Origin of the sequence: Algoriphagus yeomjeoni (assembly GCF_049821175.1) — a bacterium.
Classification (GTDB): Bacteria; Bacteroidota; Bacteroidia; order Cytophagales; family Cyclobacteriaceae; genus Algoriphagus; species Algoriphagus yeomjeoni_A.
Window position 1 is genome coordinate 2,824,284 of record NZ_CP187512.1, and the last position, 115,343, is coordinate 2,939,626.

Sequence of the window (115,343 nt, forward strand, 5' to 3'; positions counted from 1 at the left end):
TAGTCAAAAAAAAGGACCGTTTTCTAAGTGAAAGCAGCCTTTTATTATTAGCCTTGGCTTGAATCAATTAGTTTTTAGATAAACCTCTTGGCTAGTACAAAAAGCGTTCGGCGGGCATATAAATGAAAGCTGCGTATAATCCTCTTCAATTGCATAATCTGAATAATATTCATCCCCATCTGAAAGCGTTAAATCGGCTTTAGGCATGTAGTAAATATCAAAGAAATTCATCGTATAATAATCTTGCCATCTTAAAGTGACTTTTCCATCAATTATGGTATAAGTACCATTATAGTATGATCTATAACCAAGTATATCATCCTCATCAGCCTTTGTTGTATAGTTTTCGCTGGAAAATGTTCCATCTGATTTAAAATCCAGCGTATTAACTAGATCGAGTTTTCCTCCAGAAATTTCAATTTCAACAGTAGAAACATATTTACCTTCTATTCTTGAATTTGGAGAAGGCTCCTCCACGTCTTTACAACTAAAAATGATTAGAAATAAAGCAATAAATGGTAAGAATCTTGTTTTCATGATTTTATGTAATTGAAGTGAATATAAAACCTAGTTAGAATAAATAAAAACTAAATCTTAAACTATACGCCTACCAAGTTAAAAACGCTACAGACTATACCTAATAAAGTTAAAACGCAAGAATAATCAGGAACATCTATAAATCACTTGCTCCCTCAGCATTAATCGCGGTTAAAAAAAACAAAAAACCCGCTCTCTCGACCGGGTTTCATTCTTTTATCTCCTTCCCTTACCTGGAGGAAGCATTTTGCTCATAGCGGCTTTGGCACCGCCCATCTTGTTCATCTGTTTCATCATCTTGCGCATATCTGCAAATTGCTTCATCAAGTTATTTACCTCAACGATCGTTCTACCAGATCCTGCAGCAAGTCTCTTTCTTCTATTACCATCGATAATGTCCGGTTGTTCCCGTTCCGCTGGAGTCATAGATCTGATAATCGCTTCGATAGGTTTGAACGAATCATCGTCGATATCCATTCCTTTCATGGCTTTACCCATTCCTGGGATCATCCCAAGCAAATCTTTGATATTACCCATTTTCTTCACCTGCTCCAGCTGAGAAAGGAAATCATCAAAGTTGAAATTATTGGAACGAATCTTCGAATTGATTCGCTTGGCTTCATCTTCATCGAAAGACTGCTGTGCTCTTTCTACCAAGGAAATCACGTCACCCATTCCCAGGATTCTTTGGGCCATACGATCTGGGTGGAACACATCCAGATCTTCCATTTTCTCACCTGTAGAGATAAACTTAATCGGCTTATTTACTACGTGGCGAATAGAAATCGCCGCACCACCACGAGTATCACCATCAAGTTTGGTAAGTACTACTCCGTCGAAATTCAATCGCTCATCAAAGGTCTTCGCAGTATTCACGGCATCTTGACCAGTCATGGAATCAACTACAAAAAGCGTCTCTGATGGGTTCAAAGCCTTTTTAAGTGCTTCGATCTCATTCATCATCATGTCATCAACTGCCAAACGACCAGCAGTATCGACTACCACGGTTTTCTTACCTGTCTTCTTAGCGTAAGCAATCGCATTATTAGCGATTTCCAGCGCGTTTTTATTCTCAGGCTCAGCGTATACCTCCACGCCGATTTGCTCTCCCAATACTTTCAACTGATCAATCGCAGCAGGACGGTAGATATCACAAGCCACTAGCAATACCTGACGGCCTTGCTTTTTCAAGTGAGCACCAAGCTTTCCAGTGAAGGTGGTTTTACCAGAACCCTGAAGACCTGAAATCAAAATAATGGATGGATCGCCAGAGATTTTGATGTCCTCCTTTTTCCCGCCCATAAGCTTGGTCAGCTCTTCTTGGGTGATTTTGATCAACAATTGACCTGGAGAAACGGCAATCAATACATCACGACCAAGAGCTTCCGTCTTGATCGTATCAGTGACTTCTTTGGCTACTTTATAGTTGACATCGGCATCGATCAAAGCTCTTCTGATCTCCTTTACGGTCGTTGCGACGTTTATTTCGGTGATTGTCCCAGTACCTTTCAGTGTTTTGAAAGCCCGGTCTAATTTTAAACTTAAATTATCAAACATTCCTTATCTGGCTATTTGGTGCAAAAGTAATGATTTTCATCAGCTAAGGAAAGCGCTAATCAATCTATTCTGACAGTAGACTGTCAATTTTTGTAGCCTGCGTTTGCCCATAAATTCCTAATTTGCGCCCGCATCCATTTTCTAAAGAAAACCTCTTTTCATGCAGCTGAATTTCAAAAAAGACGTACTTCCCCACGCGGTGGGAATCGCCATTTTCTATGCTATAGTCGTCGTTTATTTCGCCCCTGTGGTACTTCAGGACCAAGTAATCATGCAAGGCGATATTCTCAAATGGGAAGGATCAGCCAAGGAGGCGTTGGATTATCGTGAAGCCACTGGTGAAGAAGCGCTCTGGACAAACAGCGTTTTTGGCGGAATGCCAGCGTATTTTGTCAGCCTGGAGTTTTCCGGTGATATCACAAATGCCCTTGTGAGTGTTATCACGCTGGGTCTTCCACATCCAGTCAACAGCCTCTTCCTTGGCATGGTCGCCATGTATGTGCTGATGCTGACTTTCGGGGTTAGGCCTGTCTTCGCCATCATTGCCAGCGTTGCGTTTGCTCTGAGTTCCTACAACCTTCTGAGCTTGGCTGCAGGTCACAATGCCAAAATCTGGGCGATCAGCTTGATGCCGATGATTTTGCTCGGTATTCATCTGGCTTTTACCAAAAAACAGCTGCTGGGAGCAGCAGTGTTAGCTTTAGGCCTTTTGCTACAACTCAAATTCAATCACGTCCAGATCACCTATTACACCTTGATCATAGCTGTGATCTATGTAATTGTGAGGCTAGTTTTTGACTGGAAAAAAGAAGGACTTACCAAACTTAGTAAGGCCATAGGTATTCTTGCTATTGGAGCTTTGTTGGCTGTAGGAGGAAATATTGGACGATTGGCAACAGCCATGGAATATGCACCTTATTCCACCCGTGGTAAAGCGACCTTAGAGTCGGCCTCAGCGGGATTGGATAAAGATTATGCCTTTTCCTGGTCAAATGGCAAGTTGGAAACACTCACGCTTTTAGTGCCAAACTTCTACGGAGGAGGAAGTAGCACTCCTCTTGGGGAAAACACTGCCTCTGAAAAAGCTTTGCGAAGCAATGGACTTGATCCGGGACAAATCAATGGATTCTTACAAGGCGCGCCAACTTACTGGGGAGATCAACCCTTTACCGGCGGGCCGATTTACGGAGGAGTGATTCTCGTTTTTCTAGCCTTCATTGGGATCTGGGCTGCGCCAAAAGAGAGTTTGTACACTTTTAGTGCAATCATCATTTTATCTTTGATGCTTTCCTGGGGAAAAAACCTGAGTTGGTTTAACTTCCTACTTTTCGATATCCTGCCGGGTTACAATAAATTCCGCGCGGTCTCTATGGCCTTAGGAATGACACTTTTTGCTATCCCGGCTTTAGGAGCCATTTCACTGGAAAGAATCTATAGAAGCAAAGATTTCAAAGGACTATACATCGCAGGTGCATCAGTTGGTGGTCTTTTACTACTGCTTGCCATTGGTGCCGGCGTATTTAGATTTGAGGGAGCGGCAGATGCCGGCTTGCCGGACTGGTTGATCAATGCCATTCGCCAAGACCGCAAAGCCATGCTTTCAGCAAGTGCTTGGAGAAGTTTAGCGCTAGTCGCAGCTTCAGCTGGCTTGATCTATTTTGCGCTGAAAAACAAGATTTCAGATCTAGTCTTAGGCTTAGGCATTTTCGCTCTTGTTACATTAGATCTATGGACGGTAAATAAGCAGTACTTGAACGACAGCTCCTTCCAGGCAAATCCAAGCAGAGCTTATTTCGCAGAAACTCCAGCTGACCAAGTAATAGCCGATGATTCAGATTACTTCAGAGTACTTGACCTCACTGAGGGACTAACCTCCACCGGCAAATCTCCCTACAGATTTCACAGTTTGGGCGGTTATCATGGTGCCAAAATGCGCAGGTATCAGGACTTATTGGATAATCGATTGAATTTTGAGTTGAATGACTTTGTAACTAAAGCCCAGGAAGGCAACTTCGATTTTGCTGGTATTCAGACTATTAATATGATGAATACCAAGTATGTAATCGCCGGCACTGCCGCGAATGCTGTTTTTGAAAACCCGGAGGCAAACGGTCCAGCTTGGGTTCCATCTCAGATCGTGTCGGTGGAGACCAATCAAGAAGAAATGGATGAACTTGGGAGAATTGACACCAAAGCTCAGGCGACTGTAAATACGGCTGAGTTTGGTGAAATCACAGCTGGAGCTGGAGAAATCACGCATACTTCATACACTCCAAACGAATTAAAATACCAGGCAAATATGAGTCAAGAAGGATTGGTGGTTTTTTCAGAAATCTACTATCCTGAAGGCTGGACGGCGACGATCGATGGTGTAGAAACTGATATTTTGAGAACGAATTATCTACTTCGTGGATTGGAAGTCCCAGCGGGCTCACATGAGATTGTTTTCAAGTTTTTGCCAAAAAGCTATACCGCCACCAAAACACCGATGATCATTTTCCAATATCTGATAGTGTTATCCTTGATAGCCGGACTATTTTTCACCTTCAAAGAAAAAAAATGAAAGAGGATAAGGATAAAGTCGTCAGCTTTTACGATCAATTTGCAGATAAACAGGAGAAAACCGGGATCAACTCCAGGCACCTAAGCATCTTGGACAAGGTCAAAGATGCTGGTTTGAACGCTAATAATAGCGTGTTGGAAGTTGGTTGTGGTATTGGGACGGTGAGTCATTTACTTGCTAATCAGGTAAAACAGGGTGAGGTAATGGCTGTGGACATTTCTCCTGAGAGTATAGCCAAAGCAAAAGTCCTTTGGAAGGATCAAGCCAATCTGAAATTTGAGGTTTCGGATATGTCCGACTTTGACAAAAGCGGGAAAACCTTTGACTTCTTTGTGTTTCCAGATGTTTTGGAACATATTCCGGTGGATCAGCATGATCGCCTTTTCCGCAATATCCACAAGCACGCGCATCAGGACTCAGTGATTTTCATTCATATTCCCGCGCCGAGATACTTGCAGTGGATGATTGAAAATGAACCGCAAAAGCTCCAAGTAATTGATCAGCCGTTGGACTCTGGAGACCTGATCAAAAGCATTACCTCCAATGGTTTTTACTTGGAAAAAATGGAAACTTATCCCATCTTTTTCGAAGAGAAAGATTATCAATACTTCGTGTTTAGAGCAATAAAGCCACTTTTCAAATCCACTCCTAGAAGCAAATGGGAGATTTTGAAGGAGCGAATTATCATTAGATTAAAGCATGGAATTTTAAAATAAAAGAAATGAAAATAGCAGAAAATACCGTTGTAGGACTTACCTACGAACTCAAAGTAAGCAAAGAAGCAGACGAGATAGAATCAGCTCCATTCAGTGTAGAAATCCGAGATACAGAAGATCCTTTTTACTTTCTTTTTGGAGCAAGTGATCTTCCGGAAAAATTTGAGGAGTTGCTTCAAGGAAAAGAGCAAGGTGAAGATTTTTCCTTCGTAATTCCTGTTGCAGAAGCTTATGGTGAGATAGACGAGGATTTGATTGTCAATTTACCGAAATCGCAGTTTTCAGGAGAAAATGGTTTCAATCCTGAAATGCTTGAAGAGGGCAATTTCTTGCCTTTGATGGACGAAGACGGGTATCCTATGCAAGCAAAAATCCTAAAAGATATGGGCGAAGAGATTCTATTGGATTTTAACCATCCACTGGTGGGATTCGATTTGCATTTCGAAGGAAATATAGAAGAAGTCCGCAAAGCGACTAAAGACGAGCTAGCACATGGTCATGTTCATGGTGCTCATGGAGCCCATGACGAGGAGTAAATCGTTTAATTAAAAATTTAAGAGGTAGGAGGTTAAACGTTTAACATCTTACCTCTTTGTTTTTCACCATTGTTCAACCCCTTTCAAATTGCATAGAAATCTGATCTTCCTTATGATCACCTTAGTTGCTTGCACTCAGAAAACCGGACAAGAAATGATTGATACCTCCGATCTAAAAGACCGGGAATATATTCGAGCCATCGAAGGTGTGGATGAGGTTTTAGATCCTGAGTTGGTCAAGCGAGGAAAGGTTCTAATCTCCTATTCTGACTGTGCAGAATGTCACAAGCCAGATATGAGAGCAAAAGGTCCTGCCTTTCAGGATATTGCACAGAGATATCCAACCAGTCAAGTTTACATTAACCTCCTTGCTCGAAAAGTGATTTCCGGAGGTACTGGATCATGGGGAAGTCCTGTGATGGCTGCTCATCCCGAACTTACTATGGATGATGCCATTGCGATGGTTAGCTACGTTCTGTCTTTGGAAAAATGAGTTTTAGATCTCCTCATTTTCAGCTTCGTTTTTGATTTTTTCCTGAGCAATCCCCACCATATCCTCCTCCAATACCCAACCTTTTGAAAGTGCATATCCCGATGCTTGGAGCGTATCTTTGACGAGCAGCATTTCGACTCCCAAGCTTTGCAATTCTTCTCTAATTTCTTGAACAAAATCATGGCGAGAGGAATGAACATCACGAATAAAAATCATTAAAATTCTCCCAGGAAACTCTCGAACAATTTGGAGATAAATTGTGGGATCCTCCTGCCCACTATCACCAATTAGCATAAAAGGCAACTGAGAATAGGTGGACAAAATATGGCGGATTTGCTCCAACTTATGCTCTGAGTGACTTCCTGCGATCAGCTGTGTACGAGACAATCCAATATCCCGAAGCATCAAAGGACCTTTGGGGATATGGTGTATTTGGAGTAGTTCCTGAAGAAAATCAAATAGATTCCAAGGACTGCTAGACACGTAGAAAAAAGGATTACTCTCTACTCCATCTGTCCCTTTTTGTAAAGCCTTATAAAAAGCAGAAACACCTGGAAAGGGCGTTCGGGTATGTGCATTCTTGGCAAAAGTGGTTTTCAGCATCTCAGTTAGCCGCATGGCTCCAGTGGGAATGATCGTATCATCTATATCTGAAATTATCCCATAATCAATGTTCCCTTTTGGCAAAAACACATCTGCAAACGCTGTCACCTCACCTTGATTTCGGATCACCTGATCCGCCAAAGTCAGTTTAATCTGCTGCCAGCGAGATAAGAATGGGATTTGCTTTTTAGGATAGATTCTAAACTCGAAATATCCTTCTTCATCTGTTATTGCAAAGTATTCTTCTCCATCAAAATCTGCCCTAACCTCTACGCCAGGAATCACCACAGTCATAAATCTCCTGCGCATTTTTCCGATATTCTGCCATAAAGAATCCTCTGGAGTCGAGCTCCCAACTCGATTATCACGAATAACCCGGCCTACCAGTAAAATCTCCTTTTCATTCCCAAAACCTTCGTAAGGCATGATCAAGATCGATTTCACCCATCCCAATTTGATCCAAAGCCATAACACAGCCTGATTGATCGCAAGCTTGGTTTCATAAAGAACGGTAAGAGGTAAATTTCTTTTTTGAGTTGAAGACATGTGTAAAAAATCTTTTCTCTGTCAAAGCGTCATCACCTTAGGACCATCCCAACTCAAATATACACGATCTCCTATTTCGTATTTTCTCTGCGGGTCATCCACTTCCCAAGTGATTCCACTTTCCTTAAGCTGTATCTGAAGTGAATTGTAGTGCACCAAAAACCTGGAATCTGTCACATGGGCGAGTAAGCCTCCTTTGGTTCTCAACTTCACATCGGCAGGTCGGATATAGCTGTTTTTAGTATCGGGAAGTTTATTTATCGGGCTGAAAAGCTGAGCGACGTATTTTGTACTAGGCTTCTCACAAAGCTCTCTGGAAGTTCCTTTTTGAGCTACTTTCCCCTTTTGCAAAATGATCAGATTGTCTGTTAACCGAAGAGCATCGTCCAGATCATGTGTGACGAAAATTACAGTGGTACCGAATTCCTTGAAAATCTCCTTCAACTCTGAAATCAGTCGATGAGTCTGAATCGTGTCCAGCGAGGAAAAAGGCTCATCCAACAATAAGATATCCGGTTCCACCGCCATGGCTTTGCCTATCGCCACTTTTTGTTTTTGCCCTCCGGAAAGCTGCCGTGGAAACCTATCCTTAAAATCATTTAATCCGAGAAGCTTCAACAGTTGAGCTACTCTACTTTTCGCATATTCCTTTTCGTAGTGAAGCAATTGCCTGGAGATATTTTCCTCCACCGTAGAATTGGGATATAGGTGGAAATTCTGATGAATTAACCGGATCTCGTCGTACCCGGAAACGATCTTCTGATTTGGGTTCAAAATCGGCTTGCCATCTAAGAATACTTCCCCAGAATCCTGTACTTCCAGACCTGCCATGATCTTGAGCAAGGTACTTTTACCCGACCCGCTTTCTCCTACAATAGCTAAAAAGTCCCCTTGCTCCATTTCTAGAGAAAACGGCTGCAAAGCAGGTAGCTCATCATAGGATTTGGAAACATTTGAAATAGAAAAATAACTCATGGGCGAATTTCGGCTTGCAGTTTTTTGGTCAAGCCGCCAAAGATAAGCGCGTAAGAATGATCTGCCAATTCCAAAATCAAGCGATCGGGCACATTTCCTCTCGTACTCACCGAATTCCATTGTTGTTTGTTCATGTGAAATCCAGGTGTAATTCCGTCGTATTGCTCCCGCAATTCCACCGCGCGTTCAGGATCACATTTCAAATTGATGTATTGAAACTCCGAAATGGAGCAGATCGAAAAAATCTTGTTACCTACCCGAAAGCAAAGTGCGTCGGCATCAAAAGGCGTGTCTTCCGTCACTCCGGGCATTGCTAGGCAATAATCGCGGTAATATTCTAGGGTCATAGTGAATGTAATTGAGAAAGGAAATTAATGAAAAGAGCTTGGAGAAAAAATGTCCAGACTTTTTACAGGAACTACAATTCACTATTTTCCAACTATAATCGAACCTCAACTCATCTCTAAAACTCTATGAGAATAAATTTACTTGCTTGTACCTTGATCCTAATTCTTGCAGGTTGTCATTCATTGACCAAATCTAAAATCACTAAAAAAGACTTAAACAAGGATATAGAACTAGTTACTTCAGAAGGACCAATTGTCATTCGGCTCTACGATGACACACCCTTAAGTCGCAATAATTTCCTCAGCTTGGTCAAAGAGGGGATGTATGACAGTATACTTTTTCATCGGGTGATTGAGAAATTTATGATTCAGGCAGGAGAAAGAGTTCACGAGGATTCTTTTACCAAAAAGAAGGAGTTGCTTGGCTTCGATGACCTTATTCCTGCGGAGATTACCAGTTCACATTTTCATAAAAGAGGTGTGCTCGGAGCAGCCCGCGAAGGCGATGATTCTAATCCAGCGCAAAAAGGAAGCTTTATCCAATTCTACATTGTGCAAGGACGAACCTACACAGATAATACCCTTGATATTGCTGAGAAACGCATCAATAAAGGGCTTGCATACAATCAAGTCATAAACGATCCTGCTACTAGTTCTATGTTTGCCAGATATCAGGAATTATTGAAAAATCGCGACCTAGGCAATAAGGAGGCCATCGACAGCCTGAAAAGCCAGCTTGATTCCCTTACGGAAAACTACCTGAAAAGCATGACTCTTTATCACTATCCAGAGTCACATCGTGAGGCGTATAAGACTGTTGGTGGAGCAGCACATTTGGACCAAAACTATACTGTATTTGGTGAGGTAATCTCTGGAATGGAGATCGTCGATAAGATCGCTACGACCGAAACCAGCAATCGAGATCGACCTTTGGTTAATATCCTGATCTTAGCTACCAACTTGATTGACAGAGAAAATTAATCAAGATTTCCCTTTAAACTTTAATACCTAAAATGCTGCTAAATCCCCTAACCATCATCTCGTAAGCAACTCAAATTCTTCCCTTAGCATGGCGATTGTATGAATAGGCGTATTAACCTTAACATTCATTAAAAACCAAGACAACCATGGGAATTGTAAAAGTATTAGAGGTAATCGCCTCCTCGGAAAAAGGAATTGAAGATGCCATTCAAAATGCAGTGGATGAAGTTTCAAAAACTGTTCACAACATTGATTCAGTTTATGTGAAGGATATCAAAGCGCACGTAAAAGAAGGGAAAGTAACTTCTTACGGATGTGTCTGCAAGGTTTCCTTCAGGGTGAACCCATCCTAAAACGTTCAATATTTCAAGAGCGACAGTCCAGAGCTGATCGCTCTTTTTTTTGATTTGGACTTTCCCCCTTCCCTGGCGAAAACTTGGATAATTTAACGTAATCGGATAAAACCATGCAGCTATAGAATCGGTTGTTAGCCTATTGAGTGATATTTGATACAATATCAAATAGTATAATTAATCATCTTTGCAGCATGGAAAAATACATCAAAGCAATTGCTGACGGCTATTATGGCTACTGGAATTACTTTATTGGAGAAATCCTGAATCCGAGCTGGCACAATTACTTTTATTGGCTAGTAGGTGCATCTTTGGTGATTTATGGACTGGAGATTCTTTTTCCATGGAGAAAAGATCAGCCGCTGATCCGGGAACATTTCTGGCTTGACATTTTCTATCTTTTTTGGAATTACTTCCTCTTTGCACTTGTCGCCTACAATGCCCTTTCTATGGTGGCTGTGGAAGCCTTCAATGATTTCCTGGGATTATTTGGCATCACGAATACTGTTGCCATCAAAGTGGATCAGCTGCCTGGCTGGCTACAATTGTTGATCATATTTATAGTCAGAGATTTCATGCAGTGGGCAATTCACCGCATGTATCATCATGTAGGTTGGATGTGGGAATTTCATAAAGTTCACCACAGTACACGAGAAATGGGATTTGCAGCTTTGCTTCGCTATCACTGGATGGAAAACATCCTGTACCGTACGTTAGAATATATCCCTTTGGCGATGATTGGTTTTGGGATTACAGACTTTTTTATCGTCCATATTTTCACGCTAGTCCTTGGACAACTTGGCCATGCTAATCTGAATATTCCGCTAGGACCATTCAAGTATATAGTCAATGGACCGCAAATGCACCTATGGCATCATGCCCGTGAATTGCCCAAAAGCCATCCTCACGGATTCAACTACGGGATTTCTTTGAGCCTTTGGGATTTTCTTTTCCGCACCAATTACTGGCCTTCTGATGATGAAAACCTCCTAGTTGGACTACCTGATGAAGAAAAGTTTCCTGAAGGATTTGTTGGGCAAACTGTGGAGCCATTTAAAAGGATTTTCAAGAAAAAGACATAAAAATAGCCAGTGAGAAAATTCTCACTGGCTTTAAAGGTAATATGACGAGGAATTAATTAATCTCTACAACCTTCGTGTGAACAGATTCATTGATAAAGTATATTTTTTTTCCTCCGAACGATTTCTCCTCAGCATTGTAGCTAGCCGCCTGCACCAATCCAGTACTTGTAGCTCTTAAGCCACCAAGTTCTGATGCTGAAAAAGTCACAGAAGTTGTTTTGGATTCTTTGGTAACAGTTGTTTTACCATCAGAAACCACCCAAAGGATATTATCCGTATTGGAGGTCATCGCCTCGATAGAGAGTGTAAGATCCGAACCTTTGCTAAAACTAGCTGCAACAGAGGAAGCAAACTTGACCTGTGAAGGCATTCTCTTAGCTGTCACATGTGAAAAAGCATCAAAACCACTCCCTCCGGCTACCTCCCACGTATTGGTTTGACCTGGCACTAAGGAATAAGAGAAGTCAATAGGATTATTAATGTAGGCATTACCACTAGGTATGGTAAGAGCTTTAGAGTTTAATTTTACTTCTCCTACATTGACCAATGCGCTCCCAACAGCTCCATTGAAAAATGATCCTGACGCTACGTCTATCGCGATCCCTCCTAATCCAGGCACGCTAGGCACTGAGCTAGGCAAGTCGGAAAATGATAGAACTGCCGCTAATACGGCATTGGCATCACTCGGTGCTGTCGGCGTTGGGTTGGTCTGCGTCGCTTGAGTAGGATCGTTATCATCATCCGAGCCACAAGCTGAAAAAGTAAGGACGACTCCTAAAAGTAAAGTCCAAAGTGTAGAGTTGTAAGTTTTCATAGTTTTATAGATTTAAAATACATTTCAAATGTATAAATGCATGATTCTCCAGGCCATACGACAAATAGCGTATATTGATTAGATACAGGTAGGAAGATGTAAACGCTGTTCTTTTCGTTCAAGCAGAAGATTTTGATACCTTCGCTTCTTCCATCTCCTTCAGCAGTATAACCTTCCTATATGGATAACATCCTTGCCTTCACACTTTCGGTTTTCACCGGTTTTTTTGCCATCATGAACCCAATTGCGAATGTTCCAATATTCGCTTCTTTGACGGATGAACTAGATAAAACTACCAAACGAAGTATTAGCAAGAGAGCTACAATAACTGCCTTTGTGATTGTTGTGGTATTTGTGGTGCTGGGTAAATTTATTTTTGAGCTATTCGGAATCACCATTCCTGCCTTTAAAATCACAGGAGGGATACTGATTTTCTATGTGGGCTTTGAGATGCTTCAATCCAAAAAATCGAGCGTCAAACATATCAAAGAGCCCGAGACTCATGAAAACATCGCAATCTCACCCTTGGCAATTCCTATTTTAGCAGGCCCAGGAACTATTGTAACTGCGATGAACTTTGCCTCCAAAGGCAATTACATTAACATTCTTATTGTAATAGCCGTGTTTGCAGTGATGTGTCTGCTCACTCATATTGCATTTGAATTAGGCGAAAAAATCGTAAAACGTCTTGGTAAAAATCTGATCGTGGTGATCGGAAAGATCATGGGGCTGATTATAGCCATTATTGGGACCAATATGATTATCACAGGGATTAAGGCTGCTTTTTTTGAGTAAAGGCTAAAGCATTACCTCTTCCCCAACACATAAAACAAATCCAATCCCACTGCAGGATCTTCCACCAGTAAGTAATCCTCGTGAGAGATATCTACCACGTTTTTGCCTTGTTGTTGATGCAGTTTATTCCTATTTCTACGATTTAAAATCTCATAAGGCATTCTCAGAATGGATGCTGGAAGTTTGTGTTGCAAATCAAAAATATCAAAGCGCATGATTTTCTGAACTGATTTGCGGTTGGCCTCGTGATATGCCCAGACACGCTCATTTCCTCCCACTCCTTTTGCATCAACTGTATCAAAAATGGATGAGCACAAATCAATCAATTGCTGAGGAGTATATTCCCGCTCATGCCAAGGGTTTCGAGAAAGGGTATGGTTGATATTTGGTGTTGAAATCACCGCTCTTCCTCCTGGCTTTAGAACACGATAGATTTCTTCCAAAAACAACCGATCATTCGGAATATGCTCGATCACTTGAAAACTCACGATCGTGTCGAAAGAATTATCAGCGATTCCCTTGAATGGAGGAATTACAGCCTGCTGAAACTCAACAGCTGGGAATTTTATTTTCAACTCATTGATTACTTCCTGAATCTTATCCAAGCCAATATAGCTTTCTGCCAAAGGCAGAAGTGTCTCCACTCCACGACCTTCTCCACAACCTACTTCCAGCAATTTGCCCGAAATCCAAGGCTGAGCAGCAATGTATGCTTTCAGTAAGCGTTGATGAATAGGATTGTCACTGACCAACTTGTCAGAGGCGATTTCCGTTGTATAGGTAGCCATACAAAAATTTACTATTTTGGCAAAAGTAAGGTTAATTTCCCAAACCCGAGATCAACACCCGATGAACTGTAAAACAAGCCGACTCCTGATTTTTTTAATCCTCTTCGCAGGAACCACATTATCCACCCTAGCACAAAAGACATTAAGCAGTCTAAATCAGACACTTCGCTACTCTAGGTACTCAAGACTATCGCTTAAGATCATTCCCATCAAAGAATCTGAGACGAGTTATAAACTTCAGTTGCAGGCAGAGAAAATAGAAGAAAACCCTGTCTTAAACACATTTAGTTTCACTTATTCTATTTTGGATAGCTATGAGGAGGAAATCCTTTCTGACAATACGTTTATTTTAACCTCAGATGACCTAAAGTATGACACGGATAGGCATTGGGTTTTTGAAAAGACTGTAGAAATACCCGCCACTACAGAAACTGCAATTGCCTTATTTACTGCTTTGGACACGAGGCAAGGGGATGAATATTATTATTCTACTGACATTAAAAGTAGTTTTATATTCGACATTCCAAATTTCGGAGCTTATTATGCCAATAATGTGGGTTTTGACCAGAACTACCTAAATGTTGGTGAGTCATTACTTTTCAAGTCTAAAGGCGGTCCAACATTACATAACTTTTACTATCCAATCAGTTTAGAGGTGCCTTATCCTCCCATGGAAACCAAACCGGCAGCAGTACCGAGGGAATTAGAAGTAATTGACTCCGGAGATTTCTTGGAAAACATCCCTAAATCTTTTGATCAAATAGGCTATTACTTCATTCAAAGTGATACTTCTGCAAGCACAGGACTTGTCCTTAAAACCACCCATGAAGCCTTTCCAAAAGTGAAAGACTGGGAGGAAATGGTGGAAATGGTTACTTATATCTCTACGCGAAAAGAGCACGAAGATTTGAAAACTGCTCAAGACAAAAAGAAGGCTCTGGACGCTTATTGGATAGGATTGACAAGAAATCCAGAAACAGCAAAAGAGCTAATCCGTGAGTATTTTCGCCAAGTGGAATTCGCTAATCTGCTTTTTACAGACTTTAAAGAAGGCTGGAAAACAGACAAAGGAATGGTCTATATTGTCATGGGGCCACCACAGGAAGTCAACTTTTATTTAGATAGAGAAGTGTGGAGTTATGGAGGAACTAACGAGAGTTCAAGAATTCGCTTTACCTTTGCGCGGGTTAAAAACATACTTAGCCCTCACTATTACACCTTGAACCGCTCCCGTGCTTACCAGCCGGTTTGGTTCAAAAACATATCCATATGGAGAAGCGGAAAGATGGCTTTTTGATTGAAAAAGGCGAACACGAAAAAGACTTTATTTTTGGAACCAGGGCAGTTATGGAGTCAATCCATGCTGGAAAAGACATTGACAAAGTGTTGGTTCAGAAAGAAATCAACAATGACCTGATCAAGGAATTGCTGAAGCTTTGCAAAACCGAGAAAATCCCTGTTGTCAGAGTTCCAGAGGCAAAGCTGAATAGAATTACCCGTAAAAATCATCAGGGCGTAGTAGCTCAGATGTCTTCTATAGAATATGCTTCGTTGGATCATGTGATCGAAAGTTGCTTCAATGTTGGCAAGGCTCCATTGATCCTGATATTGGATAGAATCACAGATGTTAGAAACTTTGGCGCTATCGCTAGAACTGCAGAATGTGCAGGAGTAGACGCAATCGTAATTCCCGAAAAAGGCAGCGCTCAAATCAACTCTGATGCAATTAAGACTTCCGTCGGAGCATTGAATTTTCTTCCTGTAGTGAGATCTAGAAACCTTTTCTATACTTGTAGAGATCTGCAAAAATCAGGTTTGGTATTGGTAGCAATCACTGAGAAAACGGATAAGACGATGTATGACACAGATTTTTCCGTTCCAGTTGCGATGGTGATGGGGTCTGAGGAAGATGGAATATCTACCGAATTGATGGGAATCGTCGACGAAAAAGTAAAAATCCCTATGGCTGGTAGAATCGAAAGTTTGAATGTATCTGTTTCTGCAGGTGTGGCTATTTATGAAGCGATCAGGCAGAGAAAATAAGAATTAACACGAATGTAGAAAAGGGGAAGGTTTTAGATAAACTCTTCCCCTTTCTTTTTTGCGTTGGAGACAAACTCTCGAAATTTTTTCTCCGCATCAAGTTTACAGATCAACAGCACATTATCTGTTTCGTTTACTAGGTAATTTTCCAGACCTTGAACAACAACTAGCTTATCCCCTTTCACCTTGATATAACTGTTTTTTGTTTCATACAAAACAGCATTTGCCTCCACCACATTATTGTCTTCATCCTTGTCCCGTAGATCATACAGACTACTCCATGAACCCAAATCTGACCAACCGAAATCACCCAGAATAACATATACCTGACTCGATTTTTCCATGATTCCATAGTCAATCGAAATATTTTTCATTTGAGTATAGGCAGCAGATACAAACTCTGCCTCACCAGCTTTACCATAGATTTCTTTCCCTTCTTCAAATACTTCAGCCAAATCCGGCATGTGCTCTTCAAATGCATTGATTAAGCTTCCTGCTTTCCAAATAAACATCCCCGAATTCCACACAAAATCCCCACTTTCGATTAAGGTCTTAACTAATTTGGAATTTGGCTTTTCTATAAAAGTCTTTACTCGGTACACATGCGTATTTGGCTGTTCTATGTATTGGATATAGCCATATCCTATTTCCGGCCTGTTTGGCTTGATTCCGAGGGTGATTAATTTTCCGTCATTTGCTGCCTCTATCGCTTTCTGAAGGGTACGATCAAACTTCTTCTCTTGCAAAATCAGGTGATCAGCAGGAGTTACAATAATGGTAGCGTCTGGATCTTTAGAATAAATACTGTAAGTCGCATAGCCAATACAAGTTGCGGTATTTTTTCGCAATGGCTCAGTTAAAATCTGGTGATCGTTCAGCTCCGGCAACTGTTCTTTGACCAATGCGAGGTATTTTCTGTAGGTAATGACCACAAACTGATCTGGATCTGCCATTTCAGCAAATCGATCATAGGTCATTTGCAATAAGGTACGACCAGTCCCTAGTATATCCAAAAATTGCTTTGGTCGCTTTCTGCGACTGTAAGGCCAAAATCGGGAGCCGATGCCACCGGCCATAATAAGAATATAGGGTTTATTGTGCATACTAAAAGTTAAACAATTCCTTCTTTCATCAATTCATGAATATGAACAAAACCAGCGATTTTATCTCCATTCATCGCGACGAGCTGCGTGATATTATGATTTTTCATCATATTCAGCGCTCGAATGGCATATTCTTGTGTTGAAATCGATTTTGGATTTACAGTCATAATATCAGAGGCCTGAAGCGACTGAATATCAAGTGATTTTTGAAGCATTCTTCGCAAATCTCCGTCGGTGATGATTCCTTTCAAATTACCAGCTGAATCCACTACAGAAGTAGCACCTAGCCTTTTTCCAGAAATCTCCATGATTACTTCTGCCAATCCGGCATTTTCGGTGACTATAGGAATCTCATTTCCACCCAAAACATCACCTACTCTAAGATACAACTGCTTTCCTAAAGATCCGCCCGGATGATACTTTGCAAAATCATCTGAAGTAAATCCTCTGGCTTCCAAAAGACATACTGCCAAGGCATCTCCTAAGGCTAAATGTGCAGTAGTACTGGTGGTCGGCGCCAAATTATGCGGACAAGCTTCCTCCCCGATGGTTGCATTTAACACATAATCCGCTTGCTCGGCCAGAAAGCTTTTTGGGTTACTAACGAGTGCCACCAGTTTTGACCCTAGCTTTTTAAGTAGAGGAACCAGCACTTTTATCTCCGGAGTATTACCGCTTTTAGAAATACAAATAATGATATCATCTTCCTGAATCATTCCCAGATCTCCGTGAATCGCATCAGCTGCGTGCATGAAAATAGCTTTCGTTCCAGTGGAATTGAGCGTGGCAACTATCTTATTAGCAATAAGTGCGCTTTTTCCCACACCGGTAATTACCACCCTGCCTTTTGAAAGTAAAATATGCTCTACGCAGGCGTCAAAATCGCCATCTAAAAAATCAATAAGATTTAACACTGCCTGAGCCTCGTTTTGCAACACTCTCGTGGCTGTATTTCTAATATTTTTAGCTAAATTCAATTTTACCTGTGTTTATAACTAATTTTGAACCTGGGTATAAATGTAATAAATCATTCCTGTTTACAGGCTTTAGTTACCCTTTTAGCCCCTTAACAAGTGGAAGAAAAAGTAAAATCAGATCTCAAAAAAATCTTTGGATTCAGTCAATTCCGTGGAAATCAAGAATTGATCGTTGATAATTTGCTCAATAAGCGGAATACGTTCGTCATCATGCCTACGGGCGCTGGTAAATCGTTGTGCTATCAATTGCCGGCTGTGATGAGAGAGGGCACTGCTATCGTGATTTCCCCTTTGATAGCTTTGATGAAAAACCAAGTGGATCAGTTACAAGCATTGGGAATCAATGCGCATTTTCTGAATTCTACTTTGAATAAATCGGAAGCTACTCGAGTAAAAAGCGAGGTGCTCAAAAAGAAAACCAAACTTTTATATGTGGCTCCTGAGTCATTGACCAAGCAGGAAAACGTGGATTTTCTTAAGTCTGCGCATCTCAGTTTTGTCGCCATAGATGAAGCACACTGCATCTCTGAGTGGGGACATGATTTCAGACCAGAATACAGAAGGATTAAATCCATTATAGCACAAATCGCACCTGATCTACCGATCATTGCGCTTACGGCTACTGCGACGCCAAAGGTGCAGCAGGATATTCAACGGAACCTACAGATGGAAGAGGCAGATTTATTTAAGTCTTCCTTCAACAGAACCAATCTTTTCTATGAGGTTCGACCAAAAGTGAAAAATGATTCTAAAAAGGATTTAATCAAATTCATAAAGGGTCACAAAGGCAAATCCGGCATAATCTATTGCCTCAGTCGCAAAAAAGTAGAGGAAATCGCTCAACTTCTCAAAGTAAATCAAGTCAATGCGGCTCCTTATCATGCAGGGTTAGATTCCTCTGTTCGGATCAAGACTCAGGACGATTTCCTTAATGAAGAACTGGATGTAATCGTTGCAACAATTGCTTTTGGGATGGGAATCGACAAGCCGGATGTTCGTTACGTAATCCACTACGATGTGCCTAAATCTTTGGAAGGATATTATCAGGAAACTGGTCGAGCTGGGCGTGACGGACTGGAAGGTCATTGCCTCATGTTCTACAGATATGAGGACATTGTAAAACTTGACAAATTCAATAAGGACAAACCTGTAACTGAGCGGGAAAATGCCAAAATCCTTTTACAAGAGATGGCAGCTTACTCTGAGACAGGTGTGTGTAGAAGGAAGTTTATCCTGAATTATTTCGGAGAAACGATGAATGACGATTGTGGCTTCTGTGACAATTGTAAGCGACACAGGGAAACATTCGAAGGTATGGACATGGTGACTACCGTGTTGGAAGCTGCCAAACAAACCAATGAACGTTTTGGACTTGATCACCTTGTAAAAGTGATTGTGGGCGAATCCACCGATTACGTGCTGAGTTATTCTCATGATAAACTTCCAGTTTTTGGGAAAGGAAAAGAATCTTCCGAGAAAACTTGGATTGGTGTAATCCGCCAGGTGATGATTCTAAATATGCTTGAAAAGGACATCGAAAGTTACGGAGTCTTGAAATTAACTTCTAAGGGCAAGGATTTTCTTGAGTCTCCTTTTAAAATTGACCTACACCATGACCATGATTTCGCTAAGGAAGTAGAATCAGGCCAAGCCGAAATTGTGATCAGTACCGGAATCGCCTATGACGAGAAGTTGTTTGAACTTTTAAAAGCAGAGCGTAAAAAAGTAGCCCGTTCCAAAGGACTTCCTCCCTATGTCATCTTTCAAGATCCATCATTGGAAGAAATGGCAACCGTCTATCCTACCACGCGTGAGGAGCTAGCGCAAATCATAGGCGTAGGTATGGGAAAAGTCGTTAAATTCGGGTCTTCATTCCTGAAACTTATATCAAATTACGTAGAGGAGAATGAAATTGAGACTGCTTCAGATGTGGTAGTAAAATCATCTGGGACCAGGTCCAAAGTGAAAATTTCAATAATCCAGCAGATCGATCGCAAGGTAGGCTTGGATGAGGTAGCCGAAAACCTCAACATAAGTATGAGTGACTTGCTCCATGAAATCGAGCAAATCATTTATAGCGGAACTAAACTAAATATAGATTACTACATAGAAGCAATTATGGATGAAGACCGGGAGGATATGCTCCACGATTACTTCATGAATGCGACTAGTGATCAGATCAAAGCAGCTTTAGATGAACTCGAAGACGAGGACTTTGCAGAAGATGAATTGCGGGTTTATCGGATCAAATTCATCTCTGAGCATGCAAATTAACTTGAATTGAGTCAATGAATATACTCTTATTAGGGAGCGGAGGCAGAGAACATGCTTTCGCTTGGAAGATTGTACAAAGCACCGATTGTACCCAATTATATGTAGCTCCAGGCAATGCCGGCACCGAAAGCATAGCAACCAATGTCAATCTCAGCATCACAGAATTTGACGGAATCAAAGATTTTATCACTTCCAAAAACATTAGCCTAGTAGTCGTAGGACCGGAAGAGCCTTTAGTAAAAGGCATCGTCGATTACCTTCAAAACCAACCTGAAACTGCTGCAATTCCCGTTGTGGGACCTTCCCAATTAGGGGCTACATTGGAAGGTAGCAAGGACTTTTCGAAACGCTTTATGCAGCGTAATAATGTCCCGACGGCAGCCTATGAGACATTCACCGCAGATCAGTTGGAAGAAGGGCTTACTTATTTGGATAGGCAAAGTCTTCCGATTGTATTAAAAGCAGATGGCCTAGCTGCCGGCAAAGGCGTGCTTATCTGTTTAACTTTAGAGGAAGCAAAAAATTCGTTGAAGGAAATGCTTTTGGATCAGAAGTTTGGTGAGGCTTCTTCGAAGGTTGTAATTGAAGAGTTTTTGACTGGAATCGAGCTTTCTGTTTTCGTCGCTACTGATGGGAAAAATTATAAGATTTTGCCGGAGGCGAAAGATTATAAGCGAATCGGAGAAGGAGATACAGGATTAAATACAGGAGGAATGGGTGCTGTGAGCCCAGTTATTTTCGCAGATGAGGCCTTTATGGCTAAAGTAGAAGAAAAAGTAGTTAAGCCTACCGTAGAAGGTCTCGCAAAAGAGAATATCCCTTACAAAGGATTCCTATTCATTGGCCTGATGAATAAAGATGGAGAGCCACACGTCATCGAATATAACGTGCGTATGGGCGACCCGGAGACAGAAGCTGTACTTCCTAGAATTGAAAGTGACTTTTTGGCTTTGCTTCATGGCATCGGCACTGGAACCCTGGATTCTTATGAATTAAAAATCTCTCCTGACTATGCGACTACCGTAGTAATGGTTAGTGGTGGATATCCAGGGTCATATGAAAAAGGAAAAGTTATTTCTCTGCCTGATACGGTGCAGGGAGCGGAGATTTTCCATGCAGGTACTGGAAGAAATGAATCAGGAGAATTAGTCAACCAAGGTGGTCGGGTAATCGCTGTAACAGGAAAAGGGGAATCATTGCAGGAAGCCTTGAGCAATGCCTTCACAACCGTAAAAGGGATCAATTGGGATCAAGCCTACTACCGCAAGGATATCGGAATGGATATCTTGAACTTAATGTAATTAAACCCAAAACTAATCAGGGCTTAGTCCCTGTCTATATATTATGTCTGGATGTAGCACATGCTCAACCTCCTCAGGAGGAACCGGAGGCTGTCAAAGTAACGGCACCTGCGGGACGAGTGATTGTAATAAAATGAATGTTTTCGATTGGCTGTCTCACATGGGAATTCCCGAGGTAGACAACTTTGATATAGTAGAAGTAAAATTCAAAGGAGGAAGAAAAGAGTACTTTCGAAATGTAGATTTTCTCGCCTTAAATACCGGTGACCCTGTCGTTGTAGACGTCCCAAGCGGGCATCACATCGGCTATGTTTCCCTGCAGGGCGAACTTGTTCGTCTGCAAATGCAAAAAAGAAAAATCAGGAATGACGACGAAATCCTGAGAATATACCGTGTCGCAAATCAAAAAGACATGGAAAAGTGGGGAGAAGCCCAAAACCGGGAAATCCCAACGCTTTATCGATGCCGTCAGATAGTCGAAGAATTTGGGCTGAAAATGAAAATGTCCGATGTTGAATATCAGGCAGATAACTCCAAAGCTACTTTCTACTATTCTGCAGATGACCGTGTTGATTTCCGTGAATTGATCAAAGCACTGGCAGGAGAATTCAGAATCAGAGTAGAAATGCGCCAAATCAGCCTACGACAAGAAGCTGGAAGACTTGGCGGAATTGGCGTTTGCGGAAGAGAACTATGCTGTTCTACTTGGCTGGTTGACTTCAAAAATGTCAGCACATCTGCAGCACGATATCAGAACCTTTCTCTAAACCCAGGTAAATTAAGTGGTCAATGCGGTAGACTTAAATGCTGTCTCAATTATGAGTTGGATACGTACATAGATGCTATCAAAGACATTCCATCTATAGATCGTCCTCTTCAGACAGAGTCAGGCCCAGCAAAACTTCAGAAAACGGATATTTTCCGTAAGCTGATGTGGTTTAGCTACAACAATGATAACGACTGGCATAGCATCACTTGTGAGCGAGTGAAGGAGATCCTTGAAATCAACGAAAAAGGAAAAAAAGTCTTTACCCTTCAATATAATGAAGCTTCAGAAATTGAAGATTTAGCAGCTAAATCAACTAGAGAACTTGAGCTTTTAGATAAAAAGTTTGCGTCTTCTAGCCCTAAACGCAAGAAAAAGCCACGTCCACAAAATAGAAATTCAGGCGGAAACAGAAATCAACAAGGATCGAATAAACCTGATTCTAAACCAAACAAACCTGAAGCTCAGCAGAATGCTAATCAGGGTCCAAGACCAGCTGGAGATCAGCCTAAAAAGCGCAGGAACAAGAACAGAAATAAGCCTAGAAATCCTGATGCAAATGCTGGACAAACACCAGCAACTCAACCTCAGCAGCCAAAAGCAAAGGGTGGACCTCCCAAGAGGCAAAATGTACAGAAGCCAAAACCAGCTGAAGGTAATGCAGGAAATGCTAGTACAAATGACGCTAAGCCAAAACCACAAGCGAAGAAGAGATTTCCACCAAGAAAAAACCAAGGTCCTAATCCAAATAAACCAGGGAATGAATAAGGTTAAACATTACCTTTTTATAGTTCTTATCCTCGTAACTGCTGCCTGCACAGACGGGCGCATTTACGAGGATTTTCATAGCCTCCCAAATCAAAATTGGAGTATTACAGATAGTCTTGTTTTCGACCTTCAGGATGTGGAGCTCATCAATACGCCTGATCTAGTCGCAGTGAAGTTTAACGAGGAATATGCTTTTTCTAATTGCTATATGAGAGTAATTAGCAAAGATTCTGCTGGTGTAATTCTGGACAATAAGCTAGTGAATTTGATCTTATTCGACCCTAAATCCGGTGAACCCCTTGGTGAAGGATTTGGAAATTCTTACACGCGCTACGATACACTTCCTTTCCTATTTGATCAAAATACCAAGAGTGTTACGCTGTTGCAATACATGAGGCAGGACTTATTGCCAGGCGTGGAAGCAGTTGGGATTAAGATTTTGAAATAAATTATTAACGGCTATTTCAGACCTTTCTGAAAACAAACGCTATTCTCAACCCCAACGTATTGCGCATAATTTGGGATGATGGAATACCCTTTCTTTTTATAGAATTCTACTGCTTCCACTTGCCGTTTTCCAGTTTCGAGCACACATTTTTTATAGCCTAATTCGGCAGCCCAACTCTCCAGTTCAGACAACACCCGCGAAGCCAGTCCCTTGCTTCTGGCATCTGGCTGTGTAAACATCCGCTTTACCTCCATGGAGTCTTTATCAAATTCCTTAATCGCACCGCATGCCATTGGAATCCCATTTGCATAGCAAACCACCACATTCCTCAGATTAACGATCTTATTGAATTGATTGTAAAAATCATGCTCTCTACCATCCTTTTCAGCTAAATAGGCATCGAGTTGCTTTACTAAAGCTACAAAATCAGGATTGGAGGAATCAGTACGAGTAAGTGTGATCATAGGATGAATGTAAATTTCTGATGGAATCAATTCGAACAGTTTATGGAAAAAATACAAAAACTTATAGAATAGTTTATCTAAATAACTATCTTAAAAGCAGAAAACACATCCTATGATTAAAAAAAGACTTTTCATCTCCTGCCTTTTTATTGCCTTAATTTCTTGTTCAAAAGAATCTTCCCTAGTTCAAGATCAAAATGTAACAGTCACAAAAGTTTCAACTACCGTCCGCCATTCCCTAGAGGATAAATTATTTAATGCGAAAACTGGAGAGCCTATCTCCATGGAAGAGTTCTCGAAAATGATAAAAGAAAACCCGACCATCGGCTTAGATAAAATTTATGATAAATACGGAAATCCAGAAAAATTCCTGTACGACCCAGATGAACCAAGCAAAAATTACTCTCAAAGAGATCCAGCACTCCAACCTCAAGTTGGACAAAAATTTCCTGACTTTGTTTTCACAACTATAGATAATAAAGAGATCTCCTCAGAGGAAATGTTGGGAAAATGGGTGATTGTTAGATTTGATTTTTTTGCAGATAAAATGGATATAGATAACTACGTTTCCTTTTCAAAAGTCATCAATAAAATTTCTAAGTCAGGGAACCTAACTACTGTTTTATGTTCTTTGGATACAAAGGAAAACATTGATAGAGAGTTAAGTATGTTTTCTGATGTGATTCATTTAGTCGGTGATGGCCAAGGCTTCTTTGCAAAATATCACATAACCAGAATGCCTACCACCATTTTGATAGATCCATCTCAAAATGTGGTTTCATATTTAGATAAGGATAGCTATTCAGAAATTCAATCATTGATTCATCCCTAGTCCACATTTGCTAAGAATTTAAAAAAGTTTGTAAAACCCCAAATCTTATTTTTAGAGGTTAACCTCTAGATTCGAGGACACAATCGCCATTCCTTAGAAAATACCTTTGTTAAAATTTCATTTCTTATCTTGAAACAATAAACCAAAATTAACTCAAGAGATGAACAACAAGGGCCTTTTTGCTTTAATTCTAACTCACCTTTTCGTATTAAGCTCCTTATCCATCAGCTTTGGACAATCCTCTCCAAAACCTTTTGTCTATGGAGATTTATTGCCAGATGCGCCAGAATTGGCAGCACGAGGTGAGTATTCCGTTGGAGTTCAGACCTTAGATTTAATAAATCCGAATCAGATCGATATTCTGAATTATGGCAAGGGAGGAGATTCCCTTTATAATAGACCTTTGAAGGTGGAAATCTGGTATCCCGCAACTGCGAATTCAAATGAATTAATTTCTTATGATGAAGTAATGGGGCAGAATGGATCGCCAACTCGACCTCTTATTCCCTTCACTTTTCTAGGTAGAGCGACAAGAAATGCTAAATCAGCCAACTCAAGCGCCCCTTTTCCACTGGTAATTGTATCGCACGGATATACTGGTTCTAGATATTTGATGACTTACCTCACTGAAAATCTCGCATCCAAAGGCTATGTAGTAGTAGCAATAGATCACACCGAAGCCACATTCAGAGATGCGGCTGGATTTCAAAGTACGCTCCTAAACAGATCTCTTGATGATCTTTTTGTGCTGAATGAAATAGCAAGGTTGGGTAATGAGGAAGGCTCATTTTTGAAAGGTGTTGTCAATGCTGATAACACCGCACTAATTGGTTATTCGATGGGTGGCTACGGCGCGGTGAATGTAGCAGGTGCAGGCTATAGCCCACAAGCTGTCCAACTATTCACAGGCATGACTGGAGGAAGTAAAGCTTTGCTGAGACGCTCGGTTGGCAATCCTGAATTTGAGGCATCCATCGATCCACGAATCAAAGTGATCGTTGCTTTTGCTCCTTGGGGAATGCAACGTGGTGTTTGGAATGCAGAAGGTTTGGCTGGAATTAAGATCCCTTCGCTATTCATAGCAGGAAGTAAGGATGATATCTCCGGCTATGAGGAAGGGACAAAAGCCATCTATGAAGGGGCTGTCAACTCAGAGAGATACCTTCTCACATATATTGACGCTCGACATAACACTGCTCCTAACCCTCCACCAGCTGAAGCGCTTGAGCTAGGAAGACCAATCGATGAATATTTGAGATATGCTGATTCCGTTTGGGATATGCGTAGAATCAATAATATCAACCAACACTTTGTTACTGCATTTCTTGGATACTACCTGAAAGGAAATGAAGACTACAAATCCTATATGGATGTGAATGCAAATCCAGAAAAGAAGGAATGGCCAGGATTTAAGCCAAGAACTACAGTTGGATTAGAGTTGGATCACCAAAGTCCTAAAAACTAACTACTGTAATTCTGCCTCAATCCTTTTTCAAATTAGAATGTTGATCTTTCTTATGAAAAAAGTGCTTTAATACTATTATGAAAAGAGGTTTTGAATTTCTCAAATTGCTAAAAGAAAATAACAACAGGGAGTGGTTTATTGAGCATAAACTTGAGTACGATTTGATTGCAAAGGCAAACAAAGCGTATTTCAACAAGATTTATACGGAACTGCAAAACCACGATAGTTTATCCGGAATTCACATTTCCAGAATCTACCGCGATGTTCGCTTCTCAAAAGATAAAACTCCCTATAAGACCAACTTCGGAGCTGGATACTCCCGAACAAAACCCTTGCTAAGAGGTGGTTATTACATTCAGTTAGAACCAAATAATAGTTTTGTTGGAGGAGGCTTTTGGGCTCCAAACAAAGACGATCTGCTAAATATTCGAAAGGAATTTGAAACGGATACTAGAGAAATTCAGGAGATAACTTCAGAGAATACATTTGTGAAATACTTCGAAGAACTCCAAGGGGAAGACGCTGTAAAAAACGCTCCAAAAGGCTTCGATAAAGATCATCCTGCAATTGATTTGATTAAGAGAAAGCAATTTGTAGTAAAAAGAAAATTCTCAGATAAAGAGGTTTTATCTGAGAATTTTATGGGCGAAGTCATTCTGACATTTTTAGCTATGCGCCCATTTTTTGATTACATGAGTGAAGTGCTTACTACAAATCACAATGGGGAATTAATAGCCTAGAGGATCTCAATAAGGCACAAAAGCAAGTTTCCTTGGTCTATCAAATCTTACAATCCGTACTTCTCCCCCATTCCTTTGATCAGCTTATAACCATTCTCTGCCATATCCCATGGTTCAGAGAAGTTTCTCCACACGCCTATAGAATTTGCAAAAGCGGGATCATTTCTGGTAAAGCCTTCGATAGTCAACCAGCCCTTATAATTCACTTCTGCAAGCGCTTTAAACGTTTCATCAAAATTCACATGACCGGAACCTGGGGTTCCTCTGTCATTTTCAGAAATATGAAAGTGCCCCAATTGTGGAGCAATAAACTTAATTGCATCTCCGAGCTTTTTCTCCTCAATATTCGCATGATGGGTATCAAACATTGCTTTTACATTCGAGTGATCGACTTTCTTCAATAAATAAGAAAGCTGCTCCATCGTATTACATAGGTAACATTCGAAGCGGTTTAATGCCTCTGGGGTCAATAAAACCCCAGCATCTTTGGCATAATCCCCAACCCCACTGAGCACTTCAGCTGACCAATTGTATTCATCCTCGATTGGTTCTCTAGACGCAAAAACAGTGAATCCCGAATGAAACGGCCCACAAAGCACTTGTGAATTGAGATCATGAGCTCTGTCAATTACCCATTTTAGTTGCTCACTTGCTGCTTTACGCACGGTGGCATCTGGAGAAATTGGATTTTGCTCCGGCCCCATCACCGTGACTGCAGTCACTTCAAGTCCTATGTCAGCACAATGTTTTCCCACCAACTTGAAGGATTCTTCAGGCGAACCTCCGATAAAAAACTCAGCTCCATCGTACCCAATCTTTTTCAGGCGATCGAGAACTGGCAATAGTGCCTCTGACATCTCTGCCGACCATGCCAGCACATTGAATCCTATTTTGTTCATAGTTTATTTTTGCAAACTGACCACAGTCCACTGCCAAATTTCGGTCGACCGTTGACTGTGGTCTGTGGACTTATTTTTTACTTAAAATCACTAACCTTCATTCCCTTCCTAAAGCTATCAAAGCCAAACATAGTCGGCTCATAGTTGCCCACAATATCTACTGACAATTCAGAAGTAATCACCTCAGGCATATCCAATAACCAAAAGGAAGCATTCACGATCAAGCGACGCATATCCTCCACTTGAAAATCAATGGAAGATCCTAGAGTACTGCCCAGTACTTTCCCAGTTTTCCCACCGTCAAGCGAATACTCCTTTGTCCAGGCAATTGGCATAATTGACTTATCCCACATCAACGGGGATTCAGGAGTCATTCCAGCTGTAGATTGACCGAACAGAAGTACGTTGGCAGAAGATGGTAAATTCTTTATCGAGTAAACATCGGTTGGAGCCCAGATATCATCAACTCCTCTCAATATCGGGTGATCAGCATCACGGTCAACTCCATCGATCAATGCTCTTGTACCCTCAGATTTGTGGATACCATGGTGTGCTACCCAGGTTTCACCAACAATTTGCTGACCAAAGCCACCTTCCCAGCCAGGCACTTTGCTGTTCCAAGTCCATTTAGCAAAAGGAGAGTTTTGATCTTTTATAGCAAAAGGATGAGTAGAAGTTCTGAGTGCGATAAAAGGTTTTCCTGATTTGAAATAGTCTTCCAAGTGTTTCATTTGATCCATTGGAAGGTCTCGAAAACGAATAAGCATAATCACGAGATCAGCCTGCTTTAGATGCTCCAAACCAGGAATGTTATTTTGATAGCTAGGGACAACATTACCGGTTTCAGGCTCGATAGGGAATAATACAGTAGTGTTAAAACCAAAGTGCTCTGAAAGAATTTTTGCCATCATCGGCATGGACTCCTCGGACCTGTACTCATCATCTCCTGATATAAGGACTACATTCTTACCTTGGCCAGGCCCACTTTTACCATTGAATTGTAAAAAGGTTTGACCGTTTTGAGCTGAAACACAGGAAATTGATAAGACAGCAATTAAAATCAATAAAAATGCAGATTTTTTGGGAGGTGAGATTTTCATAGTATTTAAGGGAATGAATTGGGAAAATAGTAAAACTTTCAAGTGTTTTCGTCCTGTTTCCAAATTTCTATTTCGGTATCGATTCCGTTAATTCTTTAGCCTTTCAACATAGATATAGAAAGACTAGCAATAAAAAATACCTACTTTCTCATTCGAAAATCAATTTACAATACTCAAATACCCTAAAAACATGAAATCAAGCAGATCGTCTCGGACAAACCCCGGAATGATATTTAAGCATGCGAGATCTCAGCGGGTGATATAAAAACAACAATAAACTCATGAAAACGGACAGAAGAAATTTTCTCAAAACTGGCTCACTAGCCGCATTAGGATTTAGTGGGATCTCTATAGTTCCTTCCTCAGTACTAGGCAAATCTATGGGACATATAGCTCCGAGCGATAAGGTCAACCTTGCTTGCTGTGGGATAGGTAACCGTGGTGCTCAAATTATGAATGCACTTTATGAAACTGGGCTCTGCAATATCGTAGCCCTTTGTGATGTAGATATGGGCGCGCCCCATACTACTGCGATGATGGAGAAATTCCCAAATGCTAAGCGATTCAAAGATTTCAGAAGAATGTTTGATGAGTTTGGAAATGGGTTTGAAGCAATCACTGTGGGAACTCCAGATTTCTCTCACTTCCCAATCACCATGCTTGCTATGTCTGAAGGGAAGCATGTCTATACCGAAAAGCCAATGGCCCGTACATTCAATGAGGTAACTCTTATGATGGACAGTGCCAAAAGGCATAAGGTAGTGACTCAAATGGGTAACCAAGGTCACTCAGAAGGCAATTACTTCCAATTCAAAGCTTGGAAAGAAGCTGGTATTATCAAGGATGTGACCGCAGTGACGGCTCATATGAACAGCCCAAGAAGATGGCATGGTTGGGATGTAAATATGCAAAGCTTTCCAAAAGCTGAAGCAATGCCATCCACGCTCGATTGGGATACTTGGCTGATGGCTCGGTCCGAACACGACTACAATAAAGATTTTATCAATGGCCAATGGAGATGTTGGTACGACTTCGGCATGGGCGCGCTAGGAGATTGGGGTGCACATACTATGGATACTGCACATGAATTTCTTGAATTAGGATTGCCTTATGAAGTAGATCCAGTGATGCTCCGAGGTCACAATCCTTTCTTCTTCCCAATGTCATCAACTTTAGCATTCAAATTCCCTGAGCGTGGTGATATGCCGCCTTTGACTATGACCTGGTATGATGGGGTGGATAATGTGCCACCAGTACCTGCTGACTATGGAACCTCAGAATTGAATGCTGATATTCCAGCTGCAAGTACAGGTCAAATTCAGCCTGCAAAGTTGAATCCAGGGAAAATTATTTATGGTAAAGATCTTACTTTCAAAGGTGGATCACATGGAAGTACACTCTCGATAATCGGAGAAGAAAAAGCCAAAGACATGGCAAGTAAACTACCTGAAGTACCTGAAAGTCCATCAAACCACTTTGCTAACTTCCTGAAAGCTTGTAAAGGAGAGGAGGAAACTCGTTCTAGATTTGAAATAGCAGGTCCACTTAGTCAAGTATTCTGCTTAGGGGTATTGGCACAGCAATTAAATACCACCTTGAAGTTTGATAGAGAAACTCAACGCATCACGAACAACCCACTTGCAAATCAGCTACTAACTGGTGAAGCCCCAAGAAAAGGTTGGGAAGAGTTCTATACACTGTAATTACGATTAGCTTAACGCCAAAGGCTGGAACGAGAGATCGTTTCAGCTTTTTTTATGGGAAAAAATTTCTCGCGACGGGGCTGCGACGCAGCGAAAACATCTCCCGTAACAGGTTTACCTTTATCGTATCGCAAAATCTCATAAGAAATATTTTCAGGACAAAACATTCGAGATTCAAGAAAACTCAAATGACATATAACTCCCCGCGCCGTTGCGTCGCCGCGAGAAAAAAACAATGATTTCCCGGGATACTTTGTTAGAACTTAGGGCAAGGAAGCAATGTGTCTCTTCTTCGTGGTTGGCCTTGATTACTATTTGGTAAGGTCCAAGATAAGCTCAACTCGTGTGCTCCGCCAGATTGAATGCCTAGCTGAGAAACCGTGTAATCGAAGCTGTAGCCTACATTCAGTCCTGAGAGTAAGTTCAACCCTACCATCATCACGATCGCATCTCGATTACTTTGCTCTTCTACTTTTTTGTAAGGCAAACCTCTATACCAAAGTCCAAATACTATAGGCTCTACATAAAAATAAGCTCCGACATCCAGCTGCTCAAATGGCCCTTGCTTCTTGTAATTGATGGTTGGAGTCAAATAGCGTTGTTTTCTGATATGGGTGAAATCACCTCGCATAGAACCTTCTCCCAGATTTATTCTATAGCCTGCATGTGCTGAGAACTTTACAGGTAAAGGACTATCGCCGTCAATAAAAGATTGATTCGGCTGGTTCACATGATGTGCAGACCCACCAACCCAAAAATCTTCCGTAAAAAACAATCCGCCAAAACTAAGTGAAAGCATATTAACCGGATCACCTAAGCCAGCAATATCTGTTCCTGGGAAAATAGGGCCAAAGGGGTCGTTTGGATTGATTTGATTGGCGAAAATGAGATTTTCATAAAACCCAATTTCTCTTCGGATATAGCTAGCCTGAAAACCTGGGCGGAAAAAAGTTTTTTCTCCAAGCTTCAACTCGTAAGAATAAATGGCTGAAATGGTAGTAGACCGAAGTTTGGATGCTCCCTCAGTATCTTGCATAACCATTACACCTATACCTGAGTTGTAATCATTCAGGTAGGTATCGTAGTAAGCAGAAAATGTTGTGAACTGAGCATCAATACTTGGCCATTGGTTTCTATAGTTGAATCCAACACGTCCAGTCAACTCAGATCCAGCGAATGCTGGATTTAAGTAAAGTGGTGCCGCGTAATATTGGCTATATTGCGGATCCTGTGCATAAGCATTACTCCCAACAAATAGTCCAACCACACAAAGAAAAACAACGTAAACCAGAGACCGTAACAAGTATTTGTTCGTTAATTTGAATATTCAGTAGGCTTCTTCAACGTTACAGAACGTATGTTGTTTTAGAAGCAGTTCGAAAATTATGAAAAGCAGCCCTAATTCCATAAGGTTACCCTACATTTTTACGATTACCCTCCTATTTACAACTTTTGTATTTAATACCGCGGTGTATTCGCAGGGATTTAATGACAATGAGTGGATTTTTGGGTATTGTGGTGGATCTACGGAAAATAATTATTTATCCTTCGGAAAAGGAAACTCGCCTAACGTACAGTCTATTCCGGGATCAATTGTCTTTACAAAAAACAATTCTGCTCTTGCGATTGACCCTATCACTGGACAACCTCTTTTTCTTACCAATGGGGAATTAGTTTACGACTTTAGTCAAAATCCTATCCAAGGAGTTGGCTCAGGGCTGAATGGTAATATTGACGGTGTACAGCAGGTAGCAACTGGCTTCTTAGAATATGATCCAGATGGAAACAAGCTTTTTTATATTTTCTATCTCTCGCTGGGAGGAGAGCTTCAATATGCAGTAGTGGATATGAATGCCCCAGGCCAAGCAACTGGAAATGAACGACCTTTGGGTGAAATCACCTCAAGCGACAATGTAATAGGCAATGGATCTGGAGCTATTTTAGTTGTAAAAACGCCAGCTTCACCATCCTACCTGATCAGCTTTGACAACGGAAATCTAATTTCTAGAAGTATTGACTCTGGTGAGGGAAGTTTCACTGTTACAGACAATCAGGCTATTTCCTCCACTCCAAAACAGATCGTTTTTAATGAGGAGACTAGTCAGTTAATCATCATACCTGAATCCAATACTGACCCTATTTTGGTATTGGACTTTAATACTAGTAGTGGGACTTTTGGTTCACCAACTCCAATATCTCAATCTTCTGGAAATGGTGACTATGGTGGAGCGGAATTCTCTCCTGATGGTAATTACATTTATTATTCAGCTGGAGATTCGCTTTTTAGAGTTCCTGTTTCAGACCTTTCTGGCACTCCAGAAGTAATGCCAATTGTTGGACCAGGAACGCCACCTACTGGGATTTTCGCAGTATATGATATCAAAGCGGGACCAGACGGAAATATTTATTATATCTATGAAGAGGTAGATGGTGGCCCGCAAATGATAGGGAAAGTAACGAATCCAAACGAAACTGATTTGACTCTGGTGGAAGTTGAGGAAGACCCTTTTGCTGGGGTAGATTTCTGCGGGACAGTATTCCCAACTTTTGCTCCAAATGCAGATATTACTCCTACTGTAGATTTTACATGGGATCCAGAAATGCCTTGTGCGAACAATCCAATTCAACTAACATCAGTGCTCACTCCTGAGAACTATAGACCGGTAAGTTTTGCATGGAATTTTGACCCTCCACTTACAGACTCCACAGGTAATGCTTTGCCAGCTGACTATGCACAGGAGCATTTTTTGATTCCTGCAGATGCTGCGTCAGGACAAAGTCTAAACGTGACGCTGGATGTAACCTTTGCCGATAGTTCCACACTATCTGCAAACCATACCATTACCTTAACTGAAAATAACCTTCAAGCTAATTTTTCTCCACAAGACACCACTTTGTGTGAAACTTGCATAGATCTAAGCCCTTTACTATCTGCTCAGGCAGGAGAAGAAGATGGTGGCGCCGGTGGCGGAGGTGGAGTTGGTAGTGGGCAAGGTGGTGGGGAGAATTATGAATACTTCTGGTCCAATAAGCGTGATCAGGGATGGATCGGAGAAGAAGCCAATGAAGTTTGTTCTCCAGGTCTGTATTGGGTTTTGGTACGTGAACCAGGAACTTCCTGCTACGCTTATGCTGAGATTCGTGTCAAGATGTGGGATGTCCAGGATCAGACAAATAATATCTGGTACTTTGGTGATGGAGCAGGACTTGATTTCAACCCTGATCCAGACGATCCTGATGCTCCGACTCCGAGACCAATAGCATCGAGGCATCCTCAAAACATACCAGCTGGAACTACTACTATATCCGATCAGGCAGGCCAAGTACTGTTCTACACAGATGGCGAATCAGTTTGGGATCTCAATGGAGATTTAATGGAAAATGGCGAGGACATTGGCGGAGATAATTCCAGCAGCCAAGGAGTAATCGCTGTGCCTGTTCCAGGAGAAGAAACGCTTTTCTACTTGTTCACAACACAACTTTCGGCAAATGGAACCAACGAGGCGAAATACTCTTTGGTAGATATCAAATCAGAAAATCCAACGGGTGTTGGAAATGTCGTCACCAAAGATAATTTCCTTTTCAGTCCATCCTCAGAGCATACTGCAGCTTTGGATGCGGGAGATACTACTTGGGTTGTATTTCACGAACTCGGAAACAATACATTCCGAGCGTACCCAGTATCTGCACAAGGCATTGGTCAACCAGTTTTGAGTTCTGTAGGATCTGATCACGGCTTCAATTCTGGCGTTGGTACTATGAAGTTTAATTCTGATGGCGATCAAATTGCTGTGACCATTTCTGAAGGTGGATGTAATAAATTAGAAATTTTTGATTTCGATAGTGATACTGGAGAAATGACCGAATACGCAAGAATTGATCTTGGCTGTGATGGAGATGTGTATGGAATGGAGTTCTCCGAGGATGGGGAGCGAATCTTAGTCTCCTATAGAAATGGCGGTCCAGGAATTGAAGAATTCATAATTAAGGCAAATGAAAATGACGGCGATCCGGATGCAGCTGTTTGCCCAACCTGCTTCAATGGAGCAAGTACAAGAGCGCAAATAGAAGCTTGTATTATCAGCACTAAAAATCAAATTAGCGATACAGGGGGACTTGATCTTGGTGCATTGCAAATTGGACCAAATGGCCAGATCTATGTTGCTGTAGTAGGCGATAATAGAATTGGTCAAATCAATGTAGGTTCAGGTTGTAATTCGCAAAGTACCTTTACTCAAGATGGTGTAGAGGCCATGCCAGGTACCTCAAATCTTGGATTACCATCCTTTGTCCAAAACTCAGGAAGTTCAATTCCCGAACCAAGTCTAGCTGCACCTGCCAGACTTTGTCTTGATCCTGAGCTAGGGGCTGGAGCACTATTAGAAGGTGGTGGAGAACCAGATATTGATAGCTATTTCTGGACTATTACCAATCAGGATGACGGTACAATTATTCGCAGCAATTACGGCGGACCGGGAGATGAATTCCAGAATTTGGATCAAATATTTAATAATCCAGGTACTTATACCGTAGAACTTAGAGTGGATAGATGTGGTGATGCTGAGTATTTCAGAGCGACCACAGAGATTTTGGTAGAAGCTCCACCAGAATTGACTTTAGCAGATGATGCTACCCTTTGTGCAGGTAACCCTGTCACTCTGACTGCTATAGATGGGTATGATCCTGCTGAAGGCTTGTATGATTTCGAGTGGACTAATGCTGCTGGACAAGTTTTTGGAGACGTCGATTCTAATACAATCACCGTTGACGAAGAAAGCATCTACACAGTAAGTGTTAGCTATAGACTGCCAGATGGCCTTTCTGAAGATGAAGCCCTACTCTATGAAACCTGTCCTTCTACGGCTGAAATTTTTGTAGGCCCAGCATTCGAATTTGACCTAACTCAGACAGCCACGGAAGTTTGTTATGAAGAGACTTCAGTAACATTTGCGCCAAACACCCCTATCACAGGAGAATGGTTTTACGAGCTGAATGGCGATCCAAACAGAGTTGCATTAGGAGAGTTTTTCGAACTAGAATTGTTTATCAATTCACTTCCTGGTCCTGGCCAATACGAAATCATTTTCGTTACCCAAGACCCAATTTTGGAAGGATGCATAGTTGAGAAAAAATTAGATCTATTGGTGAATGAGTTGCCTATTTTCACAGCAATTCAAACTACCCCGGCAACAGATTGTAATACTCCTGATGGATCATTTGAGATCACCATGCAATCAGATGCTTCCACTTTGACTGTGCTTGAGACTGGGGACACTTTCTCCAATGTAACCGCTGGAAGTTCTGTTCAAGTAACAGGTGTTCTGCCTGGAGTTTATACTATTGAAGCCGAAAATAGTTTTGGCTGTACCTATACCGGAAGTGTCACTGTAGAGAACAGTAATCCTCCGGTAGGATTTGAATATACAGTCACGCCTACTGAGGAAATTTGTGGACCATCTGGCGTTCAAAACGGCATGTTGACTATTAACTTCACCAATCCTCCTCAATCTGGCTCTTATACGGTAACTCGGCAAGGTGACGGGCAGACTTTCCAAGGGACATTTACTAATACCAGTCAGTTTGATATTTTGGTTCCTTATGGAGATTACGCAGTAGAGATCCAGGATCCAACTGGTTGCGCTATCCCTGACCCAACGATTTATAATATAGCTCAGAAATTTGAAGTAGTATTTTCGGTTCCTTCTGACTTAACAGCCTGCGAAAGCTTCACATTCATTCCTACTTCGCCTGATGCCTTGAACTATACAGTGACAAATTCAGGTGGAACCGTAATCACTCCAGACGCAAATGGAGAGTTTACAATCACCCTTTCCGACACCTATTCGGTTAGAGGCGAAGATCCAACTGGCATAAATTGTCCAAGAGAAGAAACGGTTGTGGCTAACATTACACAGCCAATAGATTTTGAGATTTCACCACCAGTAGTGGACTGCCAGGTAGGAATTCAATATGAGGCTATTTTGAACAATGCTGATCCGGCGGATGTGATTTTCCTTTGGAAAGACGAATTAGGCGTGATTGTGGGAAGAAGACAGATTTTTGTTCCTAGCAGATCTGGTGATTACACCTTGGAAGTTCAGCCAGTAGCGGGTGGGTTATGCCCAGTGGACAAAAAATCTTTCACTGCAGAAGTTATTTCCCAGCGAGTAGATGTGAGTCTTGATATTGTTCCTTTCTGTGTGGACCAAACCAGCACAACTATAACGGTAGATGCGGATATGACTAACGTGGCAGATATCGAATGGTACTCCGTACTGAATGGTACCCGTACTCGGATCACTGCTTTTGATGGGTTGCCAATTATTGAAGTTTCCCAGGAAGGCACTTATGAGGCTTTACTCAGAAGTAGCGTAGGCTGTGAACTTGGCCGTGCCAATGGAGTAGTTTCAAAATCGACAATTATTCCTCCGGTAGTTCCTGCTGGATTCACCATATGTGCTATTGAAGGAGTGACTCAGACTATTGATCCTGGTACATACGATAACTACTCTTGGAAATTAAACGGGGTTGAAGTCTCTCAGGCACCTATTTTCACCCCAACTGAGGGTGGGATCTATGAACTTACCGTTTCTGACAATTTAGGCTGTGCCTATGTGGCCACCATTGATGTAGTGGAAGATTGTTCATTGAAAATTGTCTTTCCAAATGGCGTAGTGCTCAATGACCCAAATAGAAACTTTATCCTTTATGCAAACGAATACATTGATGATGTGGAAGTCTATATTTATAATCGTTGGGGTGAATTGATCTTTTATTGTGAACATGAAAATGTTGAGCCAAGCCAACCTTTCTGCCCTTGGGATGGACAAGTTAGAGGAGAATTTGTGCCAAACGGAACATATGCGGTAGTTGTGAAGTTTACCAGTACTGACCAGAACATAACACAAAAATTAACCAAGGCGATTACAGTAATTCAATAGTATGCTTATCCTTATTTCACCAGCAAAGACGCTGGACTATAGCACCCCAAGTTTCACAGAGTCCACACAACCTGATTTCCAAACTGACACTCACACCTTAGTGAGAATCATGAAAAAGAAGTCGGCCAAAGAAATCGGAGAACTTATGCATATCTCTGATAATTTGGCTGAGCTGAATAATGAACGATTTAAGACGTTTCAAAAGGACTTTACCGAGGAAAATTCCAAGCAGGCATTACTGGCTTTCAAAGGTGATGTCTATACAAAAATAGATGTAGACGAGTATTCTAAGGAGGATTTTGATTTTGCTCAAGAGCATTTGAGAATACTTTCTGGCCTATATGGTTTATTGAAACCATTGGATCTAATTCAGCCCTACCGGTTGGAAATGGGGATTAAATTGGAGAATAAAAAAGGAAAGAACCTTTATGAGTTTTGGGATAGAAAAATCTCCAAAGCCATCAATAACGCAGCAAATGGGAAAACTATAATAAATCTTGCTTCCCAGGAATACTTCAAAGCGGTTCATTTGAAATCCTTAAAAAGCCCAGTGATTAACATTGATTTCAAAGAATACAAAGAAGACAGTTACAAAATCGTAGGTTTTTTTGCAAAACAAGCTCGAGGTATGATGAGTAATTTTGCAATTAAAAATAGAATCTCTGATCCTGAGCAGCTGAAGACTTTTAATGAAAGTGGCTATGAGTTTTCTGAGAAATTGAGTAGCGAGAACAATTGGATATATGTAAGGTAATAAGGCAGTAGGTCTGAAAAATCCAGCGCTCATTTTTAATCGCTGGATTTTTTTTGACCTTATTTAAATGGTAGCTTAGAGGTCTGATTCTCACCGTTTTTATATTTTCAGTTGAAGTTCATAGGCAATAAAACGTTTAAGCTATTCACTTTAATGCTGCTTTTGGCAGTAGTTACCCTCGGTTTATCCTTTTCTTATATCCTTGAAAATAAATCCAATGAGGAACTCTCTGGAATTACCGGTGTTGCTGATCCTGAACTAATTGGACCGGGTATTTTGTGTAATATTTCAGGAACAGTCATTGGTAGTTTTAGTGGTGCTGGAGATCCAGTGACTGACCTGTACGGATGGAAAATTTATGGTCCATCAGGTAACCTTTTGTTTTCAAAGAATTCGGGAGCTTTTCAAAATATCGATTATACTTTTATTACAAACGGAGTTCATAAAGTAGAATTAGACGTTAGCCGTGGCGGCATCCAGATAGCAAAATTCACAAAAGATGTCCAGGTCATTCAGAAGCCTATACAACTTCTCGCTGCTGAATACATTTCATGTGCTTCAACCCCTTTAGAGATTCAAGCAATCGATCCTTCAAGCAGCAATTTTTCAAATTATAAATTTGAATGGAAAAATAGTACAGGTTCAATTGTTTCCACCTCAAATACTCTGGTGACAACTGATGAAGGTGAATTTTCAGTTAGGTATTTTATTGAAAGTCCGTCTGGAGAGAAATCCTGTGACTATTTATTGACAACCAATATCTCCAATATTTCAACAATAGTTATTGAAAGTTCAGATGTTGGAGTTTGTATAGACGGAGAAATCTCTTTTACTACTAAACCACAGCTGCTAGGGGAATGGTTTGTTCAAAAAATTGGGGATACTTCAAAAAAATCATTTGGGATTAGAAACTCATTAACAATTCGGCCAGGATCAGATTTAATTGAATTTGGTGATTATGAAGTCTCTTTTGTATTGTCAAATTCTCTCAATCCAGCTTGTTCATCAGAGGGCAAAATAAATTTCAGCTACAACCCTGAACCTATTTTTGTTTTCGAATCCGCAAACACCTCGAGTGGATGTCTTCAAGCAGATGGCATGTTAACCATGAGAGCAATAACTGACTTAGATTTTATTAACATTGAAGGGACTGGACTATCTTACGGACCCTATGCTGCTGGAGATCTGATAGAAATCCCCAATTTAAAATCGGGCACCTATAATTTAATAGGAGGTTTAGGGCCGTGTATTAACTCATTAGGGTCGGTAGTTCCATTAACCAATCCCCCTCCAGCACTGGAGTTTACTGTAGATGATATTATCGGAGAGGCTTGTACTATTAATGGTAAAATCCCAGGGTCATTTCAAGTGACTATGCTGAATGGCCCTAACCCCAATGCATTTTACAGAGTGGTGAATGAAAAAGGTGGGGTAGCCAAAAATCTAGGTTTACCTAATTCTGCCGTATTCCGCGTGGATATCCCTGGAGGAAATTACTTTTTTGAAGTTTATGATGATGATGATGAGTGCATTTTACCAAGTAGAACAGAGCTAGTAATACCCGGAAAAGATCAAACTACCTTTCAAGTTCCAAGTAACTTAAATATTTGCGAATCCTTTAACTTAATACCCGAAACTTCACAGCCTCTAACTTTTACTGTAACACGCCCAGACTTAAGTGTTGATGTTAAAAATGCAGGTGAGGAAATCCTGTTAGATCAAAAGGGTGAATACAAGATCATTGGAACTTTGGAGAATCAGAGCGACATATGTCCTATTGAGAAAACAATTTTGGTTGATTTAATAGATCCGGTAGATTTCGAAATCATCCTAGTTAGTGAAGATTGCACTGTCGGAAACAGAAGCTATGAAGCTGATATTTTCTCCAGAGACCCTTCTACGGTATTGTTTTTCTGGAGAAACGAGAATGACGAAATAATAGGTACTAGCCAAAGACTTGACCTCCCACCTAGTTCCTTTGGTAATTATTCACTTGAAGTGCAACCTGCCAACAGTACGGCCTGTCCAATAGCACCTAAGCCATTTATTGCAAAAGAGCCGGTGCTCTCTGTAGATATATCTTTAACATCAACAAAACTCTGCGAATTAGGCCCAAAAGCCATCATTGACATGACTACTACTTTCCCAGAAGAAGTCACAAATGTAGAATGGAGAAGATATGATAAGGATGGAAACATAGAGTTTCTCAATCAATTTGATGACAAATACCAAATAGAGGTAGATTTAGAGGGAACTTATGAAGCGGCTGTTTTTGCTAGAATCCCATCATTGAATAAAGATTGCGAATTGGGTAGAACCATAATTCAACTTGATTTAACTGCTGAAAAAGTCATCTTTACAGTTCCCGACTCCCTTTCAATTTGTGAAACTTATGATCTTATCCCAGAAACAACACAGCCTCTTCAATTCTCGCTAACTCAGCCGGATGGTACTATCGTTGACAAAAACGCAGGCGAAGCATTTACTCTCAATCAATCTGGTACGTATAGTTTGTACGGTTTTGATCCACTAAATAGTTCTCCAAATTGTCCTGAAATAAAAGAATTCTCTGTGATCGTAAATCAGCCAATTCCATTTGAACCAATAGTATTCAGTGAAGATTGTGATGGGCAAAAAACCTATCAAGCCAAACTCACTGGCTCTACAGCTTCGGATGCCAATATCTTCTGGTATGACTCAAATGGGGCAGTAATTGGAACGGATGAGTTTTTAATTTTAGACAATGTCTCAGCAACATATTCCTTGGAAGTGCAACCAAAAGGAAGTTTACCTTGTGTATTAATACCTATTGAATTTAATGTTGAAGCGTCTATTTTAGATGTACCAGTATCTCTCATAGCGGAACCACTTTGCCCTGATTCACCATCAGCAAATATTCGAGCAGAGGCAGACTTTAGTTTAGTGACCTCCATAGAATGGTGGTACACCTTTCCTACCGGTGAGCAAATAGAACTGACGAGCGAGCGCAACAAAGAAGAAATTTTAGCTATTAGAGAAGGAACCTATGAGGTTCGTATTAACAATAATGTACCATGCCTTTTAGGGTTTGATCAGGTTTTGATTTTAAGAAGTACAGACACAGTCAGGCCTGAAGTAGAAGAAAGCTACCAAATATGCCCAAAATACGATATTGGCCCATCAATCAATCCGGGCAGCTTTGCTAGCTATGAATGGTACTTTGAGGACCAGCTTGTCTCGACCAATTCGGTTTATAAACCACAGTCAATAGGAAACTACAGACTCATCGTTTATAGTGCTGAGGGTTGTGCATATCAGACAGACTTTACCACTGAAGAAGAATGTGAGCTAAAAGTAATCTATCCTAATGCTGTACAACCTGGCAATCCAGACAAGGAGTTTTTGATTTATACCAATTACCTAATCGACGAACTCGACCTCGTCATCCTAAACAAGTGGGGACAGGTGGTTTTTGAATGTACTCAAACTAATCTTATTTCTGAAGAATCTACCTGCATATGGGACGGTACCTACAATGGGAAAGCAATACCAAATGGAAATTATGCTGTGCGCATAAATTTTAAAAATTATCAGCAGCAGGTTTCAAAATCGGATTTTGGCTCCATTCTCATTATAGAATAGCTCAGAAAATAGAGTCAAAAATCGGATTGGAACATTTTTTGAACTCGCTTACCACTATACCAGTCTATTAAAGTTATGGTATTGCTATCTTTGCACACACCCTAATTTGATTTCATTGAACCTTAATAACCAATTCCCCGCAAGGATGATCGGGTTGATTTTGGTTTGGATTATTCTTATTTCGTCTCCCTTTGTAAACCTTGGGAGAGAAATAATAATCCCAAATAAACCCGAACCTACCTATTCTGCAATTGCAAATCCCCAACTCACAGGAGACTCAAATTTGTGTATCGTCTTAGGTGGGGTAATCGGAACATACAGTGCTGGAGGCGACCCTGGCGATGTATATCAGTGGATAATAACAAATTCTACGGGGCAAGAACTCTTAAATAGAAGCGGTGGTAATCAGTTTGAAACCATACAATTTTTATTTGCTGAAGTAGGATCTTACACTGTTTCATTGAAAGTAAGAAGGGGCACTAATTCCAATTTTTATCAGGAAGATTTAGAGGTAAAAATCCAAAAAGGAGCTGAATTGGCGTTGAAGCAAGACTACCTCGTTTGTGGCGATCAACCTGTTTTGCTAACTGCCTTAGACCCAACTACACCTAGTCTATCAGATTATACTATCAGTTGGAAATCTCTGGATGAAAATGGCGATGAAGTAGAAATTGGAACAGGAAATGAATTATTGACCTATAGCGTTGGCTACCATTTCGTTGAGTTTTATTTAACAAACGCGGACGGAACTCAAGCATGTACTATAAGAGGATCTACCTTCGTAGGCCCTGCAATCGATTATAAAATCACACAATCAAGCAACCAAATTTGTGAAGGTAGTAGCATTACCATTGGTACAGATACACCTTTGACAGGAGAATGGTTTATCCGCAAGAGTGGGACTTCCACAAAAATTAGCCAGGGTAATGCTTATCAAATCACCCTAGAATCGAGTGATCTTGATGGCTCCGGTATTTATGAAGTATTTTTTAGTGCAGTGGATGAAAACTATCCAGATTGCCCTTCAGAAAGAAAAATAGCATTTGAACTTTTAGAATCTCCAAAAATTAATACACAAATCCTGATCTCGCCAGATGACTGTATTTCTGAAAATGGAAGCTTTCAAATCACATCCGGGTCCAATCTAGAATCAATAGAAATTCCTGAACTTGGAATTAGGTTATCTTCAGTTACCGCCGGACAAGTATTTACTTACACTAACCTTGAGCCTAAAATCTATTCAGTAATTGCTACTCAAAATGGGTGTAACCTCACCAACTTAGTACAGTTGCAAGCCAAAAACCCTCCGGTAACTCCAAGTCCTCCCAATCAAATTTCCACTACTGTATCTACTGAACCCGAATCATGCTCTGCAACTGGAGTTATTCAAGGAAAAGTAGAGGTTGATTTTGGTCAGCCTATTGGCATAGGAGAATACCGATTATTTTCGGATTCAAAAGGGGTGATCGACGCCGGTACAATTCCAACAAATGGATTATTGGCCCTCAACCTGTCGTCTGGAAATTATATTTTAGAGCTAATAATTGATGGATGCACCTATCAAAACGAAACCTTTACAATTGCCAAGCAAGCGCAGGTAGAATTCAGTACGCCTGGTGATTTTTATATTTGTGACAACTTCGACTATATCCCGGAGACTAGCCAAAATTTACTTTTTACACTGACGTATCCAGATGGCACTTCCAGGTCTTTAAGTTCGGGACAAGCCTTTCCTCTTGACGAAGAAGGGGCTTACTCATTGAAAGCTGAAGCGAATAATTCTTCCTCAACTTTATGTCCACGAGTGGAAGACTTCCAAGTAACTTTTTCTTCAAAATTCACATTTGAACCAGTCAAAATAGAAAAAGGATGCTTTGATCCTATTCAATATGAAGCAGTACTTCAAGGCTTACTCCCAGATGAGACCAGTATTCGGTGGATTAATTCAAATAACGAAATAGTAGGAAGAGGTGTGGAATTCTATCCAGCCACAGCAGGTACATTCTCGCTTGTTATCCAACCATTGGCTAGCGGATTTTGCGAGCCTGCACCTGTAGAATTTGAGGTTACTCCACCTATTACTTCTGTACCCATGGTTCTAGAAGCTACCAAAATTTGCCCTCAACCTGGAACGGCAGTGGTTACTTTGACGACTGATGAGGTTGAGGTTCTAGAGACAGAGTGGATTTATTATGATCTAAATGATCAACGGCAAGAACTCCCAGAATTCAATAATCTCTTCGAAATAGAAGTAAATGCCCCAGGCACCTATGAAGCTGTGGCCTATAATAAGTTTCATTGTGAGATAGGAAGAAATCTTATTTTGGTAGAGGAAAGCACCCTGTTGACCCTGCCGAATCTGGACGAAAGCTATCCTGCCTGCTCTAAAGGCAATAACATACCTCCGATCGATGCTGGGGATTACCAATCCTATGAATGGTATTTTGAAGAGCAACTCGTTTCAACGAATCGATTGTTTAAACCTAGTAAGGTTGGGAATTATAAATTGATGGTGACTACACTGGATGGGTGTGAATTTGAGGATGAGTTTAGAACCTATGATGTCTGTGACTATCAAATCGTTTATCCTAATGCTGTAATTCTAGGAAATCCTGACAAAGACTTTAGGGTATTGATGAGCGAAGGTGTGACAGAGGCTGAACTTTTCATTTTTAACCGCCAAGGTGAGTTAATCCATCACAGTAAAACTAATGATATTCCAGTAGAAGTCGCTGTGCTCAAATGGGATGGAAAAGCCTTTGGAAAATATGTCCAGCCAGGTACTTATGTAGCTGTAATTGCGCTTAGAAACCCTCTTTACGGGCTTGAAGAAAAAGAAACTGTTTCTCTGCTGGTAATAGATTAAAGATATAACCAGAAAGATTTTTTTTTATTAGCGGGAAAGTTGAATGCAATATTTTTCCTACTTTCCCACCTCTAGAAAAAATCGTTCACAACCCAAAATTCTAAAACCTATCATTATATGACTCAAACCATCAACAAAAGTGCACTCTTTAATGCAAGTTGCTTTGCGCTAATTACCACCGCCTTCACCTTCGCAATTCGAGCAGGTATACTTCCTGAGTTAGGAGACACATTCGGCCTAAGTGCTGCGCAGCTTGGCTTTATCAATTCCATGTGGTTCCTAGGATTTCCTATTTCCATGATTTTAGGTGGGCTATTATACCATAAAGTCGGACCCGCCAACATCATGCGAGTTGCATTTCTTATGCACACATTAGGTATTCTTTTGACCATCTACGCTGATGGTTACACTACACTATTGATATCTACCTTATTTATCGGATTTGGTAATGGCTGTACAGAGGCAGCTTGCAATCCAATGATTGCGGATATGTACACCGGCGTCAAAATGAATAAGATGCTGAATCGTTTCCACATGTGGTTCCCGGGTGGAATCGTCCTTGGATCTTTGATTTCCAAGTTTATGACGGATTTAAATATGGGTTGGGAAGCTCAAATCTGGGTAATGATGATCCCTACGCTTGTTTATGCATTCTTATTCTTTGGCAAAGCTTTCCCTCAACCGAAAATTGAAGGCTCTACTTCTTTGGTTGAGAATCTTAAAGCAATGTTCAGCCCAGTTTTTATCTTCCTTTTCATTGCAATGGCTTTAACGGCGATTTCCGAATTTGGACCACAACAGTGGGTTGGATTGATCATGGGTTCAAGCGGTGCTAGCCCAATGTTGATACTTGCATTGACTACAGGCGTAATGGCAGTAGCCAGATTCTTTGCAGGACCTGTAGTGCAGACCTTGGGTCAGACTGGTGTACTCTTGGCAGGATCAATTTTAGCAACTTTAGGGATATATTTATTTAGTACAGTTACAGGGCCAATGGCCTATGCTGCTGCGGTAATTTTCGCATTAGGTGTGGGTTATTTCTGGCCGGTAATGGTAGGAGCTGTCGCACAAAGAGTGCCACTGAGTGGTGCACTTGGAATGTCCATCCTTGGAGGCGTAGGAATGTTCTCTACTGCTATTTTCCAACCGATTATCGGAGGCTGGATTGATGGATCCAATGCCGCCATGTCCGCAGCAGGTCTCACCGGAGCAGATTTAGAGTTGGCAGCAGGTCAGGAAACTTTGCAGAAAATCATGATTTTCCCGATTATCCTCATAGTCCTTTTTACGATATTTTTCTTCTGGCAGAAGAATTCCAAATCAACTGAGGCAATTCCTACAACGCACTAAGTACTCTATCTAAAAAGCAGCCTAAGGGCTGCTTTTTTTTGCTCTATAGAGAATACTATAACTAGTTAAAATCTAAAACAGGTCCTGAATTTAGTATTGATTTCCATTCTCTACTATCTCCTTCAACTTTTTAGCATAAGCTGATGCATACTTTGCCATCCCCAAATCCGTGGGATGCGTACCGTCTACGAAATCATCTGTACCCAAGTCTAATTCGTCTTTTGTTAGCATATACACATTTGTGATTCCACCCTTTCTTAACTCCAGGAAACTTTGATGAAGCCAGTTATTTAAATTCTCATAAATCTCCGCTCTTGGCTCATAAACCAACCCATCCGAATAACCTGCATGCTCAGTCAATAAAATAGGTGTGGTTGGATATTTTGACCGCAGAGTGTTGACCGCATAGATCAGTTTGTTTTTGACTTCGCTTTCAGAAAAGCTACCTAAATTTGGAAGACAGTCCAATACAAAAACTGCAGGATCAATCTGAGAGACATATTCAATCACCTCCTCCTCCATCCTACCGTTTCCTGAGAAAGCCAAATTGATTATGGGGAGATTCATTTCCCTAGACAAAATGTTGGTCCAAGCCATCCCTGCTCGTGAGGCGCAGGCTCCCTGAGCTATGGAAGTTCCGTAAACCAAGATAGGCTTTTCGGTTCTCTTGGGAATAAAAGCAAAGGCTTTATCATCTGGAATACCAATCTGCAGCTCACTCAATCCATTATAAAGTGGCAGAAAAAACTGAAACTCTTTAGAAGAACCAGCATCATTATCAAGTTGAAATTTATAGGTGATTTTTTCAGCAAATTGATAATTCCCTCTCACCCACAGGAGTTTTCCAGAAGCATCTTTTACATACAAATCAACTCCACTTACACCCGTTGCTGGCATGTGTGGCATTTCCAGACGGGTTGATGTAGGCGTGTAGGATACTTGAATTTCGGGGCTGTCTGTTGTAAAATGTAAGGAAAGGCCTGCTGTCTGTCTAGACAAGTTCCATACAGGATCTCTTACAATTCCTTCTGAGGATGCTGGCAAACGATTAAACCCTATATCATCCCAACCTCGACCTTCGACAGCAGCCATCATTTCCGGACTTTCTCCAAACCATTTTATTTCTTGTGCCCATGATGCATTCACCAAAAGGATACAAATCAGGACTGCAAAACTTGTACGTGTAGTTTTCATACTCTAAAAATAAGGCTCTCTAAGTCAAGAGCTATAGTCTAGTTAAATGAAAAACTGCTGAAGCTGTTTTTTGGCTAGTAAATAGTCGACCCCTGATGATTCAAACCTTTCTTTCTCATCACTTTCCAAGACTTTTCTTTAATTTAAAGTCTTGTTTAAAAACCCTGCTAACCTTTAACCCTATGTTTAAAAAATTATCTCTCCTAAGTCTGTTAGGCTTTATACTTTTTTCTTGCGAAAAAAAACCTGTCCAACTTACAGATGAAGAATATTCCAAACTAACAGAAGAACAAAAAAGAAGCCCCGAGCATGCTTTAGATGGGATTCTCGTGTCGGATGACCGTTTAGAACTCACACTTTTTGCTTCAGAACCAATGATGTCAAATCCTACAAATATGGATATTGACGATCGTGGTCGCGTGTGGATAGCAGAAGCATATAACTACCGAACTTCTTTGAACCCTAGAAACCCAACCCGAGCTGAAGGAGATCGAATCTTGATCATGGAGGATACTGACGGTGATGGAGTGGCAGACGAGTCCAAAGTTTTTTATCAAGGAAATGACATCAATGCCGCTTTAGGTATTGCAGTACTTGGAGATAAAGTCTATGTCTCCGTCAGCCCTTATGTGTATGTATTTACCGATGCGGATGGAGATGATGTGCCAGAGAAAAAGGAGATCTTATTTGAAGGCGTCGGAGGTGAGCAACATGATCACGGGATGCACTCATTCAATTTTGGCCCTGACGGCAAAATATATTTTAACTACGGAAATGAAGGAAGAGGAATCCGCCATGCTGATGGATCACCAATTCTAGACCCTCTTGGAAGGCCAGTAAACAGTGAAACCCAACCTTATCGGGAAGGGATGGTCTTCCGAATGGATCCTGACGGGTCTGATGTAGAAGTGTTAGGCTGGAATTTTCGAAACAACTACGAATTAGCCACAGATAGCTATGGCAGAATGTGGCAATCCGATAATGATGATGACGGGAATAGAAGTACCCGAATCAACTATGTAATGGACTATGGAAACTATGGCTTCAAAGACGAAGTAACCGGGGCGGACTGGAGAGCCAGAAGGATAAATATGGAAGATTCTGTCTATCAGCAGCACTGGCACTTGAATGACCCAGGTGTGGTTCCTAACCTTCTTCAGACCTATGCAGGTTCGCCTACAGGGATTTTAGTATATGAAGGAAAATTGCTACCGGAAGAATATCAAAATCAGATAATTCACTCAGATGCTGGTCCAAACATTGTGAGAGCCTACCCTACTACCCCTTCTGGAGCAGGTTTCAATGCGAAAATCATAAATCTCCTTGATGGAAATCCAAGAGATAATTGGTTTAGACCTTCTGATGTGACCGTTGCTCCCGATGGCTCTTTGTTTATTTCCGACTGGTATGATCCGGGAGTTGGTGGACATGCTATGGGAGATTTGGACAAAGGAAGAATTTATAGATTGGCGCCAAAAGGGGTTGATTATAATGTAAGCAAACCAGATTATTCCAGCATCTCTTCATTAGTTGAATTACTACAAAGCCCCAATCGCGCGACTCATTTTAAAGCTTTTATGGCGTTGGTAGAAAAAGGGGCTGAGGCAAAAGACGCTTTAGAGAAACTCTATACTGAAGGTGATAGTAGAATGAGAGCGCGGGCATTTTGGGTACTAACCAAACTGCCAAATGGCAATGATTACATTAAAACAGCAGCGTCAGACTCGGATGAAAATATAAGAGTAGCGGCCGTTCGTGCCTATAGAAATAACAAAATGAGTGACGTATCCTTCTTGCTAGAAATGGCAGGAGACGAATCCGCTCAGGTCCGTAGAGAAGTCGCATTGGCGATCCGATATAAATCAAACACAGAAGTTTGGCTGAAGCTTGCCAATAATTATGAAAGTGGAGACCGCTGGTATTTAGAGGCGTTGGGAATTGCTGCTGAAGGTTTTTGGGATGATTACTTGCCAAAATATCTAGATGCTGTAGGAACAGGCTGGATGGAAAGCCAAGAGGCCAAAGACATTGTCTGGAGATCACGAGCAAGCAACACCGCCGAATTGCTTGGTAAAATCATTCTCACTCAACCTGGAAGAAATAATCAAGCTTACTATAGAGCACTGGATTTTCAACCTTCTAATACCAAGAATGAAACCTTAAAAGGGCTTTTAGCAAATGCTCCTGAAGAAGATCAATTGATTATTTTGAGGCAGATCAGCTTTGATCCATCTAATCCAGACAGACAGATACTTTCCCTTGCAAGACAAACAGCCGGAAGCATTTCGGATGATCGGGACTTCATGGATATTGTCAGCAAATATGAGTTGACAGATCAAAAAGACAGACTGAGAAAGCTTGTTTATCAATCTGAAAACAATAGGCATTCACAGATGGCAGCAAATATTTATGCATCCCTTTACGGCATGGATGATATCGAAAAATCATTTTCAGATACAGATCAAGCACAGAGCATTCTTGCTATTCAAAAGTTTGGGAGCATAGACAATGAAGCCATGGCAAAAGCTCTTGCCAAAATCTATACCGACGAATCAAAATCTTTGGAACTACGAAAAGCAGCTATGGAAGCAGCCAGAGGTTATAATTCAGAGCCCTATTTATGGGAACTTGCAAAAGCCGATCAAATACCGGCAGATATGCTCCCTATAGCTGAAAAAATCCTCCTGTCCTCTTGGAATGGGACTATCCGCGCCGAAGCAAATGAGAAATTTGGAGATGCTTCTGATATGGACGCAGTGGATTTACCAAAGCTTCTTGCGCAGCAAGGAGACGTGGAAAAAGGACTGCTCCTTGCTGATACTTACTGTCTTGCCTGCCATAAAATCGGAGATAAAGGAATTGATTTTGGCCCTGCGCTGACAGAAATCGGAGATAAATTATCCAAAGAAGGGCTATTTAATGCTATTCTAAATCCATCTGAGGGAATGGGATTTGGATATGAGACTCAGCTTGTCAAACTAAAAGATGGTACGCAATTCACTTGCATAGTCAACTCTAAAACAGAGAATGACTTGGTGGTAAAATTGGTGGGAACTGCCGAACAAAAGATTTACAAGCTGGTGAATGTGGAAAGCATCACTCAATTAGAAGAATCTTTGATGCCAAAGTTCCCGCTTTCGGAGACGGAGCTGGTGAATTTGGTGAGTTATTTAGAAACGTTGAGGAAATAATTTAAAAATCACCTGCACTGGAATTCAATTTTTCAAGCCCTGTGCAGGTGTTTTTTCACCCCATATTTTTCACTGAACTTATGAGCAAAACATTCAGCTTCCCCATCTACACTACCATAAGTGATACACCCACCCCTTACTGTGAAGAAATTGATCCTGAAGTATTTCTTTACCCATTTTTCAATCAAGGGGTTTCAGCGAAACGAAAGGCATTTACCGATCGAAAAACTTCCACTTTAGGAGAGTCCCTATTACCACGAGAAGAAGGATTATTGCCTATCCGTGGCTTTATTTTTCATACAGCACACTGTGGATCTACCCTCCTAGGCAGAATGATTGGCTCATCACCCCAAGTAAGAATGATCTCAGAACCTGAAGCAATAAATGGCCTTTTGCTGTCTTATTTGATGCACCAGATCACTGAAGCACAAGCTCTGAATCAACTAAAGCAAATAATTGAAGCGTATGCTATCTCGGGAGATGGTAAGAAGTCTATCATTTTCAAATTAACTTCTTGGAATGTATTCTTGATTCAGCTTTTCCAAAAGCTTTATCCAAGTTCCCCGTGGATTTATATAGACCGGGAGACCGAAGAACTTGTTAAGATACTCACAAAGGAAGATGGAGGATTTATCGATTGGTGGCATCATCCAGTAGATATTTTGAGAAAACATTTTGTAGAAAGCTCTATATGCGAGGATCAAGAGAGTTACCTCCGCCATATGATTGAAGGACATCGGAAAAATGCTTTAGCAGCAAAAAACTCCAATGCCTTATTGATAAATTATCCTGATTTTCTCACAGCTTTTCCTGAAATTTTGGCACATTTCCAGCTAACCTTTTCTTCAGAGGAAATGGCAAATGCATTAGATTTTCAACGATTTGAGTCCAAGCAATTTGACCCTATTCTCTTTGAACCGATCGTATAACGTCTCTCAAACCTTCTATAAAGAACAAGATGAAGCAGTACCTTTTCAATCTAATATTTTTCTTTTCAATATTGGCAAATGTCACTCTCGCCCAAGAGACGCTATATAAATCCGAAACACTTCAAATCCAGCAAATCAGCCCAAATACTTTTGTCCACATCAGCTACTTAAATACCGATGATTTTGGGAAAGTGGCCTGCAATGGAATGATCGTCATGAACGATGGAGAAGCTCTGGTTTTTGATACGCCGGCTAATGAAGAAGCCAGTCTGGAGTTGATCAACTGGCTGGAAAAAGAGCAAAGAGTAAAAATCAAAGGGGTTATCGCAACCCATTTTCATTGGGATTGCTTGGGTGGATTGAATGAGTTTCATACCAAAGGAATTCCCTCCAACGCTTCTGACAAAACAATCAAGTTGGCGAAAGCCGCAGGATATCCCACTCCTGAAAATGGCTTTAAAAAGAAGTTGACTTTGGAAGCCGGAGATCTAACAGTCATCAATCAATTTCTAGGTGAAGGTCATACCAAGGATAACTTTGTCACCTACGTACCTGCAGACAAAGTACTTTTCGGTGGCTGCATGATTAAAGCACTTGGCGCTAGAGAAGGAAACCTCGAAGACGCCAACGTCGCTGACTGGTCAAAAACGGTTTTAAAGGTAAAGTCCACGTTTCCTAAAATTACTGTAGTGATCCCAGGACATGGGAAAGTTGGTGGGACGGAATTGTTGGATTATACGGAGGGGATGTTTACCCCAAAATTTAAACCCTGATTTTCTCCCTTCCCACTGAACTCTATTCCTCGCTGGCTGTTTTGTAACTATTCAAGAAACATGAAACTATGCAATTATTAAAAGGAAAAACCGCACTGATCACTGGTGCAGGCAAAGGACTAGGTAAGGCAGTAGCCTTGGAATTAGCAAAAGAAGGAGTTCATCTGGCAATACTATCCAGAACAGAATCAGACCTACTAATGGTTAAAGAAGAAGTAGCTTCAATTGACTCCTCATTGAAAGTTGCGATTGCTGTTGCTGATCAATCTGATTTTAGGACAATCAAAACCGCCATCGCTTCTTTGATCTCTGAAGTTGGAGTTCCTGATATTTTGGTGAATAATGCTGGAACCGGGAAGTTTGGGAAATTCATGGATCTGGAAGTTAGCGAATGGGAGCATATCGTGAAGGTCAATCTTTTTGGCGTTTACTATGTAATCCATGAAGTACTTCCAGGAATGCTGGAGCGCAAGTCTGGCGATATCGTAAATGTCTCCTCTACTGCCGGACAAAAAGGAAATGCGATGACAAGCGCCTACAGTGCTTCCAAATTTGGGCTGAACGGACTGACTGAATCACTGATGATGGAAGTTCGCAAATCAGATATCCGAGTATTTAGCATGAGCCCCAGCACAATTGCTACAGACTTAGCCATGGATAATAATCTGACGGACGGTAATCCAGACAAAGTCCTACAACCCGAAGATTTTGCTGAATTGCTCGTAGCTCATTTGAAGTTGCCAAAGCGTGCTTTAGTGAAGGAAGTAGGACTTTGGTCTACCAATCCTTAGTAATAACAAAAAATTATTTACTAAATCAACCCAATCCCTTATAGATAGCTTCCATAAGGGATTGGGTTCAGTTGGTTGTTTATCCTAGCCGTAGTGATAAATGGCAAACCTTCCTCTATTATTTGACAAAAGTCAAGGCATTAGCTCTCCTATCTACTTAGCTTTAAGGGAATTATCAAAATCAATAAACTCCCTATGAAACAACTAAGGTTCCTAAGTCTTTTTTTTATTTCTAGTATAGTTATCAGCTGTAGTAGTTCTTCCAATGAACAGACCTTTGACAGTTCTGTTCTTCCAAAAATGTCTCAAGAGCAGACAGAAAAAGTCATCGAAGACTTTATCATGGCTGAAGACGGAGCGACGATTGAGATTCCAGGCGGATTTTATGAATTAAACACCCAATTGATTCTTGACAATAAGTCAAACATTACCATCAAAGGTGCTGGAATGAAGGAAACTGTCCTTTCATTTAAAAACCTCAAAACCGGTGGAGAAGGTATCAAACTAGTAGGAAATAACCTGACTATCCAAGATCTAACCGTAGAAGATGCTCCAGGAGATGGAGTGAAAGTACAGCTTACCGATGGCATTACTTTTCGCAGAATCAACGTCACCTGGACGAATGGAGACAAGTCACAAAATGGTACTTACGCCATTTATCCTGTGCAGTGTAAAAATGTGATGATCGATGAAGTAATTGCTTCTCACTCGCGCGATGCAGGAATCTATGTAGGCCAATCTGAAAACATTATTGTCAAAAACTCTCTTGCCTTCGGAAATGTAGCTGGTATAGAAATCGAAAACTGCGACAATGCAGAAGTATTCGGCAATGTAGCCCGTGACAATGCAGGTGGGATTTTGGTTTTCAACTTACCAGGCTTGCCGAAAGCTGACGGTGCAAAAACCAAAATCTACGATAACGACATCATCGAAAACAACCATGAGAACTTTGCAACAGCAATCGGTGAAGGGCCAAATGGTAACACAGTGACAATGATCCCTCCTGGATCTGGCGTGATTCTTTTGGCTGCAAAAGAAGTGGAAATATACAATAACAGAATCCTTCGCAACAAAACTACAGGCGTAGCAATTGCCAGTTATCAAATCACAGGATTCCCCAGCGAAGCTCCAAATTGGTCACCTTACACCTCGAATATTTACATTCACGACAATGAATATGACCGGAGTAAAGGTTTTCCTGATCTAACCCGCGAACTCGGACAGTTGATCAGTATATACAATGCCCATGGCAAAGCCAAAACTCAGGATATCATCTACGATGGTATTTGGGATGAGTCCATTAGCAAAGACATCACTACCAATCCGATGAACGTTTGTATAGCGGAGAAAAATATGGTAGATCTGTTCTTTACCAGATTCGATCTAAGCGAAGGTGAAGACAACATCAAGTCTTATGAAAACGCTACACCGTTTCAAAACTGCAACGTTACTGTAACTACAAACGTCAGCCAAATCGCTGAAATGTAATGAGAACTAGTGAAAATTTCTGGGGGTTCAATCTTGTTTTATCAATTACGGTTTTAATCGTTGCCTGTAAAACCGAACCCGAAACCGCAGCTGTACAAGAACCTACTTTATTAGAAGAATCGGCAGATGGCGTTTTCCCATACGGAAGGCTTTCCACCTATGGTTTCTTTTCTGGTGAGTTGAATGAATTGAGCCCAGTGGAAGAAGTGGTTCCTTACAAACCTGCCTCTTCGCTTTTCACAGATTATGCACTGAAAAGCCGTTTTATATTTTTTCCAGAAGGAACAAAAGCCTCGCTTATTGAGAATGAACTTGATTTTCCTCAAGGCACTGTTCTCATCAAGAACTTCTATTATCCGGAAGACTTCAGAGAACCAGAAGGCGCCAGAAGGATCATAGAAACAAGACTATTGATCAATGAGGAAAAAGGCTGGGTAGCCTATCCTTACATTTGGAATGAAAGCCAAACTGAAGCGATCCTAAAAGTAGTAGGCGGAGAAATCGAGGTATCTTTCACAGATTATGATGGAAAAGACCAAGTAATCAACTACCTCGTTCCAAACAAAAATCAGTGTAAAACCTGCCACAACAAGTCTGAGGTATTGGCTCCAATTGGAGTAAAAGTTCAGCACCTGAATAATAAGCTGGAATTTACTTCAGGCAAAGCTAACCAATTGGCGTACTGGACAGGGTTAGGTAAACTAGAAGGATTTGAGGGAGAAAAGGCCCATCCAGCGATGATTAACTATGAGGATAAAAATCTTCCGCTGGATGACAGAGCTATGGCTTACCTGGACATCAATTGCTCGCATTGCCATAGCGCAGAAGGCCCGGCAAGCACTTCTGGGCTTTTCCTAAAATATGATCAAAAAGATCCGAGGAAACTAGGGGTGAACAAAATTCCGGTTGCAGCAGGCAATGGTGCTGGAACTTTTGACTTTGATATCGTACCTGGCAATGCCGATGAATCAATCCTGACTCATCGCATGAATTCAACTATAGTTGGGATTGCAATGCCGGAGCTAGGACGCACAACTGTCCACAAAGAAGGTGTACAGCTCATCAAGGACTGGATAAATGGGATGAAGTTGGAGCATTAAAATATGTCTGTGTATTATCGTTCCATAGGAACGAATAGTAATTTTAATCAAACGTTCCGATGGAACGTAAAACATAAATCCAAGACTCCAAGACAACCAACCAGATGTCCCTCTGGGACAAAAGAACCGCCCTCCAATTGTGCGGTGAACTCAGTGATTAAAAAAAATGCCCCCAACTTTAAAGTCGGAGGCATTTTACATTACTGAATTATTCCTTAGAAAGTAAATCCAGCGGACAATTTGAACCCTCTGTTATATACATCTGCATCGCTGTCTTTGAAGATCGGAGTAAATCCGTAATCATAAGAAGCTTGCACGTTGAAGCCTTTTGGAAGGTTATAACCTACACCTAGAACCAGTCCCAAGTCAGTTTCTTTAATTGCGTCTGAATCGTAAGAAATGGTATTTCCAAAGAAATCACCTTCAAACTTAGATCCTGCTAGAAAGGAAATCTGAGGTCCAGCGAACACGTTAAAACCATCTCCTGGATACAGTCTAAATAGTACTGGAACCTCCACATAATTCAAAATCGCACGGCTGTCTACAAAATCATCATTCTGAGTACCTTTAACAGAATAATAAACACCCGGCTCCAACGCTAAACGATCTGTCATAAATAGCATGGTGTATCCACCTACGTGGAAACCTACCCGGTTTGTGTAGGAATTTTCAGAGACATCATCTCCCCCAAAATTGAACAAACTGGCTCCACCTCTGACACCGAAGCCTCCTAGTTTTTCAGATGATTGGGCCTGTGAAAGCTGGATTACTCCGAATCCAAGGGCAAGAATTAGCAATACTTTTTTCATAGTCATATACAAGTTGGTTTTCAAACTGTATTCCCACGACCATGCCAATAATTATTTTTGGTAACTGCTTTTTAACTAATAACCTTCTTATCGATGTAACTTGAGTTCATTAAACTCAATGCACCCATGTATTTCATGTCAAAGTTTAGGGTATCTCCGACTTTGTAATTTTTGGGGTTTTTCCACAAATTAATGATGAGCATATCGGAACTACCTCCAAGGATTTCATATTCACCATCTATCGGAATCAGATATTTTGGATCCACGTCAAGCAACCCTATGTCGATGATCGCTCTAAAAGAACTTTGTCCATAGAGAGATTCGTCGATTTCAGCAGTCTCTCCCTGAGGGTTAGCAGCCAGATTACCAACTGGTAAAAGCGGTTTCTCCTGCATTTCTATTATTTCCGCATGCAGTTCAAACACATCGCCATTCATTCCTTCGATCAATTTTTCCTCAAATAAATCAAGCCCAAAATAAAGCGTTTCCCCTACTCGAAAATGATTGATTCCTTTAGGTAATTGGTGTGTCAACATCAACGGAATAGTAACCGAAGTCCCAGCAGATACCCACGGGATTTCCTTGTTGAATTTGAGCTCTATGATTTGCTTGTAAAGTGAAAGCTGAATGAGTTTATCTGCAGATGGCATTACGCCATTTAAGCAATTCAAATTCGTCCCCAGTCCTATCACCTCAATGTTTGGAAGTTGGAAAATTTGGGAATAAAATTCCACCAATTGCTCTCCCATTACTCCTTCACGAAGGTCTCCAGTCTCGACCATGATGATGATCTTATGCTTCTTGTTTTGCTTGACCGCCTCTTTGCTGATCCATCGGATCGTCTCCAACTCGCTGTTCAAGCTAACATCCGCAAACTGAACCATCTTCCGCACATATCTTTTGGATACAGGCTTGATGTAAACCGTTTGAAGTTCCGGATTAAGTCCTTTGACAATTTCCAGATTTCCAATCCTACTATCGTGGATCTCCTTCACACCAAGGTCTATAAGTTCTTGGACAAAAAGTTTGTTGCCACAAAGTAATTTGGACACAGCTCCCCAGGATACTTCTCTATCTTCAAACGTTTGTTTGAGAAAATCAAAATTCTCTTTGAGCTTTGTTCTATTAAGTGTTAAATAAGCCATCTCACTTAGTCAACCTCATTTCAAGGTATTTGTTGGTGAAACCAATTCTTTCGTAAAGATTCTTCGCTGGATTATCAGGCTCCACGTGCAATGCGATGGAACCATTAGCCATTTTGATAGCCATGTCCATGATTTTCCCACCAATACCTTTTCCTCGTTGCTCAGCATCTACAGCAATATAAACCAAGATATTCTCAGGAATATAGCCGGACATACCTGTTTTATTCATGATCAGAGCGCCGAGAATTTTCCCCTTTTCACGAGCCATCACTACAAAACCACCGGCGTGCATACTTTGATCTAGGGCATAATCCAGGCACTTCATAATATCCTCCTTGGGATCACCATATTGACCAAGGTGAAGAAAAAGGAAGTCTGCAATCTCATTTTTCTGTAAATAAGTCGCATTGTCAATAGTTGATAGAGTTTCTAGCTTGATCATATAGATTTTAACTTTGAACTGTTATTTTTTTCGAAATAAATCACTGACAAAAACGTCAGCAAAGAGAGCGTAAGCCCGAATAAATTGGCATCTAAGCCAAATGGAAGTTCGACTTCGGTAATAATCAATCCCGCTGTCAGCGAGCCTCCAGTAATCATAGAAGCAGTAGCTGCTTTGGCACTGGTCTGATTGAAAAACAAACCTGCAACCACGGGTACCAGTAGCCCAGAAACCATAAATGCATAGGAATATAACATCAAACTGAGAACCTCTGTCATCTGCCAAGCTATTATAATAGCAACGATGCCTATCGCTAAAGTTAATAACTGAGAGATTCTCATCTCTTCCTTTAGAGATTTCTGTTTGAAATATTTCCCAATAATATCTGTAGTCAGGTTACCTGAGGCGGCCATCAGACAGGAATCTGCAGTAGAAAGAACTGCTGAGAAATATGCTGACATCATTAATCCCAATATACCTGCTGGTAAGATCTGGCTTAACAGCACAGGAAGCCCCATCTCTGGATCCATCGCAGTGGTGAACCCTTCCAGCGCACCCTGCTCGACAGCCACTCTTGATAGTAAACCCAAAGAAACGCCTAAAAGTGCCATAATCGGCCATTCAAATAGGCCGGCGATAAACCAAGCCTTCTTCGCAGACTTCACATCCCGAGCTGCAAAAATCCGCTGATAAAGTGTCATCCCCACAAACCAGATTGGAATTATGGTAATTCCCCAGTTGGCGAGATCCTGCCAAGTAAGGTTGGAAAAGGAGAAGAATTCCTGCGGCAAAGTGCTTTGAATCCCTTCCCAGCCTCCTACATATTTGTAAGAAATAGGAATCCCAATGAACATCAAACCCGCCATCAAGATTATCCATTGGATAGTATCGGTATAGATCACTGCTTTCAAACCACCCATTACGGTATAAACTACTGCAATAGCTCCCATGATCAGCAGTGCATAAGTTAGATCAAGCGCTTCAAAAGTCCCCGAAGCGAGCTTGGCGCCAGCCAAAAGTTGTGAAGAGGTAAAACCCAAATACCCGAGAAAGCAGATCACTGCTGCGACTTTGGCTGTGGTGGAATTATACAGATGCCCGATGATCTGTGGAAAGGTGAAAAACTTAGCAAAAGCTGGGTCTGATTTTACTCTCGGAATCAAAACTACCGCAGCGAGCCAAGCGCCCAGAAGACCTGTAAAAAGCATCCAGGATCCGGAGAGCCCCATTACAAATCCTAGTCCACCGAGTCCAATCGAGAAACCTCCTCCTACATCAGTGGCTACTACGGAAAGACCTATATGCCAAGGCCCAATACTGCGACCTCCCACATAATAATCCTCCTGACCTGAGTTCTGTTTCATGTAAAAAAATCCCACACCCAGCATCGCCAGCATGTAGGCCACAAAGATCCCCAGATCTAAATAACTCATACCTATTTTCTATTTGTAACAAATTCCTCTTGAAATATAATTTTTCAAAGTTAAGCAATAAGGCTCATATTCAAAATTTTATTGGGTTTAAAGGATAAATTTGATCATTCAGTGCAATTTTAAATTGGAATAATTCTATAAATAAAGAAAAGGACGGAAGTCTGAAGACCGAAGACCGAAGCAGGGTAATTGTAAAAATTAAAAGAATTCTTGTGGGTGGATAAAGTCTGTTCAGGGATGAATGAAATAAAGCAAATTCTCAAATCGAAAGATCGAAATAGAATAGCTAGCGCAGGATCTGGCTGGACGGGTGTAATTAGCCTTACGTTTTATTTCAAGTAATAAGTAAAATCCATTTCAGCTGCCTTTTGAATTCCTTCATCATTGACCATAACAAGAGTCACTTTATCAAAAATCTTGGGACCTTTTCCGATAGTTACAAATTCAATTAGCACACGATTTTCATCAACAAATAAACTTAAGCATTCAAGCTGAGTCCTATGCTTTGGCTTAAATATTCCACTATTCTCAATAGAACAATTTGCATATGCTTCAATAATCTTCCATTCATCGGTTTCAGAATAAATTTCAGCTTTAAGCGTGTCTCCACCGGATAAGGAATCAGGAAATGTATGTGTGATAAAATTAAGATCGTCCTCAAATTGCATTATCTGATGTCCCATTTGATCATTTGCAGCAGTACTTTTAGTATTACTTTCACTTTTACAGGAAGTAATGATTACGCTTAGAATAAAGTATAAGATTGGTTTCATTCTTTTCATTAGCTACAAACGTTTAAGTGTAGCTGCCGTGCGGGCTTAGATGCTGTTCACTGTCTGTCAGCACAAGACAAGCAAAGTGGTACAACGGTTCAAGTTTGCACATCCTCCCGCATGGAAGCTACACAATGTTGCCAGCCGTAAGATTAAGTCCGATATTTTTTTGATTGAATTTGAAGTTATTTTTTTCTTGTAAAATTATATTGAAGTTTAAGGCCAACATTCAAAATAGACGTTTTTAAAGTATCATTAATTTCTGGGTTAGGTGAACCTCCTGGAATTACTCTTGTTGTCATAGAATAGTCAAAGTTTGAGTTTTGGTATGATAGCTCAATCCCCCAGTTTAGTTTTGAAGATTTTTGATACTCGATATTTATTGAAGCCCCTAATAGAAGAGCTTTCAAATTTGGGAGATCACCATCATGCGCCCATTTTAGAGGGGGATTTGTTGTTGTATATGTCAGAATGCTTTCATAGTACGGATAGTTTGTGAAAGCGATACCTGAATAAACACCAACTCCAAGGTTAAAAATCCCTATTTTTTTTTCGTATCCCAGACCCGGAGCAGCATGAAATATTTTGTAGTCTTCATGTTCAAATTTTTGATCTCCGTAATTTGTAGAAAGGAACTGAGTAATACCCTCAGTCCATACGCTATTAAATGTGTATCCTGTTCGTAAACGTAGCCCAAAAGATTGATTCAACATATATTTCATTTCTATATTAAAAAAGTAGCCGGATTCCGCAAAACCACTCTTTGATTTGTCTATACCTATCACCAACGGGTTTTGCACATCCTCTGGTGTATAAATTGCTGAACTAATAATGTCCTTGTTCCCAAATGAGCCAATAGGAATCGCCCGTCCGCCACTAACAGAAATACTAAATCTGTTATAAATATCATCTTGACCAAGTAAGTCCAGAGATAGTGTTAGCATCAACACGCATAATATGATGAAGTTTTTCATGGCCAAATCTTGAATCAATTTTTAGAAACTATAACTCTTTGTCTATGGATCAATTTTCCCTCAAAGGAAATTGACAGCACATAATCACCATCTTTAAGGTCGGATATGTCAATGGAAGAGCCGCCCCTATATTTGGAGACTTCTCTTTTGGCCGAACCATCAAGACTTTCTATGAAAAGACCAAATTCAAGATCTTCATTTAAATCCACTGAAAGAGATGTTGCAGAAGGGTTGGGATATACCATAAATGAGCCAAAATTGTAAAAGGTTACACTTCTTGTGGCTAGAGTGGTTGAGCCGTTCTTCGCAGTGACTGTAAAGCTAATCGAACCACCTGAGGTCATTGTAAATGAAACCGTAGCCCCGGAAGCTATCCATCCGTTTATAGTACCTGATGTTTTTTGCCAAGTGAAAGATGTTGCATTAGGGCAAGTTACAGTTGCTGAAACACCACCTGTTGAAACACTGTTTACAGTATTAAGATTTTGTCCATTGTTACCAGCATTGTTATAGGTGCCTTCAAGGCAAACATTGGTCTGTATATTTAAAGTGAAATGCTGTGTCTTTACAGAACCGCAAGCTGAACTAATATTGAGTCTTAAAGTCGCTGTGCCGCTATGAGTAGGGGAAAGGGTTACTGTGCTTTGATTGGAGGCGGATGAAATATAAATTTTATTAGACCCACTTGATATTGACCATGAATAATTAACCCCAGAAATGTTATTCACAGAAAACGTCCTAGGACTCAGCCCAACAATATTTGGATTTCCTGAGATTGGCCCTATATACGACCAAAATTCAATTGGTGAGGGAGGAATATTTTCTTGACCTGTCAAATGATACCATGATCCAGTAAGGTTATGAGCAACTAAAGGTCCGTCAAAATTGTATTTTGATAGATACTTAACCATAGAACCACCTCCAGTTGCTTCTTTTACCGCAGAATGATCACCTTGAGAAAACTTGTAGTATGCAATGTTAGCTGAAGTTTCTGAGCAAACTTGAACATATTTACCGCTATTTTGGTAAGCTGAGGCTGACTTTATGCCTTGCGAATTCGGGCAGGTATAGGGTGCTGGTATTTGACCGCCAATCCAACTTGGCGAGGTGCACCCATTTTCAAAATAACTGATTACAAATCCATGACAATTGTAATACGCACTTGGGTGGCAATTCGACAATCTTTTCGAACCGTATAAGGATTCACTTATTTTCCAATAGGAATCGCTTTGATCTGACCAGCAGCTGCCTTGAGAAAAAGCTGAAATAAAAAGGTTTATGATTAAGAGGAAGCTTAAAAAAAACTTTTTCATAATTTTAAAATTTTGTTGAAAATAATGTTTTTCCTGTTCAAATATTGACCCTCAACTGTTTTCGATCATTAACATATTTATCTAAAGGTCAATTGTTTTTCTTTTTGAATATCATAATTTGTAAGCGTCACTTGTCAGTATGCTGCGTTTTGTCCGACCCTATGGCTGGCAACTGTTTATATGCGCAATTGCGCATATTTCATTTTTATCTAGAAAATCCTGATCATTCAGAGCTCACTAGCTTTCGATTCCTCAAATTAGGAGAAAACCTTCATTAAAATACTAACCTGAGCTTTTAACAACTAATTTTTCTTCAGGACGTCCAGAAATTTATTCTTGTTTTAAGGTTAAACCTACTAATCCACCAAGTTGCGTCTATTTCTATATGTGGATGATATACGCAACTCCAATCTAGCATCACCACAAACCAAAAAAAGCCGACTCTCGCCGGCTTTTTCTATATTCTGTGAATTCTAAAATCCAATTATACTGTCTCGCTCTTAACTGAAGCAGCGAAATATTCTCTGTTCATTCTAGCTATATTCGTCAAGCTGATGCCTTTAGGGCATTCTGCCTCGCAAGCACCTGTATTGGTACAAGCGCCAAATCCTTCTTCATCCATCTGAGCAACCATCTTTTCTGCTCTTGTCATTCTTTCCACTTGACCCTGCGGAAGCATCGCCAACTGGGAGATTTTCGCAGAAGTGAATAGCATAGCAGAAGCATTTTTACATGCTGCCACGCAAGCTCCACAACCTATACAAGTAGCCGAATCAAAAGCTTCATCCGCAATTCTCTTCGGAATAGGAATCTCATTCGCATCAGGGACACCACCAGTATTCACCGATACATAACCCCCAGCTTGGATTATTCTATCGAAAGAGCTGCGATCTACCACTAAATCCTTCACCACTGGGAAAGCTTTCGCTCTCCAAGGCTCGATCGTAATGGTATCCCCGTCAGAGAAAGACCGCATGTGAAGTTGACAGGTAGTAGTTTGTTTTGGACCATGTGGATGGCCATTAATATACAATGAGCACATTCCACAGATACCTTCACGGCAATCGTGATCAAAATGTACTGGATCTTCTCCTTTGGCAGTAAGTTCCTCATTCAAAACATCCATCATTTCTAGGAATGACATGTCAGTGGAAATACCATCTATTGGATAGGTGACAAAACCGCCTTTATCACTGGCGTTCTTTTGTCTCCATATTTTTAATGTCAGTTTCATGTGTTTATATTTTTTTTTCAATGGCCACATGGAATCTCGCACGGTGTACAACCTTAACTCTGTGTATCGTTTTCGACATGCTCGATTTCATAATATAGTTATGAATTAAAGTCTTGAATTTATTTGTAAGATCTCTGAGTCAGCTTTACGTTTTCGAATTCTAACGGCTCCTTGTTCAATTCTTCAGGAGCATTTTCAGCTATGAATTTCCAAGCAGCTACATACGCATAATTCTCATCATCTCTTAGCGCCTCTCCTTCTGGAGTTTGAGATTCTGTTCTGAAGTGTCCACCACAAGACTCATTTCTATTGAGTGCGTCATCTATCATCAATTCTCCCAACTCCAAGAAATCAGCCACTCGGCTTGCTTTCTCTAACGTCTGATTCAGTTCCTCATTGGCACCAAGCACTTTCACATCTTTCCAGAAATCTTTTTTCAGATCTTGGATCATGCCTTTCGCTTTCGTCAAGCCTTCTGCATTTCTAGCCATACCACAGTATTCCCACATGATATGTCCCAGTTTCTTATGGAAGTAATCCACAGTTTTACTGCCGTTGATACTTAAAAGCTTTTGGATTGCATCTTTCACGCCTTTTTCTGCTTTCGCAAATTCAGGATGATTCGCGTCAACCGGTGCTGGGCCTATTTGTGCCAAATAATCACCGATCGTATAAGGAACTACAAAGTAACCATCTGCCAAACCTTGCATCAAAGCTGAAGCTCCCAATCGGTTTGCTCCATGATCTGAGAAGTTTGCCTCGCCCAAGGAATAAAGCCCTGGAACAGTAGTAGACAAATTATAATCAACCCAAAGCCCACCCATCGTATAGTGTACCGCTGGATAAATCTTCATTGGAGTCTGGTAAGGATTCTCACCAGTGATCTGCTGATACATGTCAAACAAGTTGCCGTATCTCGCACGGATCGCATCTTCACTATCACGATTAATTGCATCTCGGAAGTCAAGGAATACAGCCTCACCTGTTTCATTGACGCCACGTCCTTCATCACAAACTTCTTTCGCATTTCTGGAAGCAACATCTCGAGGAACAAGGTTACCAAAAGAGGGATACTTTCTCTCCAAGTAATAATCCCTATCCTCCTCCTTGATATCTTTTGGCTTTATTTCTCCTTTGCGTAGTTTTTCTGCCGTCTCTTTAGTCTTAGGTACCCAAACACGACCGTCATTTCTAAGTGATTCAGACATCAAAGTCAACTTAGACTGATGATCTCCGGACACTGGAATACAAGTTGGGTGAATTTGAGTGTAACAAGGATTAGCGAAATAAGCGCCTTTCTTATGCGCTCTCCATGCTGCAGTTACGTTTGATCCCATCGCATTGGTAGATAGGAAAAATACGTTTCCATAACCACCTGTACAAAGTAGAACCGCATGAGCAGCATGAGTTTCGATCGCTCCTGTGATCAAGTTTCTAGTCACAATACCGCGTGCATGACCGTCGATAGTCACGACGTCCATCATTTCGGTACGTGGATAAAGTTTCACTTTACCATTGGCAACCTGACGGCTCAACGCTGAATAAGCACCAAGAAGCAACTGCTGTCCCGTTTGGCCCCTCGCATAGAAAGTTCTGGATACCTGCGCTCCACCGAACGAACGGTTGGCAAGCAATCCTCCATATTCTCTGGCGAAAGGTACACCTTGAGCAACGCACTGATCGATGATATTTACAGAAACCTCTGCCAAACGATAGACATTTGATTCGCGGGAACGGTAATCACCACCTTTGATGGTATCGTAGAATAGTCTGAAAACAGAGTCACCGTCATTCTGATAGTTTTTGGCAGCGTTGATCCCACCTTGTGCAGCGATAGAGTGCGCACGACGAGGGCTGTCCTGAAAGCAAAAAGCTTTGACTTTATACCCTAATTCTGCCAAAGAAGCCGCAGCAGATGCACCAGCTAGACCAGTACCTACTACGATTACTTCGTATTTTCTCTTGTTTGCCGGGTTCACCAGCTTACTGTTAAACTTATGTTTAGTCCACTTTTCGGCTAAAGGGCCAATTGGGGCTTTTGAATCTAGTATCATAAGGGACTATTGATTAGCTCTGTGTGAAATAGATGTAAACTGGCATGCTGGCGAATAGAATCGGAACCAGGATGCAATAGATTTTTCCGATTGCCTCGATGGCTGGCGAGTATTTCGCATGATTCAAACCTAGGGTCTGGAAAGCACTTGCAAATCCGTGAGAAAGGTGAAACGCTAAGAAAGCCATTGCAACTACATAACCGATGACCATCAACTCATTTTGGAATGCAAAGCTCACAATGCTGAATAGATCCTTGTATTGCTCACCTTCATAAGTTACAATCGGTAGGTCTCCCCAGTGCATTTGAGCCCAAAAACTCTGCATGTGCACCACGATGAAAATTAAAATGATGGTACCAAGAATTCCCATATTACGGGAAGAAAGTGTGGTAGAAGGTGGTGAAGAAACACCATAACCAACTGGTCTTGCTGATTTATTCCTTCTGGAAAGCCAAATAGAAAATATCACGTGACCAATGATAGAAATATAGGTCAGGTAAGAAAGTAACTTCACTGCAGGATTAGTGGTCATGAACTTGGCATAAATATTAAATGCCTCTCCTCCATCACCTTTAAATAACAGTAAATTACCCGAAACGTGACCTGTCAAAAACAGGATCAGGAAAAGTCCGGTCAGTGCCATGATCAATTTCCTGCCTATTGTGCTACTCAAGGTTTTTGTAACCCAGCTCATACAATTTTTGCGATTAGATTAAAACGAAATCTTTGATTAATTGTGCCAAATTTACATTTGGAACAACTAGCAAACAATCCATTCAAATACAGTTCTCTTATTTTAATCAGTTCTAAATAAACTTCAACCTTTGAAGAATTTGTTGGCGTCATAACTAAATGAAGAGATTTAATGTTTGAAATTGCAGAGATTTTCTACTTACTTCTATTTATTTCGTATAGAAACAGAAAGTAAGTTAAAACCTATGAATAGGATAAATTCGTACATTCTATTTCTCCTTACTAATGAACTTGACCAATATGAAGCTGAAACTCACCCTAGGACTTTTTTTAATCTTCCTGATTGCGGGAATTTCTGAATCTTGGGCCACACATATTAGAGCTGGAGAAATTACAGCCGAGAGAGTCTCTCCGCAAACTCTAGAATACGTCATAACTGTTGTGGGTTATACAGATACAAGGTCAAATGTAATTTTTGGACCTGGTGAAATTAATTTTGGAGACGGCAGAATCGTTGATGGGCTTAATACAGAAACTGAATTTTCCTTGGTAGAGGACCTAGGTAATCAAATTGAAAAAAATACGTTTGTAATCTATCACACTTTTCAAGGACCTGGAACATATACCATTCGATTTCAGGAATTCAACCGAAATGACAGAACATTAAATATGGACAACTCGGTGGATACTCCTTTTTATGTAGAAACCACCATCACCATTGATCCATTTATTGGGGTTAATAACTCTCCAGTTTTGACAATTCCTCCAGTGGATAATGGAGCAGTGAACGTTCGATATATTCATAATCCAGGTGCTTACGATCCAGATGGAGATAGTTTGGCATATGTAATGGATATACCTAAGCAGAATTTTCAACGACCTGTAAACAACTATAGAAGCCCTGCGTCTGCAGAATTCAGTTTTAGTCAAGAAGATGGTACTACCCCAGCATTTTTAAGATTAGATCCAATAACCGGAGATTTGATTTGGGATGCTCCTGGTACCGCAGGACAATTTAATGTGGCATTCAGGATTAACGAATACCGTAAGCTCAACGGGAAATATGAGCTTATCGGAAGTGTAGTCCGGGATATGCAGATCATTATTGAAAACTCAAACAATAGGAGACCTGAGTTGATCTTGCCTCCTGATATTTGTGTAGAAGCTGGGACGAAAATAGAAGAAATCATTCAAGGCCAAGATCCTGATGGAGACCCTATCAAAATCGAAGTATTTGGCGAGCCCATAGAAATTACTACTTCTCCAGCCACGTATTCGCCAGAGAGCGAATATCAAGTAAGTCCGGGAATTGTAAACTTCGATTGGCAGACTGTCTGCAATCACGTGAGAGCAAGGGAATATGAGGTCAGGGTGAGAATCACAGATGATCCAAGTTCTGGTCCAGCACTAGTAGACATTAAAACGTGGCGAATAAAGGTGGTCGGTCCGCCGCCTGCTTTTGATGAAATAGAACAAATGCCTGGTAGAGAAGTGGAGCTTAAGTGGGATCCTTATGTTTGCGCCAATTCAGCAAATGAAATGCAGATTTGGAGAAGAATAAACTCAGATCCTTACCTGCCAGATAGCTGCGAAACTGGAATAAGAGCCGGTTATGAACTAATCGGAACTACCAACATGCAAACGATGGATTTCCTTGACACTAATGGTGGACAAGGTTTGGCTCCTGGAAACACCTATTGCTATAGATTGGTAGCAGCCTACCCAGAACCTAGGCTTGGAGAAAGTATAGTCTCTGATGAGATTTGTGTGACTATCGACGTGGATGTACCTATCATTACAAATGTCAGTGTAGAGGAAACCGATCCTACTGCTGGCGAGATGTTTGTAAAATGGACCCCGCCGTATGACATTGACAGAGTCCAGTTCCCGGGTCCGTATAGCTACGAGCTTTTGCGAAGCACAGGATTCACGGGGGATGCCGGACAAGTTTCTTTGGGAATCACCTCCGATACGCTTTTCACCGATACAGGATTAAATACCCAAAACCTGGTTTACAATTACGAGGTAGTTCTTCTTGATAGAAATACTAAAATTGATACATCCTCGAAAGCTTCATCTGTTTGGACAGATTTGACTATTATCAATGAGGCAATAGAAGTTAATTGGGCATTCACTGTCCCTTGGAACAATGCAGTAAGCGAGTTCAGTCATGAGGTATATAGAAACCGAACAGATCCAGCGGCTGCGGATGATGCTACTTTTGTGAAAATAGCTGATGTGGATGTGACATCTGAAGGTTTCAGCTATTTAGATGATGGTAGCTTCAACGGAATTCCGCTTGAGAAAGAATTAGAATACTGCTATTACGTCATTACAAAAGGATCTTATAATGTAGCTGGACTAGTTTATCCTCTTGAAAACAAATCTCAAATAGCTTGTGCTAAGCCTGATGATAATCGCCTTCCATGCCCTCCCGTATTAACTTTCGAGGGTCCAGAATGCACCGAGTATCTTGCTGAAGTTCCTTGCAACAATTCTACCTATGAGCATGATTTAAGCTGGGTTCCTGACTTCACAGGAGAGTGTGATGATGAGCTAAGTGGCTATAAACTCTACTTTACTCCTGACGGAGAATCTGGCCAATTTGAATTAGTGGCAGAATTATCTTCTCTAAACTTAGAAACTACAATTTCTAATCTACCGAACTATAGAGGTTGCTATTACATAACAGCAGTAGATCGCTCAGGAAATGAATCTGAGCCGAGCAATATTGTCTGCGTAGATAACTGCCCAAGCTATAATCTACCGAATGCATTTACTCCAAATGGAGATGGATTTAATGAAACCTTTATGGCTTTTGACAATCCATTTGCGCAATGCCCAAGGTTTGTTCTGGGAGTTGATATTCTGATAGTCAATCGTTGGGGCGTGGAAGTTTTCGCTTATAACAGCCTGGAAAGCAATGAAAATGATATTTATATCAGATGGGATGGCACAGATAAAAATGGAAATGAGTTGCCAGCTGGAACCTATTATTATTCAGGCAATGTTGTTTTTGACGTTCTCGATCCTGCGAAAAAAGAGCAGACCCTAAAAGGAACGATCCAACTTCTTAGATAATGTCAGATAAATCCATCATTTTCTTTGATGGGGTATGCAACCTATGTAATACTTCCATTGATTTTGTAATCCAACGCGATAAAAAAGATCACTTCTTAGTTGGAGCATTGCAAGAGGATTTCAGTAGGCAAATACTTTCCAAATTTGAGGTTCGCGAGGATTATTTAGACTCTATTGTACTTGTAGAAAAAGGAGAAATCTATTACAAAAGTACTGCAGCGCTTAAAATCGCAAGAAATCTCTCAGGACTCTGGCCGGCTTTGTATGCTTTTATTCTACTACCCAAATTTGTTAGAGACCCAATCTACGATTGGATTGGAGCAAACCGATATCGGTGGTTTGGAAAGAAAAACACCTGTAGACTGGCTAGTCCCGAAGAAAAAGCTAAATTTCTTTCCAAAGAAAATCTAGAGCAAACCGGTTTTGCTGTGTTGTAACATCGGACTTTACTAGCAAACCGACATTTGAGAAAAGACTTATATTTGCCCCGAACAAAAAACACCAATTAATGAAGGCATTTGTTTTTCCGGGCCAAGGCGCCCAATTCCCAGGAATGGGGAAAGCACTTTATGAAGAGAGTACCGAAGCAAAAGAATTATTTGAGAGAGCAAATGAGATCTTGGGTTTCCGCATCACAGACATCATGTTTGACGGAACTGCTGAGGAACTCAAGCAAACTAATGTAACCCAACCTGCTGTATTTCTTCATTCTGTAATTTTAGCCAAAACAACTCCTGATTTTGCGCCAGATATGGTTGCAGGTCATTCTTTGGGCGAACTTTCAGCCTTGGTAGCCAATGGTACGCTTGCTTTTGAAGATGGACTAAAACTAGTTTATCAGCGAGCGCTAGCTATGCAGGAAGCCTGTGAGATCAATCCATCCACGATGGCTGCCATTTTGGGTCTAGCGGACGAAAAAGTAGAAGAAATCTGCGCGAGCATCACTGAAGAAGTGGTGGTTCCTGCAAACTATAACTGTCCTGGCCAACTAGTAATCTCAGGTTCCAACAAAGGAATTGAGATTGCATGTGAAAAGATGAAAGAAGCTGGAGCCAAGCGTGCCCTTCCACTGCCTGTGGGCGGAGCTTTTCACTCTCCATTGATGGAGCCAGCGCGTGAAAAATTACAAACAGCTATCGAAGCAACTACCTTCCATACACCTAGCTGCCCTGTTTACCAAAACGTGAGCACCACGGCAGTTACTGAAATATCAGAAATCAAAGCCAATCTAATAGCACAACTCACTGCTCCTGTGAAATGGACACAATCTGTTCAAAACATGGTTGCAGATGGCGCTACAGAGTTTGTGGAATGCGGACCTGGAAAAGTGCTTCAAGGCCTTGTGAAAAAAATCCATGCTGAAGCAGAAGTTTCTGGATTATAAAATAAGAAGTCACTGAAAACAACTAGGTGATTTTAAAAAACGAAAAGGTCTAAGCTCTTACCAGCTTAGACCTTTTTTATTTGTGGATGAGTGTATTGAACCTTGGGTATTATGGATTTGAATGATTCTTCTTTCCTAGCTTAAATTCGTTCCAAGTGGAATAAGCAAACAAAACAACTCCTGCTGACCAAACTACCAGGATTATATACATGGAAAGTTTATCTGCCTTCAACAGTTTATGATAATTGAAAAAAGAACTATCAAAAATATACGCAAACCTAAAGTAAAGAAATGCTAAAAGTGAAGTGGAAGAAATCCATAGAATATGGGATTTAGAAAATTGAATTTTAGCCCAATCATAATATCTCCCAAAATCTATAAAAGCTACATAGAAGATGAAATTTGCCGAAAAGGCAATATTCAAAATCAACAAGTTCAGCAGGTGAAACGTGCAAGCCCCTAGAAGCCAGAGCTTCCAGAATTTCCTGCCTGCCAATAACAAGAGAAAGGCTGACAACTCGAAAAATACTCCTCCCCAATCAAATATATCGAGCCAAGCATAGGGCAAAGCATTTAATGAACCTGAGAGAAACATACCTGACTGCTTCACATAGATAGAGGAATAATACCAGCGCAAAAACCCATTTTTTGTGATGTCAAAATCTATCCAATTGATCCCTTTGACCGATCCGGCAGTAAACATCCCAAAGCAAAATAATACCGCCAATAAAGCCATACATTTTTGGACGATGAGTTTGGCTACTGGTTTATCAGGAATTAAAGCAAATCCAGAGCCCCAACCAGCGAAAGACAAGCAACCCAAAAAGATCAGCAAAAATATATTGTGATCAATTTTCCCCATAGAAAACTGAAAATTATATCCTACAAAAAGTAAAAGAACCAGAGCTCTTGTAGCCAGTTTTGCACGGATACCTAGCGTCATCAGCACAATACTAATACTCACTAGAATATCCAGCCATAGAAAAAACCATGCTGGCGGAAAGCCGCTTAATAAATTGGGTAAACTCAAAAGTGGGGGATAAAAAAAGACGCTTGGAACTTCTCCTATCCATGCAAAAAATGGAGAATATATCATCAGGAGATAGATCCCAACAAAAGGCCTTAAAAGCCATAGAGACTCCTGCGAAACTTCGGTAGAAACCCTTACTCTATCCCAAAAAGTCTTATTTAAGCCCTCCACCAACGCTAATAATCTCTTCATCACCAATTATTTTTTCAAATTTCTCATCATTTGGATAGGATAGAATCTCGACATTCACCAGTTTAATCCTATCAGGTTCAAAGCCTTGTGCTTTTAATTTTCCAGCAAACCAGTCTGTAGATTTTCTTCTGTCTTCTTCTGATGATTGTTTTTCTTGATTTCTGAGTAAATAATCAAAGGCCCAGGACAATTTAGCTTTTATGCCACTCTCACTATCTTTCTTCTTTGGCAATGAGTCTATAATATTAAAAAGATCAGAATTATGTTTTAATATATTCCGTAAGTAATGCTGAGGAACCGGTTTCATGAATTCTACCTCATCTATTTTCCCCCATCCAATCCCTTCCCGATATCCATGCAGCTCAGAATACCTGTAATTAATTATAGCCGAATCCAAGGGCACAGAAACCATTCCCTCGCCTCCTGGGAAAAGCAATGCCGGATAGGGTTCGAGTCTATAACTTAATGTCCTTAGGATAAAAGGAACCATTAAAATCAAAAGCAATGCTATGGTAAACCTGACAGAAAACATGGTTGTATAAAATCATTTATTCTAGATACAAGTAAACTGAAAAAAGGCAATAACTAAAGACGTTTAAGAAAAATGTGGATCAAAAATAAAAAACACAGGATTCGACTCATGTCACTTTCTGCTGGCAAAGTCTAACCTAAAAAGCATGAAGAATTGAAAATCCATAAGCTACACTTCCTGAAAAATGGCAGATGAAGGCAACAAATATTACTCCTTAACAGCTTTTACTTTACTTTTATCTTCACATTCTTCAAGCATTTGCTTACTATTTTTCCCAGAAACAGGATGTGCAAAACCCGGCAAAATCTCCGTCAATGGGACAAGCACAAACTTCCGGTCTGCCAAATAAGGATGAGGGATTTTCAGCTCCGAAGTTTCAAGTACCAGACCTCCAAAATAAATAATATCAATATCCATCGTTCGATCTCCCCAGTGTTCCTCTCGTTGCCTTCCAAGATCTATTTCAATCTGTTGGATAGCAGCTAAGACTTCTAAAGGAGAATGTGCAGTATTAATTTCAACGATTTGATTCAAAAAAGGGCCTTTAGCCACTCCCCCCCAAGCTTCTGTTTCGTAAACTTTCGACTTCGCTGTCACTTCACCTAATTCCGAAACAGCCTTTACAGCCGACGTCAGCAGTGCATTTCTATCTCCTTTATTTCCTCCTAAAATTAAAACTGCTTTTTTGAACATTCTTCTCCAGTAATTGCTTTTGTAAACATGGCTCAAATTAGGTTATTTTGGGCCTTCAAATAATTTAGCTTATGAAATTCTTAGGAAATGTACTGGCGGTGATCGTCGGTCTTTTTGTTTTCAGTATACTCGGTGTGCTTCTAATGTTTGGCTTGATAGGCATTGCCGTGTCTTCAAGTTCAGATAAAGAAGTATCAGTAAGTGAAAACACAGTTTTGCACTTGGATCTTAATGGTAGATCTATTGTAGAGAGAACGTCAGAGGATGACTTGGACCTTTCCATGTTAGGAAATCCATTTGGCCAGGAGTTCAGCGCAGGACTAATCAACCTTAAAAAAGCCATTGGTGAAGCCAAAACCAATGAAAACATAAAAGGGATCTACCTTAACACTGGACTGGTAATAGCTGGACAGGCAAATCTGCATGAGCTTCGTGAAGCCTTAGTAGACTTTAAAACTTCCGGCAAGTTCATTGTTGCCTACGATGAAGCTTATTCAGAAGGTGGGTATTACATTGCTTCTGTAGCTGATGAGATATACTTGAACCCTATAGGGGGAATGGACTTTAATGGCTTTTCTTCTGAAGGAATCTTCTTTAAAGGACTTTTTGAAAAAATAGGGGTACAACCAGAAATATTCCGGGTAGGTGAATTCAAATCAGCTGTAGAACCTTTTATCCTTGAGAAAAGCAGTCCTGAATCCAGGCTTCAAACTCAGTCGTTTCTTGATGATATGAATCAATTTGCACTTCAAGGAGTATCTGAGTCTAGGGGTATACCCTTCGATAGCTTGAAAAAAATCAATGATATGATGTTGGTTCGCAAGCCTGAAGACGCCGTTTCTTATGGATTGGTGACAGAGTTACTTTATATGGACCAAGTACTTTCTAAAATGAAGGAAAAGCTTGGTATAGACGAAGACGATGACATCAAAACGGTCAACGCCACTGACTTGAGTAAATTAGCTAAGTCTAAAAACCTTACATCTTCTAATAGAATCGCTGTGATCATAGCCGAAGGCGAGATAGTAGGAGGAAATGCCGATGGTGTCATCAGCTCAGAAAAGTTCGCCAAAGAGATTAGAAAAGCACGCAAAGATGATAATATCAAAGCAATCGTACTTCGGGTGAATTCTCCTGGAGGATCGGTCGTTGCTTCAGAAGTGATTTGGAGAGAGATGGCAGAGGCTAAAAAGGCCAAGCCTGTTTACGTGTCCATGGGTGAAGTAGCCGCTTCTGGCGGTTATTATATCTCTGCACCAGCTGATACCATCGTGGCACAGCCAAATACTATTACAGGTTCTATTGGCATTTTCGGTATGATGTTCAATGCCCAAGAGCTGCTAAATGAGCATTTAGGAATTACTACAGATGTTGTAAAAACAGGTGAGCTTTCAGATTTCATGAATCCTACCAGACCAATGACTGAAGTGGAGAGAAACATCATCCAAAACACCATAGAAGATGGGTATGAGACTTTCGTCAAAAGGGTATCCGAAGGTAGAGGGATGTCCCCAGAAGCTGTAAAAGAAGTAGCTTCAGGAAGAGTCTGGACGGGAAATCAGGCTAAAGAACGTGGATTAGTAGATGTACTAGGAGGACTGAATACTACAATTGAACTTGCAGCGGCGAGAATTGGTGCAGGAGATGATTATCGTGTTGTATATTACCCTACTAAAAAACCATGGTTTGAAACTATCATGGAGGACCTAGGGAACAATGTTCAAATCAAAATCCTTCAGAGTAAGTTGGGATCTAACTACGCTATTTACAAGCAAGTGGAAAAACTAAAATCCTATGAAGGCATTCAAGTAAGAATGCCACAGGAATTCATTATAAAATAAAAAAAAGCGGCCTAGGCCGCTTTTTTTATGTCTTTTGCAACAAAATCAACCAGGCCCGATCCACATCATCTTCATCGAGTGCTTCTTTCGCTAAAAGATGTAAGTGATCTATTAAAGAATCTGGATCATTTTTAAAGCGGACTCTCATCTCTTGGACCTCTGCACTTTTCCCAAATTCCGCAACCTCTACTTCGCTAGGTAATGCTTCTACATTCCCTAATCTTCCCAAATTATTCCCACTCAGGATTGCGCTATTTCTTACCTCTGCTGGCATTTGGTCAATTCCAATTCCTAGGTTCCTTAGCGGCTTAGGGATCTGAAAGAGGGAAGCACCACTGGCACGGCTATACCAATTCCCACCTAATCGTGCTACAGCATCTAGTTTATTAGGATCTATCACACCTGCCTCATCAAAAATGGCTTCATTTACATGAGCCGCCAGCACCTCACAGATCACAATACTTCCAGCACCTCCACTTTCTCCAAGTGACTTCACTTCATTCACCTTGCACTCAAAGGACACATGGGCTTCTTTTATCCGAGGCGGTTTCACTTCATTTGATACCACTTGCGTAAACCCCGCTTTTTCAAATTCATTCACTCCCTTTTCATACTCAGTGCTAGCCAAGGACATTTGCTCCACCATCCCAAAATGTACGATGTGAATCACTACTTCAGGAACTTCCAAAATATTTTCAAGGGTATGTTTAGTAGTGTTATTCCTCATTCGCCTCAAGGGAGAAAAAATTAGAATTGGTGGCTGAGAACTTACCAAATTAAAGAAACTAAAGGGGCTTAGGTTTACATTTCCAGCCTTATCGATAGTGCTGACAAAGGCAATTGGTCTTGGCGCCACTGCGCCTTGCATCAAGCCATAAAATTCTTGGGTACTTAGGTCTTTGGGATAAAAGGTTTTCATGTGTTTACAATTATTTTCTTATTTGTCATATGCTTAACTGTAGCCGGATTTGCAGTTTCGGATATTGAAATTCATTTTCTTATCAGTAGCTTAAATCCTCCCTTTATATTGGGCGGACAAGGTTTCATTTGATGAAATTATGATTCAATTTTAATTACATAAACCATTTCGAACGAATAAGTTCTAAAATCATGACAAGAACCCTGAAAAGTTTACTAAAAACTAGCCTATTACTGGTGATACCACTAATGGGAATGAGTTCGATTTCCGATGCCCAAACCCACAATTTTGCTACGTTCAATATAAGATATGCTAACCCAAATGATGTTGGAAATCTCTGGGCAGATCGCCTTCCGCATGTAGCAAGCCTGATCCAATTTCATCAAATTGAATTGGTAGGAGTGCAAGAAGCATTAAATAACCAACTCTTGGATCTGACCAGAGAACTTGGTTATTCCTACATTGGTGTTGGCCGGGATGACGGAACAGAAAAAGGTGAATATGCGGCTATTCTCTATAATCCAGAGATGTTTGAGATTTTGGATCAAGGCACTTTTTGGCTTTCGCCAACTCCTGAGAAGCCAAGTAAAGGTTGGGATGCAGCACTAAATAGAATCTGTACTTGGGGCAAATTCAAGGATATGAGCGGAAAAATTTTCTACGTTTTTAATATTCATTACGATCACATCGGTCAGCAGGCACGTGAAGAAAGCAGCAAACTGGTAATGGCTCAGGTATCTCTGATAAACAAGGAAAATGCGCCCGCAATTTTGATGGGTGATTTCAACGTCCGACCTGAGAATGCGGCCTATTCTACCATCACTTCCAACCCTGATTGGCAGGATGCCAGGTTAATTTCCGAAATCCCTAGCTATGGCCCAGCTGGATCATTTACCAGTTTTGACTGGGAGAAAATGCCTGATGGAATCATCGATCATATTTTTGTGAAAGGTGATCTCAAAGTAATAAGACATGGAATACTGACTGATAACTATGGCAAAAAGTATCCATCGGATCACTTTCCTGTGTTGGTTGAAGTAGCTTGGAAATAATTCACTTATTGATTTAAAGTAAAAAAGGCCGTCAGAATTTGATTCTGACGGCCTTTCGCTTTATGGCTTATTTAGTATCACGGCTCCAAAGCCGCAACTCCTGGAAGCACTTTGCCTTCCATGTGCTCTAGCAATGCGCCTCCGCCTGTAGAGACGAAAGAAACATCATCTGCATAGCCAAATTTATTGACTGCAGCAGCGGAGTCTCCGCCACCGATAAGAGAGAAAGCACCAGCTTTAGTAGCAGCTACAACTGCTTCAGCGATGGCCTTAGTCCCTTTATCAAAAGAAGACATCTCGAAAACCCCCATTGGGCCATTCCAAAGTACAGTCTTGGATTTCATAATTTCTGCCGCAAAAAGCTCAGCCGTTTTTGGTCCAATATCTAATCCCATCCAGCCGTCAGGAATCTCGCCTTTATTCGCTAATCCTTGTTCTGCATCGTTTGCAAAAGCCTTGGAAATAACCGTATCAACTGGAAGAATCAAATTCACTCCTTTCGCTTTTGCCGTCTCCATCAATTCCAATACGAAATCAAGTTTGTCAGCTTCCAAAAGTGAATCACCGATAGTCCCACCTTGCGCTTTGGCAAAGGTATAAGACATTCCTCCACCAATAATCAGTGTATCTACTTTGTTCAGTAATTGCTCGATGATCAAAATCTTATCAGCGATTTTCGCACCGCCCATAATTGCCGTGTACGGTCTCTCAGCATTACCAAGAACTTTATCTGCGTTTTTCAACTCAGAAAGCATCAGGTATCCACAAACCTTATCGTTGAAAAACTGTGCAATCACAGCCGTAGAAGCATGCGCTCTGTGTGCTGTGCCAAAGGCATCATTCACATATACATCTCCAAGTTTAGAAAGCTTTTCTGCAAAGTCCTTATCGCCCTTTTCTTCTTCCTTGTGAAATCTAAGGTTTTCCAAAAGCAAAACTTCGCCTGGTTTTAGGCCTTCAGCAATCATTTCAGCTTCTCTTCCAATGCAGTCAGGAGAAAATTTCACGGGTTTATCAAGTGCTTTTTCTAGCGCTAAAACAATGTTCTTAAGAGAAAATTTATCTTCAGGACCAGATTTAGGTCTGCCTAGATGTGACATCAATATCACAGATCCACCATCATTCAATATTTTATTGATCGTAGGTAGTGCAGCCTGAATACGAGTGTCGTCAGTTACACTCAACATGTCGTCCAAAGGCACATTGAAATCCACTCTAACGAGTGCTTTCTTGCCTTCAAAACTTAGATTATCTACATTTTTGATTCTAGAGTTCATAGTAAGGTTAATAGCTTTTGATTAATTAAATAAATAAAAATCAGGTGTGAATTTATCAAAGATTACGGCAAAAATCGACTTTCGCCTGTGATCAATTTGCTAAGAAGTGATGGAAAGCAATTTTATCCCTTCGTCGCAGCCCGCTTCAATCGGTCATTTATCGCTTTGCCTAAGCCTTTCTCAGGCATCATTTCCGCTAAAATCACTTGGACATTTGATTCATCCAAAGTCCTCATTGCAGCAAAAAGATTCGTGGCAGCCTCTTTCAAATCAGAGCCTGGACTCAAGGCTATTTGATATCCAGAAGGAATGGAATCAAACTTTTTGTCCAAAGAAAGGACCGCGAAATCGGTGCCTTCTTTTGTATGATCCAATATAAGGGTTGCCAAATCTCCGATCAAAAAAGGCTTCGTTGGTGCGTAATGGCTTTCCAATAAACCTGGGGCCTGTGGATTCGAGGAACTGTGGCTTTTTACTCTCACCTTCCCAACCAAGGCTTCGATGTCAGAAATATCTAAACCTCCTAGTCGATAAACCACGATTTCATCACCCTCCATTCCCACAATCGTACTTTCTAAGCCCACTTTACATATGCCGCCGTCCAGAATGTAGGAAATTTTGCCTCCTAGCTGTGCGTCCACATGTTGGGGCGAGGTAGGGCTGATGTAGCCAAAGGGATTTGCACTTGGCGCTGCTAAAGGGTAATCGATCTTCGAAAGTAACTCCAACGTCAGTTGGTGATCTGGGACACGAACTGCAACGCGATCCAGCCCGGAAGTCACTATATCTGGAATGGTCTCTTTCCTAGGAAGCAAAAGTGTCAGTGGACCTGGCCAAAATTGCCCTGCAAGCTTACGAAGTGGCGCGGGAATATCAGTCACATAATTTTCAGCTTCCTTAAGCGAAGGAACATGAATTATCAGCGGGTCAAAACTAGGGCGGTTTTTCGTCTCAAAAATAGACGCTACAGCCACTGGATTCAACGCGTTCCCTGCCAAACCATAAACGGTCTCCGTAGGAATGGCTACCAATTTAGCAGCATCTAAAACTCTTTTTGCTTGCGATATGTCTTGCCCTATCTCTGCCATTTTACTCGCAGAAGTCGTCTATCCAAGTTTTGGCTTCAGTGTATCCCAACTGAAGTGCCATTTTCAGGTCTGCACATCCTTCTTCTTTTTCTGATTCTCCCAAAGCCGACATTCTAGTTACTCCTAAAAGGTAGTAAGCGGCAGCATTTTTCCCATCCAAATTGATGGCATCAGTCAATGCTTTCATCGCATTACCTGGATCGTTATTTCCTAAAAGGGCTTTGCCACGATTAAAGTGCACCAACGCCTGATTTGGCTCTACCTGAAGTGCCGCATCAAAATCCAATAATGCATCTTCGTACTCTTCCAAACCTAACAAAGCCAGTCCACGGTTATAATAAATATCAGTTTGAGTAGGGTCAAGAAGAGTTGCCATATTATAATCTGAAACGGCGTTTTTGAAGTTTTCCAGTTTCAAATTGGCATTCCCACGGTTAAACCAAGCCTTATAACTAGCGGAATCTGCTTCAATGGAAGCGGTAAAAACAGGAATTGCTTCTTCAAATTTGTCCTCTTGAAAAAGTGCTGCGCCCTTAGCATTCAAAGCAAGTGCATTTTCTGGGTTGATCTCCAGCGCTCTGTCAAAAAGGGAAATTGCTCCCTGCCAGTTTTGAGCATCCATTTGCAGGATTCCCTCTTGTACCAATTCCTCTTCACTTGGGCTACAACCCATTAATCCTGCCATCAGCAAGGTAATTATCCAAAGTTTTTTCACAGCTTAAATTTTGCGCAAAGATAAGGATTGTGACTTTGTTTTCAGGAATTGGACTGAAGTTTTGCCCTATAGTTTTCAGGAAGCGGCATAGGCTTCATCGTTTTCATGTCCACAGAAACGAGTATGCATTTGCTCTTTGCAAAAATATGGGGATCACCGGATTTGGTTTCTCCTACCAAATATTGCTCTAGATCAAAGGAGCTATTTCCCAGCCTGCTACATTTTACCAAAGCTTTGATTCTATCATCTACATGAATAGGTCTGAAGTAATCCATTTCAATTCGTCCTACTACACAGCCGACTTTCATAATATCCCATTGGCACACCTGCTCCAAGAAAACAGCTCTGGCATGCTCGAAGTAATTGAAATAGATCCCATTATTGACATGCATGTATCCATCAATGTCGGAGAATCTAATCTGAATGGGTAAGGAAAACGCTATCTCGCGCTGTAACTGCGCAGGGTCAGGTTTAATCATTAAAGGAGGATTTCTGATTTACTGGTTTTCTCAAGCATTCTCAGAATTGAAGGATTGTATCCAATCACATCCTGCACTGAGTCAAAAGCCACCCAGGCTAATGAAATACTCTCATCACTTTTGATCAAGGGCTCGTAGAGATCTGCCTCCAAAATGTAACGCACATCGAAATGAAAATGCTCAGGAACGTGCGGCCTCTCAGGAATAATATGCTTATCCAAGTCAAAAATAGTCTTATCTACAAACTCCAAACTTTTCAAACCACTCTCCTCAATCGCCTCTTTCATCGCTACTTCCAGCAAATCTTCATTTCCGTCAGCGTGACCGCCGAGCTGAAGCCATCTTCCTAATTTGCGGTGGAGAGTAAGTAAGGTATGTGTACGTTTACGATTTACTATCCATGCAGACGCGGTAAAATGACCTTCCAATCGCTCTCTATCGTAGGCAATAGGATCTTCCGTCAAATCCAAGAAATCCTGAATAAAACTTGCCTCCTCCTCATATGGTGTCCGGTATCTTCCTAGTTGCTCTTTAAAGTTAATTCTGTCCATCATGGGTTGCTTCAAATAAATGATCAAGAAATTGATCGAAAGGTTCTGGATCTAGGTATAGCCTATCCGAATAAAACGTCGCTAATACCTTGAGGTAATTGGGCTGGTTATTTACATTTATTTTCTCGATGGAAATATTGCCATATAACTGAGAAATCAACTCATTCTTGGCAAGTATTTTCAAGGGCGGTTTGAAATAAAATTTTTCGGTGACTTTCACCTGATCGTTTACTTCTTCCATTTTCCGATCAAAACTCACTTGCCTATAGCCCAAAGCTAGAACTCGCTGCGCAAAAGCCAAGAAAAGCAATGAAAATGTTTGCTCATCCAAAGGATCGTCATAGGTGATCGCAAAACCTCTGGCATATTTCGAATCGAGAATGTGAGTTTGCGGACGCTCCTCGATCTGTATAGTTTTGAAGTAATAAGACTTAGAGACTTGGGCAAAAAGCTCTCGTCCCTCAGTTGAATTCATCCAATCCCGTACTTTGGCTACTTCTTCGTCTTTCTGCACAATGTTCTCCTTGTGATTCACCGGAGCTTTTTCCGATGAATTGAAAACTTTGTTGAACAGATCGTCAAGAAAATTACTCATGAGTTGTAAGTGCGTAGTTGCCAGATGCAAGAAGTGTAATATATCCTTGATCCTGCAAAATGCGCAAAACTCGAAGGTTTTTTTCAGAAGCCGGCAAGCGTATACGTTCGAATAGGTTCCGTTCTGTCAACTCCCCTACGCTGTTTAAAGTTTCCAGAATTTTATTTCTGAGCTTATTTTCAGCCAGATCAGGGTGATTAGACTTGCGCTGAGATATGCACACATCGCAAACTCCGCAGGTTTGATCTGTACTTTCTCCGAAATATTCCTGAATGAACTGAGTCCGGCAAAGCTCAGATTGCTTCCCGTAATTCACCATACTTTGAGCCTTTTCCAGCGTCAAAGCTCTCCTAAGTTCTATTCTTTTGAAGTTCAAAGGTAATTTTCCTGCGTCATAACGTGGAGTCAAAAAGGTAATCTGAGGCTTATCCTTGCGCTGATCATACACCATTACTTCCAATTGCTCCAGTTGCTTTAGTGATTTGATTAACTCACTCTCATAGATGTTGAGTGACTTAGCAAGTTTTGATTCCTGAATTTTTATGTATTCTGAAAAAACATTTCCTCCATACGTTCTCATGATGATTTTCACCACAGGATCCAGCTTTGCGTAAGCGATTTGAATCTCATATAATCGAGAGGGGTCCACGGTAAAATGGATCTTGGACGGAGAATAATAGCTTTCACTTAAGCCAATGAAACCCTCCTCCTCCAATAATTTCAAGGCATAAAAAGTCTCCAAAACTCCCAACTCATAGGTATTTGCAAACTCATTCCATTCAAAATCAAAACTGCTGAGCATGTTACTTCCAACAGCAATCCGGTAATAATTTGCGAGACACTGGTAAACCCTTCTGACAAAATCCAGCGGAGGATAAACTAGCTCTGCTCGCCTCAAAATAGTTTCGAAATCCTGATTATTTGCCAATAACACTCCATAAGCCTTCTGCTCATCTCGCCCAGCTCGTCCAGCTTCCTGATAGTAATTCTCCACATTTTCTGGCAAATCGCTATGAATCACCACACGCACATCCGGCTTATCAATTCCCATCCCAAAAGCATTGGTGCTGACCATCACACGAACTTCATTTTTCATCCAAGCTTCTTGGCGCATGGCTCGATCTTGCATGGACAAGCCCGCATGATAGGCTGAAGCAGAAATCCCCAATTGGCCTAATGCCTTGGCGATTTGATGTGTTCCTTGCCTGTTTCTCACATACCAAATCGCAGTCCCATCAATTCTACTGAGTATTTCCAGTCCCTTTTCCAGTTTATTTTCTACCAGTCTCACGCTGTAGCTAAGGTTTTTTCTGGCAAAACTCTGATGAAATTCTGCTGGCTTTTTCATCTCCAAGCGCTCGGTAATATCAGCGCAGACTTGAGGTGTAGCCGACGCGGTCAAGGCTAGAACTGGAACTTTGGGGTGAAAAGGACGAATCAGCGCGATCTCCAAATAAGGCGGACGGAAATCATAACCCCACTGCGAAATACAATGCGCCTCATCCACTGCAATCAAATTGATCTTCATCTGGCGAAACCGCTCGATAAAAAGCTCAGCTTTCAGGCGCTCCGGGGATACATATAGAAATTTATAATCTCCATAAATGCAATTGTCCAGCGTGCGATCAATCTCCCGATAACTCATCCCAGAGTAAATCGCGGCGGCTTTGATCCCTTTTGCCTTCAAGCCATCTACCTGATCTTTCATCAAGGCAATCAGGGGACTAATAACCAGGCAAATTCCATCTATGGTCAAGCCTGGTATCTGATAGCATAGTGACTTCCCTCCCCCCGTCGGCAAAAGCGCAAGCGTGTCCTTCCCTGCCAGTACTGACTCGATTATTTCTTTCTGGACTGGCCGAAAATCAGCATGTCCAAATACTTGTTGAAGGATCTCAGTAGCTCTAGTTAGCATTTACCAATCTGGCGAAGTTTTATTTAAGAAAGCAGTAATTCCTTTCTTACAGTCCTCATGAGCTCGAGCTTTGGCGTTAGTTTCAGCAGCTAGCTCCAGAGATTTATTTCTGCTTTCTAGGTTTAGCTCTCGCAAAAGGGACTTGGTTTTACCCATTGCGTAGTCGGAATTTTGGGAAATTAGCTTGGTTGCAAATTCCATGACATATTTCTCCAAAAACTCAGAAGGCTCCACTCCAGTGATCAAACCTAATTCTGCCGCTTTGGTAGCAGTAATAAACTCGCCAGAGAGCAATAGCTCCTGAGTTTTGGCTGCTCCAATTTGCTCCTGCAAAAAAACAGAAACCAAAGCTGGAACAAACCCAATCCTCACTTCGGTATAACCAAACAAAGCTTCCGGAACAGAAAAAGCGAAATCGCAAACCGTAGCCAATCCACATCCTCCAGCTAACGCATGGCCTTGGATCTCCGCTATCACGACCTTGGGAACGCTATAAATCAGATTAAATAACTCCATCAATCTGCGGCTGTCTTCCAAATTCTCCTCATAGGAAAAATCTTGGAGTTGTTGCAAATAGGCCAAATCAGCACCTGCACAAAAAGCCTTTCCAGTGGATCGAAGCAAAATAATTTTCACTTTTTCGTTTGCATTCATTTCCACAAAAGCCTGGTGCAAACCACTAATCAACTCAGGGCTAAGTGCGTTACGTTTTTCTGGCCTATTCAGCCTGATAATTCCTATTCTATCGAAGATTTCTGTGATTACAGCGCTCATTTGTAGTGCAATTTGGGTTTGGGATCAAGTTAGTTTCAATAGCAGGCTTTGCAAAATCAAACTCAGAAAAGTATTCGGTATGCTACCGAATCAACCTCCAGCGTATTTTGTGCTGGCACGATAACCCACTTACCACCAGCCCAACTATAAATTGATTTTGGAGGCTTTAAAAACTGGAGTCTTTTATGTTTTGGATCAAAGCTAAAGTCAGCTCCAATGAAGTCTAGTTTTCCTGAATCCAGCTCGTGCACAAGTAATGAAGTTGGGAATTGAGTGAATTGATTTTGAACTCGATTGGGGTCCACTGAATAGCTGATCTCTCCTCCTTCAAGACCTTGGTTCCAGGAATAAATTTCTCCGGAAATAGAAAAATCAAACAACTGAGACTTCTTTCCTTGATAGACAAATAACTCTCGGGAAGGGCTTTGCAATTCGGAATAAAATTGAAATGCGCTCCAAAGAAAGATTAAAGTCAAGGCTAGCCAAGTTAATTTTCTTTTCGACCCAAACTCCCAAGAAGCTACTATCAAAAGTATTCCCCAAACGAGTATCATCCCTGAAAACTCTATGGTCAGCCGATCTAGTTTTCCACCGGGAATTAACCGGATAGCTTCAGCAACCCAATTTTGAGCCCAAATCAACCAACTTAAAGCCCAACCTAGAACATCACCCAAAACTGGAATCCACCCGAAAATCATTAAAGGAACTCCTACCTGCATAATGACAAAAGCAAGTGGCAAAATCAGCAAATTCCCTATCAAGAAGTAGGTTGGAAAGACATGAAAGTAATAGATAGAAAGCGGAAAAGTAACCAGTTGAGCCGCAAAGCTAACTGTAATCAATTGCCAGATGTATTCTAGAATCTTATGTCTTGGCAACCACAAATTCAGAATTAAAGGCTGAATCATCACAATCCCCAATACTGCCAAATAGGACAATTGAAACCCTACTTCGTAGATCACATCAGGATTAATTGTAATCATCAAGATCGCTGAAAAGGCTAGGATATTATAAATGGATGGACGCCGCTCTCGCATCTGACCAAATGTGAGCAAAGAAAACATCGTTGCCGCTCTTACCACAGATGGTGACAATCCAGTGAGAAATGCGTAAAGCCAGATGATAAAAATGACGAAAAGAAGATAAAGTCTAGCTTTTTCTTTTTTCAATTTGAGCGGCTTTAATATCAGTATGAACAAGGCATAAATAATCCCCACATGAAGTCCTGAAACGGCCAGTATATGCATAACGCCAGCTTGAGTGTATGCTTCTCTAATAGTCGGATCAAGCTCTTTTTTCTGACCAAGTAGCAACGCCAATGCGATTTGAGCTGCGTTTTCATCAGGAATTTTCGATTTGAGCATCTCTCCGATGTCATGTCTCAAATTCACCAAAAAGTATTCAAACCCAACACCAGCAGTCGAATCAACTACTTGGAAATCTTTACCAATAAACTGACGGAAGAAAATCCCTTGCCTAGCCAAATATTGTCGATAATCGAATTCATATGGGTTGAGTGGAGCAGCTATTTGCTCTGGACTTTTACTCACCATCAACACATGCCCTGGTTTTAGTCCCTGTTCATTTTGATGATAGATCAAGACTTTGGCCTGTGCATCTTTCCATGCGCCATCGGCGAAAATAGATTTCACTTCCAGAAGATTCTCAAAAGAATTAGGCTTTTGTTGATCGTAGGCTACCACTTCAGCGAGATAGCTTTGTGAATATAGAATCTCCGTGCTGACATCAGTTTGTTGCTGCTTGAATAAAACCAAAAGTGCCCCAAAGAATATCAATGCCATATAAGCCAGGTAGCTTGGCTGAAATACCATCCTCCTTTTTTCCTGCTTAGAAACTAGAATCAAATAAACCAGCCAAAATAGGGTTAGTATAATTGAAAGGACCATCAGGTCAGGAGTCCCATTCGAGTTGCCCCAAAAAACCCCGATCAAAACAAAAGGCAGATACCGTAAAAATGGAAAGTCAGCAAACCTCATATTGAAAAAATTAAAGAATTAATTTACTTCATTTTTTTCATAAAAGCTCACAACTTTCTAAATAGGTAAGACAAAAAAAAGAGCCCAAACTGGGCTCTTCAAATAATGTATGTTGAAGTAAATTTAGAATCTATAGCCTAAATTAAATCCTGCATTGAATTCTATACCAGCAAATCTGTCTGAAACATCATCACTGAAGTTTCTACCCACACTCGCGAAAGGTCCAAACGCAAAGTTTTTAGACAATTCCCACTTATATCCTGCACCGGCACCTAGGATAAATGCTGTCATATCAGTTGTTTGAACTCCTCCTCCATCTGCAGGCTCTTCAAAATCTCCTAATCGAAGTTTAGCCAAAGGGAATAAGAAAAAACGACCACTGTTACCTTTACCAAAGTAAAAGTTCAAGGAAGCTTGTAACGAATTGGTTTTATATTTTTTGCCGTTTTTCTCATTATTAATCCCAAAACGATCGTTAATAAAGCCTTTAAATTCCAAGGAATGATCATCACTCAAGTAGCGCTCATAGCCTACTTCTAACGACCCAAACCAAATTAAATTAAGAAAATTGACGTGAATTTCGTTTGAAAAACCACCATAGCTGGGAGTGGAGCCGCCGCTGCTAGAAATCACATCTTGTGAAAATCCGGTCACCACAAATGCCAGAATCAGAGTAAGAGTAAAAATAATTTTTTTCATCTGTTTATAATTGTTTTCTATGGTCATATGGAGTCTCGCCTAAGAAATAATCATCTCAGTGTTTAACGTATTCGTTATGCTCGATTTCATATTTCTATAATTAGTTTTCGAATAAGAGGCAATACTTAAGCCAATTGCATTTTATAGTGCATAATATTACACTCTTCAAATATATCTCCAGCTTTTTCAAATCCAAATCTTGAATAAAGTGGGACTGCAGATAGCTGGGAATGAAGATACTTTTTGAGCCCGTTTGCCTCTGGTGTTGCCTCAATATCTTTCAAGACAGCAACGACTAATGCTTGCCCTACACCTTGCCCCCGTACATCTTTTAACACTGCAAAACGCTCCAATTTCACCCCATTTGGGGTTATTCTCCATCGTGCAGCTCCCACAGGCTGATCATCCATACAGGCCAAGAAATGGGAACACTGACTTTCATACTCATCGTATTCAGCCTGTGGGTCCACCCCCTGCTCTACCACGAAAACCTGCTCTCTGATCTTAAAAGCAGCCTTCAGCTGATCATCACGGGTTATTTTTTCTACTTTGAGACTCATTTCTCTCTTGTTCTTTGTAATAATGATCTTTCTCGTATGCCTCGATAATAGACTTCACTAGTCTGTGTCGGATCACATCCTTACCACTAAGATTTACAACACCAATTCCCTTCACATCTTTGAGGATTTTTAGCGCTTCAGACAATCCGCTTTTTTGCCTCACAGGCAAATCCACCTGAGTCTGATCACCTGTGATTATCACCTTGGAATTTGGCCCCATACGAGTCAAGAACATCTTAATCTGCTCATTTGTTGTGTTCTGAGCTTCATCCAGAAGGACAAAAGCATCATGTAGGGTTCTTCCGCGCATATAAGCCAAAGGTGCAATCTCGATCACACGGGTTTCTTGGTAGTATTTTAGCTTTTCAGGTGGCACCATATCCTGAAGCGCATCGTAGATTGGTCTTAAATACGGATCCAATTTCTCTTGTAGATCGCCAGGCAAAAATCCTAGGTTCTCTCCAGCTTCCACAGCTGGCCTAGTGATGATGATCCGCTTAACTTCTCTATTTTTCAAAGCCCGAACGGCAAGTGCTACTGCTATATATGTTTTTCCCGTACCAGCAGGCCCTAAGGCAAAAACCAGATCATTCTGCATGGCAGATTCAACCAGTTTTCGTTGATTAGCTGACTTAGGCTTGATTACTATCCCTTTGTTTCCAAAAACAATAACCTGATCCCTGTTAGCCTCCTCAAAAGGAACTCCTTCCACATCCAAATAGTCTTTAACATTCTCAGGGGTAATATGACCGAATCGATCCACGTGCTCCAATAACAAATTCAGAACATCGTTAATCCTCAGAATCTCAGGAGCTCCGCCTTGGATACGGATCTCATTGCCTCGAGAAATAATTTTACTTTGGGGAAAGGCAGCGGCAATTTGCCGTATATTCTCATTGGCTTCGCCTAGAAATTCTGCCAAGGGAACATTTTCTAACGTGATTACTTTTTCGACCAAACTCTTATTATTGATTAGATTATCGTTGAAGGTAGAAGAATAAAATTTCTATTTTTGTTCCAATCCCTCCTAAACAAAAGTACAAAAATTTTAATTGACTTGCTTCTATGGCATTGGTTACATTCCTCTCAGATTTTGGGGACAAAGATTACTACGTACCGGCAGTAAAAGCTAAAATGCTTGCCGTAAATCCACAGTTAAACATCATCGATATTTCTCACAATATCGAGGCATTTGATATCGCTCATGCAGCATTTGTATTACGATCCACATTCAGAGATTTCCCTAAAGGCACCGTCCATCTGGTATCCTTAAACACTACGGGAAGTATCACGCATGGGTATATCGGTGTAAAGCTGGAAGAACACATTTTTGTAGGACCAAATAATGGGATTTTAAGTCTGTTGGCAGATCATGAGCCAGGCATAATGGTTCAGTTTGCAGATATACATTTGAAAGATTCCACGTTTCCTACAAAAGATATTTTGGCACCCATCGCTGCAAAAGTTGCCAGTGGAGCTGCGATCCATGATTTCGGTGGGCCACTGAAAAACTTCCGAAAACTCATGTCGCGACATCCTAAAGCTACTCGCGAGCACATCACCGGTCATGTTCTTCGAGTAGATCGCTATGGAAACCTGATCACGAATATTAATAAAGAAGTATTCGAAAAGTTAAGCCCAGGCAAATTCACCATAGAATTTGGTCGAGAGTCAGTGAACAAACTTCACAATGGCTACGATCAAGTGGAACCTGGAGACTGCTTCGCTTTCTTCAACAGCTTGAACCTATTGGAAATCGGAATAAACCATGGCCATGGCGGTGAATTGCTCGGTCTTAAATACGACAGTGTCGTTTACGTAACCTTCCATGCCTAATGCTAATCCGAGTTGTAAGAATGACTTTCAAGCCAGAAGGGGTAGCTGAATTCCTGGAAAATTTCCAAGCAAATAAGAAATCTATCAGGAATTCCCCCGGTTGTCATTATTTGGAGCTTTGGCAAGATGAGAATGAGAAAAATATTTTCCTGACACACAGCCATTGGGAAAGCGAGGAAATGCTGAATCAATACCGTGATTCTGAGCTTTTTAAAACTGTCTGGTCGTTTACCAAAACACTATTCTCTGAGAAACCCTTGGCTTTTAGCTCAAGAAAAGTAGAAGAAGTAGAAAAATGAGTTTGTAGAAAAAAGATTCTTTCCTCATATTTGCATCCCGTTACGCAAGTGATGGAGCCAAGTCTGGTGTAAGGCCAGACTTACCGAATGCCCAGATGGCGGAATCGGTAGACGCGTTGGTCTCAAACACCAATGCCGCAAGGCGTGCCGGTTCGACTCCGGCTCTGGGTACACAAAACCCCTTCTTAAGCGATTTTGAAGGGGTTTTTGCATTTTTTGGCAAACTATTGGCAAACATTTCAGAAAATTAGGTCTCTGTGTTCTTTTGATATCAAATAATCATCGGGAATACTTTTGCAGAATCCAGACTTGAAAAGGGAAATTGCAAATCCCTTCTTATCAATGAATGACGCTGAATAAATCAAGACTGCTTTTTCTCCTTCACTTAAAAGGTTCTCTAAATATTGTATTTTACTTTCAAGCTTACCTCTTTCAGCCATTTCAAGTAGAGGATAAACCAGCTTCTTAAAAGTATCATATTGACCTGTTGAAGTGTTAAAAGAGCTATTACTTAGGTGATGGAGAAGTGATTCTTTAAATCCTTTAGGACTATTTATATCAAACCCCAATTCTTTTTTTGAATCACCTTTCACAGCTTTTCGGACATTTTTCCAATAGGAATCAAAAGCTTTTGCCCCAGACTCCTTATTCCAAGTGTATTTCACCTTTGATCTAAATTCAATCCAAAGATTCAAGTACTCTGCAAACTCTTTAGATGCTTCCTCCCTATCAAGTCTCTCCCTCTGCTCATCTAATTGCGTTTGTTGACCAAGAAAAGTCAGGTACACATAAATAAAGCCTACCAAAGCAGCCAGGGGGCCTGCAAGACCGCCAACAAACATGGCATAATTTATTAAAGAAAAACAAAACTTTTCCTGCCAGATTAAGGGCACTAAAAAAACCACAAACACCAGAGCCAACATCACCCATGAAACTAGTTTTAATATTCTTTCCTGTCTATTGATCCGGCCTACTTTTCCCATGTCTCAAAATAACAATTTCTTCCTACATGGTATAATTGTAAAAAGTACAATCCTTTTCTGCTATACTACAAGATATAAGTGCTTAGATTTTCTGGAAATTCCTACTTGAGAAAAACACTGCAGCGAATACAAACAATTTCAAAACAAAAAACCATGCAATAATTACATGGCTTTTTGGGCTACCTCAACAGGCCTCAATTGAATTATCTTATCTTCAAGCAATATATTTAAAATTTCATTGCAATCCTGAATCCGAAATTCATTCCGCAGTTCCTCATACCTCCGTTCATGGCCTTTATAGGTTCGGTAATTTGACTTCTTCTTCAGTACTTTTCTGTAATCTGGATCACCCATGAAAACAACTACTGTAGCATCATGAAAGTCATGAACCTTCATAGGATCAATCCCATATTTAAAACCTAATGACCATATGACTTCAAACAATTCGAATGCTAGGTAATCGAATGAGACTGGATTAAGCAAATCAGATGGGGTATAGATTTTAATAGGATTCTTTCTCCTTTTTTGAAAATAAGGTAGCTTCATTTCCTTCTCTATTCTAATCGTCGGTAAAATAGAAATTCGGTCTTCTTTATTGACCTGAAAACTTTTGTCATACACCTTTATGTTATAATGCGTAGTAGCGAACCTCTTCCCATAAGCTTTACTGCTATTTCTAGGCCTCATAGGCTCCATAGGACTCCCTTTATAAGAAATCAGGTTATCAATAACCCCTGTTGCATCGTAATGCAAATTCACAGAGGTAGTCAATTTTGTTATGCGGGCTTCCCAAAACCCCTCACCAAATATCTTGGCAAGATTTTGCAAACAGTCCTGCAGGTTTTTCCATGTGAAATCAGAATAATTGTTGCCTTGTTGAAACTTATGCCAGGAATTCATTACCAACAGCTTTCCTGAGATCATCTTTACATAGAGATTTTCCTTTTTGCCAGAATAAGATATCACATCTCCACTTTTATTAAACTCCGGACTAAAAAAAAGCCCATAATATTCAAACGGATAAGTCACTTTTTCTTTGAATTCAAAAGGTGGCTCGATTGCGATTTCAATTTTCAAGTCATCTACCATCGCCCTTTTAATTTTAATACTTCCAAATGGCTTTGTTCAATAGGAAATTCAAATCTTAGAGTCAAGCTTTTCCAGTTCAGTCTTAATCCTGCTTTCAGCTCATTGAGACCTGTTTCCGGCAAAAAAGGGTTAAACACTAAATCCTTAAATTCAAATTTGCTATCCTCAGGAACCTGTGTCAAAAAATAATTGGTTGTTCCATCCGGATTAAAGGCCAGCTGTTTTTTTGAAAGCTGACTAGACTTTATCACTAAACTAGACGGCAAACAATCTAACAATAAAGCGACCCATAGGACATCTGCATGATTAGACCTCCAATCATGCATATGAAACAAATCACTGTCATTATTACCTCTTTGGTAAACGATGACCATTGTGGGTGAATTGTTTGCTTTCATATCCCCTCTTGATTTAATGGTATGAGAGCCTTTTCGATATCTGATCTCAGGAAATAGACCCTGTTCCCAATTCCATATGGCTTTAATTTACCCTTCTTGCACCAATTATGTATTGTGCTGTATGGGACTTGAAACAAAAGTGAGATTTGCTTCCTTGTTAAGTAATCATCTTTCTTTTGTTCTAAAGGGATTTCTTTTAAGAGGGATTCAAATTGAGATTTGACTACCTTCTTAATCACCTCCTCGAATTGTTCGGGAGTAAGTTGAGTTATTTGAATAGTTTGAGAATACATAGATTTCATCGTTTGATCTATGCAATAATCCCAATAGGCTTGTGCAAGAGAATGCACAAAAAATGTACATTGAAAAAAAAATTGGATTTACTTCAATTTCAATTGATGCTTAACATCATAATAGCGCCTTTCACGAGCCTCGTGACTTGGTCCTACAAATTCTTTTAGAAGCCGCATCCTGATCAACTCCGGAAAATTAGGATAGTTCCCTGCAAACCAGTCCATAAACCGAGTATCTCCCTTTTTGGCATAAGAATCGTATTCCATCAATCTAAAAAAATGACCAACTTCCGCCTGAAAACCATGATCTTTTTTAACTATAATTTTTACCAGCGAATCAAATAATCTGTATCCATTTGGTGCAAAAATCTCAGGGAATGCATTTTCCAAATCGTGATTCTTCTCTATGTCACCTCGTGCACCAACCATCTCTTGTCTTGCAATCTTCGCTGACAACAACCTCTGCAATCTAGCTGCCATCAAATCGGATTCATTTCCATAAAAGAGCCGGAAATCATCCCAAGTTAAAACATCCTCTTGCAAACGCTCCAAATAATCGATTTCAGAATTGAGATCTCCACCGAACTTTTCCAATCGTTTCGAAAGTCCTTCTTGCGAGAGAATTTTTGCAAATCTGTTAAGATCTTTGAATACCGCATCAATTTGACCTGGGTATTTAGAAAAAAGTTCTTCAAACACTTCAAATGACTCCCTTATACTCTTTTCTGTTTTAGAATAGTAAATAGCTGAGCGTACTTCCCTAGAATATGGCAGCTCTAAATATTCTCCTTCCTTGATTAAATCTAAAAGAGATGAAAGCGCACTCCTTGTGTGATTTAGAGCATCAAATTCTATTGGAATATAGTTATGTGTGAATGCTAAAGAATATGTATTAGGATTTTGCAATCTCAAATTCTTGAAGATGAATGCTTCCAGTATCTGAGTCGCCTTTACTTTCAATTCGGCTAGATCCTTTTCGGATTTTTTTTCACCGTATTTTTGAACTTCTTCTAAAAATTTATTGACGTGCTTTTCTATCATCTCGAGGCCTTGAAAAAATTACTATTTATCCTTAACCAACTCCCATAGTTTTAACAAAGCACCAAGTCGATCATGCATATTTATCATCACACCTGTTTTGGTTTTCTTCAGCGTTTTGATGCCTGCCGATTTTGACTTAGGTATATCTGCCAATTCCTTTAGTGTCCAATCGCCTTCAAAAAAATCTGTGACATTAGAGAAGGCAATGTTTGCTAGTTCTTTTAATACCCGTTCTTGAGTAATTCCAAGCTTCTCTAGATTTGAATTCGTTTTCTCCTGAATGTATGCTTGAATGTAAGGTTTTGTCAGGTTTTCATATCCAATCTGTCTTGCAGAACGCTCACTGTACCCTGCTGCTTTTGCTGCTTCAGTTGCATTGAAGGTGCAGAGGTAGTTTTCAGCGAAGGAGATTTCTTTTGGTGTCATTGCCATTAAGCCTAGTCAACAAAATCTAACTATAATTGAGTAAATGGTAAAGTAATTCAAGCAGGGAATGAAGGGTCTCCTCAAATTATGATAATCAAACTCTGAGATGTTTAAACTCATCATTTTTCAATGCTTCCTTATGGCTATTAACAATTTTCAATTCCCTTAGATAAGAAAAAACTTGTACAAAACTTTTCCTGCCTTTTTCGAATTGTTGAAACCTAAACTTCCTTTCGTCTCCTATTTTGTCCCGAATATTAGCTAAAATCATAACACTTCCCGATGATGTTAGCCCAACTAGACCCCAAGACTCCATACATTCTAGGTAAACTTTAATCCCATTACTTTCAAATTCACACACCTCATGTATAGTGGCCGCCACAATTCCCTTCTTACCTTTACCAAGTTCTACTTTTTGTCGATTTTCCGAATGATCATAGTTGAAATACCTATGATCGAAATAATTCCAAGCTTTCGTTGGAGTACTCTTCCTGTAACTGGAATGTATAAAAATTAGTGGTTTTATTCTATCTGAATTAATGGGATGACTCAAATCAAAAAGATTAAAATCTTCATCAACAATAAAATGTAAATCTGGTTTATTCATTATTTTAAATTATTGGTGAACTAATATTTTAAGTATAGGGTCTGAAATATCAACATTCTCAGCCTTTGCTATATCCAGCCAATCCTTCTTAATCGAAGGATTTTCATTAATTAAACTATCTAATCTATCCAATAATCTAAAAGGATAATATTCTCTGGCAAAAACCTTATTTATTACAACTAACCATTCACTGTCAATACCATTAAATTTCAAATACCCATAAATAAGCAGCGATTTTTTATTCATCCAATTGAAGTCTTTATTCTGGCAATTTAAAAGCAGATATTCTCTCAATACATTAGAAAAACCACATTTCACTAATGTTAAATGATTTTCCATATCACTTACATAAAGTCTAATCGTGGTGACGAGATGAGAATTAGCTTCATCAATTTCTGCATTTGGAATCATATTATTCCTTACAAGGTTTGCATAAATATCAATCCCCCCAGAAACATCTTGAATTTTAACTTTCCAAAAATTCCTAATTTCTTCTGCACTAAAGCCAAGCTCAATAATAAACCTAGGTCTTTCACTCAATACATTAACCAAAATTTTATTATCAGATTTTAAAAAATCGTAAAATGAGTTAATTACAGAAGCAGAAGTTTTTTGCAATAACAAATCTAAGAAGTTCAAAATTGTTTCGTCCCAAAAGAAATCAGGAAAGGTCGGATCGATAATAGGAAATAATTTCTTCCAGAATTCTAGCAATTCCCCTTTTGGAACAGCTGATTCAATTTCGTTTATCAATGGAGTTACATCCCTTCCTTTAGGAGTAAAATTCACATCATAATGCTTTTCTATTTTTTGAATTAGAGAGTCCATTCCCCCTTCTATTGTAATCTTACCCAAGTTTGATTGAAGAAATGCCCAAAAAACTTCCACATGGGCTTCTAATATCAAACTATCCTTATTATGAGCACATTCATTCCTTCTATCTTTCCAATATTTAATTTCATCTCTCAGAGAATCCGAAATTGTGAAAACTGGAGATTTTTTTATTGATTTATCTTGATTAGGAACTTCTTTCAATTGAGTTAAATCAAAAATAGTTGATTCCCATTTATCTTCATTTCTAACTTTTTTTAAATATTCATCCCATTCACCTTGGGGAAAAATTATCGGCTTATCTCCATTCAAAAATCGATGTTTTAGGCAAGTTGTAAAAGCTAAATACGATAGTAATAGAGATGCCCTACAGGCACCAGCCTTATAGCAGACGATTGACTCTACAAAAAGTGATTTTGCCTCATCATTAATAGAATTTGCATTTTCTACCCAACTTTCAAATTTCAACTTCATCTATTCAATTTTTAACCACAAAATACGCATCCCGAATCACCTTCGAAATCAATTTCCTTCGCTCTTCCAAGAATTCCAGATACTCCATTTCTTGCCAATCCTCTGGAAGTGCATGCCAGTAATACAGCTGTTCCTTTTCTCCTGGCTTCAACCTTTCCAAGTAGTATGGTAAGTATTCACGAGGATGCTTTGCTGAGATATTAATATTGTCGCTCCATTCCACCAAAGCATAATTAGCAATCTGATTCCTTACTGTTTGATCTGAAAAGCCATTCTTCTCAAGCCAGGATTTCGGAAATAAGTGATGACGCTCCAATGCTGATTTTTTACTACGTAAGCCTTCCTGTAACAAATCTGAAGTCTTCAACTTGCTAAACATTCCATAAGCACCAAGGACGTACTGAGCAGCATAAAAACCATATAGAGATGGAGATGTGGAAGATGATGTAGCCAAATCCAAAGGGAGTCTAATATCCCAAAAATCATCCGTCAGCTGTGCCTCAATGATATCTTCCAAAATTTGCTTGAATGCTGCACCTGTTTCAACTCCTCTCAACTTGGCCAAATCAATCTCCATCACTGTCTCTGGAGAACCGGTATATCTCTGCGTGATCGATGACATGAAAAACCATTTTGCAATCAGATTTTTCAACTCGTACAAATCCATCTTGAAATCCTCCTTACCAATCAAAAAGAAAATGTAAGAGTAAAGCAGGTTGTTTGATGAACTGATGTAATCCTTTCGTGCAAATCCTGCCTGTTTGATTGCTTTGATGAACTCATGCCAATTCACCACATTCAAAACCTTGCTCTGCGCTTCTTGCAGCCTACCAAATTGAAGCGTTCTCCGCTCGGTGCTGAATTCACCTGTATCGAGATCCTTTCCTCGGAGAATGCTGTAAACATACTGAAGACGAGCCCTTCGAAAGGCAAGACCAACTCCAACACGTAACATTTGATCAGGATCCGGATCAATCAAGTAATTGAATGGGGAAGCTGACTCCTTACTTGGGAGTCTGCAAAGCCTACAAAATTCTTCCAAGTCCTTTCTGCCATCTTCCCAAAACACACTCATCAGGGTAAGAATAAAGTCTGCTTGATTCAGCTTTTTGCCTTGGGAATTGATTCTCACAAATACGTCGGCAACTTGCTCCTCATTGATTTCAGAAGAAAGTTCAAGTGCGGAGAAAGGATAATTGTCAAGCTTTTCAAGATTATGAAATGACTTTCTAATTTTCTTGATTTCTTCTTTTGTCAATTCCTTAATTGAATTCAATCGTTCAATAAATTCCTCAACTATCTCATGAATATCAGCATCCGGCACCCAGATTTCAGAAACATTCTGGAACAGTCTTGGATCCTTTTTCTTGGCAGCATCAGGGATTTCAAACTTCTCTTCCAGAGGATTAAATGCAATAATGATTTTCGCTTTTTCATAGTTCTCCCTAATCACTTCCTGACCTTTGATAACAGCATAAAGAGAAGTAAGTCGCTGCTGTCCATCGACAATCAAAAGAGAGGGATGCTTCTGTTTTGCAACCGTTCCAATTCCTTTGGTTCCTTCAATATTGGCATTGGCCCAAAACAGAAAGTAACCCACCGGATAGCCTTTGTACATGCTGTCAAACAGATCCCGAACTTTGATATCCTTCCATACAAATGGACGCTGAATATCTGGAAGCCCGATTAATCCTAAATCAATTTGCTGGATCAAAGATGCCAGATTGTAGTTTACTTCTTTAAAAAGTGTTGCCATAAATCATTTCTTTTTCTTTAGGATTAAAATCCAAGTATAAAAATCTTCTCTATCATCATTAAATTCAATCCAAGTGCCTTTTAGCAAAAATTTGTTAGTGTTTTCAAATAGCTCACCCTCTACTTTTGCATATTCTTCCCCTGTTTCACTAATTATAGCTTTTCCTCTATAATAATTGGAAGTATCTGTAACCATGTTGACAGTTAATCCAGAACCATTCTCATCATCTTCAGTATAAAACCTAATCATGTTTGGATCCAAAAGCCAGCTATTTGGTTCAATTTTAGCTACTGAATCCCAACAATCGGGATCCTTTGTGTTTAAAATTTTAAAATCTCCAAACAACCAATAAATCTTTCCTGATTCCATACTTCAAATCAATTTTCCTTTTCCATGAATATTCCAAATTAACTTTTCTCGATTCCGTAAGATCAACCATTCTTCCAAAGGTTTCCTCATATAATCCGGTTCAATTTTCAAAAAGCTAAAACCAACTTTCCTTCCCTCTAATAGAACCACTTTGATTCTTTCAAGCTGGGACCCAGTCCTCGGGTTCTTTTTCACAAAATGATTGGTAATTCTTTGCCGTGAAAGCTTGGAGGATGAATGTCCTATGTAAACAGGAGAAGCTTGCGATCCATTTGATATCCAAATGCAATAAACAATTGCTTCATTCTTCACCAAATCAATAAGATCTATTCGATTTTGACATATAAAATCAATATCATAGCTGAACCATCGAATATTAGTTTCTGATAAAAGATTAGACTCAGCTTCTTTGAATATATCTTCTAACAGATCTCTATTAAATTCAACGACTTCCATTAGCCTTTAATTATTGGCCCCTTGCCCATAGAAATCACCTCATATGTCCATTGATAGGAGCTATAAATAAACTTACCTCCACCTTTCAAATCATTCAACTTTCCTTTGATCAGGAAACGTGTACCCACAGGGTGTTCCGTACTCAAATCTTTAGAGCATTGAACATGTAGGGAAGGATCAAACCCAGCCTGTCCTGGAACTGGCCTTATATGAACTTCACCATAGCGACCAGATCTCTTGTCTGGAATATAACTTTCAACTTCAATTAGACTATACGTTTCTCCTTTGATTGCCATTTTAATTGAATATTACTTTTTTAACATTTCATTTAAAATTCGCCAATGTCCCTTTACTTGACTATTGATTTTGTTTTTTTTCATCTTGGCAGCAGCTTTAAATGCATAGGTGAGGAAATTTCCGTAATTATAATAATCAGACTTTTCGAATTTTGTAAGCTTGTCATTCCAAATCCATTTCCTCAACCTTCTGGCTCCTTTGTAAGAAAACTTCTTGAAAATTCGCCTCTTAAATATCTCTCCTTTTGACTTAGAATGACGCTTGGTGGAATAATGCTTAGCCCTTCTGACATACTTCTTCATTTTTCTGTAATACCCAGAAAGGCTTGCAGATTTCAAAAGCGAGTACTCTCCATCAAATTCGAACCCTAAATAAACAAGGTTCTTATTCCAGTTTATCCCAGTTTCAAACTCTTGCCCACATTTCAATTCATCTACAGATTCTCTTACAAAGTGAAATACCTGAGTCTTAATTGGTTGAATCTTTAAGCAAACTTTTTCTATCTCAATAGACACCAATTTTTCTACATCTTTTTTCATGGATTTTGGGCAGACCACTATGATGTCATCTGAATATCTCCGAAACAATCCCTTTTTAGAAACAAAGTCGTTGACAGCTTTATCGAAATTTAAAAGATAAATATTTGCCAGAACTGAGCTTATTGGAGAACCTTGGGGGATCCCAAAATCCCTTTTAACGATACTACCATCTTTAAGCTTCTTGGTTTTTGAGGGCTGTAACAACTTTCCTTTTACTCGTAAAAAATCTGGCTTTTCGCAAAAAGCAACTGCATTTTGATTTCGGAGGTATTTGATTTTCTTTAAGGGCTTGTTTTTTATTGCCCCAGGTGTGCCGTCCTTACCTATTTTCCGTGTAATTATCCTATCCTTGAATTCCTCAAAAATATCGACGATGTCAATATAGCTAAATCGAGTAATGTTCTTGAAAACATTGAAATGATCTGGAGGAAGCTTCCCTTCTTTAAAACCTTCTTCTGAACCCATGACATCAAACCATCTTTCCCTTAGAAGCTTGTGGCTGAGATGATCAAAAAAACTTGTGATATCAAATGCGATAACCACGAACTCAGACTGTTCATATCCTCTGATAAATTGAAATGCATCATTTGCAAAATCAATGTTACACTTGTTGGGACCATCCTCCTTTGAGGGATCAACCGGCACAGAACGATAGGCATTGACTACCTCTGATAAACCATAATTAGTCTCTTTAATTTTCCTTTCGTATGCGTCATTTAAGAGTTTGGAATAGTAACTAAATACAAGGGAATCAAGGTGGCTAGCATAAAACAGCTCCCTTACCTTCTTGTCGGGATTACGAATAGGTTTTTTTACATTTAAAAATTCCGGATCAAGCTTCCCAGTCTCTTTAAGATATACTTTCCTGAATTTCTTAACAGTAAGTGATTTATGAATAAATGGTAAAAATCGATGAACGGCAATCTTTTCAGGATCTGTTATATAAGGCTCGATCCATTTAAAACGGTCTCTCCCATCGAGTGGTAGCCCGATATGAGGATATCTTTTTATTTTGAACCAATCCTTTTGCTTTTTCATATTTAAAAAATAAGCAGGGGAGACCCGTGCGAAGCTATTTGCTTTTACAGAAACCAAAAATGGTTTCCAGAAGTATGCATGCTATTTCGACACTTGGAAATACTCACCAAATGCCGCTCCGACTCAAGCTGGGTAGCGAAATTATTGTTGTATATTACTTGTTAGAAATATGAAATCTCTAAAGAAACACACACGTTACAAGGCTTACCGAATAGTCAGAAGACTACTGGTACACATCGTTGCTCGCATCCTAGGGGAAATAATCCTCAGGAAGTTTGCAATTCTGGAATTCCTTGGCACCAACCGTTTTTCATTAGATCAAGTTGGGCGTAACAAGAGAATTTTTTCTCTATACCATTAAACGCATACTTCGGCTTCTCCCACTGCTTAGAACTAAAGTAATATTATTATTTTAATTTTTCTCAGAAGCTTTCATAAGTAAATAATAATCTATTCTCTTCACTCTCCTCTAGTGTTCCAATTTGCATCATCAGCTTCTTCGCCTGGCCCAAAGACCTCATCCCATGGATTATCTCGTGCCTCTTCATAAAAACCAGATTCTTCAAAATAATCTTGATTAGAGTTTTCCGCTTTTTTACTGTCCATTGAAATATCATCGGACTCTTTAAAATAAAATTTCAATATGCCCGCCCAGAATTTATCTCCTTTATAGCTTACATATCCTAACAATATTTGCCCCCCTAGGCTAGAATCTATATAACAAACTAATAAACGTGTGGACCGACAAGGTTTTATACGTATTTGAAAGTCATGTCTATAATAATTCAGATATTCGAATTGTCCTTCATAAAAGTCATGCTTTGCAAGCTTGTTACCTTCAGAATCATAAAAACTATAAGTAAAACTCAAAAAACCTGCTTCGTGACATAAAAACAAACTCCTTCCCAACAATTCAATTGATTTATACTTATTGGGAACAACAATAATCCCACTATCATTTATTACTCCTTGCCCTTGGTTTAATTCAAAAACAGCAAACTCATCAGACAATAATTTAATAGAATCAAAGCATGGTTCAATTAACTTCACAACCTCTGACTTCTTTTCTATACTTAAGCCATATAGCGGCTTTTTACCATGTAATAAACCTCTTAACCTTTCTCTAGGAGAATCAGCGATTTTTTTGTCAATAATGAAGTTATTTTGTGAATTATCTAGATACTCAAAAACGAAAAAAAAATCTTCTGTAAACTGGGCCAATACATACTTATTATTATCTAACATTCCTTCCCAGATACATTTTGAAGCATTAAAATATATCTCATCATATTCTTCGTGGGTTAAACATTTTCCTCTTTCTGAAATGAGAGTACTCTTCCCTTCTTTTTTTGCTATAAGAACACCATTAAAATAATCAGACAGCTTATTGTAACAATAAGGAATAGCTAATTGACCAGACTCTAAGTAATGACCAGCAAAGCCGTTAATGTGAGTTGTTCCAAATTGGCATTTCAAATAAATAAGGAATCTAGCAACAGAGGGCTTAATCTTTTTCGGCAATAAACTTACATCTAAAGGCGTGTCATGCTCATTTACAAAATGGAGCTTAAAGAAAGGTCGAGAGTTGTAATTCGAACTCACTATTTCAAATCCCAAAAACTGATCTTCTCCTAAAAGAAACTTTGATCTGAACTTTTGATCTGAACGAAATCTATTGCTTTTATTAATTAGGTCTTTCGATCCAAAAAAGTTGAATTTGTATTCGCAAGGAAGTACATTATCTAAAATAACTTGCCCCAAATCAATGTCAATTTTGGAATTTTTGGGGTCACGAACTATTTTAAAATTTCTATTAATAATCCCTAAACTTATAGGCTCCTTAGTTCCAGGGTTAAATGGATGTGCGAAGTATGCCAATTCATATTTAAACCCTGAAAGAATCCCATATTTAGGCTCCAATAGAACATTACCTTCTCTATCACAGTACCCCCATAAATGCCCTTTTCTAAAGGGTATTAATTCTTTAAAATCCTTCATTTTTTATTTATATCTCAATCCCCAATTATTATGATCCAACTTTATTTCCTTCAATTCAATACTTCCTGCATAAAACTCTTGATTAATCAATTCAATTTTCTCTTTATCAGGATCACTCATGTTAGGACCTAAGAAAATTGATTTAATAGCTCCTTCTGGTAGTGGTATCCTATAGCCATTAGATTTGTGCGCATGGTTCCTAGCACCATTCCTAATTGCTCTCCCACTAAGAATAATTCGCCACTCTTGTTCTTGGCCCCAAACTTTTTCATTCTTTTGAAGTAGGAGCATCTGAAATAACCTATCCGTTTTCTTAGGACACTCCAAAATCCATCGCAAAGGAACTTCTTGAATATAATCCCCATCTATCTCCCAAGTAATCCTTTCGTCCAAATTAATTGGGTATTCGTCGTACTTGCATTGAAGCAATTCACAATTTGCTTGAAATAAATCAGAGCAAAAGCTTTGAATAATTTCTTTATCAAATTCCAGACAAAAGCCTTTATATGAATTCCCATAATGCGACCACATATGAAGATTTAAAGGATCTTCTGAGAAGCAGCAAACCCCAAATTCTTTGGTATTCGTTCTTATAAAGTCTTTGCCTTCATTGGAAAGCTGAGATTCTCTGGAGATCAAATGCTCCATAGAACAATCAAATGGATCATTCAAATAAGGAGGTTTTGAAAACCACAAATATTTGCTAGAAAGACAGTCCAACGAATAGTCATCCCCTCGATAATATTTAAAAATAGATTCAGACACTACAAGAATTAATTTTTGCCCTGAAAAAAACCATCAAAAACCCAATATAGTATCCTCACAGATACCCAAAATGGTATGTAACAAAGAATTATACTTATACTTGTTAGAATTATCATCCCAGAATCAGAGTCGAAATCTTGATCGCTAGTTAGCAAAATTATCACATTAGCAATCGCCATAAATAAAGCCAAGACACAAATAGGAAAAGTCACAAGAAAGAGTAACCTTTTTAACCCCAAATTCATCGTTTCAAACCTTTTAAACCTTGGATAAATCAACTTATCAATATTCATTTTATATTATATATTTTGTAACCGTTAATCTATTTTCACCCCTCAAACCCCTCCTTCAGCACCGCCTGCATCAGCATCTGCGCATGCTGCTCGCTTAGGGTAATTTCTTTTTCTAATTCTTGGCATTTTGCCATTAGTGATTCTACTTTTTCTATAATGGCTTTTTGTTCTTCAAATGGAGGAAAAGCAATAACCCAATTCTTAAAAAAATCAAGAGGAATTCTTTTCTGACCAGCTGTTCCTGTCATTTTTGACTCGCCGATTTTTAAGAATAATGGACTTTTCACCACCAAATAGATAATCTCTGTAATCAAATAGGATGTAGTAACATTCCTAAAAACATGTAATTCAGTTGTTCCTGCACCAATTCCATTGGTTAAGTTTTTGAAAATCGCCGCTTTAGAATTTTCAAAACATGGAGTGATTTTAGCGACTGCAACATCATCTTCTCCAAAATGGGTAAACCCAGATTTTACTTCAACCCATTTTCTTGAAATATCAGAGTTAGGTTTTATTCCAAATTCTTGACTAATTGATGCCATTGGAATAAAGGAAACCTCAATCAAATCGTCTAACTGATTTCTAGGGTTAATTTCTCCTAATTCCCCTAACCTACACCACTCCCATCCTTCCGGCAGTTCAAAAGGCTTTTCTTCTTCGGTTATTGTAGGTAAAGGTTTTTCTTTCTTGATCTTTTTCTCCTTGATCAGTCTGGTTTTTTCTGCCTGGATGCGCTTCAGTAGTTCGCTAGCGGGTTCGGTTTCGATTCCTGCTTCTTGCATTTGAGCTCGCCATTCAGCAGTCAATTTACCCTGAATCGCTTCTTGAAGAATGGATTGCTTGAGGACTGAAATTTGTGCTAAGCGATTTGGATCTTGAATCTGAGAAACAATGGCGTTGATTTTCGATATAGAATCCAATATTTCACGCTGTTTTTCAACAGACGGAACATTCAACTCTATTCTTGCCAAATCAGAATAATACAATCTTTTTCTGACAGCTCCCGATGCATTCTTCTCGATTGCTTCTAAACCAATATCGCTTCTCAGAAAATACAAGAGATACTCAGGCATGATTTTATCCGTGCAAGAAAATACAACATAATCTGGGCTAACAATCCCTACATGTTCCTCTTCCTTTGCAATCCCAATCGATCCAACATTCACTCTCATAGGGTTGTATGCAAACCAACCAATCTTAATGATTTTATACCTACTCAAATCAGCAATCCTTTGGGCTCTGGAAGTATGTAGCCCGTATTCATTGCTTACCCCAATAAGATCCAAACCACCACCGTCAGGAAGTCCTATCTTAGTTTTCTCTTCGATGAGAACAGAGCCTAACTTTACTTTTTTCATGAAAGCGCTGTTTCTAACTCTGAAATCAGTGCTTTAATCCGATCCTCTTGTACTGAGATTTTTTTCAAGATTGATAAGCTAGAATCTAACTCTTTATCAGAAACTTGATTCCTTGGATTCTTAATATCTAAATCCCAGTCTTTCAAGTCCTCCACCTTCACTTTGTATGCTTGATCATTTTCAATTCGATTTCCCCACCATTCTATTAATGGTGCAAATTCTTCAAACTGGATCGGTTTTGTCTTGGAGTAGCTTTTTTGTCCCTCTGGTAGCTTATGCTCGTAATACCATATCTCTTTAGTCGGTGTACCTTTTTGAAAGAAGAGCAAATTGGTGCTGACAGTTGCAGGAAAGAACGTACTCTGTGGCAAGCGAACAATTGTGTGAAGGTTAGCTTTGGTTAACAATCTTTCTCTGATTCTTACTTTTACACCTTCCCCTGTAATCGAGCCATCTGGTAATACAATTGCGCAGCGTCCATTGTCTTTCAACAATTGTAACATCAGCACGACAAACAAATCAGCAGATTCCTTGCATCGCAAAGTGGCCGGAAAGTTAGTTTCTACTCCGTCTGCGATACTTGCCCCAAAAGGAGGGTTAGCTAGGATTACATCTACTTCATCCTTTCTGCCTATGCTGTTGTATTCTTTCTTGAGACTGTCTATGTAATGGTAATCTGGCACATCCATTTCATGCAAGATAAGGTTGGTCAGTCCCAGCACGTAGGCTACAGGTTTCAATTCCCAGCCTGTAATGCTTTTTTGTAAGATATGCTCATCTTCCACTGTTTGTACATAGTCCTGTCGCACATGATCAATAGCAGCCGTCAAGAATCCACCTGTCCCTGCAGCAGGATCTAAAACTTTCTCATGTAGCTTCGGATCAGTCATCTTCGTCATGAGCTGCGTGACTGCTCTTGGGGTGTAATACTCCCCTTTGTTTCCAGCATCTCTAAGTTCTTGCAGGATGCTTTCGTAGATGTTGCCAAAAATATGCTTGTCTTCCGAATTGTTGAAGTCAATTTCATTCAGCTTATTGATGACCTTTCGCATCTCATAGCCCGACTTCATGTAATTGTTTGAACCGTCAAAAACCTCCTTGACGATTGCTGCACGCTTGGGATTCGCAGGATCTTTGAGTTCTCTAAGGGAAAGAAACAGACCTTTATTATCAGATTCTGTACTATCGATGAATTTGAGCAATTCATCTCCTGTTATGCCCTCTTCATCTGCAGCCCAGTTTCTCCACCTGAACCGATAAGGAACTACAGAAATGTAATTGTCTTTGATTAATTCCAGCTCTTGATCCTTGTCATCAAGAATCTTGAGAAAAAGCATCCATCCCAATTGCTCCAGTCGCTGAGCGTCACCAGAGATACCCCGATCCTGACGCATTATATTTCGTATGCTGCTGATTACAGCACCTACATTTGCCATTTATGCTTGTTTGTATAATTCTGATTCTAATTCTTTTATTGCTCGTTCGTAATCTTCTTTTGATCCAAAAGCACGAACCAATTCTAATGGAGTCCCGATTTTGTTAAACGGATCCATTCGAAGTATTTCTGTTGATTCTACATTGACCAAACCGCTGTCTGCATATTTATCTAAGAGATTCTGCAATACAGCTTGAGCCTTCTTACCGTATTTGGAGAAATAGTCTCGCTTCTTCACATTCTCTGCTCGTTCATTTCGTGTCAAAGGTTTCGCATCAAACGCTACATGGCAAATCAAATCAAAAGGATCCCATTGGTACCCTACTTCCTCTTTCAATGATTCGAAGAATATACCTTCTTCCTCCAGCTCCTCGATGATTACTTTCTTTTTATCCGCTTGATTCCAATGAAGCAGGAAATTATCCAAGGTTTGATATTTCTTCAGCAAATTGGTTCTAGTGTAATCAGTCAAACTCTCCGTGATGATCTTACCATCACCATCAAGATATTGTACTCGTTGATTTACGACTTCTACTTGGACTCCATCCACGTACACTTTTGGCCTAGGTTCTGGTTTTGGTCCAGCTGTGCTACCTCCCTCCAGCTCTTGACCTGACTCAGGAAAATTAATTTCCTCTCCAGTTTCCCCATCCAAAGGCGGTCTTTCTTCCTCGCCAGCTTCATCAACACCTTCAAGTGACTCATGTTCTGACACCTCTTTGATCATGACAGGATCATCATCAAAAGCAGGGTCTGCAAAATGGTTGGTAACATTTCGGAAATCCATGATAGTGAAGTATGTTTTCCCATACTCCTCATTGATCCGTGTACCTCTACCGATGATCTGTTTGAATTCGGTTGGTGAGCCAATGTTAGAGTCCAGCACAATCAATTTGCAGGTCTGTGCATCGACTCCTGTAGTCATCAATTTTGATGTAGTAGCAATTACAGGATACGTTTCTCTGGGATTGATGAAGTTATCGAGCTCATCTTTCCCTTCCTTGTTGTCGCCAGTAATCTGCATTACATATTTGTTGCTGATCTGCACTTGGTCAGCATTGGCGTTTGCAAGCTCAGCACGCATTGCTTCTGCATGCTCTATATCGACGCAGAAAACAATCGTTTTAGCAAAGCGATCATTCCCTTTCAGGAATTCTGTAATCTTCGAAGCCACTTGTTTTCTTCTTCCTTCTAAAACAATGCTTCTATCAAAATCAGTACGGTTGTAAATTCTGTCCTCAACAGGATTCCCTGCTTTATCCAAAAATCCTTTCGGTGGTCTCCATCCTTCAGCATCCACATCCAATGTCACACGAATCACTTTGTATGGAGCTAGGAACCCATCATCAATACCTTGTTTCAGTGAATAAGTGTAAATCGGGTCACCAAAATATTCCTGATTGGATATTTCGGACGTTTCTTTTGGAGTAGCAGTTAAACCAATATGCGTAGCAGTATGAAAGTAATTTAGGATTTCCCTCCACTTACTGTCTTCTTTGGCTGATCCTCTGTGGCACTCATCCACTATGATCAGGTCAAAATAATCTCTGCTGAAGTCCTTGAAAGCATCAGGCACTTCTGGATCAGAATTGCTCAGCCCTTGATACAATCCGAGGAAAATATCAAATGCCTTATCAGCAGAATCTATTCCTCGCTTATTATTTGAAACCAACTTTTCCTTACCATCAATCGTCACCAACTTCTTTTTGATAACTGCCATCGCATCTTTGAAATGTCGGAAATCACCACGCAATGTTTGATCAACTAAAGCAGTTCGATCAGCTAAAAAGAGAATTTTTCGCTTTGACTTTGAAGTAAACAGCCGATATGCAATCTGGAATGCAGTGTATGTTTTACCTGTTCCAGTTGCCATCACCAATAGGATCCTTTTCTGACCTTTGGAAACAGCCTCAATTGTGCGATTGATGGCAATAGACTGATAGTACCTAGGCTTGCGGCCCGACGCATCCTGGTAATACTCTTGCGTGACAATAGCCTCCTGTTCTGGAGTTGTTATTCCTTTGTAAATTTTGTATTTGCTCCAAAGTTCTTGTGGACTTGGAAATTCATCAAGAGAAAGCTCCTTCTCCAGTTGCCCATCTGTGGCAGTTTTATCATGAAACCAAAATCCATCTCCATTGCTACTGAAAACAAATGGAACATCAAGCTTATTAGCATAGCTCAGTGCCTGTTGAATGCCAGATCGAATAGAATGTTTATTATCTTTTGCTTCAATAACTGCCAGGCGGATGTTTAGACCTTTGGTTTTGTGGTACAGAGAATAATCAGTGAACTTCCCTTTGCCTCTCGCTGTCAGCTTGCCTTTGACATAGATCCGACCGTCTGTAAAATACTCTTCCCTCTGAATCTGAGACATTTCATCCCAACCAGCTTTGATTAAAGCTGGTGTGATGTACTTCTCTTTAATGTCTGATTCCGAGAGATCTCGCTTATTCATTTAAAAAGTATATAGTTTGGACAATGCAAAATAGCGAAAACTAAAAGGTATCAAAGGGTTAAATCAGTCAATATTCCAATACCAATCTGGATCAGCAGAATTAAGATCGTCTAAGCCATCTTTTGCAAAATCAAAATCATCTTCAAAATCATGATCCCATTCTCTCTTTGAATTTTCAACTTCCTTATCATGCTCTATTTTAAGTTTTCGTTCCGTTTGAATAGATACTATCCTAGAAATTTCATAAAAAGGAATCTCTAGTTCTAAAGTAGATTGATAAATATTTTTATTTGATTCTGCCTCAAGTTTCACCTTCAGGTTTTGGAGATATTCCAAAAATGTATTCCTAATAAACTTTTCTCCTAGATGAGAAAATTCAGTTTTCAAATATTTGACTGGAGTTGAATCCCTTTTCTCAGCTTTAAAACCAGGAATTGGGGGTAGAGGCGGCCCTGGAATCCTTGCGAAATATGAAAAAATATCAATTTCCCTTATAAAGCTCTTTAATTCTAAATATGGATTATCATATTTTCTTTCTAGAAAGAAATGATAGGAAGGGCTAAATTTAAGCAAATCACCCAATTTTGCCCTAACAAGCATTTTTTTCTCAACTTCAATTTGTCGAAAGCTATTTATGACTTTGATCGAATTCTGTTTTAATTGAAAAGGAGAAACAATTGATTCTATTTTATTTTCTTTGATAACAAATGCTGACATCCTTTTAACATCCTGATACCTCAAATTGGCTACCTCTTCATCAAACAATAAATCACCACTTAGGGAATATTTGAATCCAACATAATCCCTCTTGGTTGGTATGAAAACTAATTTGTCAAGATTGAAATAATTATAAACCAAAAAAACATCTAACAAAGATTCTAGTTCTCCCATTTTGAATTTCTCTTCAATTTTTTTGAAAAATAGCCTAACAAATTGGTTATTAGTCCCTCCAAATTCATCCACAAAACAAAGTGGATCAGTTTCGCAATTCGATTTGTGATTATTCTTTAATTCTTCAAATTGCTTCTCCAGCCTTTTTTTAGCTTCAAGTATGAATCCTGAAGCCAACTGATCATTACTTGAAATTGACCTGATAAGGTTATACTCAAAAAAATGTAATGGATCTAAGACGGAACATTTTTCAAATATTTTAAAATCAATTTCAGAAATAAAGGTGTCATTTATTATTTCCCACGAAGGTGTCAAATTCAAATTCTTCTTGGCTGTAATATTCATAAAAACATGAAATTCAACTAATTGAAAAACTGGAATTTGTGCAATTTTTATAAAGAGAGCTGTCATCAAGAGACTTTTTAAAATATAAATAATTCAAAACTATAAAAACAATTCAATTATCCACTTCTCTCAATCAGTATAAAAAAGTTTTACATTTTTAAATAAATGACCCGTCCTAAAATAGATTGACAGGTTTAAATTAATAAAACTTGAGACCGAGGTTGATTTTCATCCTATGCCTTTTTATACATAATGAATTAAAGAAAACTATTTTCCTCCTTCGGAGATATCACCAAGAAAGGTTTTCCAAGACACCCTCTAGATTTAAACTCTAACACTATTCCATAACCATTCGAGATTGAGCAATATTTGTTTGGGTGATTATTGCTTGATCGGCAAAGATTTCAAAAACTCAAACACATGGGTAAAAACTCTGCCTTCCCAATGAACTAGCAAACTATGTCGCTTTAGCTTCAGTTTATCAATTTTAAATTTTGAGTTTGCTAAGCTTGCATTTAGCCTTTCATCAAGCCCACCCTTAGAGTTATTAGAATGCTTTATAATAAAGTAAACTCCATTTATCTCATCATACTCTGAATCCAAATAGTCGCCTTCATGAGTAAAAGCGTTCCGGATCTCAAAAAGGCTTTCAAACTCTTGGTAGAAATTATTCATTATCTCACTAGAATGGGATTTTCTGAAAACTTCCTTTTTTTCAACTAAACCCCATCTTAGTTTTTTCTCAGATAACCCTAAAGCATATGCTTTATTTGCAATTTGCACCATCGTATCCCTAACTGCAAAAATTTTATTCAAAGTCATCTCGGTAAAAAGTCGGATAGTATCTAAGTCTGAAACTTCGTCTGTGCTCAACCAGTCTTTTGGTTCATATTGAATAAATAGATCTGATATTTTAGTAACGTCTTCCAATTGGTTCGCCAGCCTAGTGAGAAACTTAAATTCATTTAGAATTTGAGCCTCCTCTACAGACAATTCTTCTTCCCTCTTTTCACCTTTTTCCAAAAAAAAATCAGTCTCTCTATTTAAAATAATACTTGCTCGTTTAAAACACTCCTTGAAATAAGGATTGTCGAGGGTTTCATTAATTTCCATTTTCCGAAAAATATTTTAAAAACAATTTAGCATTTTCATCCCTATCTTTTGGCTTATTGATGTATTGAAGAAAAGTACTTTCTTTTATATGACCTGTAATCCCCATGATAACGGTTGTAGGAATTTTCTTGTAATAATTGGTAGCAAAAGACCTCCTACAAACATGAGATGTAATCAATTCATGTTTTGGATATTTACCGAAAGCCTTGCGTTTGGATTCTGCATCATACTTTTTCCCTTCAATGATCTCATAAAGCTTAGCTGCTTTAGCTACTTCCTTGATGTAATCATTCAGATTTTGTAATGAGATTTTTTGAGGAAAGCCAGTATCCAAAACCTTCTTGGCTCTCTTAGTTATTGGGATTGTCACATGTTTTTTCCCTTTCTGCTGAAATACATCTACAACTTGATCAACGTCTATTTTTCGGAAATCAGATGGCTTGATCCTCATCAGATCTTCACCACGCTGCCCTAGTTCACAACCTAGCAAAAGCCACTTTCGGGCATTGATCAGCACTTCTCTTCTCTGCAATAAATCTCATAAATAGAATAAAGGAAAGGATTTTAATCGCCAAATGACACTTGAACTTAGTTTATTAATCCTTTTTTGGAACTTTCGGTAAATACTATAAAATAACATCCATTGAAATTGAAGGTGCTCTCCAATATGGGGATTCAATAATTTTTGGAATGCTTAAGGAATCCTCTTTTCAATGTGGAGTGTATGCATTCATTTTACAAAAGCATATAAATAAGGACTCCAAAAAATATAGTAAATACTACTCCTATTCCAATTACCAAGTAGGTAAGCTCGCTAATTCCTTTTCTATTTTCGAAGGTCTTATCTTTCAATAGCTCTATCTGCGAAGAAAAATCAGCAATGATAAGCTCAGTCGATTTATCTAATCTTGAGGTTAAGGAATCCAGTTTTTCGGATTTGTCCTCTGAATCTTTCCTGAGTTGTTCTTGTATGGTAGAATGTTGAGAGTTTAATTGATCTGTTGTTGATCGATTAAGTTCTTGGACATCTAATTCGATTTTATCCTTGAGCTCACCCAGCTGAGTTATATAATCATCTACCTGAGAATCCCATTGTTTTTTCAAAGACTCAACTTCCTCAGAAATGAACTTCGAATGTTCAGAATTTAGGATTTTGAATTTTTCAGATTGATCATCCACCCCTTTAACCAGTTTCGTAAGTGCATCTTTTAAGGCCTTTTCAGTTTGGAGAAAATCCTTCTTTTTTGATTCATAATCTTCTTCAATTCCGGCCACAAGTTTAATTACCGCATCGACGAACCCTTTTATTTCATCAATAGTATGTTTTGCATTTTCACTGTTTGACGAAGTGATTTCATTAATTGATTTCAGTCGCTCCAATTCTTTGATAAGCGACTCAAACTCCTCTTGTAACTCGATTATTTTAGACATTAATTCGATATTTGGTCAATAAATTCATTCAGTTTAAGCGTTGTTCTCCGGATCAATAATTCCGAATGCAGCTGACTCATCAGCGCTTCTATCTCAGAGTTAAAATCAAGTACCTTATCATTAAATACATCCAGTAAGGATTTTACATTTTCCCAAGAGTCTATGACAACCATCCTTTTAAATCCCTGCCTGAATAATTCAATAGCTTTTTTTACCAAAGGCTTTTCATTGGCTGATTCAAGTGTATCTCCTTCTTTTAGCTCCAGAGCAAAGAGACTGAACGCCGTCAACAGGTCAATGCTGGCATTATCGACCATATTGATCCTGAGATTATCACAAGCCCCACGAAGATGTTTTGCATTATCAATTTGGCCTCCCAAACCATCAGGTGGATTATCAATGAAATCAATGTATTTTAAAACGATAGCGCAGTTTTCCTTTGTTCCCTTTTCCGTATCTGCAGGAAGGTAGTCTTGACGTGCATATTTAGAGGTGAAATACCGAATCATCCTTTCTCTAAACTCTCCTTCACCTTCCTTCAAGTGTACCTCACAGAGCTCTTGCATGTAATCGATAGATCTTTTTCTTTTTTCGGATATCTCACTTTCTATGAATTCTATCAAAACATATAAAACCTTCGTAAGCACCGAGTTTTCTTCTATTCTATCTACTTTGTTCAGCCATTTTTTGGTGGTTTCAATTCCAAGGTAACGTCTTAAATAATTTTTGAAATTATCTATGTAGGTTTCATCGCTCTTTGCCTCAAATCGTACTTCAATCATTTGCCCTACGTAATCAATCACATAGTCATCTATAATTCCTAGAATATTCAATCGATAAATAGCCCTTTGAGTATCTTGAGAATTTCTAATTCTCAAAAAATTCTCTTTCAAAAACTTTTCTGTATCTGGATTAGGCTCAAATTTTCTTAGTGCCTCACCATATTCTAATCTTTGAAATTTATAGTATTGATAATTCAAATTTGCGATAAATTCATTTTCATCATTACTAAAATTATACGCAGCTCTAATAATTCGTTCTTTAAAATCATTATAACCAATACCTATAATTACATTATTAATTTCGGTAACAATACCATTGGTAAAGCCAATTTTGAGGATATATTTTTCCTGAGTTCCACTTTCCATCAAGGTTTTAATCCCCTCTACAGATTTGGTTTTAAACCAATTTAAATAGTTTTGATCTGGACAGTATTCACGAAGGAGACTCCTTGCAAACTCTAAAATTTCCTTTGCCTGAATTGGATCAAAATTTTGAGTGGCATTTTCATAGCTTATGAGGTTTCTATTTAAATCCAACACACCTATTTTTATACGATCCCTAGGAACATCCCTCCAAGGTCCATTTATGTAAACATATCGATCGTTGGATAGATTAACCCCGTAGACTTCTGGATATTTGTCTTTGATCCTCTGCTTCAAAACATTTACAAAAAAACCATCTTCGTATTGAACCTCCTCTAGTAATTCATCAATGATGAATCGCTCTCGTTGAATTCCCTTAAATGCATTTTGATAAAAATCATAGTTGGTTTGTACATCAGCAGGATGATAAAGAATCGAACACAGCGATGGATTCCCATCTCGGCCGGCTCGGCCTGCCTCTTGATAGAAGCTTTCTACCGAATTAGGAAAGGAATAATGAATGGAATAACGAATATTCGGTTTGTCTATCCCCATCCCAAAAGCCTTGGTGGCAATCATTAGGTTCGCTTTATCCTGAATAAAATCCTCTTGATTTGCATAGGATTCATCAGCCAACGTTTCGATTTTATCATCTCTCACCACATCGTCCCCGCCACCGCCAAAAAAAGTTCTTAGGTCAAGAAAATCCAGATCTAACAATCCATCTCCACTACCATTATAACCAAAGGCGAGATGCAATACACCATTTGCTAAAATATTGGATTTCGTGGGACAAAAAATCAACCCAGCATTTTGGTACTTTCCGTCAACTTTTTCATAAAAATTAGTCGAATCAACCAAATACCCATAGCCTTTTTCAAGAGATTTAACTTTTCCAGGGAGATCCTTCAAAAACCTTTTCAAAACAGGATACTTTATTTGCCCGATTTGAAATTCTCTTTGATTGTAAGGAAGCCCTGGTTCTATTTGCGCCGAAATCGGAATAATATTAAAATTCAACTCCTTCCTATCAATAGCCTCAGCAGGTAAGCTGATTATGGCTTCCTCTTTTAATTCGAGTTCCCTTTGTACATCTGCCAAAACATCAAAGGATGCTGTTGCAGTTAAACCAAAAATAGTGAGTGTTCCCGATTTAGGGACACAGTGATTTTTTAAATTTCTGGCTAAATTTAGATAGACATGCCTAAAGTCATGTCCCCATTCAGATACACAATGGGCTTCATCGATCACCGCAAAACTGAAAAAAACATTGCAATCCCTACATCCAGATAAAGATTGTCTGAAATTTTCCATCTGAAATCGCTCAGGAGAAACAAACAAAAATAAATAGTCTCCTAGCATCAGTCTTTCCATTCGCTCTTCCTTTTCCTCTTTACTATTGAAAGAGTTGATAAAGCTTGAATTGCCGATTCCGTTATCTATCAATTTGTCATACTGATCCTTCATCAAAGAGTTGATAGGATCCACCACAATCGTCACACCTGGATGAAGCAATGCGCAAATTTGAAAGGTCAAGGATTTACCACCTCCAGTGGGAAGTAGTCCAA

98 protein-coding genes and 1 tRNA gene (1 of these 99 only partly in view) are annotated in these 115,343 nt (G+C 39.9%); 37 read left to right on the forward strand and 62 right to left on the reverse strand.

Going from position 1 to position 115,343, the window contains the following annotated elements:
- Positions 1 to 63: 63 nt before the first annotated feature.
- Both ACPUEN_RS11260 and ffh read right to left on the reverse strand, forming a co-directional pair.
- Positions 64 to 537, reverse strand: coding sequence for a hypothetical protein (locus ACPUEN_RS11260; RefSeq protein WP_425635971.1), 474 nt, complete (start codon positions 535 to 537; stop codon positions 64 to 66).
- 216 nt (positions 538 to 753) lie between these two features.
- The gene (ffh, locus tag ACPUEN_RS11265) at positions 754 to 2,094 is read right to left on the reverse strand and encodes a signal recognition particle protein (protein WP_425635972.1); all 1,341 of its coding nucleotides are present in this window, start codon (positions 2,092 to 2,094) and stop codon (positions 754 to 756) included.
- Positions 2,095 to 2,254: 160 nt separating this feature from the next.
- On the opposite strand from ffh, the gene ACPUEN_RS11270 reads away from it, so the two are divergent.
- From ACPUEN_RS11270 to ACPUEN_RS11285, 4 genes are all read left to right on the forward strand, one after another.
- Positions 2,255 to 4,657 carry a YfhO family protein gene (locus ACPUEN_RS11270; RefSeq protein WP_425635973.1) on the forward strand — a complete coding sequence of 801 codons (2,403 nt, stop codon included), beginning with the start codon at positions 2,255 to 2,257 and terminating at the stop codon, positions 4,655 to 4,657.
- Positions 4,654 to 5,373: a class I SAM-dependent methyltransferase gene (locus tag ACPUEN_RS11275; RefSeq protein WP_111610682.1), complete on the forward strand. Its 720-nt coding sequence runs from the start codon at positions 4,654 to 4,656 to the stop codon at positions 5,371 to 5,373. The genes ACPUEN_RS11270 and ACPUEN_RS11275 overlap by 4 nt, the downstream gene beginning before the upstream one ends.
- Positions 5,374 to 5,378: 5 nt before the next feature.
- A complete protein-coding gene (locus ACPUEN_RS11280) occupies positions 5,379 to 5,909 on the forward strand; it encodes an FKBP-type peptidyl-prolyl cis-trans isomerase (protein ID WP_111610681.1) in 531 nt (176 codons plus the stop codon).
- Between the two features lie 154 nt (positions 5,910 to 6,063).
- Positions 6,064 to 6,402, forward strand: coding sequence for a c-type cytochrome (locus ACPUEN_RS11285; RefSeq protein ID WP_425635974.1), 339 nt, complete (start codon positions 6,064 to 6,066; stop codon positions 6,400 to 6,402).
- Positions 6,403 to 6,405: 3 nt separating this feature from the next.
- Here the strand turns inward: ACPUEN_RS11285 and ACPUEN_RS11290 are convergent, their stop codons facing one another.
- From ACPUEN_RS11290 to ACPUEN_RS11300, 3 genes are read right to left on the reverse strand one after another with little or no spacing between them, the layout of a single operon-like run.
- Positions 6,406 to 7,551, reverse strand: coding sequence for an App1 family protein (locus ACPUEN_RS11290; RefSeq protein WP_425635975.1), 1,146 nt, complete (start codon positions 7,549 to 7,551; stop codon positions 6,406 to 6,408).
- Between the two features lie 21 nt (positions 7,552 to 7,572).
- Positions 7,573 to 8,526 carry an ABC transporter ATP-binding protein gene (locus ACPUEN_RS11295; RefSeq protein WP_425635976.1) on the reverse strand — a complete coding sequence of 318 codons (954 nt, stop codon included), beginning with the start codon at positions 8,524 to 8,526 and terminating at the stop codon, positions 7,573 to 7,575.
- On the reverse strand, positions 8,523 to 8,873 hold the full coding sequence (locus ACPUEN_RS11300; protein WP_425635977.1) for an MmcQ/YjbR family DNA-binding protein: 351 nt from the start codon (positions 8,871 to 8,873) through the stop codon (positions 8,523 to 8,525). Before ACPUEN_RS11300 ends, ACPUEN_RS11295 begins: the two co-directional genes overlap by 4 nt.
- A 126-nt stretch (positions 8,874 to 8,999) precedes the next feature.
- Here ACPUEN_RS11300 and ACPUEN_RS11305 point away from each other — a divergent pair, with 126 nt between their 5' ends.
- From ACPUEN_RS11305 to ACPUEN_RS11315, 3 genes are all read left to right on the forward strand, one after another.
- Positions 9,000 to 9,854 (forward strand): peptidylprolyl isomerase, encoded by an 855-nt coding sequence (locus tag ACPUEN_RS11305; RefSeq protein WP_425635978.1) that lies wholly within the window; start codon positions 9,000 to 9,002, stop codon positions 9,852 to 9,854.
- A 146-nt stretch (positions 9,855 to 10,000) separates the two neighbouring features.
- Positions 10,001 to 10,207, forward strand: a complete 207-nt coding sequence (locus ACPUEN_RS11310; RefSeq protein WP_111610676.1) for a dodecin family protein — start codon at positions 10,001 to 10,003, stop codon at positions 10,205 to 10,207.
- A gap of 194 nt (positions 10,208 to 10,401) precedes the next feature.
- Complete coding sequence (locus tag ACPUEN_RS11315; protein WP_425635979.1) at positions 10,402 to 11,289, forward strand: sterol desaturase family protein; 888 nt, start codon at positions 10,402 to 10,404, stop codon at positions 11,287 to 11,289.
- A 52-nt stretch (positions 11,290 to 11,341) separates the two neighbouring features.
- Here ACPUEN_RS11315 and ACPUEN_RS11320 read toward each other — a convergent pair whose 3' ends face one another.
- Complete coding sequence (locus ACPUEN_RS11320) at positions 11,342 to 12,103, reverse strand: hypothetical protein (RefSeq protein WP_425635980.1); 762 nt, start codon at positions 12,101 to 12,103, stop codon at positions 11,342 to 11,344.
- A gap of 180 nt (positions 12,104 to 12,283) precedes the next feature.
- Here ACPUEN_RS11320 and ACPUEN_RS11325 point away from each other — a divergent pair, with 180 nt between their 5' ends.
- Positions 12,284 to 12,898: a MarC family protein gene (locus ACPUEN_RS11325; RefSeq protein ID WP_425635981.1), complete on the forward strand. Its 615-nt coding sequence runs from the start codon at positions 12,284 to 12,286 to the stop codon at positions 12,896 to 12,898.
- An 11-nt stretch (positions 12,899 to 12,909) separates the two neighbouring features.
- Here ACPUEN_RS11325 and ACPUEN_RS11330 read toward each other — a convergent pair whose 3' ends face one another.
- A complete protein-coding gene (locus ACPUEN_RS11330) occupies positions 12,910 to 13,686 on the reverse strand; it encodes a class I SAM-dependent methyltransferase (RefSeq protein ID WP_425635982.1) in 777 nt (258 codons plus the stop codon).
- A gap of 61 nt (positions 13,687 to 13,747) precedes the next feature.
- Between ACPUEN_RS11330 and ACPUEN_RS11335 the strand changes: the two genes are divergently transcribed.
- Entirely contained in the window at positions 13,748 to 14,983 is a 1,236-nt protein-coding gene (locus ACPUEN_RS11335; RefSeq protein ID WP_425635983.1) for a GWxTD domain-containing protein, read from the forward strand.
- Positions 14,956 to 15,729: a 23S rRNA (guanosine(2251)-2'-O)-methyltransferase RlmB gene (rlmB, locus tag ACPUEN_RS11340; RefSeq protein WP_111610668.1), complete on the forward strand. Its 774-nt coding sequence runs from the start codon at positions 14,956 to 14,958 to the stop codon at positions 15,727 to 15,729. The genes ACPUEN_RS11335 and rlmB overlap by 28 nt, the downstream gene beginning before the upstream one ends.
- Positions 15,730 to 15,761: 32 nt before the next feature.
- On the opposite strand, the gene ACPUEN_RS11345 is transcribed toward rlmB, so the two are convergent.
- Entirely contained in the window at positions 15,762 to 16,832 is a 1,071-nt protein-coding gene (locus ACPUEN_RS11345; RefSeq protein WP_425635984.1) for a mannose-1-phosphate guanylyltransferase, read from the reverse strand.
- A gap of 8 nt (positions 16,833 to 16,840) precedes the next feature.
- Positions 16,841 to 17,809 carry a KpsF/GutQ family sugar-phosphate isomerase gene (locus ACPUEN_RS11350; RefSeq protein ID WP_425635985.1) on the reverse strand — a complete coding sequence of 323 codons (969 nt, stop codon included), beginning with the start codon at positions 17,807 to 17,809 and terminating at the stop codon, positions 16,841 to 16,843.
- Between the two features lie 96 nt (positions 17,810 to 17,905).
- On the opposite strand from ACPUEN_RS11350, the gene recQ reads away from it, so the two are divergent.
- The 4 genes from recQ (at position 17,906) to ACPUEN_RS11370 (ending at position 23,366) form a co-directional block, all read left to right on the forward strand.
- Positions 17,906 to 20,083: a DNA helicase RecQ gene (recQ, locus tag ACPUEN_RS11355; RefSeq protein WP_425635986.1), complete on the forward strand. Its 2,178-nt coding sequence runs from the start codon at positions 17,906 to 17,908 to the stop codon at positions 20,081 to 20,083.
- A gap of 14 nt (positions 20,084 to 20,097) precedes the next feature.
- Positions 20,098 to 21,384 carry a phosphoribosylamine--glycine ligase gene (purD, locus tag ACPUEN_RS11360; protein ID WP_425635987.1) on the forward strand — a complete coding sequence of 429 codons (1,287 nt, stop codon included), beginning with the start codon at positions 20,098 to 20,100 and terminating at the stop codon, positions 21,382 to 21,384.
- A gap of 133 nt (positions 21,385 to 21,517) precedes the next feature.
- Positions 21,518 to 22,918, forward strand: a complete 1,401-nt coding sequence (gene ricT / locus ACPUEN_RS11365; protein ID WP_425635988.1) for a regulatory iron-sulfur-containing complex subunit RicT — start codon at positions 21,518 to 21,520, stop codon at positions 22,916 to 22,918.
- Entirely contained in the window at positions 22,911 to 23,366 is a 456-nt protein-coding gene (locus tag ACPUEN_RS11370; RefSeq protein WP_425635989.1) for a gliding motility lipoprotein GldH, read from the forward strand. Before ricT ends, ACPUEN_RS11370 begins: the two co-directional genes overlap by 8 nt.
- 11 nt (positions 23,367 to 23,377) lie before the next feature.
- Here the strand turns inward: ACPUEN_RS11370 and ACPUEN_RS11375 are convergent, their stop codons facing one another.
- A complete protein-coding gene (locus ACPUEN_RS11375; protein ID WP_425635990.1) occupies positions 23,378 to 23,860 on the reverse strand; it encodes a GNAT family N-acetyltransferase in 483 nt (160 codons plus the stop codon).
- A gap of 82 nt (positions 23,861 to 23,942) precedes the next feature.
- On the opposite strand from ACPUEN_RS11375, the gene ACPUEN_RS11380 reads away from it, so the two are divergent.
- The 3 genes from ACPUEN_RS11380 (at position 23,943) to ACPUEN_RS11390 (ending at position 26,867) form a co-directional block, all read left to right on the forward strand.
- Positions 23,943 to 24,662, forward strand: coding sequence for a TlpA family protein disulfide reductase (locus ACPUEN_RS11380; protein WP_425635991.1), 720 nt, complete (start codon positions 23,943 to 23,945; stop codon positions 24,660 to 24,662).
- A gap of 160 nt (positions 24,663 to 24,822) precedes the next feature.
- Positions 24,823 to 26,127 carry an alpha/beta hydrolase family protein gene (locus tag ACPUEN_RS11385; protein WP_425635992.1) on the forward strand — a complete coding sequence of 435 codons (1,305 nt, stop codon included), beginning with the start codon at positions 24,823 to 24,825 and terminating at the stop codon, positions 26,125 to 26,127.
- 77 nt (positions 26,128 to 26,204) lie between these two features.
- Positions 26,205 to 26,867 carry a DUF2461 domain-containing protein gene (locus ACPUEN_RS11390; RefSeq protein WP_425635993.1) on the forward strand — a complete coding sequence of 221 codons (663 nt, stop codon included), beginning with the start codon at positions 26,205 to 26,207 and terminating at the stop codon, positions 26,865 to 26,867.
- 47 nt (positions 26,868 to 26,914) lie between these two features.
- Here ACPUEN_RS11390 and ACPUEN_RS11395 read toward each other — a convergent pair whose 3' ends face one another.
- Together ACPUEN_RS11395 and ACPUEN_RS11400 are read right to left on the reverse strand one after the other, a co-directional pair.
- Positions 26,915 to 27,766, reverse strand: coding sequence for a sugar phosphate isomerase/epimerase family protein (locus ACPUEN_RS11395; protein WP_425635994.1), 852 nt, complete (start codon positions 27,764 to 27,766; stop codon positions 26,915 to 26,917).
- Between the two features lie 77 nt (positions 27,767 to 27,843).
- Entirely contained in the window at positions 27,844 to 28,866 is a 1,023-nt protein-coding gene (locus tag ACPUEN_RS11400) for a ThuA domain-containing protein (RefSeq protein WP_425635995.1), read from the reverse strand.
- Between the two features lie 281 nt (positions 28,867 to 29,147).
- Here ACPUEN_RS11400 and ACPUEN_RS11405 point away from each other — a divergent pair, with 281 nt between their 5' ends.
- The gene (locus ACPUEN_RS11405) at positions 29,148 to 30,569 is read left to right on the forward strand and encodes a Gfo/Idh/MocA family oxidoreductase (protein WP_425635996.1); all 1,422 of its coding nucleotides are present in this window, start codon (positions 29,148 to 29,150) and stop codon (positions 30,567 to 30,569) included.
- Positions 30,570 to 30,825: 256 nt separating this feature from the next.
- Here ACPUEN_RS11405 and ACPUEN_RS11410 read toward each other — a convergent pair whose 3' ends face one another.
- A complete protein-coding gene (locus tag ACPUEN_RS11410) occupies positions 30,826 to 31,872 on the reverse strand; it encodes a PorP/SprF family type IX secretion system membrane protein (protein ID WP_425635997.1) in 1,047 nt (348 codons plus the stop codon).
- An 82-nt stretch (positions 31,873 to 31,954) separates the two neighbouring features.
- On the opposite strand from ACPUEN_RS11410, the gene ACPUEN_RS11415 reads away from it, so the two are divergent.
- The 5 genes from ACPUEN_RS11415 to ACPUEN_RS11435 all read left to right on the forward strand — a co-directional run bounded on the left by ACPUEN_RS11415 (position 31,955) and on the right by ACPUEN_RS11435 (position 46,101).
- Entirely contained in the window at positions 31,955 to 37,510 is a 5,556-nt protein-coding gene (locus ACPUEN_RS11415; RefSeq protein ID WP_425635998.1) for a gliding motility-associated C-terminal domain-containing protein, read from the forward strand.
- 1 nt (position 37,511) lies between these two features.
- Complete coding sequence (gene yaaA / locus ACPUEN_RS11420; protein ID WP_425635999.1) at positions 37,512 to 38,264, forward strand: peroxide stress protein YaaA; 753 nt, start codon at positions 37,512 to 37,514, stop codon at positions 38,262 to 38,264.
- A 153-nt stretch (positions 38,265 to 38,417) separates the two neighbouring features.
- Positions 38,418 to 41,885, forward strand: coding sequence for a hypothetical protein (locus ACPUEN_RS11425; protein ID WP_425636000.1), 3,468 nt, complete (start codon positions 38,418 to 38,420; stop codon positions 41,883 to 41,885).
- Between the two features lie 115 nt (positions 41,886 to 42,000).
- Positions 42,001 to 44,751 (forward strand): hypothetical protein, encoded by a 2,751-nt coding sequence (locus tag ACPUEN_RS11430; protein ID WP_425636001.1) that lies wholly within the window; start codon positions 42,001 to 42,003, stop codon positions 44,749 to 44,751.
- 117 nt (positions 44,752 to 44,868) lie between these two features.
- Entirely contained in the window at positions 44,869 to 46,101 is a 1,233-nt protein-coding gene (locus ACPUEN_RS11435) for an MFS transporter (RefSeq protein WP_425636002.1), read from the forward strand.
- A gap of 90 nt (positions 46,102 to 46,191) precedes the next feature.
- On the opposite strand, the gene ACPUEN_RS11440 is transcribed toward ACPUEN_RS11435, so the two are convergent.
- Positions 46,192 to 47,295 (reverse strand): SGNH/GDSL hydrolase family protein, encoded by a 1,104-nt coding sequence (locus ACPUEN_RS11440; protein WP_425636003.1) that lies wholly within the window; start codon positions 47,293 to 47,295, stop codon positions 46,192 to 46,194.
- A 182-nt stretch (positions 47,296 to 47,477) separates the two neighbouring features.
- On the opposite strand from ACPUEN_RS11440, the gene ACPUEN_RS11445 reads away from it, so the two are divergent.
- The 6 genes from ACPUEN_RS11445 to ACPUEN_RS11470 all read left to right on the forward strand — a co-directional run bounded on the left by ACPUEN_RS11445 (position 47,478) and on the right by ACPUEN_RS11470 (position 55,567).
- Entirely contained in the window at positions 47,478 to 50,486 is a 3,009-nt protein-coding gene (locus ACPUEN_RS11445) for a PVC-type heme-binding CxxCH protein (RefSeq protein ID WP_425636004.1), read from the forward strand.
- Positions 50,487 to 50,566: 80 nt separating this feature from the next.
- Positions 50,567 to 51,415 (forward strand): hypothetical protein, encoded by an 849-nt coding sequence (locus ACPUEN_RS11450; RefSeq protein ID WP_425636005.1) that lies wholly within the window; start codon positions 50,567 to 50,569, stop codon positions 51,413 to 51,415.
- 29 nt (positions 51,416 to 51,444) lie between these two features.
- On the forward strand, positions 51,445 to 52,188 hold the full coding sequence (bla, locus tag ACPUEN_RS11455) for a subclass B1 metallo-beta-lactamase (protein WP_425636006.1): 744 nt from the start codon (positions 51,445 to 51,447) through the stop codon (positions 52,186 to 52,188).
- A 68-nt stretch (positions 52,189 to 52,256) separates the two neighbouring features.
- Positions 52,257 to 52,979: a 3-ketoacyl-ACP reductase gene (locus ACPUEN_RS11460; protein WP_425636007.1), complete on the forward strand. Its 723-nt coding sequence runs from the start codon at positions 52,257 to 52,259 to the stop codon at positions 52,977 to 52,979.
- Between the two features lie 195 nt (positions 52,980 to 53,174).
- Positions 53,175 to 54,467 carry a parallel beta-helix domain-containing protein gene (locus ACPUEN_RS11465; protein ID WP_425636008.1) on the forward strand — a complete coding sequence of 431 codons (1,293 nt, stop codon included), beginning with the start codon at positions 53,175 to 53,177 and terminating at the stop codon, positions 54,465 to 54,467.
- Positions 54,467 to 55,567 (forward strand): SO2930 family diheme c-type cytochrome, encoded by a 1,101-nt coding sequence (locus tag ACPUEN_RS11470; protein WP_425636009.1) that lies wholly within the window; start codon positions 54,467 to 54,469, stop codon positions 55,565 to 55,567. The genes ACPUEN_RS11465 and ACPUEN_RS11470 overlap by 1 nt, the downstream gene beginning before the upstream one ends.
- A 215-nt stretch (positions 55,568 to 55,782) precedes the next feature.
- Here the strand turns inward: ACPUEN_RS11470 and ACPUEN_RS11475 are convergent, their stop codons facing one another.
- From ACPUEN_RS11475 to ACPUEN_RS11520, 10 genes are all read right to left on the reverse strand, one after another.
- Positions 55,783 to 56,376 carry a porin family protein gene (locus ACPUEN_RS11475; RefSeq protein ID WP_425636010.1) on the reverse strand — a complete coding sequence of 198 codons (594 nt, stop codon included), beginning with the start codon at positions 56,374 to 56,376 and terminating at the stop codon, positions 55,783 to 55,785.
- 71 nt (positions 56,377 to 56,447) lie between these two features.
- Entirely contained in the window at positions 56,448 to 57,521 is a 1,074-nt protein-coding gene (locus tag ACPUEN_RS11480) for an alanine racemase (RefSeq protein WP_425636011.1), read from the reverse strand.
- Between the two features lies 1 nt (position 57,522).
- Positions 57,523 to 57,963 (reverse strand): GNAT family N-acetyltransferase, encoded by a 441-nt coding sequence (locus ACPUEN_RS11485; protein ID WP_111610639.1) that lies wholly within the window; start codon positions 57,961 to 57,963, stop codon positions 57,523 to 57,525.
- Entirely contained in the window at positions 57,960 to 59,396 is a 1,437-nt protein-coding gene (locus tag ACPUEN_RS11490) for a sodium:solute symporter family protein (RefSeq protein WP_425636012.1), read from the reverse strand. The genes ACPUEN_RS11485 and ACPUEN_RS11490 overlap by 4 nt, the downstream gene beginning before the upstream one ends.
- 329 nt (positions 59,397 to 59,725) lie before the next feature.
- Positions 59,726 to 60,178 (reverse strand): hypothetical protein, encoded by a 453-nt coding sequence (locus ACPUEN_RS11495; RefSeq protein ID WP_425636013.1) that lies wholly within the window; start codon positions 60,176 to 60,178, stop codon positions 59,726 to 59,728.
- Positions 60,179 to 60,354: 176 nt separating this feature from the next.
- Positions 60,355 to 61,143 (reverse strand): hypothetical protein, encoded by a 789-nt coding sequence (locus tag ACPUEN_RS11500; protein ID WP_425636014.1) that lies wholly within the window; start codon positions 61,141 to 61,143, stop codon positions 60,355 to 60,357.
- Between the two features lie 14 nt (positions 61,144 to 61,157).
- Entirely contained in the window at positions 61,158 to 62,456 is a 1,299-nt protein-coding gene (locus tag ACPUEN_RS11505) for a hypothetical protein (RefSeq protein ID WP_425636015.1), read from the reverse strand.
- Positions 62,457 to 62,940: 484 nt separating this feature from the next.
- Complete coding sequence (locus ACPUEN_RS11510) at positions 62,941 to 63,690, reverse strand: succinate dehydrogenase/fumarate reductase iron-sulfur subunit (RefSeq protein ID WP_425636016.1); 750 nt, start codon at positions 63,688 to 63,690, stop codon at positions 62,941 to 62,943.
- A 119-nt stretch (positions 63,691 to 63,809) separates the two neighbouring features.
- A complete protein-coding gene (locus ACPUEN_RS11515; RefSeq protein ID WP_425636017.1) occupies positions 63,810 to 65,744 on the reverse strand; it encodes a fumarate reductase/succinate dehydrogenase flavoprotein subunit in 1,935 nt (644 codons plus the stop codon).
- Positions 65,745 to 65,757: 13 nt separating this feature from the next.
- Entirely contained in the window at positions 65,758 to 66,438 is a 681-nt protein-coding gene (locus ACPUEN_RS11520; protein ID WP_425636018.1) for a succinate dehydrogenase cytochrome b subunit, read from the reverse strand.
- Between the two features lie 299 nt (positions 66,439 to 66,737).
- Here ACPUEN_RS11520 and ACPUEN_RS11525 point away from each other — a divergent pair, with 299 nt between their 5' ends.
- The 3 genes from ACPUEN_RS11525 to fabD all read left to right on the forward strand — a co-directional run bounded on the left by ACPUEN_RS11525 (position 66,738) and on the right by fabD (position 70,902).
- Positions 66,738 to 69,518, forward strand: a complete 2,781-nt coding sequence (locus tag ACPUEN_RS11525; RefSeq protein ID WP_425636019.1) for a gliding motility-associated C-terminal domain-containing protein — start codon at positions 66,738 to 66,740, stop codon at positions 69,516 to 69,518.
- Positions 69,518 to 69,955, forward strand: a complete 438-nt coding sequence (locus ACPUEN_RS11530) for a thiol-disulfide oxidoreductase DCC family protein (protein ID WP_425636020.1) — start codon at positions 69,518 to 69,520, stop codon at positions 69,953 to 69,955. Before ACPUEN_RS11525 ends, ACPUEN_RS11530 begins: the two co-directional genes overlap by 1 nt.
- Positions 69,956 to 70,026: 71 nt before the next feature.
- Positions 70,027 to 70,902: an ACP S-malonyltransferase gene (gene fabD, locus ACPUEN_RS11535; RefSeq protein ID WP_111610631.1), complete on the forward strand. Its 876-nt coding sequence runs from the start codon at positions 70,027 to 70,029 to the stop codon at positions 70,900 to 70,902.
- A 109-nt stretch (positions 70,903 to 71,011) separates the two neighbouring features.
- On the opposite strand, the gene ACPUEN_RS11540 is transcribed toward fabD, so the two are convergent.
- The 3 genes from ACPUEN_RS11540 to folK form a co-directional block, all read right to left on the reverse strand.
- Positions 71,012 to 72,124, reverse strand: a complete 1,113-nt coding sequence (locus ACPUEN_RS11540) for a hypothetical protein (RefSeq protein ID WP_425636021.1) — start codon at positions 72,122 to 72,124, stop codon at positions 71,012 to 71,014.
- Positions 72,087 to 72,623: a hypothetical protein gene (locus tag ACPUEN_RS11545; protein WP_425636022.1), complete on the reverse strand. Its 537-nt coding sequence runs from the start codon at positions 72,621 to 72,623 to the stop codon at positions 72,087 to 72,089. Before ACPUEN_RS11545 ends, ACPUEN_RS11540 begins: the two co-directional genes overlap by 38 nt.
- A gap of 240 nt (positions 72,624 to 72,863) precedes the next feature.
- Entirely contained in the window at positions 72,864 to 73,349 is a 486-nt protein-coding gene (folK, locus tag ACPUEN_RS11550; RefSeq protein ID WP_425636023.1) for a 2-amino-4-hydroxy-6-hydroxymethyldihydropteridine diphosphokinase, read from the reverse strand.
- A 71-nt stretch (positions 73,350 to 73,420) separates the two neighbouring features.
- On the opposite strand from folK, the gene sppA reads away from it, so the two are divergent.
- Entirely contained in the window at positions 73,421 to 75,190 is a 1,770-nt protein-coding gene (sppA, locus tag ACPUEN_RS11555; protein WP_425636025.1) for a signal peptide peptidase SppA, read from the forward strand.
- Positions 75,191 to 75,215: 25 nt separating this feature from the next.
- Here sppA and ACPUEN_RS11560 read toward each other — a convergent pair whose 3' ends face one another.
- On the reverse strand, positions 75,216 to 76,109 hold the full coding sequence (locus ACPUEN_RS11560; protein ID WP_425636026.1) for a flavin reductase family protein: 894 nt from the start codon (positions 76,107 to 76,109) through the stop codon (positions 75,216 to 75,218).
- Between the two features lie 191 nt (positions 76,110 to 76,300).
- Here ACPUEN_RS11560 and ACPUEN_RS11565 point away from each other — a divergent pair, with 191 nt between their 5' ends.
- Positions 76,301 to 77,161, forward strand: coding sequence for an endonuclease/exonuclease/phosphatase family protein (locus tag ACPUEN_RS11565; protein WP_425636028.1), 861 nt, complete (start codon positions 76,301 to 76,303; stop codon positions 77,159 to 77,161).
- A gap of 77 nt (positions 77,162 to 77,238) precedes the next feature.
- Here the strand turns inward: ACPUEN_RS11565 and ACPUEN_RS11570 are convergent, their stop codons facing one another.
- The 12 genes from ACPUEN_RS11570 to ACPUEN_RS11625 form a co-directional block, all read right to left on the reverse strand.
- A complete protein-coding gene (locus ACPUEN_RS11570) occupies positions 77,239 to 78,438 on the reverse strand; it encodes a phosphoglycerate kinase (protein WP_283414844.1) in 1,200 nt (399 codons plus the stop codon).
- Positions 78,439 to 78,560: 122 nt separating this feature from the next.
- Positions 78,561 to 79,526 (reverse strand): L-threonylcarbamoyladenylate synthase, encoded by a 966-nt coding sequence (locus tag ACPUEN_RS11575; RefSeq protein WP_425636030.1) that lies wholly within the window; start codon positions 79,524 to 79,526, stop codon positions 78,561 to 78,563.
- A 1-nt stretch (position 79,527) separates the two neighbouring features.
- Positions 79,528 to 80,199 (reverse strand): tetratricopeptide repeat protein, encoded by a 672-nt coding sequence (locus tag ACPUEN_RS11580; protein ID WP_425640189.1) that lies wholly within the window; start codon positions 80,197 to 80,199, stop codon positions 79,528 to 79,530.
- Between the two features lie 83 nt (positions 80,200 to 80,282).
- On the reverse strand, positions 80,283 to 80,720 hold the full coding sequence (locus ACPUEN_RS11585; protein WP_425636031.1) for an acyl-CoA thioesterase: 438 nt from the start codon (positions 80,718 to 80,720) through the stop codon (positions 80,283 to 80,285).
- Positions 80,720 to 81,271: an NUDIX hydrolase gene (locus tag ACPUEN_RS11590; protein ID WP_425640190.1), complete on the reverse strand. Its 552-nt coding sequence runs from the start codon at positions 81,269 to 81,271 to the stop codon at positions 80,720 to 80,722. Before ACPUEN_RS11590 ends, ACPUEN_RS11585 begins: the two co-directional genes overlap by 1 nt.
- On the reverse strand, positions 81,258 to 81,866 hold the full coding sequence (locus ACPUEN_RS11595) for a hypothetical protein (protein WP_425636032.1): 609 nt from the start codon (positions 81,864 to 81,866) through the stop codon (positions 81,258 to 81,260). The genes ACPUEN_RS11590 and ACPUEN_RS11595 overlap by 14 nt, the downstream gene beginning before the upstream one ends.
- Entirely contained in the window at positions 81,859 to 83,781 is a 1,923-nt protein-coding gene (locus tag ACPUEN_RS11600; RefSeq protein ID WP_425636033.1) for a RecQ family ATP-dependent DNA helicase, read from the reverse strand. Before ACPUEN_RS11600 ends, ACPUEN_RS11595 begins: the two co-directional genes overlap by 8 nt.
- On the reverse strand, positions 83,782 to 84,555 hold the full coding sequence (locus ACPUEN_RS11605; RefSeq protein WP_425636034.1) for an enoyl-CoA hydratase/isomerase family protein: 774 nt from the start codon (positions 84,553 to 84,555) through the stop codon (positions 83,782 to 83,784). It lies immediately after the preceding gene.
- Between the two features lie 62 nt (positions 84,556 to 84,617).
- Complete coding sequence (locus ACPUEN_RS11610; protein WP_425636035.1) at positions 84,618 to 86,552, reverse strand: ComEC/Rec2 family competence protein; 1,935 nt, start codon at positions 86,550 to 86,552, stop codon at positions 84,618 to 84,620.
- Between the two features lie 123 nt (positions 86,553 to 86,675).
- Positions 86,676 to 87,251 carry a DUF3575 domain-containing protein gene (locus tag ACPUEN_RS11615; RefSeq protein ID WP_425636037.1) on the reverse strand — a complete coding sequence of 192 codons (576 nt, stop codon included), beginning with the start codon at positions 87,249 to 87,251 and terminating at the stop codon, positions 86,676 to 86,678.
- A gap of 125 nt (positions 87,252 to 87,376) precedes the next feature.
- Complete coding sequence (locus ACPUEN_RS11620; protein WP_425636038.1) at positions 87,377 to 87,811, reverse strand: GNAT family N-acetyltransferase; 435 nt, start codon at positions 87,809 to 87,811, stop codon at positions 87,377 to 87,379.
- Positions 87,780 to 88,769, reverse strand: a complete 990-nt coding sequence (locus ACPUEN_RS11625) for a PhoH family protein (RefSeq protein ID WP_111610615.1) — start codon at positions 88,767 to 88,769, stop codon at positions 87,780 to 87,782. The genes ACPUEN_RS11620 and ACPUEN_RS11625 overlap by 32 nt, the downstream gene beginning before the upstream one ends.
- A 107-nt stretch (positions 88,770 to 88,876) precedes the next feature.
- Between ACPUEN_RS11625 and ACPUEN_RS11630 the strand changes: the two genes are divergently transcribed.
- From ACPUEN_RS11630 to ACPUEN_RS11640, 3 genes are all read left to right on the forward strand, one after another.
- Complete coding sequence (locus tag ACPUEN_RS11630) at positions 88,877 to 89,647, forward strand: SAM hydrolase/SAM-dependent halogenase family protein (RefSeq protein ID WP_425636039.1); 771 nt, start codon at positions 88,877 to 88,879, stop codon at positions 89,645 to 89,647.
- On the forward strand, positions 89,647 to 89,946 hold the full coding sequence (locus tag ACPUEN_RS11635) for a putative quinol monooxygenase (RefSeq protein ID WP_425636040.1): 300 nt from the start codon (positions 89,647 to 89,649) through the stop codon (positions 89,944 to 89,946). Before ACPUEN_RS11630 ends, ACPUEN_RS11635 begins: the two co-directional genes overlap by 1 nt.
- Positions 89,947 to 90,035: 89 nt before the next feature.
- A tRNA-Leu gene (locus ACPUEN_RS11640) sits at positions 90,036 to 90,117 on the forward strand.
- 68 nt (positions 90,118 to 90,185) lie between these two features.
- Here ACPUEN_RS11640 and ACPUEN_RS11645 read toward each other — a convergent pair.
- The 22 genes from ACPUEN_RS11645 to ACPUEN_RS11750 form a co-directional block, all read right to left on the reverse strand.
- Entirely contained in the window at positions 90,186 to 90,929 is a 744-nt protein-coding gene (locus ACPUEN_RS11645) for a hypothetical protein (RefSeq protein WP_425636041.1), read from the reverse strand.
- 162 nt (positions 90,930 to 91,091) lie between these two features.
- A complete protein-coding gene (locus ACPUEN_RS11650) occupies positions 91,092 to 92,018 on the reverse strand; it encodes a hypothetical protein (protein WP_425636042.1) in 927 nt (308 codons plus the stop codon).
- On the reverse strand, positions 92,012 to 92,416 hold the full coding sequence (locus tag ACPUEN_RS11655; RefSeq protein WP_425636043.1) for a hypothetical protein: 405 nt from the start codon (positions 92,414 to 92,416) through the stop codon (positions 92,012 to 92,014). Before ACPUEN_RS11655 ends, ACPUEN_RS11650 begins: the two co-directional genes overlap by 7 nt.
- The gene (locus ACPUEN_RS11660) at positions 92,413 to 92,718 is read right to left on the reverse strand and encodes a helix-turn-helix domain-containing protein (RefSeq protein WP_425636044.1); all 306 of its coding nucleotides are present in this window, start codon (positions 92,716 to 92,718) and stop codon (positions 92,413 to 92,415) included. The genes ACPUEN_RS11655 and ACPUEN_RS11660 overlap by 4 nt, the downstream gene beginning before the upstream one ends.
- Before the next feature lie 78 nt (positions 92,719 to 92,796).
- The gene (locus tag ACPUEN_RS11665; protein ID WP_425636045.1) at positions 92,797 to 93,750 is read right to left on the reverse strand and encodes a hypothetical protein; all 954 of its coding nucleotides are present in this window, start codon (positions 93,748 to 93,750) and stop codon (positions 92,797 to 92,799) included.
- Between the two features lie 21 nt (positions 93,751 to 93,771).
- Positions 93,772 to 94,176 carry a terminase small subunit gene (locus ACPUEN_RS11670; protein ID WP_425636046.1) on the reverse strand — a complete coding sequence of 135 codons (405 nt, stop codon included), beginning with the start codon at positions 94,174 to 94,176 and terminating at the stop codon, positions 93,772 to 93,774.
- A 94-nt stretch (positions 94,177 to 94,270) separates the two neighbouring features.
- Complete coding sequence (locus tag ACPUEN_RS11675) at positions 94,271 to 94,783, reverse strand: hypothetical protein (RefSeq protein ID WP_425636047.1); 513 nt, start codon at positions 94,781 to 94,783, stop codon at positions 94,271 to 94,273.
- Between the two features lie 9 nt (positions 94,784 to 94,792).
- Positions 94,793 to 96,088: a hypothetical protein gene (locus tag ACPUEN_RS11680; protein WP_425636048.1), complete on the reverse strand. Its 1,296-nt coding sequence runs from the start codon at positions 96,086 to 96,088 to the stop codon at positions 94,793 to 94,795.
- A 4-nt stretch (positions 96,089 to 96,092) separates the two neighbouring features.
- Complete coding sequence (locus tag ACPUEN_RS11685; protein WP_425636049.1) at positions 96,093 to 97,844, reverse strand: GmrSD restriction endonuclease domain-containing protein; 1,752 nt, start codon at positions 97,842 to 97,844, stop codon at positions 96,093 to 96,095.
- 3 nt (positions 97,845 to 97,847) lie between these two features.
- Positions 97,848 to 98,213, reverse strand: a complete 366-nt coding sequence (locus ACPUEN_RS11690) for a hypothetical protein (protein WP_425636050.1) — start codon at positions 98,211 to 98,213, stop codon at positions 97,848 to 97,850.
- 455 nt (positions 98,214 to 98,668) lie between these two features.
- Positions 98,669 to 98,965, reverse strand: coding sequence for a hypothetical protein (locus ACPUEN_RS11695; protein WP_425636051.1), 297 nt, complete (start codon positions 98,963 to 98,965; stop codon positions 98,669 to 98,671).
- Between the two features lie 12 nt (positions 98,966 to 98,977).
- Positions 98,978 to 100,543, reverse strand: a complete 1,566-nt coding sequence (locus ACPUEN_RS11700; RefSeq protein WP_425636052.1) for a reverse transcriptase domain-containing protein — start codon at positions 100,541 to 100,543, stop codon at positions 98,978 to 98,980.
- Positions 100,544 to 101,002: 459 nt separating this feature from the next.
- A complete protein-coding gene (locus tag ACPUEN_RS11705; RefSeq protein ID WP_425636053.1) occupies positions 101,003 to 102,541 on the reverse strand; it encodes a WG repeat-containing protein in 1,539 nt (512 codons plus the stop codon).
- A 3-nt stretch (positions 102,542 to 102,544) separates the two neighbouring features.
- Entirely contained in the window at positions 102,545 to 103,213 is a 669-nt protein-coding gene (locus tag ACPUEN_RS11710; protein WP_425636054.1) for a DUF2971 domain-containing protein, read from the reverse strand.
- 421 nt (positions 103,214 to 103,634) lie between these two features.
- Positions 103,635 to 104,957, reverse strand: a complete 1,323-nt coding sequence (locus ACPUEN_RS11715; protein ID WP_425636055.1) for a restriction endonuclease subunit S — start codon at positions 104,955 to 104,957, stop codon at positions 103,635 to 103,637.
- The gene (locus ACPUEN_RS11720) at positions 104,954 to 106,393 is read right to left on the reverse strand and encodes an N-6 DNA methylase (RefSeq protein WP_425636056.1); all 1,440 of its coding nucleotides are present in this window, start codon (positions 106,391 to 106,393) and stop codon (positions 104,954 to 104,956) included. Before ACPUEN_RS11720 ends, ACPUEN_RS11715 begins: the two co-directional genes overlap by 4 nt.
- On the reverse strand, positions 106,394 to 108,850 hold the full coding sequence (gene hsdR / locus ACPUEN_RS11725) for an EcoAI/FtnUII family type I restriction enzme subunit R (RefSeq protein ID WP_425636057.1): 2,457 nt from the start codon (positions 108,848 to 108,850) through the stop codon (positions 106,394 to 106,396).
- A 63-nt stretch (positions 108,851 to 108,913) separates the two neighbouring features.
- Positions 108,914 to 110,152 carry a hypothetical protein gene (locus ACPUEN_RS11730; RefSeq protein ID WP_425636058.1) on the reverse strand — a complete coding sequence of 413 codons (1,239 nt, stop codon included), beginning with the start codon at positions 110,150 to 110,152 and terminating at the stop codon, positions 108,914 to 108,916.
- Between the two features lie 315 nt (positions 110,153 to 110,467).
- Complete coding sequence (locus tag ACPUEN_RS11735) at positions 110,468 to 111,199, reverse strand: Cthe_2314 family HEPN domain-containing protein (protein WP_425636059.1); 732 nt, start codon at positions 111,197 to 111,199, stop codon at positions 110,468 to 110,470.
- On the reverse strand, positions 111,189 to 111,731 hold the full coding sequence (locus tag ACPUEN_RS11740) for a tyrosine-type recombinase/integrase (protein WP_425636061.1): 543 nt from the start codon (positions 111,729 to 111,731) through the stop codon (positions 111,189 to 111,191). Before ACPUEN_RS11740 ends, ACPUEN_RS11735 begins: the two co-directional genes overlap by 11 nt.
- Before the next feature lie 203 nt (positions 111,732 to 111,934).
- Positions 111,935 to 112,630, reverse strand: a complete 696-nt coding sequence (locus ACPUEN_RS11745) for a hypothetical protein (RefSeq protein ID WP_425636062.1) — start codon at positions 112,628 to 112,630, stop codon at positions 111,935 to 111,937.
- Positions 112,630 to 115,343: the 3' portion of a DEAD/DEAH box helicase gene (locus ACPUEN_RS11750; protein WP_425636063.1), read on the reverse strand. 940 nt of this gene lie beyond the right edge of the window; 2,714 of the gene's 3,654 nt are visible here — the last part of the coding sequence; its start codon lies off the right edge, out of view; the stop codon is at positions 112,630 to 112,632. Before ACPUEN_RS11750 ends, ACPUEN_RS11745 begins: the two co-directional genes overlap by 1 nt.

Bases quoted from the DNA above. Each gene is read 5' to 3' on its own strand.
- ACPUEN_RS11260 (WP_425635971.1), bottom strand. From the start codon at position 537: ATGAAAACAAGATTCTTACCATTTATTGCTTTATTTCTAATCATTTTT.
- ffh (WP_425635972.1), bottom strand. From the start codon at position 2,094: ATGTTTGATAATTTAAGTTTAAAATTAGACCGGGCTTTCAAAACACTG.
- ACPUEN_RS11270 (WP_425635973.1), top strand. From the start codon at position 2,255: ATGCAGCTGAATTTCAAAAAAGACGTACTTCCCCACGCGGTGGGAATC.
- ACPUEN_RS11275 (WP_111610682.1), top strand. From the start codon at position 4,654: ATGAAAGAGGATAAGGATAAAGTCGTCAGCTTTTACGATCAATTTGCA.
- ACPUEN_RS11280 (WP_111610681.1), top strand. From the start codon at position 5,379: ATGAAAATAGCAGAAAATACCGTTGTAGGACTTACCTACGAACTCAAA.
- ACPUEN_RS11285 (WP_425635974.1), top strand. From the start codon at position 6,064: ATGATTGATACCTCCGATCTAAAAGACCGGGAATATATTCGAGCCATC.
- ACPUEN_RS11290 (WP_425635975.1), bottom strand. From the start codon at position 7,551: ATGTCTTCAACTCAAAAAAGAAATTTACCTCTTACCGTTCTTTATGAA.
- ACPUEN_RS11295 (WP_425635976.1), bottom strand. From the start codon at position 8,526: ATGAGTTATTTTTCTATTTCAAATGTTTCCAAATCCTATGATGAGCTA.
- ACPUEN_RS11300 (WP_425635977.1), bottom strand. From the start codon at position 8,873: ATGACCCTAGAATATTACCGCGATTATTGCCTAGCAATGCCCGGAGTG.
- ACPUEN_RS11305 (WP_425635978.1), top strand. From the start codon at position 9,000: ATGAGAATAAATTTACTTGCTTGTACCTTGATCCTAATTCTTGCAGGT.
- ACPUEN_RS11310 (WP_111610676.1), top strand. From the start codon at position 10,001: ATGGGAATTGTAAAAGTATTAGAGGTAATCGCCTCCTCGGAAAAAGGA.
- ACPUEN_RS11315 (WP_425635979.1), top strand. From the start codon at position 10,402: ATGGAAAAATACATCAAAGCAATTGCTGACGGCTATTATGGCTACTGG.
- ACPUEN_RS11320 (WP_425635980.1), bottom strand. From the start codon at position 12,103: ATGAAAACTTACAACTCTACACTTTGGACTTTACTTTTAGGAGTCGTC.
- ACPUEN_RS11325 (WP_425635981.1), top strand. From the start codon at position 12,284: ATGGATAACATCCTTGCCTTCACACTTTCGGTTTTCACCGGTTTTTTT.
- ACPUEN_RS11330 (WP_425635982.1), bottom strand. From the start codon at position 13,686: ATGGCTACCTATACAACGGAAATCGCCTCTGACAAGTTGGTCAGTGAC.
- ACPUEN_RS11335 (WP_425635983.1), top strand. From the start codon at position 13,748: ATGAACTGTAAAACAAGCCGACTCCTGATTTTTTTAATCCTCTTCGCA.
- rlmB (WP_111610668.1), top strand. From the start codon at position 14,956: ATGGAGAAGCGGAAAGATGGCTTTTTGATTGAAAAAGGCGAACACGAA.
- ACPUEN_RS11345 (WP_425635984.1), bottom strand. From the start codon at position 16,832: ATGCACAATAAACCCTATATTCTTATTATGGCCGGTGGCATCGGCTCC.
- purD (WP_425635987.1), top strand. From the start codon at position 20,098: ATGAATATACTCTTATTAGGGAGCGGAGGCAGAGAACATGCTTTCGCT.
- ricT (WP_425635988.1), top strand. From the start codon at position 21,518: ATGAATGTTTTCGATTGGCTGTCTCACATGGGAATTCCCGAGGTAGAC.
- ACPUEN_RS11370 (WP_425635989.1), top strand. From the start codon at position 22,911: ATGAATAAGGTTAAACATTACCTTTTTATAGTTCTTATCCTCGTAACT.
- ACPUEN_RS11380 (WP_425635991.1), top strand. From the start codon at position 23,943: ATGATTAAAAAAAGACTTTTCATCTCCTGCCTTTTTATTGCCTTAATT.
- ACPUEN_RS11385 (WP_425635992.1), top strand. From the start codon at position 24,823: ATGAACAACAAGGGCCTTTTTGCTTTAATTCTAACTCACCTTTTCGTA.
- ACPUEN_RS11390 (WP_425635993.1), top strand. From the start codon at position 26,205: ATGAAAAGAGGTTTTGAATTTCTCAAATTGCTAAAAGAAAATAACAAC.
- ACPUEN_RS11395 (WP_425635994.1), bottom strand. From the start codon at position 27,766: ATGAACAAAATAGGATTCAATGTGCTGGCATGGTCGGCAGAGATGTCA.
- ACPUEN_RS11400 (WP_425635995.1), bottom strand. From the start codon at position 28,866: ATGAAAATCTCACCTCCCAAAAAATCTGCATTTTTATTGATTTTAATT.
- ACPUEN_RS11405 (WP_425635996.1), top strand. From the start codon at position 29,148: ATGAAAACGGACAGAAGAAATTTTCTCAAAACTGGCTCACTAGCCGCA.
- ACPUEN_RS11415 (WP_425635998.1), top strand. From the start codon at position 31,955: ATGAAAAGCAGCCCTAATTCCATAAGGTTACCCTACATTTTTACGATT.
- yaaA (WP_425635999.1), top strand. From the start codon at position 37,512: ATGCTTATCCTTATTTCACCAGCAAAGACGCTGGACTATAGCACCCCA.
- ACPUEN_RS11425 (WP_425636000.1), top strand. From the start codon at position 38,418: ATGCTGCTTTTGGCAGTAGTTACCCTCGGTTTATCCTTTTCTTATATC.
- ACPUEN_RS11435 (WP_425636002.1), top strand. From the start codon at position 44,869: ATGACTCAAACCATCAACAAAAGTGCACTCTTTAATGCAAGTTGCTTT.
- ACPUEN_RS11440 (WP_425636003.1), bottom strand. From the start codon at position 47,295: ATGAAAACTACACGTACAAGTTTTGCAGTCCTGATTTGTATCCTTTTG.
- ACPUEN_RS11445 (WP_425636004.1), top strand. From the start codon at position 47,478: ATGTTTAAAAAATTATCTCTCCTAAGTCTGTTAGGCTTTATACTTTTT.
- ACPUEN_RS11450 (WP_425636005.1), top strand. From the start codon at position 50,567: ATGAGCAAAACATTCAGCTTCCCCATCTACACTACCATAAGTGATACA.
- bla (WP_425636006.1), top strand. From the start codon at position 51,445: ATGAAGCAGTACCTTTTCAATCTAATATTTTTCTTTTCAATATTGGCA.
- ACPUEN_RS11460 (WP_425636007.1), top strand. From the start codon at position 52,257: ATGCAATTATTAAAAGGAAAAACCGCACTGATCACTGGTGCAGGCAAA.
- ACPUEN_RS11465 (WP_425636008.1), top strand. From the start codon at position 53,175: ATGAAACAACTAAGGTTCCTAAGTCTTTTTTTTATTTCTAGTATAGTT.
- ACPUEN_RS11470 (WP_425636009.1), top strand. From the start codon at position 54,467: ATGAGAACTAGTGAAAATTTCTGGGGGTTCAATCTTGTTTTATCAATT.
- ACPUEN_RS11475 (WP_425636010.1), bottom strand. From the start codon at position 56,376: ATGAAAAAAGTATTGCTAATTCTTGCCCTTGGATTCGGAGTAATCCAG.
- ACPUEN_RS11480 (WP_425636011.1), bottom strand. From the start codon at position 57,521: ATGGCTTATTTAACACTTAATAGAACAAAGCTCAAAGAGAATTTTGAT.
- ACPUEN_RS11485 (WP_111610639.1), bottom strand. From the start codon at position 57,963: ATGATCAAGCTAGAAACTCTATCAACTATTGACAATGCGACTTATTTA.
- ACPUEN_RS11490 (WP_425636012.1), bottom strand. From the start codon at position 59,396: ATGAGTTATTTAGATCTGGGGATCTTTGTGGCCTACATGCTGGCGATG.
- ACPUEN_RS11495 (WP_425636013.1), bottom strand. From the start codon at position 60,178: ATGAAAAGAATGAAACCAATCTTATACTTTATTCTAAGCGTAATCATT.
- ACPUEN_RS11500 (WP_425636014.1), bottom strand. From the start codon at position 61,143: ATGAAAAACTTCATCATATTATGCGTGTTGATGCTAACACTATCTCTG.
- ACPUEN_RS11505 (WP_425636015.1), bottom strand. From the start codon at position 62,456: ATGAAAAAGTTTTTTTTAAGCTTCCTCTTAATCATAAACCTTTTTATT.
- ACPUEN_RS11510 (WP_425636016.1), bottom strand. From the start codon at position 63,690: ATGAAACTGACATTAAAAATATGGAGACAAAAGAACGCCAGTGATAAA.
- ACPUEN_RS11515 (WP_425636017.1), bottom strand. From the start codon at position 65,744: ATGATACTAGATTCAAAAGCCCCAATTGGCCCTTTAGCCGAAAAGTGG.
- ACPUEN_RS11520 (WP_425636018.1), bottom strand. From the start codon at position 66,438: ATGAGCTGGGTTACAAAAACCTTGAGTAGCACAATAGGCAGGAAATTG.
- ACPUEN_RS11525 (WP_425636019.1), top strand. From the start codon at position 66,738: ATGAAGCTGAAACTCACCCTAGGACTTTTTTTAATCTTCCTGATTGCG.
- ACPUEN_RS11530 (WP_425636020.1), top strand. From the start codon at position 69,518: ATGTCAGATAAATCCATCATTTTCTTTGATGGGGTATGCAACCTATGT.
- fabD (WP_111610631.1), top strand. From the start codon at position 70,027: ATGAAGGCATTTGTTTTTCCGGGCCAAGGCGCCCAATTCCCAGGAATG.
- ACPUEN_RS11540 (WP_425636021.1), bottom strand. From the start codon at position 72,124: ATGAAGAGATTATTAGCGTTGGTGGAGGGCTTAAATAAGACTTTTTGG.
- folK (WP_425636023.1), bottom strand. From the start codon at position 73,349: ATGTTCAAAAAAGCAGTTTTAATTTTAGGAGGAAATAAAGGAGATAGA.
- sppA (WP_425636025.1), top strand. From the start codon at position 73,421: ATGAAATTCTTAGGAAATGTACTGGCGGTGATCGTCGGTCTTTTTGTT.
- ACPUEN_RS11560 (WP_425636026.1), bottom strand. From the start codon at position 76,109: ATGAAAACCTTTTATCCCAAAGACCTAAGTACCCAAGAATTTTATGGC.
- ACPUEN_RS11565 (WP_425636028.1), top strand. From the start codon at position 76,301: ATGACAAGAACCCTGAAAAGTTTACTAAAAACTAGCCTATTACTGGTG.
- ACPUEN_RS11570 (WP_283414844.1), bottom strand. From the start codon at position 78,438: ATGAACTCTAGAATCAAAAATGTAGATAATCTAAGTTTTGAAGGCAAG.
- ACPUEN_RS11575 (WP_425636030.1), bottom strand. From the start codon at position 79,526: ATGGCAGAGATAGGGCAAGACATATCGCAAGCAAAAAGAGTTTTAGAT.
- ACPUEN_RS11580 (WP_425640189.1), bottom strand. From the start codon at position 80,199: ATGGGTTGTAGCCCAAGTGAAGAGGAATTGGTACAAGAGGGAATCCTG.
- ACPUEN_RS11585 (WP_425636031.1), bottom strand. From the start codon at position 80,720: ATGATTAAACCTGACCCTGCGCAGTTACAGCGCGAGATAGCGTTTTCC.
- ACPUEN_RS11590 (WP_425640190.1), bottom strand. From the start codon at position 81,271: ATGGACAGAATTAACTTTAAAGAGCAACTAGGAAGATACCGGACACCA.
- ACPUEN_RS11595 (WP_425636032.1), bottom strand. From the start codon at position 81,866: ATGAGTAATTTTCTTGACGATCTGTTCAACAAAGTTTTCAATTCATCG.
- ACPUEN_RS11600 (WP_425636033.1), bottom strand. From the start codon at position 83,781: ATGCTAACTAGAGCTACTGAGATCCTTCAACAAGTATTTGGACATGCT.
- ACPUEN_RS11605 (WP_425636034.1), bottom strand. From the start codon at position 84,555: ATGAGCGCTGTAATCACAGAAATCTTCGATAGAATAGGAATTATCAGG.
- ACPUEN_RS11610 (WP_425636035.1), bottom strand. From the start codon at position 86,552: ATGAGGTTTGCTGACTTTCCATTTTTACGGTATCTGCCTTTTGTTTTG.
- ACPUEN_RS11615 (WP_425636037.1), bottom strand. From the start codon at position 87,251: ATGAAAAAAATTATTTTTACTCTTACTCTGATTCTGGCATTTGTGGTG.
- ACPUEN_RS11620 (WP_425636038.1), bottom strand. From the start codon at position 87,811: ATGAGTCTCAAAGTAGAAAAAATAACCCGTGATGATCAGCTGAAGGCT.
- ACPUEN_RS11630 (WP_425636039.1), top strand. From the start codon at position 88,877: ATGGCATTGGTTACATTCCTCTCAGATTTTGGGGACAAAGATTACTAC.
- ACPUEN_RS11635 (WP_425636040.1), top strand. From the start codon at position 89,647: ATGCTAATCCGAGTTGTAAGAATGACTTTCAAGCCAGAAGGGGTAGCT.
- ACPUEN_RS11645 (WP_425636041.1), bottom strand. From the start codon at position 90,929: ATGGGAAAAGTAGGCCGGATCAATAGACAGGAAAGAATATTAAAACTA.
- ACPUEN_RS11650 (WP_425636042.1), bottom strand. From the start codon at position 92,018: ATGGTAGATGACTTGAAAATTGAAATCGCAATCGAGCCACCTTTTGAA.
- ACPUEN_RS11655 (WP_425636043.1), bottom strand. From the start codon at position 92,416: ATGAAAGCAAACAATTCACCCACAATGGTCATCGTTTACCAAAGAGGT.
- ACPUEN_RS11660 (WP_425636044.1), bottom strand. From the start codon at position 92,718: ATGAAATCTATGTATTCTCAAACTATTCAAATAACTCAACTTACTCCC.
- ACPUEN_RS11665 (WP_425636045.1), bottom strand. From the start codon at position 93,750: ATGATAGAAAAGCACGTCAATAAATTTTTAGAAGAAGTTCAAAAATAC.
- ACPUEN_RS11670 (WP_425636046.1), bottom strand. From the start codon at position 94,176: ATGACACCAAAAGAAATCTCCTTCGCTGAAAACTACCTCTGCACCTTC.
- ACPUEN_RS11675 (WP_425636047.1), bottom strand. From the start codon at position 94,783: ATGAATAAACCAGATTTACATTTTATTGTTGATGAAGATTTTAATCTT.
- ACPUEN_RS11680 (WP_425636048.1), bottom strand. From the start codon at position 96,088: ATGAAGTTGAAATTTGAAAGTTGGGTAGAAAATGCAAATTCTATTAAT.
- ACPUEN_RS11685 (WP_425636049.1), bottom strand. From the start codon at position 97,844: ATGGCAACACTTTTTAAAGAAGTAAACTACAATCTGGCATCTTTGATC.
- ACPUEN_RS11690 (WP_425636050.1), bottom strand. From the start codon at position 98,213: ATGGAATCAGGAAAGATTTATTGGTTGTTTGGAGATTTTAAAATTTTA.
- ACPUEN_RS11695 (WP_425636051.1), bottom strand. From the start codon at position 98,965: ATGGCAATCAAAGGAGAAACGTATAGTCTAATTGAAGTTGAAAGTTAT.
- ACPUEN_RS11700 (WP_425636052.1), bottom strand. From the start codon at position 100,543: ATGAAAAAGCAAAAGGATTGGTTCAAAATAAAAAGATATCCTCATATC.
- ACPUEN_RS11705 (WP_425636053.1), bottom strand. From the start codon at position 102,541: ATGAAGGATTTTAAAGAATTAATACCCTTTAGAAAAGGGCATTTATGG.
- ACPUEN_RS11715 (WP_425636055.1), bottom strand. From the start codon at position 104,957: ATGAAAAAAGTAAAGTTAGGCTCTGTTCTCATCGAAGAGAAAACTAAG.
- ACPUEN_RS11720 (WP_425636056.1), bottom strand. From the start codon at position 106,393: ATGGCAAATGTAGGTGCTGTAATCAGCAGCATACGAAATATAATGCGT.
- hsdR (WP_425636057.1), bottom strand. From the start codon at position 108,850: ATGAATAAGCGAGATCTCTCGGAATCAGACATTAAAGAGAAGTACATC.
- ACPUEN_RS11730 (WP_425636058.1), bottom strand. From the start codon at position 110,152: ATGACAGCTCTCTTTATAAAAATTGCACAAATTCCAGTTTTTCAATTA.
- ACPUEN_RS11735 (WP_425636059.1), bottom strand. From the start codon at position 111,199: ATGGAAATTAATGAAACCCTCGACAATCCTTATTTCAAGGAGTGTTTT.
- ACPUEN_RS11745 (WP_425636062.1), bottom strand. From the start codon at position 112,630: ATGTCTAAAATAATCGAGTTACAAGAGGAGTTTGAGTCGCTTATCAAA.